Origin of the sequence: Ureaplasma miroungigenitalium (assembly GCF_025780085.1) — a bacterium.
In the GTDB taxonomy this organism is placed as follows: Bacteria; Bacillota_I; Bacilli_A; order Mycoplasmatales; family Mycoplasmoidaceae; genus Ureaplasma; species Ureaplasma miroungigenitalium.
Genome location: NZ_JAOXHL010000003.1, coordinates 1 through 100,667 on the forward strand (window position 1 = coordinate 1; position 100,667 = coordinate 100,667).

Sequence of the window (100,667 nt, forward strand, 5' to 3'; positions counted from 1 at the left end):
CAAGGTGTGGTGAAGATATCAAAGTGGAAATACCCGTTCCCATCTCGAACACGGAAGTCAAGCACTTTAGAGCCGACGATAGTTAAAACAAAATAGGTCATCGCCACGCAAAACAAAAAAGGAACTCGTTGAGTTCCTTTTTTTGTGTTATTGGTAATATAAACCAAGAAAACCGATATTTATAGTAAAATTAAACTATATAGACAAATTTCGAGGTTTTTAAAATGTTAAAATTTATATGATGTCAAACATCAAATGGAGGTGTAGCTAAAGACGCACGCCTACCATGATATGTTGAAGAACAACACCACCACTTTTTAGAACAAATTAAAGGACAAGTAGTTGTATATGGACAATATTTGTTTAATAATTTTTTGGAGAATCAAGTTATTGAAGGCGTTGATAACATTATGTATTCTTCAACTGTACAAGAGCCTCAGGATGGTTCATTTCAAGTCACAAACCAACAAAGATATATTTTATCGTTAGCAGAAAATCGTGATGTCTACATTATTGGAGGAATCAAGATCTTCAATATTTTTATTGATTTGGTCGAAGAGTTAGTTGTTTATGAGCTTAAAAACTTTTATCACTGTGATCGTTATTTAAATTTAGACTTTAAAAACTTTGAATTAATATCTGAAACAGAATATAATCAATTTTACTTAAAAACTTACCGACGTGTTTCCAAATAATTTTTCAGCAAAACTTGGATAAACATTGAGTAATGAAATAAATTCATCTACCGCTTTTTTATGTTTTACATAAAAACTAGACGGTGAATAATTTAATTGCTTCGCTTGGTATTCATTAATGTATAAATGAGTGAGAATTTCAGCTCCTTCGTGAGACATATTATTAAGGATAATTTGAGTGTACTCAACAAGGGTTTTAGATCATTTAGTAGATTGTGTAACATTAGTAGCAATACTAGGTGAATAATCATTAATGATATCCAAAGCTTTTAATTGATGGCGTGCTCTTTTATATTCTTGAAAGAATGTTCGAACTCGTGCAACCTTAGGTGTAATTACTGGCATTTTTTCCTCCTTTTTTAAATTTTTATACTCATAGATTATCACAATAAAATCATAAAATTAGAAATTTCAAGGGAAAAAAATATCTTTGGATAATATTAACTAATAATATATAAAAAGAATAATAAAAAATAAGAAAAAACAAAAATATATAAGACGATGAAAAAAAAGAAATTAAAATTTTTAATGGCGACAACTGCATTAGTCCTAGTGTTTTCAACTGTTGGCCTAACAGCTTGTAAACAAAAAAGTACGCGAATCATTAATATCGCTGGCTCGTCAACTGTATATCCTTTTATGTCAGCTTTGTCTGATGTGTATGTTGATGTTGATGATACAGTAGATTTAATTACTACGCCGAGTGGTTCTGGTAGTGGTATTAAAGAAGCGCGTGATTTAAAAAAAGATCTTGGAATAGCTTCACGTTTTGCAACGAATGAGGAAGTTAATGAACAATGGTTAGCAAACGATATTAAGACTTTTACTTTCGCATGAGATGGCATCGTTATTTTATATTATGTTCCAGGACTTGAAGAACTAAACATAGATGAACAAGGTCTATCACAACTATATAAAGCGTTTGCTGGATACGAACAATTAAAATTAAGTGATTTAGACAAAAATATTGCTAAGGAATATGCTGATATTAACATCGCCCCTTTTGCACGATCCGGAGGAGCAGCAGCATCAGGAACAGCTGAAGCTTTCTTGTACAATACACAACTAGTTGATACTAAAACATTAGAAGATAACGTTATTCAAGCGTTAGAATTTGGCAATTACGGAAAACATGTCAAAGTTACTTCTGAAGCTAACTCACAAGCTTTTCAACGTATAGATAGTGACCAAATTGTAGGATCAATGATTTATTTATCAGCTGGTTTTGTCAAAAATAACTTTGAATATTTATATAAAAAAGGTTTTCGTGTAGCAAGTATTGCATATAACCACAAATATGTTAAACCGTTTGATTATAATGTATCAGACCAACAAATTTCTATAACAGACATTAATGTTGCAAAGGCGTATCAATGGTATAGACCTTTGAATATTTTGTTTAGTGTTTCTAAGAGTTCTCAAAAAACAAAAGACTTTTTATATTGATTATTAATTAACGAAAAAGCGCAAACTGTGATAGAAAAAACGGGTGGTATCAATTTAACTGATGAGCAAAAATTAGTTATGTTTGTTGGTGAAAATAAGAATATTAAATGATTAAAAGATCCAACAAAAAAACGAAATTTCTTTGTTTCTGATGAAAAAACCTTTAAAATTAAAAACAATGAAATAATTGATTTTATGGATTTTTACCAAAAAGAAAAGGTTAGTAAATAATGATTCATTCATCACGTTTAAAAAACAAACGCATTACAAATAATATTTTTAAACACCTTTCCTTTTTGTTCATTCTGTTTTTCATTCTTCTTTTTATAGCTATTTTTGTTTTTATTATTGTAAAAGCTGTTCCAGGATTTCAATATTACGGTTTAAAAAGAATTTTATTCAGTAATGATTTTAATCTGCATAGTATCAAGAAAGATTCTGGAGTTTCTGTTTGGTTACCTTTAGCTGTAACATTAACAGTTTCTTTTGGAGCACTCTTAATTGCGGCACCGATTGGAATTAAAACAGCTACATTTATTAAGTTTCGTTTAAAATCAGAAATAACTCGAAAAACATTAAAAGTAATTATTTTATCATTATCAGGAATTCCGTCTGTGATTTTTGGTTTGTTTGCTATTAATAGCTTAGGACCAGTTCTAAAGGCTATTTTTCACACACATACTGTGATGAATATTTTTACGGCCTTTGTAATGTTATCTTTCATCATTTTACCGACCATTATCGCAACTACTTTAAATGCATATGATGCAGTTGATCATAAATTAATTGAAAACGGAATTGGAATGGGTTCTTCTTATACTCGTTCGCTCTATAAAATATTTAAAATTGAAGCCAAAGGAAACATCACAGTTGGTTTAATTTTAGCTTTAGGTCGAGCGATTGGTGAAACGATGGCTGTGAGTATGATTTTAAGTGACGAAGGGTACAATAATGTAATGAGTCAGGGCTTTAAAAATTTCCTAAACTCGTCATTAAGACCATTAGGGGCCTTAATATCTACCAACATGTTCGGGGAAAACGTTGGCGAAAATTTAAAGGGGTTACTTTATGTTTTTGGCATCGTTTTGTTCATTGTTGTGATGATTTTAAATGCAATTGTTTTATATTTAACAAGACAAAACAATAAAACAAGACACACCTGATGAATTCGTTTTACAAAAAAATTAATTATTGTTTAAATATCATTCCTAACTACATGAAAAGTCTCTTTGAGCGCTTTAGTTATAAAAATAAGTATAAAGTAACACCTGACAATATCGACGATGTAAATGCGTACGTTACTTATCGAATTCAACACCATAAATTAATTAAGGTTTATGATTATCACAAAATTCTATGAGAAATCATAGCTAGTGTGATTGCTTTTGGTTTTTTGTTCTGAATTTCATTAGATATTATTGTTAACGGAATTATTACGTTTGTGGATCCTTCGTTTGAATCGACCGTTTTCAAATATACAAAAAACACGACAGGCCAAGCTGTTATTAACACACTTCTAATTATCTTTTTATCCCTACTAATTGCCTTTCCTATTGCTTTGTTTTCGGCTATTTATTTAAATGAATATGCTAAAAGTAAACGTTTTAAGAAGGTAATATATTTCTTTATTGATAGTTTCGGATCAACACCATCAATCTTATTTGGAATGTTTGGTTTGGTGGTTTTTATTGAATGATTTGGATGAACGGCTTCGGGCACCAAAGGAACATCATTACTTGTAGGATCATTAACTATTACACTCGTAATTTTACCTATGTTAATTCGTTCGATTCAACAAGCATTACAGGCAGTGCCACAAGAGATACGTATTAATGCCTATGGTTTAGGTAGTTCAAAATGACAAACGATTCGCAAACTAGTTTTACCACAAGCGATGAACAACATTATTTCAGGTATCTTTTTATCGATGGGACGAATTATTGCTGAAACAGCGCCGCTTTATCTAACGGCCGGATTGACGTCGTCAAAAAATATTGGATTTTTATCTTCTGGACAGACATTAACAACACGGATTTATGCTAATGCAATTATGGCAACTGATTTAAAACAAGCCCGTTATGTTCAGTATGAAGCTGCTTTTGTAACGTTATGAATAGTTTTATTCCTTATCGTTATGGGTTATGTTTTTGTGCCTTATTTAAAAAATCTAAAGGTTTATTTCAAACAATGATTTAAAAAAATAATTGGGTATTATCGTTCACCAATTGCTGATCACTTAGATATTTTTGAGACGCAAATTTATAAAAAATACTTGTTGATTACTTATGAACAAGCAGAAATCATGAATTACGATATTGCAGTAGTTAAATATGCCAAAATAAAAAATCGAATTTATGAGATTAAATATATTGATGAAAAAGCAATGGAGCAATTAATTTAGGTTAAAACAATGGCAAAAAAAGTTAAAGTTTATTTACTAGAAAAACACAAAGATTGGCAACATCAACCACTGGAAAAGGTTGTTAATTTTTTAAACGAACAAAACATTTTCAAACGTTGATGATTGTATCGACAATTAAGTAATGAGCAAAGAAAATCTTTAAAAGAGTATCAAAAAAACAAAAAAGAAATGATGAATAAAAGCAAGGATGATTTTGATTTTGAAAACGTATTTGAGGTAGAAAATTTCAATTTTTGATATCAAAAAGGTGCAAAACACGCTTTAAAAGATATCAATGTAGCAATCAAACGTTATAAGGTTACAGCATTAATCGGACCGAGTGGATGTGGTAAATCAACGTTTTTGCGAAATTTAAATCAGCTGAACGATTTGATTGATGGTACTGTTTATAGTGGAGAAATTTACTTTGATGGCATTAATACACGTTCTAAAAAAATTAGTTCGTTAGAATTAAGAACAAGGGTTGGAATGGTTTTTCAAAAACCTACTCCTTTTGAAAAAAGTATTTTTGAAAATGTCGCTTATGGCCCTCGGCAAAACGGCATTAATGACCAAAAAACATTACAAAAAATTGTTAAAAAAGCCTTGATTAATGCCTCTTTATATGATGAAGTTAAGGACAACTTAGATAAACCTGGTTCAGCCTTATCGGGAGGTCAACAACAACGATTGTGTATTGCGCGAGCAATTGCTTTAGAGCCAGAGGTCTTATTGATGGATGAACCGACTTCAGCCTTAGACCCGATTGCAACTGCTAATATTGAAAAACTAATATTAGATTTAAAAAAGAAGTATTCAATTGTAATAGTTACTCACTCTATGGCGCAAGCTCAACGAATTAGTGATGAAACAATTGTTTTCTATCAAGGTAGTGTAATTGAACAAGATAAAACAAGAAACATCTTTACACGACCAAAAAACAAAAAGACAAAAGATTATGTTTCTGGAAAGATTGGTTAAAATTATGGCAACAAACTATTCAATGATGAAAGAATCACAAACCGAATTATTAGACAGTTTTAAGAAATTTTATAAACGTGTTCTAGATAACACCGTTGATTTATGTGATAAATTACAAAAACAAGAATTAACTTACAAAGAAATTTATAATGACGCTTTATTTAAAGAAGAGCAAGTTAATTTAATTTATTCGGACATGATTGATGAATGTGTCTGAACAATTCAAAAAGACCAACCGCGTGCAGGTCATTTACGTTTTTTTATCTCCGTAATTAACTCAGTTAAGGACTTAGAAAGAATCTCTGATCACAACGAAATTATTAGTGAATATTTTGAGGAATATAACTTTAGTGATGAAGAGCGAAAACACTTTTTGTTAGCATTTGAAGCAAGCAACAAAATTCTTTTTGATTTTTATCAACATTTTTTAAATAACAACTTTAACTCGGAATTAGTTGATGAAATTAAACGAGTTCGTGATCAATACTTAAACGACACAAACAAGAAACAAATGCGTACAGTTTACATTGATGATAACTTAACTGATGAGGAAATGAACTCACGTGTGAAATTAATTTTAATGTATCGACACATTGAGAGAAATATTGATCATGCAATTAATATTCTTCAAAACTTTGGTAATGTACATATTAGCAGCAAATAATCATAAGTAAATAATCACACTAAAAAGATAACTAATCGATAAACTATGTAGTTTGTTATCAAATACATCAAAAAAAGCAGTTTTTTTACGAATAACTTTTAAATTAACCTTTAATTATTTATAATATAAATAAGTCAAATAGATTTTGACTGAAAATAAATAAGAGATTGATGAAATGTGAATTTTAAACAAGCTTGACATAATTACTTGACATGATATTTATGGGATATAACAATTGGACTTTTAGTTTGTCTGATTGCTATACCCCTTTCAAGTAATTTTGCAAGTTTTTTTTACACTTATATTTTGTCGGTCATATTAATGTTAGGCTTAATGACATTACGAATGTTTGTGATTGATCGAATGTGGCAAAAGAAAAACTTATCTTTGCAAAAAAACAACCGACCAATCTCAAAGAAAGAGAAACAACTAAGCACATTTGAATTTGCAATTGTCTTTATGTTTTTTCAAATCTTACTAGTGATTCCAATTCTAATTGGAGTTCTCGTTAATGCATTTTGCCAGACAGGCGAGGGGGCTATTTTTAATCTACCTTTTTTACTTGTAATGAATATTTCACTAATAATCATTGGTGTTATTAGTCAGATTATTTCTCAATTTAAAAAAAACAAAAAATATGTTCCTAAACAAAAAATTATGGAGGTATCAAATGGAAAACTATAAACCACTTGATGTATTAGTCGCAGTCCCACATATCGGTGCTGTGATCATGGTAACCTTAATAATTCTAACCATTTCTCTTGTTTACTACTTTAATGTTCGTAAACTTAAGGTTCACGACGTTCCTAATCGTTTTGTGTTAATTATTCAAGCAATTGTTAACTACTTCAAAGGAATCGTTGTTGATACAATGGGACCAAAACATGTTAAATTAGCACCGTGAATTTTATTTACTTTCGTTTATATTTTCACTGCTAACATGGTTTCATTATTTGGTTTTAAAGAAGCAACAACTGCTTTATCTGTTCCACTAGGAATGGCTATTGCATCTGTCTTTGGTGGACAAATTGTTGCATTACGTTACCAAAAAGCATCTTTCTTCTTGAAATTCGCTTTCAAAATCAAGGGCATCCCAGTGATGATTAACCCCTTAGAAATCGTTTCAAAATTTTCACCAATCATCTCATTAACATTCCGTCTATGAGGTAATATTACTGCAGCCGCAATTTTATTAAACATCACATTCTGAGCTTTTGCTGGATTTACTGATGCATACCCTTTTATCGGGCTATCAATTATTGCCGCTGTCACAATTCTTCCAATCCTAATTGGTTACTTTACAATGTTCGCCGGAACAATTCAAGCGTTCGTGTTCACATTGTTAACATCAGTAACATGAGGATTAGAAATTAAAGAAGGGGAAGAACACTTCGAACACCTAGCCCACAAAAAAGCTGAAAAAGAAGCTGCTAAACGTGCGTTAGAAGCAAGTGCTAATCAACCCGTAGAACAACAAGTAGCTGTACAAGCTAACGCTGTTGCCTAATTAAAAAACAAATCAACAAGGAGTTATAAAATTATTATGTCATTTATCGATTTATCAAATGTTATTACGTCTCACTTAGATGCATTACCAGTAGGAAAAGAAGCTGAAGCTTTTAGTTCAGGTGCTGGGGTTGCTTATTTAGGTAAATATATTGGTACTGGTATTACTATGTTAGCTGCAGGGGCAGTAGGGGTAATGCAAGGGTTCTCAACTGCAAACGCTGTACAAGCTGTTGCTCGTAATCCAGAAGCTCAACCAAAAATTCTTTCAACTATGATCGTAGGGTTAGCGTTAGCCGAAGCCGTTGCGATTTATGCGTTGATCGTTTCTATCTTACTTATTTTCGTTGCATAGTTTTTATCGCAATTTTATTAAGAAAATAATTTAAGGAAAGGAAACCAAAACATGAAAAACAAATTAAACAAAAAAGGCTTGATAGCAAGCTTATCAGTTGTTGCTCTTGCTGCTTTCTTTGTACCTTTATTAGCAAGTTGTTCTGGAGATATTCCTGAATTACAACCAACTGAAATTATTAATACATTATTCCCTAACTTGTGAGTATTTATTGCGCAAGTAGGTGCGATGTTAGTTGTTTTCAGTATCATTTTATGATTAGTATGAAAACCAACAAACAAAATGTTAGACAAACGACGTGAGTTCATGGCTAACGAAATTAAAGAAGCTGAAGAAACAAGAAAAGAAGCACTTGTTTATTTAGAATCTGCTAAACAACAAAAATTAGACGCTCAAACTGAAGCGGTAAAAATTGTGACCGATGCAAAAGCGGAAACTATGTCTTACCGTGAAAACCTTGAACGTGAAGCGCGTGAAGCTGCTGACAAAATTGTTGCTACCGCTCGTGCTAATGCAGAAAATGAACGTTTAAATATGTTAAACGTAATGAAACAAGAAGCTAAAGAAGCTGCATATGTTGCTGCTGAAGCATTGATGAAAAAAGAATTATCTCGTGCAGATAATGATAAATTAGTTGATGAATTTATTAAGGATTTAGAAGAATCTAGTAAATAGTTTTTATGAAATCAATTAGATCTGTTCAAAAATATGCATACGCTTTATTAGCGTTAGCTCGCGAAGAAAACAAACTGGCTGAATACAAAGAACAGCTAGAAGTTATCTACGAAATTATTCGAAACTACCCAGCGTTTTACGGCACACTTGCTTCAAGTATTTTAGATAAAAAACTAAGAAAAATAACTTTACACGAAGTTTTCCGAAAAGAAATGAATATGAATATTATTCATTTTCTAGAATTATTGATTGACCGTGAAAAAATTAATTATTTACGTTCAATTTTAAAGAAAACTTTGAAGTTCATTGATAATGATTTAAATATTCGTAAAGTAATTATTCATACAGCTTTTGAACTAAGTCACGAACAAATGAACCGTTTGGTTGGTGCTTTAACTAAGAAACTGGATTGTACAATTGAAGCTGAACAACGAATCGATCAACACATGATCGGTGGAATCCGTGTAAATTTCGAAGCTAATGAAATTGACTCATCGCTGAGAACAAAATTAGATCATATTGTATTTGATAAAAACATTTAGAAGGTAAGGTTGTTATATGAAAAGCAAATTAGAAAGATTTTCGAAAACAATTATGAACCGCTTAGCAAACTATACAAACGATGCGACAAAAGTTGATATTTATTCACCTTTTGAATTAACAAATTTACAAATCACTCGTTTGGGTTCTGTTATAGAAAAACAATATGGTTTTAAACCACACATTAGAGTTTTAATTGACCACAATTTAATTGGTGGGCTAGAAGTTAAAATTAAATCTGATGTGATAGATTCATCATTAAAAACTAAATTAAACAAAATCATCAATATAAACGAAAAAGAAGGTGCAATGAATGAGCGTAAATAATAAAAACACAACTTCTTTATTATCAGATATTAAAAATCACATTCAAAATCTATCAGATAAAACCGAAACTCTTGAAGTTGGTAATGTCATCTCATTAGGGGATGGAATTGCTTTGGTTGATGGATTAGAAAGCGTTATGTTAAACGAAATTGTTCGTTTCGAATCTGGGGTTGAAGGGATTGCTTTAAACTTAGAAGAGGATGCTGTCGGGGTTGTTCTTATGGGTGACTACGATGATATCCAAGAAAACGAACGTGTTTATCGTACACACCGAATTGTGCAAGTGCCAGTTGGTGACGTAATGCTTGGACGTGTAGTTAATGCACTGGGTAAAGCAGTTGATGGCAAACAAGAAATTGTTTCCACAAAATTTGGTGTAGTTGAAAAAATTGCGCCAGGGGTTATGGAACGTAAATCAGTTCACCAACCTCTTGAAACAGGGATTTTATCGATCGATGCAATGTTCCCAATTGGGAAAGGTCAACGGGAATTAATTATTGGCGACCGTCAAACCGGAAAAACAACCATTGCTATTGATGCCATCATCAATCAAAAAGGTAAAAATGTTAACTGTGTATATGTTGCTGTTGGGCAAAAGAACTCAACAGTAGCAAACATCGTGCGTACTTTAGAAGAAAACAACGCTATGGAATTTACTACTGTAGTGGCCGCTAATGCTTCTGAACTTCCAGCTTTACAATACCTTGCTCCATTTGCAGGGATGACAATTGCTGAAGAATGAATGCACGAAGGGAAAGATGTTCTAATTGTTTTTGATGACTTATCAAAACATGCCATCGCATATAGAACACTTTCATTATTATTAAGAAGACCGCCAGGGCGTGAAGCTTATCCAGGGGACGTCTTTTATCTACACTCTCGTTTACTTGAACGAGCATGTAAATTATCAGACGAACTAGGTGCTGGTTCAATTACAGCATTACCAATTATTGAAACACAAGCCGGGGATATTTCTGCATATATTCCAACGAACGTAATTTCAATTACGGACGGGCAAATTTTCATGCAAACTAACTTATTCAATGCTGGACAAAGACCAGCGATTGATGCTGGGCAATCAGTATCACGGGTTGGTTCAGCTGCACAAATTAAATCTGTTAAACAAACAGGGGCAGCATTGAAATTAGAATTAGCTAACTACCGTGAATTAGAGGCATTCGCTCAATTTGGTTCTGATTTAGACGAAGAAACAAAAAACATTCTACGTCTTGGTAAATCAGTTATGGCTGTTATTAAACAAGAACCAAATAAACCATATTCACAAACGGATGAAGCAATTATTTTATTCACTGTAAAAGAAAAAATGATTCCTACAATTCCTGTAGAAAAAATTGCTGATTTCAAACTTTACTTAATTGATTACTTTAAAAAATCACCATTACGTCGTGATTTAGACCGTAACAAAGCATTTAGTAAAGAAAACACTCCTGCTTTCAAATATGAAATTTGAAGAGCGATGAGTTTATTCCTACACAACGACGAATCATTAATTCCAGAAGATGCACAAATGAAGGAAGCACGTGATGCTTACTTTGCTAACATTGATAGTCAAATTAAACAATGAGAACAAGAAGATGCATTAAAAGCTGCGGAAACACCAAAGGTTTCTAAACCAGTTGCCCCAGTTCAAGCACCAGTAGAATCATCAACTCAATCAGTTGAAAAAACTACAAAAGCTGCAAATGAAAGTTGTGAATCAGTTGTTGATGAACCAACTGAAGAACAAGTGTGTGTAAAACCTGTTTCTAAAGCATCACAAGAAGCTATTAAAGCGCGTGAAGAACAAGTTTTAGTGCGTTCTGATGATGCGGTAGCCGATAAGGAAAAACAAACAATTATGGTTTCAGTTAGTCCAGAAGAAGCAGAAGCTTTATTTGAAAACGAAAAACCAGTGTTATTCTTTAAAGTAACACCTGTTCAACCTGTTGAACGTGTAATTGTTTATGCAACTGCGCCCGTGAAAAAGGTAGTAGGGGAATTCGATTTAGAAGAAATCAAAATCTTAAACCCTCGAACTGCGTGAAGAACTTATGGAGCAAACTCTGTAATTAAAACAGCTAAAGAATTCAATGCTTATTTTGCAAACAATTCTGAAGCGCATGTAATAATTGCAAGCGCGATCTATAAATATTCAAATCCAAAAACTTTGGATAAATACGATATTAAGAAAGGGCCAAGTGGATTCACTTATTTAAAATAATATGAAAAAAAATAAAAATTTAAGTTATGATGAATTTTGCAAACTGCCAAAAGTTAAGCAAATTTTCACTCCCTGATTTATTTCTGCGCTAGTTATCTTTATTGTTTTCGCTACTATTGCTTTTACAATGCTAGGACTTTTAAATGTTCCATTCACGCAAGCACGTACTGTTGTTATTGAAACAGAAGCAGGACCAGTTTTAGGGGATCATTTAGCAAACGTTAGTGGTTCAGAAGACTCACTCATGTCATATGTTCTATATGACCCACATGCTGATTACCAAGAATGATTGCGAGCTTTGAAAGATGTTAATGCTAACGGTGTTACATTCCACCAACTAGAACACTTGTCTGATGCTCAATTACACACTTTATTAGAAGAAAAATCATTATTAATGCACGAAAAAACTTTAAGTGAAGTATTGCATTATATGCACCACGGATTACACTCAAAAATTATTAACCACAACTTAACATGAGGGTTCGTAATTAAAGTGCTTTCAAATCCAACTAATTCTTGATTCTCTCAATGATTAGATTACTTAAGAGTTAATGATCCACATGACGCTTTAGAATGAACTGAACGTCTTGCATTAATTCAACAATATTCTTCTGAAGCTCAAGGAATGAATTACCACGCTTTCTACTGAGTATTCATCATCTTCATGATGCCAAATATGATAACTTTAATTATTATTGTTGTTAAATTATCAACAGTATTAAAACCAAAGTTAACACCAGAACAAAAAGAACAATACAAATTGCAAAAAGCACAACAAAAAGCACAAAAGAAATTAAAAAAACAATCTTCAACAATTACTGCTGGAGCTTTATAAAATGTCTTTAGATACCATTAAAAGAAAAATAGGTTCAATTAATACCACTGCAAAAATTACTAATGCCATGAAATTAGTGGCCACTGCTAAACTAAAACGCCAACGAGATCGTTTGATGGCGATTAAGGATTATGCTTATGACTACTATGATGTGATTGGTTTATTATTATCTGTCGTGGATGATGTTGAATTCCTAGTCAACGATGGTGCCAAGGATGCTGTATTGTATATTAACATTAATTCAACAATGGGACTAGCGGGTTCTTATAACTTTAATGTTAATAAGGTGGTTGATCAATATGTTCGTGATCAAGATATCACTTTTACAATTGGTAAAAAAGGAAAAGATCATTTGCGTGATGTTCGCAAAGAACACGTGATTAACAAATTTTTAAACTTAAATGATAACGATTTAACATTCGACACAGCAATGCAAATTGCTCGTGAAGCTTTAGAATTGTATGAAGCTAAAGAAGTTAAACAAATTCGTATCATTTACACGAAATTTATTAACGCGATTACTTTTGAAGTTAAATGTATTGATGTGTTGCCGTTCGACAAGAACAGTTTATCAGAATACATCAATGTCGGAGACCTTGAAAAGGATAACATCATTTTTCAACCTGATAAATTAGCAATTATTAAAACTATCTTGCCAAGTTATATTGCGACAATTTTATATGGTTGTTTATTAGAATCAAAAATTTCAGAAAATGCTTCGCGTCGAAATGCTATGGATGCATCTACAAAAAATGCTAAACAACTTGCAGATCATTACAAACAAATCTACAACACACTTCGTCAAAGTAAGATTACTAACGAAATTACTGAAATTGTGGCAGGTTCTGATGATGAATAAAATATTTGATAAAGGAGTTTATTTATGAAACAAATAGGAAAAATTCAACAAGTCCTAGGTCCGGTTGTCGATGTTTTGTTTAGTCCTAAAACATTGCCCAAGATTAATGATGCTTTAGAACTAAATAATAATGGTAAAAAATTAGTCCTTGAAGTTTCGCAATTAGTAGGGGATAACATTGCACGTTGTATTGCAATGGATACTACAGACGGTCTAGTGCGTGGGTTAGAAGTAATTAACACAAACGCTCCGATTAGCATGCCGGTAGGGATGCAAGTCTTAGGACGTATGTTTAATGTTACTGGTGATCCAATTGATAATCAACCAGCCCCAACTGGGAAACGTATGCCAATTCACCGACCAGCGCCATCATTTGCTGAACAAGCAGATCGAATTGAAATTTTGGAAACAGGAATCAAGGTCGTTGACTTATTAGTCCCTTTTGCTAAAGGGGGAAAAATTGGATTATTCGGTGGTGCGGGGGTTGGTAAAACCGTATTAATGCAAGAATTAATCCATAACGTTGCCAAAAACCACGGGGGGCTATCAGTCTTCTCAGGTGTTGGTGAACGTACACGTGAAGGGAATGACCTTTACTACGAAATGGAAGAAGCTGGTGTTTTAGATAAAACAGCACTAGTTTTCGGACAAATGAACGAACCACCAGGGGCACGTATGCGTGTTGCTTTAAGTGGTTTAACAATGGCTGAAGAGTTCCGTGATACATTCGGTCAAGACGTGTTATTATTCATCGATAACATTTTCCGTTTCACACAAGCTGGTTCAGAAGTATCTGCGCTTTTAGGTCGTATGCCATCAGCTGTAGGGTACCAACCAACATTAGCTTTTGAAATGGGTCAATTACAAGAACGAATTACGTCAACTAAAAAAGGATCAATTACATCTGTGCAAGCCGTTTATGTACCTGCCGATGACTTAACTGACCCAGCGCCAGCGACGACATTCTCACACTTAGATGCGAAGGTTGTATTAGATCGTGCAATCGCTTCTTTAGGGTTATATCCAGCGATTTCTCCATTACAATCAACATCACGTCTATTAGACCCTCTTGTAGTTGGTGTTAAACACTATTCAGTTGCTCGTCGAGTAATTGAAATTCTACAAAGATTTATGGAACTACAAGATATTATTGCTATCCTAGGGATGGATGAATTAAGTGAAGAAGACCGTCAATTAGTAACTCGTGCTCGTAAAGTACGTAACTACCTATCACAACCATCACACGTTGCTGAAAAATTCTCTGGTCAACCAGGTTTATCTGTAAGACTAGAAGACACTGTTGAAGGATTTAGAAAAATTCTAGATGGTGAATGTGACGATATTCACGAACAACATTTCTTATATGTTGGTAAAATTGATGATGTGTTTGCCAAAGCAAACAAACAAATATAATGATTAGTACGCAGTTAAAAATTGTCTCACCATATGCACAGACCTTAACACAAGCAGTTTATAGCGTGGAATTAAAAACAACTACGGGAAGAATTGCTGTGTTACCAAACCACAACCCTTTGATGGCACCAATCGAAAATCATATTGCCTACGTGCGTCCTACACCCAGTGCGGCACGTATTCCTTATGTGATTCTAGAAGGTGTAATCTACGTGGAAGAACACCAAATTAGAGTGTTCACAGACTACTTTAAACCTCTATCAGAAGTTAATGCTGAAGAAATTGAGCAACAACTATTGAAAGATGAAAAAGCTTATACTGTGTGTGAAGACGATAAAAAGAAAATGCAAATCAAATCGAACATTAAACTTCATCAAGCAATTTTGCTAGCTTTAAAAGATAAATAGATAAAATAGCCTTTGGCTATTTTATTTTTTTATTTAAAAACTTTATAAATAAAGCAGCATAAAGGGTTTATATTTTATAAAATATAAACATACTGTCGCGTATAAAAGAAGAGGTAAAAATGAAAAATGCAATTAAAGAGAAACTAATGAATCTAGTTGGTTTATCACCTAATGACTCAGTTATTTTCGCAAAAACCAACAATACAAAAAGCATCGATTTATTTAAGTATGTAAATAAGGAAGATCTTTATGATTTTGTTAATAACAAAATTAGCATATTAGAATTAGATGCTAATAAGAACGTTGATCTTTTTGAACAAAAATTAAAAAACAGCGGATCATTTGAAGAGTTTACGTTAATTTTAAATGAAAATAACGTAACTTTAAGTGATCATAAAACTCATTTGTTACGCAAAGATTTTCATAAGAATAAATCAAAAACAATTCAATTGGCGATCGAACAATTACTATCCTTTAAAAAACGATTTATTACTTTAAATCGTTTAGCCAAGAACTATTTTGAAGATACAACTGTTTGACCATTATATCTAGCGTTCAACTTTATCCGTGGACGTGTTTTAAGTGCTAGTGTATTTAAATCACCATTAACTTTATTTAAAGTTGAAATTCGTGAAGAAAAGAATCGGGTTTTCATTGCGAAATTGCAAGATGAACCAGTGGTAAACGAAAAGCTACAAATCTTTTTAAAAAATGCTTATAAGGATTATAAATTATCAGCAAGTGAACTAGTGTCAACTTACAACATAAATACGATCGTGGAAAACATTCAAGAAATTTCAGGGTATGATGTACAAATCCCTGTGGATGAATTTGTTCCTTTTGATAACGAAAGTGAAGCTGATGTTTTAAGCAGTGTGACTGGTTTTAACATTTTACCGTGCGCTCTGTTAGGTGTTTTTGAACCCGATGGTGGAGCACTAAAAGAAGACTTACAAAAATTAATTGATCAAGAAATTGATCCTTTTGAAAAAGACGATGATGCACGCAACAAGTCAACAGAATATTATCAAAACGAAGTTATTAAGAAAAACACAGTCTATGAAATTGATCATCCGTTAAATATTTATCAAAAATATGCGGTAGCCTCATCATTAGCCCAAAATACTTTAATTTATGGTCCACCAGGAACTGGTAAATCAGAAGTTATTGCTAACATTATTTTCAATACTTTATTAAAAGGTAAAACGAGTTTATTAGTTTCTGAAAAAAGAGCGGCATTAGATGTACTAACTGATAGAATTGGCCCGTTGTCAATTTTTGCTCTATATATTTATGATTTAACAAACAAAGAAGTTTTCTTTAATAAAATTGACAATTTAAACGACTTATTAGGTCCTCAATGATTCCGTGAAGATAATCGTCGTGGCAAGGTTAAAGAATTCCCTTCGGTTGTCTTTACACAAGAAGAATCAATGTTCTTTAAAAATTACCAAGACTATAATTCAGAACTACTTGATTTAGTTAAAAAACACTGAACAATCGAAGATTATAATGATGGTATTTATAACATTGATTACGCAGATTATGTAGCGATTAAAAACGAATTAGGAGAAGAAATCATTAATGAATGATTAGGACCGCGTAATTTTGATGATTTTGGAATTAAGAAACAAAACCTTTTTGAAGCGATTACAGATATTTTCAATGATTACACAATGTTGGATATTTCGGATTTATTCCAAGCATATTTCACTTTTACTAAGTTTATCAAACGCCACAAACTATTAGATATCTATTCGCAAGGTGAAATTATTAAACACCTACAAACGATTTCTAACAAGATTAAAACTAATCAGGAATTAGTAACTAAATTCTTAATGCATGCTAATGTGATTACTAAAGAAATCCAAGCGTTCCAAGACTTTAGTTCTGATACAACAGTTTTAGAAGATCCAAACCACAAAAACTTCTTAAACAAGACTACTCGCGAAAAGAAAATCTTTATTGATAAAATTGCTGATTATCTAAGTTTCCGTCGTGATGTGATTGCTCGCGATTACACTCTATCAAATAAAAATAGCCAACAAATTAAAGAAGTGGTTAACTTGTGTAAAGAATTCTTTACTAACCACAAAAAAATCCTGGGTATGAATGCTAATAGCAACTACACATATCACGAGTTCTTAATTAGTCAAAACGAAAAAATTGCTGACTTCATGAATGTTTTCAAAAAACACAACAATGAAGAAGACAGAAAAATTATCTTTGCTGAGTTTGTTAACAATGCCCGTGTAATCAATAGTGCTGACCCTGGAGAAGAATCATCGCTAACATTAAAAGAAGTTAAATCACGCGCTAAAGAAATTGATGCAGTGATTGGTTTATTTGATGACTTCTTGATTAACCAAGACTTCTTAGCTAAACCTCGAATTGCTGAAATTATTCAATACGAAGAATTTGTCGATTATGATTTAGACTATCTAGCTAAATTAGATTCATTGAGTAATATTTACACACCATTAATGCAAGAGATTATCAAAGAATGATCATGACTTTCTCTGCCTTATTTAAAGAAACTTTATTTAGAACCAATTGTGATTTTTGATTTAGAAAAAGTTGCCCCAATCATGAGTCAGGTGACAACATTTATCAACCACAACCAGTTTAGAAAACTAAAAACAATCGTTTTATGAGATGGTATTAAATCAAACATCAGTATCTTTAGTGAAACTAAGGGGTTATTGTTGCAAGACATCTTAACGCAAATTCGAAAAGAGGCTTTACGAAGCGCTTCATTCATTGGCGAAATTGTCTTTAAACAATACATCAATAATTTACGAACTTATTTAAGTAAATTACCAAAAGAAACAAAACAACAAATTACAAATGCTTTACGAATTGCGTCAAGTCGTAGTTGACCATCAATTTCTCGTTATATTAAAGAATACTATAGTGTTTTAAAAATTCTTTTCCCAATTTGAGTTGCTCGTCCTGATAATGTTGCGGCATTGATTCCACTGAATGAAAACGAATTTGATTACGGAATTTTTGATGAAGCTAGTCAAATGACTATTGAAAGAAGTTACCCAATCGTTTACCGTTGTAACATTAAAGTTGTTTCAGGAGACGACAAACAATTAAAACCAACGTCATTCTTTGTTAATAAATTAGCCTATAGCGACTTTGAAATCGATGACTTTGACCGGGTGGATTCACTTTTAGAAAGAGCGAAAACTGCTTGATGAAATGAATTCCATTTACGAAACCACTACCGTTCAGATTCAAAAGAATTAATTGAATTCTCTAATAAATATATTTATGACAACAAACTAGAAATTGCAACTAAACAAGGAGCATTTGAAAAAGGGATTGAAGTCATTAATGTGAATGGTATTTGAGACAAAGGTAACCCAATTGAAGCATACAAAGTTGTTGAGGTCTTAGAACAAAACTATGAAAAATATAAACGAATTTTAATTGTAACTTTCAATGCGGTTCAAGCTTTAATGGTGGAAAACTTGATTTTAGACAAAATGAATAGTTTCCCACAAGCTTTAAATGACAAAATTGAAAATAACGAAATCGTTATTAGTAATCTTGAAAATGTTCAAGGTAATGAAGGTGATTTAGTTATCTTGTCAATTGCTTATGGTCATAATAAAGAAGGTGTTCTAAGAAATAACTTCGGACCATTAAATATGAAGGGTGGAGCTAACCGTTTAAACGTAGCCATTACTCGTGCACGTAAGAAAATGATCGTGGTTAAATCCCTTTATGGGAATGAAATCCAAGTATCAAACATGAACAACGTGAACGCTTTAACGTTCAAACGTTTCATTGAGTTTATTGATAACATTTCAACATCAAAATCAATTAATGAATCTCTAGAAGATGTTAATAACCAATTATATTTTGAATTTAAGAGTGATTTAGTTAAAGAAATTTATTCAGAATTAACTAAAAAACTATCAAATAAATATCTAGTCTTCCCGAACTGAAATATTGGTACGAAGAAGATTGACATCGTTATTTTACATAAGGATACAAAAGAAATTCTGAAAACGATTATTTTAGAAAATTGAAAAGATAACCGTAGTGTTCAAATTATGTTAGAAGATATTGACCGACAATTCTTTTTAGAAGATCGTGGATATTCAACATACCGAATTAAAGAGTATGAATGATACATTGATAAACACAAAATTATTTCACGTATTAAAGAATCATTATCGCCCAATAACAACCCAGAAAAAATTGACTACGTTTTATGACAACGTCAAAACGATAACGTTAATAAATAATGATAAAAAAGTAACCTCCGTGGTTACTTTTTGTTTCCTCTCACACAATCTTTTTATCTTAATAGATGCGTTAAAAAAGCTTTTTACAAAAAAAGATTAGAATTAAGATATATTAAACTAATTTCTAGAGTAAAAAATTATAGAGTCAAATGGAAAACCAATTTATGCAAGTAAATAACAAATATTTAACTGACACACAGAATCGCAAAATGAGTATTAGAAAACAATGGATGCTAGTTTTTAATATTTTGATTATCATTGTGTGTTGGTGCGGCATTAGGTTCTATCATTGTTTGCACGAACGACTATTCTTGGGAGTTACAGCGTGCACATTCAGGAGTTAGTTCGCAACTGCATTATTGACTAGTCTATGTTGCTTTTATTTCTTGTGTGGGTCCATTTATTTATCTGCTGCAATTGTTCTGATTAATGACGGCCAACAATAAATGATATATGGCCCTTTTCCCAATATTTTTTATTAATCATATTAAAAGTCGAATCGAAGACAAAAAACCTTTTACTGTCAGTGCTAGTATTCTAAGTTTATTTTTATTAGTAGCCTTAGCAGCTTATGTAGCAAGTTGTATAGGTGGCAAAAAATGAATTGTTTATATATATCAAGCAGTTTTCTGTATTTTATTTATGGTAAATTTTTTATGATTAATGTCTGATAGTGGCATGTTGTTTAAAGCTAAAAAACCAGTTATTAAATTACACTTTGAACATTAAATTTTAATTGATGATTTTCATAAAGTTAGCAATGTAGTTGCTGACTTTTTAATTATTAATATTTGCAAAACGTCCCTTTAAAAGATTAATTAATTTATTTTTCTGCTTTTTGATTAAAATTAATAAGATATGGTATAAAAAGGTGAGTTTTATGGAAACTAAATCAAAATTGTTGGTTTCACAACTTGTTAAGCGTTTTGGATTAGATGTTGTTATGAACCAAGACTATTTAAATAACCCAATTTCTACAACGGGAATTAGCCGAGTAGGGATAGAATTAACAGGTGAAGTACTGTTTAAAGAGATTTTATCAATTGTTTATTTCGGTTCGAAAGAATCGCGTTATTTATCTAAATTTTCGGCCTCAATTATTCGCAAAAAATTGCAAACAATTATTGACTTAAAACCACCATTAATTTTATTAGGAAAACACTTTTGGTATGCTGATATCGTTTTAGATATTGCTAAAGAAGCATGCGTGCCAATTGTGAAAACCAAATATAGTTTCTATGAATTAAACTTCACAATTAACTCATATATTAGTCAAAAATTATCACATCAATCTTTAGTCCACGGAACATTATTAAACATTTATGGTGTTGGTGTTGTTTTACGTGGTGTTTCAGGAATCGGTAAATCAGAAATTGCTATTGAACTAATTAAAAAAGGTCATATCTTTGTGGCGGACGACGCTATTATTGTCAATAGAATTGGGTATAGTGTCTATGGTCGAGCAGACGATAAGACCAAAGATTTTATTGAAATTCGGGGACTAGGAATTATCAACTTTTCGCGTTCGTTTGGAATCGAAAGAATGATAGATTCTACTAAGATTGAAATTGTCATTGAATTAGTAATGGTTAAGAAAGATCAAAAATATCATTTTGAAAGATTTGGTCGAGATTTACATTATAAAAACTTTGAAGGGGTAAATGTAGTCCACTATATGATTCCTGTTATTCAAGGTCGGTCAATTGCTGATATTATTGAAACAGCTGTTACTGATTATAAATTAAAAAAAGCGGGGTACAACTCTGCTGATCAATTTATTAAACAACAAATTAACAATAAGGAGGATTAAGAATGAATTATGTTTTGGATTTTATAAATCCTACAAACAATTTAGCAAATGCCATTGTTGGTGAAGGCCATAACGTAGCTTTTTCAATTGGTAAAAACTTCGATGTTTATGGTTATGGGTTAACCTTTATGGCTGGTTTTGTTTTAGCGATCTTAATTTATTCACTAAGACTAAAATTTCACTATAAAGTTCCTTTTGACCCAGGATTTTATTATGTTTTTATTGCTGTGCCAGTTATTTTATTAGGTGCACGTGTTTGATCGTTTGCGATTGGTGACGCTAAAATAGGGACCACGGGATTTTTTGACTTTAGGTCAGGAGGCTTAGCTGTTCAAGGAGGGGTCATCGGTGGAGTCATTGTGGCTTTAATTTGGTTCCCTTTAATCTTAAGAAAACCAAAATACCACGTGCGTGATGTGAATGCTGATGGTGAAGTATATGTACGTCAGGTAAGTGTTTGAGTTTATGCTGACGCAATTATTCCAACCATTTTAATAGGACAAGCGTTGGGGCGTTGAGGAAACTTTATTAATGGTGAAATTTATGGTTCAGAAACTACTCCCGAGGCTTTAAAATGACTGCAAAACAGTATGCCTGCTGTTTTTGAAGGTATGAAACACCCGATTGGTGATGGTTCATTATTCACTATCTATCATCCATTATTTTTATATGAATCATTCTTTAATGTAGTCTTCTTTACAATTATCTACTTCGGTTTATCATATATTAAACAATTGCGTATCGGGGTTGTGGCCTGCTCATATTTTGTGGTTTATGGAATTATTAGATTTATCACGGAAACAGCTCGAGCGTCGCAATACCGTTTTGCAGGAACATATGTCATTAATAGTTTATTATTAGTTGCAGGAATTTTGGGTATTCTATATGCTCAATTTGTTACTAGATTTACGCGTGACCGTTTTGTTTTAGAGGCAATGTTCTGATGAATGAATCCATCTAAAAACCGTCGCGTATATTCATTTAAGGACATTCGTCAAGAAGGCGAAAAATTATATTATTGCAATAAATAAAAGGTGTTTTTATGTCAAAAATTTACGATTGTATAATTATTGGTGCTGGCCCCGCTGGTCTCTCAGCAGCAGTATATGGCCAACGAGGTGGGTTGGATCTATTAGTTATTGAAAAGTCAATGCCGGGTGGCAAAATTATTTCAACAGCCACTGTGGAAAACTACTTAGGGTTTGAGAAAATTGATGGACCAGATTTAGCTTATAAAATGTACGAACACGCACAGGGTATCAATGTGAACTTTGTTTTTGAAGAAGTATTAAGCGTCGATAGAGTACAAGATTATATATATGTTGAAACAACAGCACAAACATATCAAGCTAAAACTATTTTAATAGCGACAGGAACAATTAATCGAGAATTAAATGTCCCTAACGAAAAACGTTTTTTCAATAAAGGGATTTCTTTTTGCGCTATTTGCGATGGCCCTTTATATAAAGATCGTGTGGTGGCTGTTGTTGGTTCGGGACGTTCAGCAGTTGACGAAGCTTTATATTTATCAACTATTTGTAAAAAAGTTTATTTAATAGCCAATAAAAATCAATTTAAGGCAGAACAAAAAAATGTTGATTTATTAAAACAACATGCGAACATTGAAATTTTTTACAATCACGATACTTTAGGTTTTGATGGGCAAGAAACATTACAAACAATAACTATTGAAGACCAAAAAACTGGTGAACGCAAAACTCTTGACATCGCTGCTTGTTTTATTTTTATTGGATTATTACCAACTAAAATTCAAAAAAGCGACCAACTAATATATAACCAAAACTCAAACTTCATCGAAGTGAATGCTAATTATATGACTAAAATACCAGGCATTTTTGCAGCGGGTGACATTATTGTTAAAAATATTCGTCAAATCGCAACAGCTGTTTCTGATGGAACACAAGCTATTCTACATATTAATGAATATATAAATCAACATGAGTGAAAATAACGCATCATTTAACTATATTGTGCGCGATGAAATCATTTCAAACAAACACAGTATTAAAGACCTATCAGATATTCTGTATGCGATTACACTAAACTTTAATAACCACTTGGAAGATACCTGGGTTTTCAACTTTCACAACCAATCAATTTTAGATTTTATAGTTAACTCTATTGCGGACTTAAAAAACTCCTTTCACAAGGAATTTGAGTCTATGCAATATTCTTTGGGATATAACAAAAATAATGAAGTTCAACAAGTTGTTATCTACCAAGGTGTTGATAAATTGAGCAGTAAATTAAAATGAAATAAATTAAAAATCAAAGATTTTGTTTTTGACCACTTAACAGACGAAAAGAACAAGAACCGAATACGCGCACAAAACTTCATTATTGGCGCCTTTTTAGGGTATGGTTATTTAAACGATCCTAGTAAAGTTTCTAATTTGCAAATAAGAGTTTATAACGAATTGTTTGCCGATATTTTTCTAGCTGCCTCCAAATCGTTTGGTTTAGAGTTTAAATATTTGAAATCAACCAAGAAAACAATCTTATATTTAAAAAAACGAGAAGCCATTAGCGACTTTTTAAAAATTTTAAAAACTAACTTCAGCTATTTGCGTTTCGAGGATATCCGTGTGGTTAAAGATTACACAAACAACTTAACACGTTTAGAAAATATCAACCACTCTAATACCCAAAAACTAGCTAAACTAGCGGGTGAATTAAAGGTTAAAATTGACTATATTATGGCCAAGCGTCCAGTTAAATTAGCACATACCCCACCAACTTTTCAAAAATATTGCCAACTACGACGCGATAATTTTGTGGGATCACTCAATGAAATTGTTGAAAAAATGCAGAAAGACTATCAAATAAGCATTAGTAAATCAGGTCTAAATCACTTCAATAGAAAAATCAAACAAATGTTTGAAGAAATTGTTCGTGAGGAAGAAAGTAAATAAAAAAACAAAGTACTACGACTTACTTTGTTTTTTTATTTGTTATACGATGGAATTGTTGCTTTTGATTTTGATTGGAGAGACTGAAAAAAGGATTAAATTTTTCATTTTAAATGTTGATTAAGAAAAGTATGAAATAAATTATACATCGTTAAATGCCCTTAGCTCCCAGGAGGCAATCATTACAAAAGGAATAAGAAAGGAATCAAAGAACTAATTCCACCAATAACCTTGCTAAAATAATTTTGCTTATTAAAGCTAATTTTATTATAAAAAAAATTATATAACTCCGCTGTGTTTTAACATTTTTTCTGATTAGCGATATTAGCGTATGCACAAGCTACTTGCGCAGCTACGGCAGCGTTGTTATAAACTAACGCAATGTTGGCTTGTAGGCTCTTATTTTGTGTTTTGTTTGTAATGGCTTGTAGTAAAAATGGTGTAGTTTGTTTACCAGTAATATTCTTTTCTTGGCTTTCTAGTAAAGCATCTTGAATGATTTTATTAATATAAGTAGCATCTAAACTATGTTCTTGCGGAATGGGATTAGCTAGAATGATACCAGAATTTTCTAGAGTTCATTTAGCATACATAACATTAGCTGCTTCATGAGCATCATTGACTTTGTATGTCACATCATAATCTGATGTATTGCAGTAAAAAGCGGGTAATTTGCTTGTTTGGTAGCCTAAAACTTCTACACCTTTTGTTTCTAAATACTCTAAAGTTAATGGAAGGTCAAGAATTGATTTAGGTCCTGCACAAACTACCAAGACAGAAGTTTTTGCCAAGATTTCTAAGTCATTCGAAATGTCAAATGTTACTTGAGCGTTACGGTGAACCCCACCGATTCCTCCGGTTGCAAAAACCTTAATCCCAACTTTTTCACTAATTAATGATGTTGTTGCGACGGTTGTAGCTCCAGTTAGTTTGTTTGCGATTACATAACCTAAATCACGGCTACTTGTTTTATAAACTTCTTTATTTGTTGCTAGGTAGTGTAAGTCTTCGGGTGTTAAACCAACTTTAATTACACCGTTAATGATTGCGATGGTTGCGGGAATGGCGTTGTTTTGACGAATGATGTTTTCGCATGTTTGTGCCATTTCAATATTTTGTGGATAAGGCATACCATGTGAAATAATTGTTGACTCTAAACTAACTACTGGTTGGTTATTAGCAAGCGCCTGTTTAATTTCATCTAAGATTTCGATTTTCATAATAAGATCTCCTTGTTTAAGTTTGTTTGATTTAAATCTAAACTATTAGTTAAAGGGGAGTGCAAGGTAATTAAGGAAGCACAACTACCACTAATTAATTGATCATAAGGATTAGTGTTGTTTTCTAAAAATTTAGCATATAGATAACCGGCTAAAAAAGCATCTCCAGCTCCCGAAACATTAATTACGTTAGTAGGTTGCGATGGTACTTGATAAATTTTGTTTTCAAGAAAAACTAACGAGCCTTCTTTCCCTAGGGTGATAATTGCCTCACGAATATTATAAGATTTCAATTTAGCAATTACTTCTTCTAAGGTTTCAACTTCGAATAATGTACATGCCTCTAAAAAATTCGCTTTTAATGCTTGCACACTATTAAGGATAGGCTTCAATTTAACAATTTTATTAGCCGAAACACCTTCTATATAAACATTCTTAAATGTTTTTAATACATAAGAGAGTGTTTCGGTCGCCATATTCATATCACAAATAACTAAATCATAATCGTTGGGATTTAATTTTAATGATTCTATATAGCTAGCATTAATGTGTTGAACACACGACATATCATTAATAGCCACCATTAATTCTTTACTTTCATCAAAAACCGACAGATATGTATCGGTCGGTTGGTTATAAATTTTAAAGATAGGATTAACGTTTAGAGATTGTAAATATGCTATAGCTTCTTTTCCTTTAGTGTCGTTACCAACATTAAATACAAAATCAACGTCGAAACCAAGCCGAGCAAGGTTTTCTACGATGTTTTTGGAAACGCCTCCAAAGGTTTTGTATATTTTACCTGGATTTGAATCACCATAAATAATAGTTTTATTAGGGACAGCGATAATATCAACCGTGACAGCCCCAATGACTAATGTTTTCATTTTTATACCCCTTTTTGTTAAATTATAAAATAAAAACATCGTTCTGTATATACAACATGGAAAACTGGCTAAAATACCATAAAAATCATCAAAAAAATAAATATTTTTTTCCTAAAAATTGGTGGTTTTTGTACTTATAATTATCTAACCAGGAGGTTTTTATATGAGTTCAAAAAAACAAAAAAGAAAAAATAATTATTTTTATGAATCAGTGTCACCTATCGAATATTACAAGAATGGATTTAAGGGAAGACTGCGTTCTGTTAACTGAAACTGAATGAATGATGAAAAGGATTTAGAGGTTTGAAATCGGATTACGCAAAACTTCTGATTACCAGAAAAGATCCCATTAGCCAGTGATATTCCTTCATGAAAAACATTAAATGAAGATTGACAACAATTGATTACACGTACGTTTACAGGTTTAACTTTATTGGATACAATTCAAGCGACCGTTTGTGACGTGGAACAAATTCGTAATTCATTGACTGATCACGAACAAGTAATTTATGCCAACTTTGCATTCATGGTTGGGGTACACGCTCGGTCATATGGTTCTATTTTTTCAACACTTTGTACAAGTGAACAAATAGAAGAGGCTCACGAATGAGTGATTAACAATGACAAATTACAAGCACGGGCTAAGGAATTAATCCCTTACTACATGGATGAAGATCCGTTGAAATCAAAAGTAGCAGCTGCTTTAATGCCCGGTTTCCTATTATATGGTGGCTTTTATCTACCGTTTTATTTAGCTGCACGACAAAAACTGCCAAACACAAGCGATATTATTCGTTTGATTTTACGTGATAAGGTTATTCATAACTATTATTCAGGTTATAAATACCAACGTAAATTAGAAAAGATGAGTGCGGAAAAACAAAAAGAAATGAAAGAATTTGTTTTTGATTTAATGTACCGTTTAATCGATTTAGAAAAAGCTTATTTATACGATTTATATAAAGGATTTGACATCGCTGAGGATGCAGTTAAATTCTGTTTATATAATGCAGGTAAATTTTTACAAAACCTAGGGTATGATTCACCCTTTACAGAAGAAGAAACCGCTGTGGCTCCCGACGTGTTTGCACAACTTTCAGCGCGCGCTGATGAAAACCACGACTTCTTCTCTGGTAACGGATCAAGCTATGTTATGGGTGTTTCAGAAGAAACAGAAGATGATGATTGGGATTTTTAAATATGAGTCATGAAGTATATAAATTAATTCACCACGAAGAAATTAAAAAACCAAGTGGCGAAGTTTTAGTTGTTTATTTTTCGTCACATTCAAATAATACACACCGCTTTGTTTTAAAAACAGGTTTGCGTGCTAAACGTATTCCGATTGATCTTGATGAGGAATTATTAGTTAACGAAGACTATGTTCTTTTCTGTCCAACTTATTCAGGTGGCGGATCGGAAACAGATGGTGCTGTACCAAAACAAGTAATCAAATTTTTAAATAATCGACAAAACCGTGAACACTGTTATGGGGTAATTCCTAGCGGGAATACAAACTTTAATGATACATACTGTTTAGCAGGGCCGATTATTTCACAAAAATTAAATGTGCCAATTCTTTATCAATATGAATTATTAGGTACAAAATACGATGTAGAGAATGTTATTTCGATATTAAATAAATTTTGGGGGAAAGATGAACAAAGACAATAAAAACAATCGTTTAATTAATGATGATGAATACATTGCACACAATGCCTTAATCGGTATTAAATCATCACAATTTAAAATTGATTTTCAACAAGACAAAATAGCTGTGCAAAAATATATAGAAACACAAATTAAACCATTTACAAAAACGTTTGATTCTAAGAAACAACGTCTAATGTGATTAATTGAAAACGATTATTACGATGTAGACGTTATAGATAAATATGACTTAGATACAATTGTTGAACTAGAAGAATTTGCGGATAGCTTTAAGCATACTTTCCCTAATTTTATGGGTGCTTTAAAATTCTATAGCACTTATTGCTTAAAAACATTTGATCACCAAATATTTTTGGAAAACTTTGCTCAACGTATTGTTATGAATGCACTTGTTTTAGCAAATGGAGATGTAGCTTTAGCACGAGCTTTAATTCAAGATATTATTACATATAAATTCCAACCAGCAACACCCACCTTCTTGAATGCTGGTAAAAAACAACGTGGAGAATATGTTTCATGTTACTTATTAAGAGTGGAAGATAATATGGAATCAATCGCACGTGCGATTGCGACGAGTTTGCAATTATCTAAGCGTGCTGGTGGTGTCGCTTTATGTCTAACCAATTTACGTGAAGCAGGCGCCCCTATTAAACAATTAGCAAATAAATCATCAGGAGTTATTCCTGTTATGAAAATTTTAGAGGATAGCTTTTCATATGCTAATCAATTAGGGCAACGTCCAGGGGCTGGGGTCGTTTATTTAAATGTCCACCACCCTGATGTTCTGGCTTTTTTAGATACTAAAAGAGAAAACGCGGATGAAAAGGTACGAATAAAATCGTTATCATTAGGTTTAATAGTTCCAGACATTACTTTTGAATTAGCTAAAGCTAATAAACAAATGGCTTTATTCTCGCCGTATGATGTTCAACGTGAATACAACAAACCACTAAGTGATATCTCTATTACTGAAGAATATGAAAACTTAGTTAATAACAAAAATATTAAAAAATATTATATTGAAGCGCGTAAATTATTCCAAACAATCTCTGAATTACACTTTGAAAGCGGTTATCCTTACTTATTATTTGATGATACAGTTAACAATCGTTCAGCATATCCAAACGAAAGAATTGTCATGAGTAACTTGTGTTCAGAAATCGCACAACCATCAAAAATGACCACTTTTAACGAAGATTTATCAATTGACGAATTAGGGACAGACATCTCATGTAATTTAGGCTCTTTAAATATTGCTAAAATGATGCAATCAGGAGCTGATTTTGGGAATGTCGTTAAACGGGCAATCCAAGCTTTAAATACTGTCTCACGTGTTTGTAAATTAGATTGTGCTCCAACTATTCAATATAATAATGACATGAATCACGCCCTAGGTCTAGGCGCGATGAACATGCATGGTTTTCTGGCAACAAACAGCATTTATTATGATTCACAAGAAGCTTTAGATTTTACAAATATCTTCTTTTATACAGTTGCTTATTATGCCTTTAAAGCAAGCAATGAATTAGTAGATGAATTTGGAGTATGTGCATCATTTGCCACATCAAAATACGCTGATGGTTCACAATTTAATAAATATACCCAAGTACCAGAAGATACATATATCCCTAAAACCCAAAAAATTAAGGAAATTTTTGCTAACAACAATATCTACATTCCTACACAAAAAGAATGAAAATTGTTAGTACAAAATATAAAAACTAAAGGATTAGCTAACTCTCATTTATTAGCTATCGCCCCAACCGGATCTATTTCTTACCTATCATCATGTACACCAAGTCTACAACCAGTTGTTGCACCTGTGGAAGTACGAAAAGAAGGTCAAGTAGGACGGGTTTATGTTCCTGCATATGAAATTAATAATGAAAACTACAAATTCTATGCTCAAGGGGCATATGAATTAGGGCCTAACCCAATTATTGATTTAGCAGCCGTTGCTCAAGAGCATATTGACCAGGCGATCAGCTTAACGCTATTTATGACAGATAAAGCGACGACACGTGATTTAAACAAAGCCTATATTCGTGCTTTTAGTAAAAAATGTGCATCGATTTATTATGTCCGTATTAGACAAGATGTGCTGGAAGGATCAGAAAATTACGACGATTACCAGTGCGAATCTTGTAAAATCTAAGTTTTTTATAATTATGGGAGGCAAAAAGCTAACCATAATTTTTTCTTATAATACTTTTTATTTATAATATATAGATATATAAGGAATAAAAAAAGATGTCAACTGTAAGAAACTCAATCGAATTAGAAATCGAGAAACTTTACAAATCAATTCATAGTAAAGACAAAAAAGTCGTCGCTTTATATGGTGAAGTCGACGAAAAAGTATATCAAATACTAAATGACATGATTATTTTAGCAGATCCACAACTGCCAGAATGATCATCAATTTCCACAGCTAATGAAGAATGTTTAGTCGAAGACATCAAAGGTTTCTTATTAGCTAATACCACATTAGAAAACTTTAAGTACTCAAGTAAAGATACGCGCTTAACTTTATGATGAAAGAAACGAAAAATTGCGAAAGTTGTCCGTCAAATTGACGAAATTGATAACGCAGTAAATAAAAAAGAAGTGCAATCACGATCGCGAGTTTATTTTTTACCGATTATTACAACTTTTAGTACTATTGGAGCAACAATTGCTGTGCCCCTAATTTCCATTGTCTTTTTACGGACAAGAGAAATTATTGAAGTTTGATCAAGAGATGGTTTTATTGGAATTGTAACAGCACTTTTCACTTTGATTAGTGCGATTATTTTATCAAACTTAATCTCATTATTTAATAACCTACGAGCTAATCGCCGAGATTTATTAATTTATAATATTGATAAGACTCTAAATAACATTTATAAGAAATATTATTTTGATGAACAAGCTGCCGGGGTGGAATATGACCCAAGCAGCATTTATGATAGGTTTATGCAGTCATCCAAGATGATTATCACCAAAAGGTATACCTTCTTCTACGACACTATTGACCCAAATAGTACAAATTACACGCGACTTTTAAAGTACTTTAAAACATTAAATTTATTTAATAATACCGTGATTTTCAACGCTTCGTTTTTTAAATACTTAGACGAGCGAAAGGTTTTTCAAAACCAAATTCCAGAAAATAAACGTTTAATTATTCGTTTAGATAAATATAAGACAAAAGCCAGTTCACGTCGAATTATGAACTTCTTGTCATATCAATTATCAACAATCTCAAATCTAAACTTGCGAAAAATGACAACGATGTTTCACTACTTCGCAAACAGTATTTACCGTTTCATTGATTATTCGACAAATAACAAACAAATTCTATCCTTGCTTTTAGATGTCAAAGAATTTGCACAACGCGATCCATCAAATACTTTAAGTAAACTAGCGCAGTTTTATTTTGTAGACTTCTTCCACTTATTAATTTTAAAAGCTTTAGAACCTGTGGACTTTGAAGTGATGCTATCTGATATTTTAATTTATGGACGACCACGTGAAGCTGTACGAAACTCTAAGTATTATTTACAATTAAAACTGGATGATATCTTAAACCGCAATGTTTCTTTATATAAAAACATTGGATTTATTTTAAACATGAGTGACTATTTCATTGAAGATATGCATAAAAACGTATTTGTTGATTTTGAAAGACACGGAGAAAATGCTGTTAATGCAACTTATGATTTAAACGAACAATTAAAGACATTGCACAATGCGCTTGTTTTACGCAATTGCATTGAGACTGAATTAGATGAATCATTAATGCCAAGATATGATGTTGTTTATAAAAATAACCAAGATGAAGAGATTTTTGTAAAAGTAATTTGCCACAACAAGGATATTACTTTCATCGATGAGTTAGAACAATGTCTAGAAAATGCTTTTAATGATCAAATCGCTAATTTAATTATTGTTTGTTATGACAAACACCTTTACTACCGATTCATCGATGGTGAATACGAAATAGTAAATGAAACAATTTAAAAGGAAAAACACATGACCAAAGAAGAAATAAAATCATTTAGAAAAGAAAACAAATTATTATATTTTAATCGTTTTCGTTTTGTCTTGTTTGAATTTACTGACATGCAAGCTTATTCGAAGATTATGAATATTAAGTCAATCGTAGCGTTTTTTTATCAATTGTGCTTAATGATTATGGTTGTCGCTTCGTCAACCATAATCATTTATAATCAAGCCAACTTAAACAACACTTCTGACCCCATTCAAGAAACAAACCATCATACATTTATCAAGCAATACTTTTTAATTTTTTACATTATTAACTATGTATTTTTATTTGATTACTTTTTACGTTGGTTTTATGCAGACTATTCGCAATATAAATGAAGCCGAATCAAAGCTTTCTTGCTGTTTCCTTTTCGTTTTACAAGCTTTCTTGACTTTGGTTCATTCCTAATCATTATCATTATTTACCATTCTGGCTTGCAACAAACATTGTTTAGTAACGAATTTTTAACAGATGATCAGGTATTTAGTGATTTTGTAAACAATCCAGTGTATATGGATGTTTTCCCTGCAGCCATTTTATTTAAGATTTTAGGATTACATAAAAAAATTATCAATAATACAGTTTTGGCCTCAGATATTAATGTCTTTGGAGAAGTAATTAAACGTCGTTGAAGAATTTTATTATCATCAATCATTGTTATTTTAGTGTTTGCTTTTGTGTTAAGTTTCATCATCTTACGTTGCGAACAAGACTACTACCATTTAAAAAACATTCCATATGAGAGCGATAAATATAAATTTAGATCACTAGGTGATTCATTATGATTTGCCGTGGGTACTATCACCACAATTGCTTATGGTGATTTAGCACCAGTTAGTGAACAAGGGCGTTTCTTCGCATCCATTATGGGGGTTATCGGAGTTACTTATTACGGCTTCTTAACTTCATTATTTGCTTCAGGGATTATTTCAGTTTTAAACGAATCAGCCCGTGCCAGAACAAATACAAAGTTATTACAATTCCAATCTGAAAACGAACGTTTATTAAACGATTTTTCAATCAAGATTATTGATGAATTTAAAAAATACAAAAATAAAGATGCTGAAGAAGCCGAGGATGCTAGTGTTAAAAATGAAGAAACAATCATTTTACACAAACAACGAACATCACGACGTCATCCTAAACTATTAAAAGGTTTAGTGGATGATTTCCAAAAGAAAAACAAACAAGTGGTTTGAAATTTAAGAAAACCAATTAAACGATAGGGTGAATTATGAATAAAGATATCAAGCATGTGATTAATGAACTAAGAAAACAGCTACAACAATGAAATTATGAATATTATGCTCTGAATAATCCAAGTGTTCCAGACCATGTATATGATCAAAAAATGTTGGAGTTAATCGCCTTAGAAAATGCACACCCAGAATTTAAAACAGTTGACTCACCAAGTGTACGTGTTGGTGGTTATGTTTTAGATAAATTTACCAAAGTAAAACACCAAACGCCAATGTTATCCTTATCAAACGCCTTTAGCCAAGAGGATCTACAAAAATTTATTAGCGTTTTAGACGAATGATCACAAGATTTAAATGGCTTTATTGTGGAACCCAAAATTGATGGGCTATCAATTAGTTTAATTTATGAAAACGCTACTTTAGTGCAGGCTGTTACACGGGGTGATGGTCAGATTGGTGAAGATGTGACACATAACATTAAAACAATCAAAGACATCCCATGATTCATTAGTGATAAGTATAAAGACCAACGGATTGAAGTGCGGGGCGAAGTCTTTATGGACAACGAAGATTTTGTTCGTTTGAATGATAATCTTGAACAAACATCAAAACGTTTTGCCAACCCGCGTAATGCAGCTAGTGGTACGTTGCGTAGTTTAGATAATAAAGTTGTAAGTGATCGTAACTTGCAATCATATATGTACTATGTTGTACAAGCAAACGAATTGGGTTTGCATTCGCAATATGATACTTTAATGTGATTAAAAGAACAAAAATTCCATGTGAACGAACTAATTGAAAAAACCGATTCGTTAGTGGGTATTATGAATATTATTAATAACATGCACAAAATTCGACATACTTTAAAATATCAAATTGATGGTATGGTTTTAAAAGTTAATAACTATAAAGTGTATGATGATATTGGTTACACCGTAAAATTCCCGAAATGAGCCATTGCGTATAAATTCCCTGCAGCAATCAAAATTACGCGAATTAAAGATGTGGTAATTGATGTAGGTAGAACTGGGAAAATTACCTATACTGGATTATTAGAACCAGTAGAATTAGATGGATCAATTATTCAGTATGTAGCTTTACATAATTATGATTTTATAGTTGAAAAAGATATTCGGATCAACGACTTTATTACCATCTATAAAGCCGGCGATGTGATTCCATATGTCGATAGTGTAGTTTTAGAACGTCGTGATCAAAGTGTTTCGATTTTTGCACAACCTAAATACTGCCCATCATGTCAATCAACATTAATTAATAATCCTGATGAAACTGATTGATATTGTTCACACCCTGAAACATGTATGCAAGTACAAATTGCTAAAATTATTTACTATGTTTCGCGGAATGCTATGAATATAGATGGTTTGCGAGATAAAATTATTACTAAATTTTATGAACACAAACTAATTAGTGATATCACCGATTTATACTTATTAAAATTCTATGAAGATCGTATCTATGAACTAGATTTAAAAATTAAACACAAAACATTTAACAATCTAATTAAGAGTATCGAAGCTTCTAAAAAGAATTCATTAGAATGTTTATTAACAGGTCTAGGTATTCGCCATGTGGGTGGAACATTAGCTAAAAAATTAGCTCAACATTTCAACAGTCTTGATGCCTTAATGAAGGCCAGCTATGATGATTTAATCAAAGTGGATTTATGTGGTGAAAAAGCAGCGGCTTCTATTATTAATTTCTTCGCCAATCATGATAACCAAACCTTAATTGGTAAATTGATTCAATACGGAGTCAATACTTTATACATCTCTCATTTAGATGTCAATGAGTATGTACCATTTGCTGAGTACGCACACAAAACATTTGTGATTACTGGAACTTTTAGTATTGGACGTCCAGCAATCAAGGAAATTCTAGAAACCGTTTACAAAGCTAAAGTTGTGAATAATATTTCTAAGAAAACCGATTATTTATTGTGTGGTAAAAACCCAGGAACAAAAAAGGACAAAGCGTTAGAAATGGATATTAAAATCATTGAAAACGAATTTTGGAAAAAATAAGAAAGCAAAATATATTACTGTTAACAAAAGCCTTTTTGATTTTGCATTAAGTGCTATTATGTTAGCAGTCTTTTTGGTTATTAACTATCTTTCTTCATTTTTGAAGTTTCATTTTCTTGTTTTAGATTTTGCTTGTTTAGCCTTAGTTGTTCTGGTCTATAAAGTTCGTACTCCATTTGTTTATATTGCCACCATTTTCGGCAGCATGTTTAACTTTTTTTATTCAAGTGCTAGTTTTATTGGCGTCTTGATCGCCTTATTTAATAATTTAGTTTTTATTTCGTTTGTGTGGATTTTTGCGCGTGTAGTGTTTAAAGAAAAACAACATTTAAAGCGCTATTTATTGTTAACGCTTGTTTGCAGTTGTTTAATTACAACTACGATTAGCACTGTAATGAATGCTATTTTATTCACGCCACTATTTTGATATATTTTCAAAGTCAGTGACACAATTAATTTTTGTCAATTAATTAAAACTTATCAACCCACACCTTATTTATTGAATGCTCCGACCTATCTACTTGGCCATATTTATTTGTATGTACCATTTAATTTAATTAAATATGCAGGCATCATAATTTTGGCGTTGATGATTGCACCTTTATTAATTAATCGTCATAAAACGATTAAATATACCCAAACTCATAACCTACATTTTCGGTTCAATTATGACTTTAAAAAGACACCTTAAAAAAACGCGGCTGTTTTAAAATTTTAAAATGTATTACAATTATATAATAGAAGGTGAAAAAAATGAATAAATATAGTAAGTATATCGATCATACTCTTTTGAAAAATGAAGCAACATTTGATGATATTAACGACCTAGTTAATGAAGCAATTGAATACGATTTTTTTAGTGTCTGTATCCAACCGTTTTTCGTTAAATATGCGAAACATTTATTGTTAGATCAAAAAGTAAAAATTACAACAGTAATTGGCTTTCCATTAGGGATGAACACCATAGCAACAAAAGTTTTTGAAGCCAAACAAGCCATTCAAGATGGTGCTGATGAAATTGATATGGTCATTAATATCAATGAATTACGTAGCCAAAACTTTGAATACTGTTTATCAGAAATTAACCAAATCAAGCAAGCAATTGGCGATCATGTTTTAAAAGTTATTGTGGAAACAGCGCTTTTAGACCATGATACAAAAGTATTTGCAGCCAATTTAATTTTAGCTTCGAATGCTGATTTTATTAAAACATCAACGGGTTTTGCTTCTTCGGGAGCAGTTTTAGAGGATGTAATTTTATGAAAAGAAATTCTTGGTGACCAAAAAGAAATTAAAGCTGCCGGCGGTGTTAAAAACATCGATGATTTAGAAGCATTTATTAAACACGGGGCAACGAGAATTGGTACATCATCTGCAATTAAAATTTTAAAAAATGCGAAGATTGGTGAAAGTGATTACTAATGCAGAATACTTCAAAACAAAATTTTTGAACCAAACATTTCGGAACTAAAGAGTTTGCAAAAATAATTTGTAAACAATTTTTTCCAACGGTTATTAACTTTATTATCTTAACAATTATCCCGATGGTGGGATCTTTTTTATTAGCTGCGTTTAACGTCGGCAGCCATGGGACCGAGGCTAAAACGGCTGCTATTTTAGCGATTGAAGTAATGTTCTTACCAGTTATTTTAATGACTGCGATAACTTCAATGGGAGCTACTTTAGGAGCGCAGTATTATGGGCACAAGGATTTCGTGCGTTTTAAAGAGACGATGAACTTCTCAATTTTTGTGGGATTAATTACTGCGGTTGTGATTACGATTATTGCAATGAGTATCCCAAATCAATTAATTGCTTTATTTAGTGGTTCTAAATTAAAAGACAACGCAACGCCTGAACAAATTGCATCATTTAAGTTAACTAATGAACTGGCAGCCAGCTATTTACGTATTGTAATTGCCTCATTAATACCATTTATTGTCAGCTTTACATTTGCAACGGCTTTCAGACAAGATAAAGCAACATTCTGACCATTAATTTCGTCATCTGTTGCTTTAGCAATTAACATTATTTTAGCGGCCATCTTAGTTAAGGTTTTTGAACATGATTACTACAATGCAACTATGGCAGTCGCTGGATGTACATTGATTGCACGTTTCTCTAATGCTTTATTCTTAGTAATCTTGTCATTATTTAAAAAAACACGACCATATTATATTTTTAACCATTTACGAATTAGTAAATTAGTTTTCAAACAAGTGGTTAAAGTTGGATGACAAATTGTAATTAACGAATTCTTATTCGCTTTAGGAACAACTGTTATTCTTGGATTTATGTTGAATTATTATAGTGATAAGCGGGACTCAATTGCCACTGTTTCATTATTAATTCAATTTATTGCTTTAATGTGACCGGGTTCTGCAGCTGTTACAGCGGTTGTTGTAACGGCAGAATTAGGGGCGCAAAGAAACGATTTAGCTAAACAAAATGCGCGTCGTTTAATCAATTGAAGTTTTATAGCTGCGACTCTTTTAAGTATTATTATTTTAATCTTATCAACATTCGTAAACCAATTATTAAACCCACCAACTGACGACTCTATAGCAGCTAAAGAAAGAGCTGAAGCTATCGTCAAAACAGCAACATACCTAGAATATGTGCTTTTAGTTCGAGTGATGTTTGAATTCCCGTTTGCTTTTATGTATTCAGCAATTAAGAGTGGGGGAAGTAAATTCTTATTAGCTATGGATATTTTATCTGTTGTTATTTGAATGATTATTATTGGGCTAATGACAAATGTTAATGTAGACCCAAACAATAAGTACAATATTTATCTCCTGTTCTTCATAATGTATGCCGAAAACATTTTTAAATTCGCCTTGGGATGAATTATCTTTAGTAAAACCAAATGGAACAAAACGGTTATCCATACAGAAGAGGGATTAAATGAAAATACAACAAATAAACAAGTTTAGAAATTTACAACCTTGAATCATCGAGGTTCTAAATCGTTTAAACATTATTAAACCAACACAAATTCAAAGAGATACTTTTGGGTATCTAAATAAACAAAAAAACTTAGTTGGGATTGCAGAAACGGGAACAGGAAAAACTTTAGCTTTCTGTTTACCTATTTTAAATAATTTAGATTTTGACAAACAGCTACAAGCTTTAATTATTGTTCCTACAAAAGAATTAGCAATGCAAATTAATGCTGCACTAACTCCGTTTGTGGAACATAATAAACATTTAAATGTTAAAGCGTTAGTTGGGGGTGTTGATTTAGAAAAACAAGTTAACAAGGATTGAAATAAAAATCAAATTATTATTGCCACACCTAATCGTCTGAAATATTTCTTAGAAAATAATTATTTAGATCTACGTGAACTAAAAACACTAGTATTCGATGAAGCTGATATGTTAATGGAACATGGCTTTGCAGACGACTTAGATGCTGTGATGCAACGGATTAGCAAATTAAATGTTCAAAAAGTTAGCTTTTCAGCAACTTTGAATGAAATGCTATCAATCCAAATTAAAAAATATTTTGGTGACACTAAGATTGTTAATAGTGCAACTAATATTTACACGAATGAAAACATCAAACACTATATCATTCATAACCATGATAAAGATCACTCGCTAGCTACTTTAATGCGTACTATCGACCCATATTTATGCTTAATTTTTTGTAATACAAAAAAACAAGTAGAAAAGATCTATAAACAATTATTGGACCAAAAATATAATGTGGGAATGTTCCACGGTGATTTGCAAAAACGTGAGCGTCACAATGCTTATAAAAAAATGAAAAACCTGGACTTCCAATATGTTGTTTGTTCTGATTTAGCGAGTCGTGGGTTAGATATTGATGGTGCTAGTCATATTATTAGTTATGATTTACCGTCCGAAAGTGAGTTTTATGTACACCGTGCCGGCCGTGCTGGTCGTGGTAAATATACCGGTGAATCTTACGTTTTATATGATAACCGCCAGAAGTCAACAGAACTTTTAAAACTAGTTAAGAAGGGTATTGTCTTTCTTCATAAAAGAATTCGTAATAATGAATTATCAAACTACAAATATACTTGAAAAACAAATAAAGCACCTGTTGATTTTAAAACTAATTTAGAGATTAAAAAAGCTGTTTTATTAGCTGATAAAAAAGTCAAGCCAGGCTATAAGAAAAAACTAAAACAAACGATTAGTAAAATTCAACAAAAAAACAAACGAGCACACATTGAAAAGAAAATGAATGCTCATAGAATTCGTGGCTATAAAATGAAAAACGCGAATAAATAACAAGCTTAATTATGTTAAAAATAAAAATTGATTTGCACACGCATACAGTTGACTCGAATAAATATGGATCAAATGTAAGCAAGAGTTCGGACGATGATATTTTTTATAAATTAAAAACCAACAACGTTAAAATAGTGTGCTTTTCAGATCATTTAAATTTTGATAAAAATCAATATTTAAAAAGGGCATCCTTGGGTTTAGAATTTAAACCAGAAATAATTGTATGACCAGGGATTGAAATTGATATTTATTTGCATGACAAAAATACACGTGCACAGGTGATAGTGGTATTTAATCCCAGTCATGATTTAGCTGCACTAGAAAAATTTTGTCAAACAAATTTTAATCCAGACTTTAATCCGCTAAATTTTGATAAACATTCTTATGCAGAATTGATTTCTTTGTTAACTAAGGAACAATATGACTTCTTGATTTTTCCGCACGTTGGTAAAGGTGTTGATTTTGTTTATCCAACAGATATTGAAAACCAAAGAGTGGATGGTTTGGATAGTATCAAACCAGACCATAAAAATGTTTTAAAAATGCGTAAACACGGAATCCAAGCACCGGTTGTGTGTTTTAGTGATACACATGATTGAGAAAACTACCCACAACATAGTTATTATTGAACATGACTAACTACTGAATCGCTTGCTTTTAATGACGTGAAACAATCTATTTTACAACATCAAATTACACTAAAAAAATGTGTATAAAGAAGATGATAAAAGAGCGTTAAAGACGTTCTTTTATTTCTTTTAAGGTTATAATATTCGTATTCCACACAAAGAGGAGGGAAATATGATTTCATATATTGAATTTGAAAACAAAAAAACGGATGAACTATATCGTTTAGACTTTGACACACATTGTAATATTATTTTAGGATGTAAGGGTTCTGGCAAGAGTAGTTTATTATTAATGATTGCTGAAATCATAGCAGAAAAAGCTATTGATAATCCTAGTTTAAATGACTTTAAAAATCGCTTTTTAGGTGATTGAGCCATTAAGACAATTTGTTATGACCAAACGAACCGGATTGATAGAATTAACCATAAAGAACTAAAAATCGCTGCAAAATGAGAAAAGATACCAACAGAATTGCAAGCATTTTTACCGGGTTACATTATTCAAAATGATGATCGTAAGGTCTCGTTAGATGAGATTACGGAAATCGAAAATACGAAAACAAAGGTCACAAAAGAATTTGTAGATGTGATCATGAATAATCGGCCTTTTGAAAAAGAACTTAAACTATTTAGCGAATTGTATGATTATGTTGAGGCATATTATAGTTTGCAAGATCAAACGTTAGACTACACCGTTTTTATTAAGAGTAACAAAAGTTTAGCTGAACTAAAAAACAAAAAAACTAACTTTACGCATAATTTGAAATATGATCCCAAACCAATTATTGATCGTTGAGATGAGTTACAAAAACAACTACAAATCAATTACATTGATCGTTTACAACTGTTGCTGAATTCAGATAAAAATGTTGCAAAAATCTTGCATGAAATTAATGACTTATTTCCAAATGCTAAACAGACTCATGAAACACTTATTAATATGGGTGAAGATCATCAGAGAATGATTCATTTAATTGAAGAACAAATTAACAAATATAAACAAATAAAAGCTCATATCGATCAATATAAAAATACTTTTGCTTTGTTTGCCAAAGTTTTTCGTAACAAAATCAATGAAAATAAAGCACGAAATACACAAGAACAAAACATGTTTGAAAAATACACGCAAGTGTTAGATTATTTCAAAAAACTGCCCCGGATTCTCATTAACATTCAAAACCAATATCAGAAGATTATTAATGATGATACAATCATTCCTATCAATTGAGTTTTGAAAAAACAATTAGAACGTTGCCCAGGATTAGAATTCCGCTTTAAATCTTTTAACCTTTCGAACGAAGAAAAAAGAGATATTATTAAAAAATATATTGGGATGCCAGGCAATGGGAATATTCGCTTAGATAAGTTAAAACTTGATAAATCAAATAAAACTATGCAAAAAATAATTGAGGATTTATTAAAGAAGACCGAGAATGAAGAAAAGCGCATTGTGCTATATGCGAACGATAAAGAATATTCGACATTATCAAATGGGCAAAAAACTATGTTCGGTGTTTTATATGGGATTGAAGCGGCGCGAACATCCAATGATTTACACGCCAATTATTTTCTCTTAGATCAAATTGAAGATAATTTAGATTCTAAGACAGTTTTTGATGAAATTCTTCCCGTGCTGAAATCACTAAAAAAAGAAAATAAACAAATTTTTATTGTTACACACAATCCTAATCTAGGTATCTTATTAGATGGTAAAGTTATTGAAACAGATATTCATCACCCTGAGATGGCATTTAAATTTAAGAATGTTGAAACATTAGCGGGGCATGATAATGCTCAATCAATTTATTTAGAAGGAACAATGGAAGCCTTAGAACAACGTCGTGCGATTTTAAATCAAAAAATTGAAAATAAGGAAGGAAAAAACTAATGATCATAATTAACTATATTCCTGAAGACCAAACAATTAGTGTGTCTTCTGATAAAATACGAGAGAATAAAAAAGGCAACCAACTGATTATTAATATCGAAAATCCTGGTGAAGGATGACAAGCAGATAAAATTAATAACTTCTTAGCTTTACTTGTAGACAATGAAGAAGAATTAGAAGTACAACTAACACCAGACGCAACAGCTGCGCAAAAAGAAGTGTTTGCCATCGATTTTGTCTATGAATTATTTCACACGTTTGCAAAAGAATACAATCTAAACCGCCAGATGGCAAAATAAAAAAAGGGTTAATCCCTTTTTTTATTTTTCAATAACAATACGTTGGAAGATAGGAGAAGCTGTGCCGACTTCGTGATTATTAAATAAATGATAATCGCGTAGCTTTTTAAATGTTAACATCTCAGGTGTAAAGTTCATTTGTTGAGCAACAGTTTGAGTAGATGTTTGCAAAATAGGTTGATATAAGATTGTACAAATATGAACAACCTTAGTTAAGAAATATAAAAGTTCATCAAGAGCAGCAATATCATCGTTTTTGAATAATTCTCACGGCTTCTTTTCTTCAATGTATTTATTTGCAAAATCTAATAAGTTTTGTAAAACCATTAATGCTTTATCAATTTGATAAAGATTAATTTGGTCTATAAATTGTTTAATAAATTGGTCTAATTGATCAGTTAGATCTTTTGGTAAAGTAACAGGACGTATGATGTTACTGTTGTATTTTTTTAGCATTCCTAAAGTTCGAGAAACCATATTGCCAAAGTTATTAGCCAGATGTGTATTGTATGTTTCAATTAAATTATCATAACTAAAAACGCTATCTTTATACATTGATAAATCGGCTAATAAATAATAACGCGTAACATCAGCGCCGAAACGATCAATTAAGTCATGTGGATCTACAACATTACCCAATGATTTTGACATCTTACCTTCTTTAGTAATAATTCAACCGTGCGAAAGAATTTTAGATGGTAAACGGATACCTAAATCATGTAGGAAGATTGGTCAATAAATACAGTGGAAACGAGTAATTTCCTTTGATAATAAATGAACAACTTCTGTTTTATCATCGTTTCAAAATTTTTGGAAAAGGTGATCATCATTCGTTAAGTAACCAGTAGCTGTTACATAATTCATTAGTGCATCTAATCAGACATAAATAACATGTTCAGGATTTTCTAGGATAGGAACCCCTCAGTTAAAAGTAGTACGTGAAATAGAAAGATCGTTTAAATCTTGTAAGAAGTTATTGATCAGCTCATTTACACGTTCTTTAGGAACAATAAAATCAGGATGCTGTGCATAATAGTCCATTAAAAATTGCGTGCTCTCTTTCATTTTATAGAAATAAGAAGCTTCCTTTTTTTGTTCTAGAAGATGGCCGAAATGACATGTTTTTTGATTGTCACTATTGATGACAACGTCAGCATCGTTAATGTTTTCTTCACATGAAACACAATAATTACCCACTCATTCATCTAAATAAATTTTGTTTTGTTTATATAATTGAGAAAAAATCTTTTGAACGCTTTGCACGTGGTTTTTATTAGTGGTACGAATAAAACAGTCGTAATCAATTTGTAGACGTGTTCATAGATCAACAAAACTTTGTTGCATTAAATCAACATATGCTTGTTCACTCATGTTAGCTTCCTTAGCTTTAGTTTGAATTTTTTGACCGTGTTCGTCAACTCCGGTTACAAAAAAAGTTTCATAACCGAAGAGCTTTTTATATTTGGCTAAAACATCGGCAATAATGGTTGAATAAGCGTGGCCGATATGGGGTTTACCAGAAGGGTAGTAAATGGGTGTTGAGATAAAGAATTTTTGAGACATGGTAATCCTCCTATTTCTTTCTTTTTGTAAAACTTTGATGAATGATATTCAGTTTTTCTTCTAAATCATTTTTTTGACCAAAATAAAATTTTTGATGTTTGATCTGTTTTGGTAGATAATCCTGTTCAATATAATGTTGCGGAAAATCATGCGGATATAAATAACCCTTAACGCCTAGTTTCACAGCACTTGCATAATGCGCATCGCGTAAATGGTTGGGAACATTATGTTCGCCTTGTTCTTCTAAACTCATGAGCACAGCATTATAAGCTAAATATGAAGCATTGGATTTGGGTGACATACAGATCTGAATGACTAAATTAGCTAAAATCTTTTCGTTTTCAGGATAGCCTAGATAACGGCATGAACTAATTCCTTGATCAACGCGTGCACATAAGTTAATATTAGCTAATCCCACATCTTCATATACACACACAAGCATGCGTCGATAAATAGCATCAAAATCACCGATCCGAATTAAACGGGCAAGGTAGTATAAACCTGCGTCAATATCTGAACCTCGTAAGGATTTATGAAAAGCCGATTTTAAATCATGGATTTCATTACCATCCCTATGGCCTAAACTATAAGAACCACCCATAATTTGAGTTAGTAGTGCAAGGTTAATTGGTGTGGGTTCACTATATAGAACACTAATAATTTCCAATATATTTATAATCGCTCGCAAATCACCATTAGTTTGTTGAATTAAATAATCAAACGCTTGCGGTTCGAAATAAGTATGTGGATTAAATAAATTAGTTAGTCGTTGCTGAATGCTAGTGGGCTTAATAGGGTGAAAAGCCAATAATTGACAACGCGAACGCAGGGCTGCGTTAATAGCGAAGAACGGGTTTTCAGTTGTGGTGGCGAAGATAATGATTTTATTAGATTCAATTAATGGTAAAAGGATATCTTGCTTATCTTTATTGAGTCGATGAATTTCATCGACAACAATAATGTATTGTTGCGATAATTTAGCTACTTCTATAATATTTAGCAAATCTTTTTTGCTATCTAAAACCGGATTAAAAAACTGAAACGGAATATTTAAATTAGCAGCCAAAACACGAGCGAAACTGGATTTACCAACGCCTGGTGGACCGTGCATAATTAAATTCGTGGCATATTTCTTATCCACCATACGCGCTAATAAACCGTTGGTACCTAAAAGATGTTCTTGACCAACTAAGTCTGTTAAATGTTGTGGCGTTTTCAATTGTTCAATAATTTTTTTAAGCATAGTTTAACATAATCTTGTAAAGTTCGCTAGCATTTAATTCATAAGCTTTGGCAACTTGTTTACAAGCATCTTTTAAACGCATGCCATCACGCGTTAAATCTAAAATATTTTTAACAATTATTTCAGAATCTTCTTCTTGTTTTAATTGTGTTTGTTGTTCGTTATTATCAATAACAATAACGAATTCACCTAGTTCGGTAATTTGATCAGCAATGGTTGATATTTTACCAAAATAAAATGATTCATTTAGTTTAGTTAATTCACGACCAATAAATACATTAACATCACCAAAAACAGTGTGTAAATCTGCTAAGGTTTTTTTGATTCGGTGTACTGCTTCATAAACTACAAATGTGGTTTGTACATTGGCGTATTTCTTGAGTACATCTAAACGTTGTTTTTGGGTTTTGCCAAGGAAACCAAGGAACATAAAGGTTGATGATAATAGTCCACTAGCCACTAGTGCATGCATACATGCTGATGGACCATTAATCACTTCTACTCCTATGTTATTAGCGTGGCAGGCATTAATTAAGTTGTAACCGGGATCAGCTACAGTCGGGTAACCAGCATCACTGACTAATACTGTTTTGTAATTCTTAATATACTCTAATGCTTCATCAATTTTGACTTGTTCTTTAAAGTTATCAAAACGGATTAATTTTTTATAATCAATAATATTAAAAGCATGCAATAGTTTTTTTGTAATGCGCGTGTCTTCACATAAGATAACATAAGCTTCATTTAAGGCATTAATGGCTCTTTGATTCATTTCTTTTAAGTTACCAATGGGTGTAGCAATTACACTCAACTGACATTTAAAATCTTTTAAAAACATAATTACCCCTTTCTTTTTAATAATAAGTCGCGGATTTGTTGAAAGGTTAAATCCATCATGACTAAACGTTTATATAATTGTTTGTGATTGGCATAACTGATGTGCAATTGATCGCACAATCACAAGCGTTTATCTTTGCTGTTCAGCTCTAACTCTAAATAATCTGCTCATGATAATTGTTGAGTATCAAACGAGTTAAAGGGTAAACAATATTTTTGTAAACACTCTAACAAAACTTCGTTATCTGCTTCAGCAATGCCAATTTTCTTTGGATGTGCAGATTTCATATCTGTTTTTTTAATGAAACAATGATAGACGGGCGCTTGTAAATAATTAGTTATAATTTTACGAATTCGCTCGCCTTGATAATCGGGATCTAAGAACAAAATAACGCCCCTAGTTTGCTGAACCTCTTTAATCAATGCTAAAGTTTGCTGACTAATTTGTGAACCATTAGTTAAAATGAATTCTGCGTCAACCAACGAACCAAGTTTTTGTTGATCAGTTTTCCCTTCAACAACAATTACTGGTTGTATTTTTGGTCGTTTGAACATACTGTGTCTACGATATCTTCGAATAAAAGTTTTGAATTCAAATCGTGAATCATTGACATTGAACCATCATTTTGTGAGTAGATACGAATACATTCACTTAATGAGTTAGCGACACTAACCACTTTTAGTCATGGGTATGAAGGGTTTTTAATAGTATCGGTAATGTACACTGCATCAACCACTTTATTATTAATAGCTTGATCAATTCGCTCTAATGCGTTTTTGTTGAACAGACCATGTGTAGCCATGATTGTGACAGATGCCGCTCCTTTATCACGCACTAATTGTGCAGCTCCAAGAATTGTCCCTCCGGTATCGATCATATCATCGATTAAGACACAATCCTTGTCTTTAACTTCTCCTAAAATATTATTAATTTGAACTTGGTTCATACCACAACGACGTTTATCAACAATCGCTAAGCCAGTATTTGTTGCCATAGAAATTTCACGACTTCGTTTTACTGAACCATAATCAGGAGCGACAACGACAACATTAGATAAGTTGTTATTGTGATCTCTAGCGTATTGTTTGAATAATGTTCATGCCCCTTGCAAAGTATCGAATGGGATGTCATAAAAACCTTGTTGTTGGTTTGAATGGATGTCATAAGTTAAAACATTATTAGCCCCAGCTGCTTCAATTAATTTAGCTACTAAACGTGCAGAAATTGGTTCACGTGGACTAGCTTTACGGTCTTGACGAGCATAACCAAAGTAAGGAATGATAACGTTAATACTTTTAGCTGAAGCTCGACGCATAGCATCGATAGCTATCAATAATTCCATTAAAGCATCATTAACTGGTTTAGATGTTGATTGAATTAAAACAACTCGACGGTGACGAACTGTTATTTTCGGTTTAACTAACACTTCTCCATCAGCGAAATGTGCGATATCAATGGGTGGTAATTCTGTATTTAAAATCTTAGCAATTTTTTCACCTAGTTCTTGTGAATTAGATAAGGCAAAAATTAAAACATCTTGTTGAATACTTGTTGATTGATTTTTATCAGTTATTTTAGGCATGAGTTTTCTCCTTCATATTAGCATAAACAAAGTGGCAAATATCATTGACATGATATGTTTGAGGATCTAAATCAATAATCCCTTCATCGTTAAAACCTTCGACTCTTAATTCTTTTTGTGAACATAACATTCCACTAGAAGTCACGCCCATTAATTTAGATGCCACAATGTACATACCATTGGGCATCATTTGATTGATTTGTGCAACAACGGTTAGCATCCCTTGTCGAACATTTTTAGCTCCACAAACAATTTGTAGTGTTTGTTCATCAACTGATACTTGACAAACGTTTAAGTGTGTATTGGGAATCGGTTCAAAACTAATGATTTGACCTACTTTAAAATATTGAATATTTTCTGTATTAAATGACAAATTGGTAATTTTTTGTAGTTCATCAATGAATTGTTCAGCGGGCTCTAAAAAACCCTCTACTAATTCACTAAAATATTGACTTGCATGAAAAATGTTAATTCCAACAAGTTCATTATGTGCTTTTAAAAGGACAACATCATCATTAATGTTTTGTTGTTCTGTTACTAATTGGTTATTAAAACTAACGATTAAACTATCGTTTAAAGTTTGATTATTATAAATAATGTACATACGAATTCTTTCTTCCTTTATATATATTATAAATAACACATACTTTGAAAAAATAAGGAATTAAAAAAAAGTAATAAAATGGGCTTTTTTTCGGCGAATTTAGCAAAAATAGTTGAATAACGAAAAAAAACACAAAAAGTGAGCTATTTTTTTGTTTTTCGGGATGCATTGGTTTAATATACAATATAATTATTAATTCTAGAAAGGTTGTGTGTTTATGAGAACCGCAATATTAATTGACTCAGGGGCTAACGTGTTAGACTTAGAACATCCCGATGTTTATTTTATCCCCATCGGACTAACGATTCGTAATCGTAGCACTGGTGAAGAAAATGTTTATGATGACGTATTAGATGTAAGTCAAGACCAAATGCGTAATGCCCTAATTGCCAAACATGACATTAAGACAAATTATCCTTCGACAGGTAAGGTTATAAATAAACTAGAAACCTTATTTTTAGAATACGAACGTGTAATAGTTCTAACTTTGTCATCTGGTTTATCAGGTTTTTTTGCTTCATTTCATACAACCAAAAAACACTTCGAAAACAACAATTTATTAGTAATTGATTCAAAAGCAGTTAGTATTGGAATCCTGTGATTAGTAGAGGATATATTAAAGCTTTTGCAAAATAACACAAATATTAGTAACGAGACAATTCAAAATTACGTTGAAACACAAACACAACGTATTGTTGGTTCAGTGATTGTTGCAGATTTGACACAATTAATCAATGGTGGACGATTATCAAGAATGAAAGGTTTAATTGCTTCGACTCTTAAATTAAAATTAGTAATTAAGTGAAATTACAAATTAGAATATGCGGATAAGTCGTTGAGTTTTGCGAATGCTATTGATAAAGCTTTAAACATTATTGATAATGAAAATGCTTGACGAACTAAAGGTATTAAGCGCATTGCGTTGCTAACTGATTTAGAGAACAACGAACAATTAGGTACATTGCGAAAGTTAGTTACAGATAAATTAGGCCAAAATGTTGAACTAATTAAATCATATTTACCTGGTTGTATTTATGCTCACGTAGGAATCAACAACTTCGCCATTATGATTGAGGCAAATGAATAAAATGATTTATGATGTAGTTATTATTGGGGCTGGACCCATTGGGATGTTTACAGGATCCATGAGTGGATATTTCCAAATGAAAACACTAGTGCTTGAGGCAAGTAGTGTTTTAGGTGGGCAAATTACCTATTTATATGAAAATAAAGAAATTCATGACGTCCCTGGATATCCGAAAATTGTTGGTAAGGATTATGTTGAAGCCTTAAAAAAACAAATTGCAGCATACGAATCAATGGTTGAAGTAAAAACAAATGTAAGTGTTGTTAGTTATGAAGAAACCGCTAATGAAACATTTATTTTGTACGATGACAAACAACAAGCGATTTGTGAAACAAAATTCTTAGTTCTAGCCTTTGGTAAGGGTGATTATGTCCCAATTAAATTAGAAAATATTATTAGTGAAGAAAAGATTCATACAAAAAACATAATATATTCAGCACACAACAATAATATTAATTTTGATAATAAAAAAATTGTTGTTCTTGGTGGTGGGGATAGTGCGTTAGATAATAGTATGTATTTGAAAAAGCGATTCAACAATACAGATGTTTCCATTATTGTCCGGAATGATTTAAAAGGCCATTCATTTAGCGAACAAGAATTATTGAACAATAAGATTAAAATCTTAAAAAAAACAAAAATTAATTATGTTAATGAAAATAAAATTCTTTTGGAACAAGTTCTTGCTGATGACACAACAGAAAAAATAGAATTGGATTTTGATTATATTTTGGTGCAATATGGTTCTTGTATGAACCAGGAAGTTGTTTTTTCTAATTGGGATGCATTAGAATGTGACGAACGTAACCGAATTTTAGTTAACAGTGTAAATGAAACGAGTTTAAAACGAGTTTTTGCTATTGGTGATTGTTGCTACTATGACACGGGAATAAGTAATCAAAATATATACGCCATCATCACCGGCCAAGCCGATGGTTTTAAAGTATTGCAAAGAATAAAGCAATTTTTTAAAAGTGTTCAAAAATAAGGGTTATTTGGTATAATATTTAAAGTTACATCCAACCCGCAATTTTATAATTGTATATTTTTAGATATAATCACAAGGAGATTTTGATGCAAAAATCAACAATGCTTAAAAAAGAAGTAGCTAACGACCGTCGTGTTTGATACGTAATCGATGCTACTGATCAAGTTTTAGGTCGTTTATCAGTTGCGATTGCTGATATTTTACGTGGAAAAAATAAACCGGACTTCACACCTAACGTTGATGGTGGGGACCACGTTATCGTTGTTAATGTTAACAACATGGTATTAACAGGAAACAAAGAAAAAAACGAAAATTGATACAACCACTCACACTATATTGGTGGTTTAAGAACTCGTTCTGGAAAAGAAATGCTAACTAAATACGCTGACGAATTATTACGTCGTAGTGTAAAAGGTATGCTACCAAAAAACCGTTTATCTCGTCAAATCATTAATAAATTACACATTTACAAAACTGCTACGCACCCACACGAAGCACAAACACCAGTAATTTTAGATTTAAAGAAAGCACAAGGTAAATAATTATGACTCAATATAAAGGTTTAGGAAGACGTAAAACGTCAGTAGCTCGTGTTCGTTTAACACCAGGAACAGGAAAATTCCTAGTTAATAAAACAACACCTGAAAAATTCTTTCCAAATAAATTAGTTATTCAAGACATGATGCAACCATTAACTTTATTAAAACTTGAAGACCAATTCGATGTTGAAGTTAATGTTATTGGTGGAGGTTTCACTGGTCAAGCTGGAGCTATTCGTTTAGGATTAGCAAGAGCTTTAATTGAAGCTAAGGCTGATTATAAATCTGACTTAAGACAAGCTGGTTTGGTAACACGTGATGCACGTGTTAAAGAACGTAAAAAATTCGGTTTATACGGGGCACGTCGAGCACCTCAATTTACAAAACGTTAGTTATCTATCAACGAACAAAAACTGTAATTTTCAATCCAAAAACATGAAAAAAGAGCTTTTTAAGCTCTTTTTTTTTTTTAAAAAAAAAGCCGTCATTACCGGTTATTTATAATGGAAAACAAACTTTAAGTGATATAATTTAAGAAAAAATTTTAGAGGTTACAAAAATGAAAAAACAACTTTCAAAGCATAAAAAAATTGCTATATCAAGCGCAATTATTGGTTCTATTTTTCTAACAGGAACTGTGATTGCTGCTACTCAGTGAAGATGATCTAAAAAAGATACATATACAAATTTATTACCTGCAGAACAAAAAAATCTAAAGAACGCATTAGATAAATTAAATTCACTAAATGTTGACCATCTGGTTACGACGGAAGGACAACAAATTTATAGTGACATTAATAATTTTTTAGCCCAATTGACAAAAGATGATCAAGAAGCTAAACGTTTATATTTTAAGGCAGTGAAATATAACAATGAGCACAAAAACCAATTTTCTATTCTTGAAAAGATTATTGATTTTAAAAATAATGAGCTTAAAAAATTGAGCAAAGCAAAACAAGATACTTTTAACAAAGAAGTTCCTAAACTAATAAAGAAATTGTTTGACCAAAATGTTGATTCAGCAGAAGTTAATAAAGAGATTCAAGCATTCATTGATTCATTAATTAAATCTTCGAATGATCAAGGGAAAAGTGACGAATTGCTTCGTGAACGCCTTGACGCTTTAGTATCACTGAATAATCTAATTAATAAAAATGAAAACATGGCCGACGCTTTACCTAAAAACGACGACTATAAACAATTATCTGAATCTGTTAACAGCTCGTTAAGAGAATTGAAACAACTTACTGGTGATGAACAACTTTCAGATTTGCAAACTATTATTAAAAAACACCAAGACCTCTTTGACGTTAATTTAAAAACAAAAACAACATTAGATCAAAATATATTAAGTGCAGTCGATGCTTTAAAAGTTGAAATTCAAAATGCAAATGAAGAATTAGTTAAACCTGAAAATAACAAAAAAGATAATACAGCTATTAGTCAAGTACTACGAGATTCATACGTTTTTTTAATTAAAACTAATGAAAAGATGGCTACTGAAACCATTGAACAAACCAAAAAATTAGCTCAAGCAATCGCTGACTTCAAAGCTCAACAACCTGTTGCTAACGAACAGTCATTTAAAGATATATTGACAAATCAATTAGACAAACTAATAGCTAACGCAACAAGTGTCGTTACTGCTAATGAAACTGCTGGTGTAACTGATGAAAATCTAAAAACACAATTAACTAAAGCCAATGAAGCTAAAACTAATATTGAATCACAAACCCCAGAACAATTAAAAACTGTAGTAGAAAATTTAGTCAACGCTTTAAATACAGCTAATGCAAAATTAAATAAACATACTAAAGATGTAATTGATCAAAAAAATGCTTTGAATAATGCAATTAAGCAAGCAGAAACTATGAAGAATGAACTACCTAATAGTTCTGATGCTGCAAATTTAAAAACAAAAATTGATCAAGACATCGCTGCTGCTAAAACTGTAGTAGACAAACCAAATGCAACGCTAGAAGAATTAACGACAGCAAAACAAACTTTAGACAATGCCAACACTGCTAATGCAAATACAAAGGCAGGATTAGATCAACAAAAAACAACCGCTGTTAACGCTTTAAAAGATCAAATTAATGCTGCCGATACAGCTCTTGCTGATCAATCTAATGCGAATAAAGAAACAACAGGTATTAGTAAAGCGTTACGCGATGCTTTAGATACACTAGTTAATGTTGATACAACTAGTACAGTTGATGTAAATGCGAAAACTGAAGAGTTAAAAAAAGCAATTGAAACATTCAAAGCTCAAACACCAATTTCAACAAACAATCAAGCCAAAGATATTTTAGAGTCAGAATTAGATAAACTCATTGCGAACGCAACAAGTGTCGTTACTGCTAATGAAACTGCTGGTGTAACTGATGAAGAACTAAAAGCACAATTAACTAAAGCCAATGAAGCTAAAACTAATATTGAATCACAATCATTAGAACAATTAAAAACTGTAGTAGAAAATTTAGTCAACGCTTTAAATACAGCTAATGCAAAATTAAATAAACATACTAAAGATGTAATTTATCAAAAAAATGCTTTGAATAATGCAATTAAGCAAGCAGAAACTATGAAGAATGAACTACCTAATAGTTCTGATGCTGCAAATTTAAAAACAAAAATTGATCAAGACATCGCTGCTGCTAAAACTGTAGTAGACAAACCAAATGCAACGCTAGAAGAATTAACGACAGCAAAACAAACTTTAGACAATGCCAACACTGCTAATGCAAATACAAAGGCAGGATTAGATCAACAAAAAACAACCGCTGTTAACGCTTTAAAAGATCAAATTAATGCTGCCGATACAGCTCTTGCTGATCAATCTAATGCGAATAAAGAAACAACAGGTATTAGTAAAGCGTTACGCGATGCTTTAGATACACTAGTTAATGTTGATACAACTAGTACAGTTGATGTAAATGCGAAAACTGAAGAGTTAAAAAAAGCGATTGAAACATTCAAAGCCCAAACACATCCAAACACATCTGATGAAGCATCTGCTAAATATAAGGATTTATTAGTTGAAAATTTAACAAAATTGTTAGCCAACGCTGATATTGTTGCAACTGCGAATACTGAAAACAAAATTACAGATGTAGAATTAACTAGTAAAATTGCAGCTGCAAAAAATTGTTTATCAACGATTAACAACCAATCAGGTGATCAAATTGTAGAACAAATTGGCGCTTTAACAACAGCATTAAATAATGCAAATCAAAAATTGAATACGGTAACGCAAAAGAAACAAGTATTAAATGAACAAATACAGGCAGCCCAAGAATTATTAAAATCACTACAACCAAATGCAGACTTTGAAAATCTAAAAACTTTGATTGAACAAACAATAACCGAAGCTCAATCAGTTTTAAATGGAACAGAACCAACAGATGAAAAACTGCAAGCGGCTATTGACGTTTTAACACAAGCTAATGCAGCTAATGTTATACAAAAAGAAAAACTTGAAAACACACATAATCAAGGAGCGCAAAACTTCAAACAAGCTTATGACAATGCAGTCGACTTTTTAGTAGACACATCGATTTTAGATACTCCTGAACGTCAAGCTTTATTAGCATTGAAATCTGAGGAACAGTCGCATTATTTAAATCCCAAAGCAGTAAGTAGTTCGGATTTGCAAACAAAGACTCAAACTCTAAACTCTGCTGTGATGGCAGCAAAAATTGCTTCAGGCAAAAAAGCTGCTAATGATTTATTAGGAAAACTTGGCAATGATAACCAACACGCTGATGCTAAAAATGAAATTACTAATGCTTTAAATGAACTAAATAGTTTAGCAGAAAATGCTGACGAAGCAACAGTTAATCAAGCACTTAACAAATTAAAAGAAGTTGTTGCAAAAAATAAATCAGTTGTTGAAAACGTCGACAATACTAATAATGCAGACAACACAACCTTAATTAATAATTTCAATACATTAAAACAAGAAGCAGAACAATTCATTGTAAATGATATTAGTGAAGCAAGGTATGATGACATTAAAAAACTTTTAGAATCGAGTATTGAACAAAACAACGCTATTGTTAATCCGACAGATGGTCATGCTGTTTCTTCACAAGAAATTTTACTAGCTCAAAAGGATTTAGAAAAAGTTTTGGATCAAATTAAGTTGAAAAAACAAATTCGTGATTTACAAGCAAAAAATACAGATGTTGCCCCTCCTACTGAGTATTTAGATCTTAATAAGAGCAAACAAGACATTTTAGTGGACTATGAAAAGTTCTTAAACGAAGCTCGTGAGACTTTTTTACAAAAGACAGCAGAATTATCAGGAAAATACCAATCTGAAGTTGTACCGGGTGACGAGGAATATGCTAATTATCCGAAATCATATAAAGAAATGAATGATCCATCTAATCCAGAAGACACAAACAACAAAAGATACTTGAAATATATTGTTGATGAATTGGCATGGGTTAGTCAACAAAAACAAGCTGATACAACGACAAACCAAGAGCTAGTGAGAAAAATTAATTTCTTATTTAGAAAGCGTTACAACAATTTATTACAAATGAATTTAGAAGAAAAGATTGAACGTACACGTACTAATTTACGAATGTTTGCTGTCAGTTTAGATAAAAATAAATACAATAAACTGATAGAATGATTAATCAGTAAGCTTCGTCAGGTTCCAAATTCAAATACTACTAAACCTTTAATCTTCAGTGCAAATAGTACATTAGTTGAATTAGAAGCAATTAATATCAATTTAAACACCATTCTAAATGCTGTTCCTGGGGAAATTACAAAAGCTGATTTTAAAGAACAAGTTGCAGAGGATTTAAGTGACTTTATTCCATCTATCGCAGCTTTCTATAATGAATATCAAGATAACACTATAGATGCTGCTAGTTATAGCTGAATTACATTATTGCAATCAGAGAAAATTAGTGAATTGAGAACAAAATCAGAACAATATAGAGATGAAATCGATCATATTGATAGTGTTAACTTTATTGCGATTCGCGAAAAAATTAACCAGTTCGCATTATTAAAAAAACCATATATAAAAGCATATTATGATGCTATGGAATACCACATTAATAAACATATTGAGAAAATCAAAGAACAAAAAATTGGTGATATCGATATTAATAATTTATCAACATTTTTTGATAATGTACCAAAGACAGATACTGTAAACCAAAAGATACAGCCTTTAATAACAACAATTAAAGAAGCTGTTAAAACAATGCAACTAGGTTTTGAAGATATCAAAAAAATCCCCACAACCATTGGACCAAATTTATTACATACCCGCACAGATTCGCGTGCAACTTTTGAAAAAGTAATTGAAAGTAAATATGTTAGTTTTGATCAGCCGATAGAAAAAATTAATCAAGTAATTAATTCTGTTAAACAAGTATTAGTAAATCACTATAACGAATTGTTCACTGTTTTTCACGAAACAGATCAAGCGTACAACAAAGGAAAAAATGCCGACTCTTCGCTTGTTAGATTTATTTCTGAAATTCAAAATGGTAGAACTGTCGATGAAGCACACCCTGATATAAACAATATTTTCACTCAATATACCAACAAAATCAATAAGTCTATAAACTCTAACGCTATTCTTTCATCTAAATTAAAAGATATTTCATCGATTGTCCAAAACGATAAAATATTTAAGGATAATTTCGATAATTACGCCAAGGAATACTATACAAAAACAATGGAAGATAAAGCGTTTAAAACCGAAATGAAACAGTTATTTGTAAAAAACAATATTACATACTTATTAGGGGTTTATGATTCTAATGCCGAAAACGGTTGCACATCATGACAATATGGAGGTAGTGCCCTTGACAATAAAAGGTCATCATTTACTCTTGGCCAAGAGAATGAATATGGATCATTTGGTAACGATGACTCAGTTGGTTTAAGATCCATCAACTACTTAAATGATTTATCATTGCTGTTAAACGATGAATCAAAAATTAAAACACAAAACGCAAGCAGTGATACGACAAAATATGCTTATGCTCTTTTCATTTACAAGCAAAACAAAGATTCAGTTTCTGACTACTATACTAAAATAATTAGTGATACGAAACTAAGACTTCCTAAAGATTCGGATGATAAAGGGAACGTTATAAGTTATTATGTTTCAAGTTTGCTGAGCCAATCGGGTGTTGATCTATATGTTAATAATTATGGATTATACGAAATGATTGATTATGCACTTTTAGGTTTAACTATGAAATATGAATCTAAATATCGTGAAATTAATCCAAATACAACACTAGATACTCAATACATTGATGCATCAACTCATAATCTGAAAGATGATTCTAATTTATCACCGATTCAGTTAGCTCATAAGGCTTTAGATATTTTTGGTGTTAATGTTTGGAAACATTGAGCAGGTTTCTCTAATTTTGATAACGAAAAATTATATTTTAATGATGTACAAGTTTGGGATAACTACCATGACATTGCTTTTAGTGTTCAAGTGGGGAAAATATCTACTAATCAAAATATTAATTTCCCAAGCAACGGTGTACAAATTCAAAGATATGATACACACCGAAATGAAACAATTATGCCAAACTCTATGGTAAATTCAAGTATTTGAATGGATAATGCTAAAAACGAAATGCTAAAAGCATACGAAAAATTATATTTAGCATATATGGATCTACTACAAAATAGCAACCAAAACAATCCATATGTTTTAGTCAATAAAAATATTCTTGGACGATCATCACGAAAAGTGAATTTTCATAAAGAAATTGACAAAACTAAACTACAACAATATGAACACGATCCAAAAATCAATTCTCAAAGTGGTTTTGTTTATTTCAAATAATAAAAATAAAAAGGACATTCACCGTCCTTTTTTTATTTTTAAAATAATAGGGTTTGCTGTTCAACTTCGTTAGTTTTTTGGATATCTGAGAAGCTGACACCAATTAAGCGAATATTTTCATCATTTCAGATTTTATTAAAAAGTTTGTTGAAGTAATACAACAGGATTTCTCATTCATTTGTATAATAAGGAATTTGAACTTGATGACTGCGTTGTTCGAATTGGGCATTTTTAATATAAACTGAAATTCTTTTGATCACCGATTGAGAATGAGTAATATCTTCGTATAAAATTTCTAAAAGACGTAGAGCTGTTTTTTTAATAAATCGTTCTTGATCAGTGGGAGCAAAAGAAATACTTTTAGAAATTGAATGCTCAGATGTTAAAACAGTATTCATCTTGACTTTAGTTTGCCCAGCTAAATTACTAACTAAACCAAAATAAGCACTACCTAGGATTAAATGGACCTTAGTTTGGTTTTCGGGGTTTAATAAATCAGCACATGTATGAATGTTATGTGCGTATAAAATCTTGGTTGTTTTTTGACCAATATAAGGTACTTGTGCAACGTCTAAAGGATTGATTGTTTGTTCGATGCAACTTGTATCCATGAGTATAGTAATGCCATTAGGTTTGTTCAGATCGGTCGCTATTTTAGCTAACAAATAATTTATAGAACAACCAATAGATACTTGCAACCCTAATGTTTGGTAAATCCGTTTTTGAATATCTAAAGCAAGAAAAGCTGGATTATTATGATAATCACCAACTATGTCAGTTACGTTCATAAACAATTCATCAATGGAAGCGATATGTACCTTAGAGGTATAAGTATAAGCAATTTGATAAAAGCGTTTTGATAAGTCATCGTACAGATCAAAATCAGGTGGGAGCACTAAGAGATCAGGATAAGCTTTTAAACCTTCACTAAGACGCATTGCAGCGTGAATTTTGTATTTACGAGCTGCATAATTAGCTGTGGAAATAATTTGATGATTACTTTTAATATTACAAACAACTGTAGGGTGGTCAGGATTTTTATGAGCAGTCATTAATGAGGCTTGTGCAAAGAATGCATCTATATCAATGTGTAAAATAACAGATTTAGACATACGTGAAATAAATCATGTATTCCTGATTTTGTTTTTTAGCATCAAAAATATCAACAGGAATATGGGTTTGATATTTAAAACCATATTGTTGTGCCAAGCTTTTAATCTTTTCAATAATTTTTGTATGCCATTGTGGGTCTTTTAATACGCCCTTGCAAGCACGCATAATTTGTGGTGTAGCTTCAAATTGAGGTTTTATTAACCAGATTAAATCTAAACCTTTATGGCATAAATGTTTAATGGCAGCAAAAGCAAAGGACAAGGAAATAAAAGATAAGTCGGCCACAATGGTATCTACTTCGTGACCAATGGGTTGGTTTTTCAAATCTTTAATGTTTGTTTTGTCATAAACAACGACGCGAGGATCGTTTTTAATTAGTGGGTCTAAAATACCCTCAGCAACATCTACGCAATAAACCTTAGCTGCTTGCATACGTAAACACACATCACTGAATCCACCAGTCGAAGCACCAAGATCTAAAACAATCTTGTTTTTAAAATCATAATTAATAGCTTGTTGTATTTTCAAAAGTTTATAAGCACCTTTAGAAACATATGTTTCTTGGGCACGGCAAATGACAAAATCATTAGCTTGAATTTGGTAAGCTGGTTTGTAAATATTTTGATCATTTACAAAAATAAAACCCCGCTTTATTAAATCCACAGCTTGAGATCTTGTCTTAGCTAAGTTATGAGCAACTAAATATAAATCTAAACGCATATAAGTAATATTATATAAAAAATATAACGAACTTATTGGATGATTGATTTTTGAAAGGCTTCTAGTTGATTATAAGCTGTTCGATAAGTTTGGTAATTATTTTGTTTTGAAACCAAATCTTTGATTTGTTCTAGTTTAGATAAAAATTTACCTTGATCATTTTTGGGCAACTTATTGATTTGTGCCTGTACATCAGTAAGCAATTGGTTAAAATCAGTTTTAATCTGGTGCAAATCTAATTTTTGAACCATCGGTACAGCAATTCCGACAGTGACACTAACTCCTAAAATAATAGAAAAACCATACAAAAGAAATTTGTGTGGTTTATAAGTGAAATATTTTTTTAATAGGATTTCAAAGTGGAAGGGATCTAAATAATCGGTGCCACTTTTTTCTAAAAGGTAGTTTTTTAAACGTCTAATTATTTCGTTTTCTATAGCTTTTTTTCTTTGAAAAAAACGTATGGGAAAAAGACAAATAAAGAAGTATTTGCGTTGTAATCTCTTGAATCATTTGTCTTTAAAATTTTCTTTAAAAAATCGTGATATATATTGTGAATTATTCGTCATCATGGACAGTTTTTAAATGTCGATCCTTATCATAATTTGCGGGTAGAGCAAAATTCGTAATCAAGACTTTTTGGTATTCTTGTTCTTTATTGCGAACCATGATAGTATCAACACCAAAAATGTCGTGCAGTAGTTTTTCATCAATACAATTTAAAACATCTGCGTAACGAACTAAATTTCCATCCTTAATAATCATAACCTTATCTGCGTATTTAATACCGGTATTTATATCGTGGATAACTAAAACGATGGTTTTATTTAGTTTATGGTGCAATTTGTGAAGTAACTCAATAATTTCTAGTTGACTTCGAATATCTAGGTGGTTAGTAGGTTCATCTAAAACGATAGTATCAGTATCTTGAGCTAGTGATAAAGCTATTAAAGCTTTTTGTCTTTGCCCACCTGATAAATCATCTAATTCTTTGTGACGGAATTCAAAGATACCAACATTTTTTAGGGCTGTTTCAATAATTTCACGTTCACGTTTAGGGTTAGCATTCACACCTACTGCATTTGATCAAGGGTATCGACCCATCTTAACAAAGTCATAAATAGTTGTGTTTTCTGGGAAAACACTTAATTGGGGTACATAAGCTAATTCTAATGCTAATTTCTTTGAATTATATGCTTTAATTTCTTTGTTTTTAATGTTTCATACAAGTGATTCGATAACTTCTTTACGGTCTTTTTTGAAAACGTTAATTAAACGTTCGCATTGTAGTTTAAATCATTGGAACATAGCAAATTCACGACGAATTAACTTGTTGTTGAAAAGGATTTGTCCTGTACGTGGTACAAGGATTCGACATAATCCTTTAATAAGTGTAGATTTCCCTGACCCGTTAGGACCTAAAATAACAACGAAATCATTTTTCATAATTTGAGCTGACAGATTTCTAATAATCATTTTTGATCCATAACCTAAGGAAACATTTTTTAAATCAAATAATACTTGATCACGATTGACGCGTTCTTTTTTTAATTTTTCTTGAAAAGTACGCACCTCTTCTAAATCAATAGTATTAGTTTCGGGGTCATATTGATCTTTTTCAAGATCTAATTTGGTTGTTTTTTTAGGCATAAACAATCCTTTCAGATAAAAAATTGTGTTAATAATATATTAGTCACATATATTCTATATGATATACCGTTTTTTTTCTTTGATATAGCATTATATTTAGCAAAAAAACTTATATCATTATTTAAGCAAAAAAATCATTTTTTATCTCTTATAACACAAAAATTATTTTTTTGCACCAGTTTAGCAAGTTTTTTGTAAAAATATTGTTAAAAAAGATTTACAAGCGCGTAAAAGTTGTACAATAAAATTGCAAATTACTTTATCTATTAAAAATGAGGTAAAAATATGAACTTATCATTAAGAGAAATCCAAAAACTTATGATTACTGTAGCAGCTGATGTTGCTCGTCGTCGTTTAGAACGTGGATTAAAATTAAATTATTCAGAAGCTGTAGCTTTAATTACGGATCACGTAGTTGAAGGTGCACGTGATGGTGCTCTTGTATCTGACTTGATGCAATCAGCTCGTGAAGTGTTACGAATCGACCAAGTTATGGAAGGTGTTGACTCAATGGTATCAATTATCCAAGTTGAAGCAACATTCCCAGATGGAACAAAACTTGTATCAGTACACGACCCAATTTATAAATAATATAAATTATTAGAAAAGGAGATATAGATTATGTCTGGAGGATCAAACCAATACACACCTGGAAAATTAATTCCTGGTGCTATTAAATTCGCTGAAGGCGACATCGTTGTTAACGAAGGACGCCCAGCATACAAGATCACTGTTAAAAATACAGGGGATCGACCTATTCAAGTAGGATCACACTTCCACTTGTACGAAACAAATACTGCATTAATTTTCTATGATGAAAATGGAAATGAAGACAAAGAACGTAAAGTTGTTTACGGACGCCGTTTAGATATTTCATCTGGTACTGCAATTCGTTTCGAACCAGGGGATAAAAAAGAAGTTTCTGTCATTGACTTCCAAGGTACACGTGAAATGTACGGAGTTAATGGATTAGTTAACGGAAAATTAGATAAATAAGAGATTAGGAGAGTCTATTTATGTTTAAAATTTCAAGAAAAAACTATTCTGATCTATTCGGAATCACAACTGGTGATAGTGTCCGTTTAGGTGATACTAACTTATTCATCAAAGTTGAAAAAGACTACACTACATACGGAGAAGAATCTGTATTTGGTGGTGGTAAAACATTACGTGAAGGTATGGGTATGAACGCTCAATTTACTCGTGATCACTCATACGTAAACGAAAAAACTGGTAAAAAAGTTGAAGTTATGGACTTAGTTATTACTAACGCTTTAATTCTTGACTATACTGGTATTTATAAAGCTGACATCGGTATTCGTGATGGATTAATTGCCGCTATTGGTAAATCAGGTAACCCACACTTAACATCTGATGTTGACATGGTAGTAGGTATCGCAACTGAAGCTTGTTCAGGAGAAGGTAAAATCTTCACTGCCGGTGGATTAGATACTCACGTTCACTTCCTAGAACCTGAAATTGCTGAAGTAGCACTTGATGGTGGTATTACTACAATTATCGCTGGTGGTACTGGTATGAACGATGGTTCAAAAGCTACTACTGTAACACCTGGTAAATGATGACTTAAAACTCAATTACAAGGTGCTGACGGATTACCTATTAACGTTGGTTTCTTAGGTAAAGGACAAGGTTTAACAGACCCAATTTTAGAACAAGTTGCTGCTGGTGCTTGTGGTCTTAAGATCCACGAAGACTGAGGTGCAACAGGAAACGCTATTGACGCTTCATTAACTGTAGCTGACAAAACTGACGTTGCAGTATCAATCCATACAGATACACTTAACGAAAGTGGTTTCGTTGAACATACAATCGCTGCTATGAAAGGTCGTGTAATCCACGCTTACCATACAGAAGGTGCTGGTGGGGGACATGCTCCCGATATTCTAGAATCAGTTAAATACTCATTCTGTTTACCATCATCAACAAACCCAACTCTTCCATATACTGTAAATACAATTGCAGAACACTTAGACATGTTAATGGTATGTCACCACTTAAACCCTAAAGTTCCTGAAGACGTTGCATTTGCTGATTCACGTATTCGTGCACAAACTATTGCTGCAGAAGACTTACTTCACGATATGGGTGCTATTTCAATGACTTCATCAGATACTCTTGCTATGGGACGTATCGGGGAAGTTGCAACTAGAACATTCCAAATTGCTGACAAAATGAAAGCTCAATTCGGTTTATTAAAAGGAGATAGCGAATTCTCTGACAACAACCGTGTTAAACGTTACATTTCTAAATTCACAATTAACCCAGCTATCGCTCATGGTATTGCTGACTACGTTGGATCAATTGAAGTTGGTAAATTAGCTGATATCGTTGCTTGAGAACCTAAATTCTTTGCTGCTAAACCCTTCTTTGTAACAAAAATGGGAAACATCGTTCGTTGTTTAGTAGGGGATCCAAACGCTTCTATTCCAACATGTGAACCAGTTCTAATGCGTAACCAATTCGCTGCAATCGGTACTGCTTTAAACAGATGTTCAGTTTCATTCGTTTCTAAATTATCATTAGACAAGAAACCATCAGTTAAAGAAGAATACGGATTGACTAAAGACTGCTTACCAGTACGTAACTGCCGTAACATTTCAAAAGCTTCAATGAAATTCAATGATGCAACTCCTAACTTAGAAGTTGATGCTCAAACATTCGAAGCAACTGTTGACTTGGCTGACTTAGAAAACTGATTAGAAAAACCAGCTGCTGAACTTGCTAAAACATTACGTCAAACTGAAAATGGTAAGTATGTATTAGACGCTGAACCTCAAACAGTTCTTCCATTAGCTCAAAGATACTTCTTGTACTAATTTAATTTGTTTAATAAACATACATAATTTAAAAATAGTTATATAATAGAATTATGTAACTATTTTTTTAAAGAAATGAGGGTATCCAATGACAACATTTAAGAAAGTTATTAATAATGTTCATACACTAATTAACACGATCGGATATGACATTGAAAACATTTATTTAACAAACGATGATGCACTGAAACGTGTGATTATCGCTAAATCAGAATTAAATAATGAATACGGTATTAAATTAGAGGAAGGGAAAAAGCTAGTTGATGGAGATATTCTTCTAATGGACGAAGAAAATAAAAAAATAATTGTCGTTCGTTTAGAAGAAGCTGATGTTTTAGAAATTTCACCAGCAACCGTTGGCCAAATGGCGTTTTTAGCACATAATATTGGTAATCGCCATACACCAGCGCAATTTACAGAAACTTCAATGATCATTCCGTATGATTACTTAATTGAAGAATTCCTACAAACTAGCAACGCAAAATATGAAAGAAAAAAAATTAAACTTAAAGAAGCCTTCAGACACTCAGACGCTGCACGTTAATGAGCCGTTGTTGCTTTTGGACTTGATGCAAATCACGAATGCAAACTTTCCAATTGGATCGTTTTCACACTCTTTTGGGATTGAAACTTACATCCGTGAAGAAATTGTTCATGATTCCAAAACTTTAGAAAAAGCTTTATTGCTTTATATGAACGAACAACTTTTATTTGGTGATTTACTAGCCATTCGTCAAGTTTATAGCTTATTAAAAGCTAACAAAATCAATGAAATTTGAGATGTTGACCGAATGATTAGTTTCCAAGGGTTAGCGCGAGAAACGCGAGATGGACAACGTCGTATTGGTGTACAAATGGTGAAGATTTATAATGAACTTTATAATGATCCGCTATTACTTGAATATCACAAAAAAATCAAAGCTAAAGAATGCTTTGGTAATCCGGCGATTTCATTTGCTCTACTTGCTCACTATTTAAATATTGATTTAAGAACAGCATTATATACTCACTTGTATTCGACAACGGCTGCATTAACACAAAACTGTGTTCGTGCTATTCCGTTAGGACAAGTACCTGGTCAAATTTTAGTTAACAAACTAAAACACACATATTTTGATGATATTATTCACAAAGCTATGCATTTAGATTTTGAAACTGATTTTTGTAAAAATATTCCAGGTTTAGAAATTGCACAAATGGAACACGAGGATGTCCCAGTTCGTTTGTTCATGTCATAATTAACATTTATTGTAAAGGAAAAAACATATGAAAAAACCATTAGTTATTGGTGTAGGTGGTCCAGTTGGTGCTGGAAAAACTATGCTTATCGAAAGATTAACACGTAAATTAAAAGATAGCGGATATTCAATGGCTGCAATTACCAATGATATCTACACGAAAGAAGACGCTCGTATTCTATTAAACACTTCAGTTCTAGATGCAGATCGTATTATGGGGGTTGAAACAGGTGGTTGTCCACATACAGCCATCCGTGAAGATGCTTCAATGAACTTTGCTGCCATCGAAGAAATGATGGAACGTCACCCAGATCTACAATTAATTTTCCTAGAATCTGGTGGAGATAACTTATCAGCTACTTTCTCACCTGATTTAGTCGATTTCTCAATTTATATTATCGACGTTGCTCAAGGTGAAAAAATCCCTCGTAAGGGTGGTCAAGGGATGATTAAATCAGACTTATTCATTATTAACAAGGTTGACTTAGCACCTTATGTTGGGGCAAACCTAGAAGTAATGCGTTCTGATACATTGAAATCTCGTGGTCAAAAAGACTTCTTCATGACTAACTTAAAAACTGACGAAGGTTTAAATGAAGTAGCTAAATGAGTCGAAAGTCGTCTGAAATTATTTTTAGAAGAACAAGCTGAATAAAAAATGATTTTATCTAAAGAGAAAATCAAAGAATATGCAGCGTACATGTATATTCACATTAGTACGGATGACAGATACCCAGGAAATTACGCTCATACCGTACACTTTACTAATTTCTTTCGAACATCTAAACCTTTATATGTAGATGAAGATGATCTAACTAACCCATGCTTTCAACTAATTGCCATGGGTGGTGGATATATTGCTGGTGAAGTATATCGTTGTGACTTTGAAGTAGCTAAGGATGCTAAGTGTATTATTACTACGCAATCATCAACTAAGGCTTATAAAACGATTAACGGTAAATCTTCACAACAATATACAAATATTACATTAGAAGAAAATGCTATTCTAGAATACTTATCTGATAACGTAATTGTTTATGAAAACGGGAAATTTGAACAATTTAATGAATTCCGTATGCACAATAGTGCCACTTTAATTTATACTGAATGTTTTGGTCCAGGTTGATCAAAATATGATATGCCACTTTTATATGAAAAAATGTATTTAAATACCAAGATATATTATGATGATAAATTAATCTTGTATGATAACTTGAAATTTGAACCTCGTCAAAACGACGAAGCTGCATTTGGAATCATGAGTGGATATTCGTACTGTGGAACAATGCTGGTAATTAACTTAAATATAACCGAAGAGGATGTGTTAGCGGTACGACACGCTATTAAAGAAACATATCCAGACATGGATTGTCAATTTGGTGTTTCAGGTCTTGATGTACCTGGTCTTGGAGTACGTACGTTAGCACATACATATTATGATGTAGAAAAAATTAATGCTATCGCACACGCTTATTTCCGTAAAAAATTATGAAATAAAAGCCCACTTAATTTGAGAAAAATTTAGGATAAACAAGAAAAACAAGCGCAAGCTTGTTTTTTTATATCAGTAAATGTATAAAATGCTTCGTTTAATTAAATGGTGATATGATGATTAACACGAAACATTTATTTTTAGGATTGTTAAAATGATTAGTTGAACAAAAAATTTGGGGCCAGATCAATCATTTAAAAATTCATAAATTTGTCTTTTTTTACATGCTTTTTGCTTGGCTAATTGGCAGTGAGTATGATTTTAGTTATTTATCAGGATATACTAACGGTCCTGTGTTTACCCAAATATATGGTGATTATGTTTATCGGTATAACCTTTTGAATGGATGTTTAAAACAAAACATAAATGTATGCATCGTTAGTGATAGGTGTGCACAAAAAGCCTTATTTTTGGTTATGACACATACAAATGAAGAACTAAAACTGCTTACTCATAGTTTTTTATTTTGAAATCAACAGTTGTGATCAAGTAACTTAAAAGAAGATAATCATTCTTTTTGCATCGATTTATTAGGTGATAAAGATAAGAAAATGGTTAGTTTTTTATATGAATGTTGCTTAGATTATGAAATGGTGAAAATCATTTTAATACGTGAGAAATACTTCGTGATGTTGAAAGTAGGAGCTTTTGAATTAAGCGAACCACAAATAAAACTATTAGAAACGCTTAGCATGAATCATCTTTTAGTGAATCCTATTTATATTCACCAAAGTGCTACGGGGGTGTTGATAATTGATTAGTGAAAGAGATGTGATTACATTGTATGTGCCGTTTCCTCACATAGAATCACAGTTAGCTAAAAAGAGTCATATGTACATTTGTCTGTATAAAAAAGTCGACGAAAAACAAATGTTAAAAGTGCAAACCGCTAAACCGCTTTTGATGAATATGCTTAACCATTCTTTTTTGGTTGCCCCCGATTTAAAACATAATCCATTTAAAAAAGTTTCTTTAATCGATTTAGATAAAGTCTTTGTTTTACGTCAAATCAAAATACCAAAAAATTTATGTACATCAGCGCGTCATGATATTAGTTGAGCACTTTATACCCAATTAACAACTAACCTCCAAAGACACCCATTTGAACTATACAATTTAAATCCTTTAATTATGATAATCTGCAATCGTGCATTAATGGTTATTAATGATTAGAAATCTTGTTTATGGTTATAATTATATATAATCAAGATACTCAAAAAGGATATTGTATGGTAAAGAAAATTAAAGAATATTTTGAATCACACAAATTAACATTATCAACATGTGAATCAGCCACTTGTGGCGCACTAGCTTCTATGTTAGCTGAAGAAGCTGGTATTTCTAGTTTTTATAAGGGTGGAATTGTTAGTTATGCCAAAGAAACAAAAATAAATGTTGTGGGTGTAGATCCGAAAACCATTGCTGAGACAGGGACCATTAGTGCTGAAACAGCTAAAGAGTTAGCGCTCAAAACTAACCAATTATTAAATACTCACGTTTGCTTATCAGTGACTGGTAATGCTGGACCAAGAGGGGATGAGAATAAAGAAGTGGGATTATTTTATATCGGAGTAGCCGTTAATGATTTTTGCTTTGCTAAAGAAATGCAAATTAGTGATAAAGGGCGTTTAAAAAATCGTATCGAAATGGCTTTTGATGCTTTGGCTTACTTATCTAAGATTTTAGAAAAATAAAAGTAAAATTCATCTTTTACACGATTAATGGAATAAGGAGATGAAGATTATGAAAACAAAAAAAGAAACCAACGAACAAAGTGATCTTTTATGTTCATTAGAAAATAAGTTTGCAAGAACATCATATTGCCTTGCTGATGAATTAAACAATCAACAAATAGCCTGTATTTCAACCGGCTCCTTGCAAATTGATAACATTACAGGAGTTAATGGTATTCCAGTAGGACGCATTACTGAAATATTTGGCAACGAATCAAGCGGAAAAACAACCATTGCATTACAAACGGCAGCTGAATGTCAAAAAAATGGTGGCAAGGTTGTTTTTATTGACATGGAAGGATCGTTTGATATTAATTATGCAAAGAAGTTAGGGATTAATACTTCCACGTTAATAATTGCTCAACCAACGACAGGAGAAATTGCTTTCGAAATGATTGAGACATTATTAAAGACTAACAATATTAACTTAATTATTGTGGACTCTGTCGCAGCGATGATACCTGAAAATGAATTTCTAAATGATATGAATGAGACGGCTATGGGGGCACACGCACGCCTGATGTCTAAGGGTTTGCGTAAAATCCAACCATTAATAAGCCGATCCCAAACAGCTATTATTTTTTTAAACCAATTACGAGAAAAAATTAATGTCTTCTTTGGCAATCCAGAAACAACAACGGGGGGTAAAGCATTGCGTTTTTATGCTTCCTTACGAATTGAAACACGCAAAGCTGATTTAATCAAGGAAGGCATTAATAAAATTGGTATTAAGACGAAAGTTACTGTTATTAAAAACAAATTAGCACCGCCAATGCAATCGTGTTATATCGATATATTTTTTGGTCAAGGATTTAATTACGCGAATGAAATCATTGACTTTGCTATTGAATACGGAGTACTAAAAAAGAACGGTTCGTGGTTTTATTACAACGAGACAAAAATTGCTCAAGGCCGAGAACAATTAAAAAAATATTTAGAAGAAAATCCAGACCTTTTTACAGCCATTCAAACTCAGGTTATCGATTTAGTACAACCTAGAACTACCGCTGATGTTATATCTGAAAATAGATCGACAGATCAACCGAATAGCCTATAAAAAAAGTAAATAATAAGGAATTCTAAAAAAATTTTACGGATAAGTCCATATAATTAATAAAGGTGATATATATGACTTATACAATTTTATTTTATATATTACTGGGTTTATTAATATTTATCGCACTAATAACAACAGTTGTGATGTTAGTGTTTGCTAGAAAAAAACAACTGAAATTGAAATGAATGAAAAATAACGAAATTGATTTATATGAACAAGTTAAAGAATTCAATCAATTAAAAGAAGACCATCTCCTTTTAAAGATAGAAAAGGAAAAATTAGAAAAAATCAATAGTGATCATTTAACAACCATTGCTAATTTAGAAAAAGCGAAGGAAACATGATTATTAAAGTCTACTAATTTTAGCGAACAAGAAGCTAAAAATGAACTCATGAAATATATGCAAATAAAGCATAAAAAAGATTTAGCAAAAGATTATCTAAAACAAAAAAAAGAATTTGATGAATACTTCCAGTTTTACGCGAGCAATATTCTTGTAGATACTATGCAAAATTTAGCTGAGCCATTAATTGTTGAACGTTCATTGTTTAATATTACAATGTCTGACGACAGTTTAAAAGGTAAAATTATCGGAAGAGACGGCCGCAACAAAGCTGTTTTTGAAAATGTGGCAGGTGTTGATTTGATTGTTGATCGTCAACAACCAATTATTGGTGTATCTTCGCCAAATCCTATTCGACGTGAAATCGCTTCATTGGCCATGCAAAGACTTATTGATAGTAAAAATATAGATAGCAATCGAATTGAATTAATTTACGAAGAAGAAAAAAATAAGTTTGATCAAAACTTAATAACCATTGGAAAAGATGTTATTGAAAACAAGTTAGGGTTTTATGATATTGACCCCGAGCTATATCCTTACATTGGTCGGATGAAATTCAGAACTTCTTATGGACAAAATATTCTAACGCATTCACTTGAATGTGCCCAGTTAGCAGAAATGATTGCTACCGAATTAAATCTTGATCCTATGAAAGCTAAAAAAATAGCATTCTTTCATGATTTAGGTAAAACAATCGATTTTGAAAGTGACTTAGATCACGTAGAAGCTGGTATTTTATTAGCTCGGAAGTTTAATTTTGACGAAGATTTAATAAATGGTATTGAATCACATCACAATAAGGTAGCTCCATCTTCGATTTATAGTGCCTTAGTTAAAGTAGTAGATACTTTATCAGCAGCGCGTCCTGGTGCGCGTGTTAATTCCTATGATGAATATTTCAAACGGGTTAATGAATTAGAACAGTTATGCTATGAATTTGAAGGTGTTAAACAAGCTTATGTCATTCGTTCTGGTCGTCAGTTAAGAGTTATGGTTGACGCCAACATTATTAACGATGACCAATTAAATTATTTAGGATACCAAATTAAGCAAAAAATTGAAAACAACGAGTTGCTAGGAAACTATAAGATTCAAATAGTTATGATTAAAGAAAAACGGATTTCATTAGAAACTAATGTTTTAGGATAAAAAAACCAAGCCAATTAAGGCTTGGTTTTTTAATGAAAAACTATTTTTCAGTGTCTCCTGTTTCTTTAGGAACCTCTGCTTGGTCATTTGGAACAGTTTGCTTATCTTCTTGTTGTTCAGCGTTGCGATTGCTTTGAGCACGAGAAATACCATAAACAGCAAATCCAATTCCTAAAGATGCTATAACCCCTACAATGAGAATGATTTTAGCCTTATTACTTAGTTTGCTCATTTTGCAATTTCTTTAGTTCTTTTAAAACTTCATTAACTAATTCGTCAACTGTTAAATGTGCATCTAAAACTAAATAGTTAATTCCAAAATCCTTGCAGACATTAACCATGTAATCTGTATATTTATTTAATAAATTTTTGAAATAATCTTCGTTTTTAGCAAAGTTATCGATTTCTACTGCACGATTTCTAAGATAAATTCGTTCCTTGAATAATTCTCAGTCACCATCAAGAATAATGTATAGTTGTGGTACTCCTTGTTCATAGACTAATTCCTTGCATACACCATCTCATAAACTAGCGTAGTATTGGAAAACTGATGGTTTATTGATGTTTGAGTGTGCGAACAATCAATCCTCAAAAATACTTCTATCAAAAATTGTTAAATTTTCATGATTGCAATTGTTTTTGTAATTATCAAAACGGTTTAATACGAAGTAAAGTTGGAATAGTGAACCGAAAAGGACGTTATTTTCACGTTCATACATTTTTTGCAATAATAGTTGTGTTAATTGGTCTTGCTCGTTCAATTCATAAATAACACGAGAGTTATCAATCGCTTTATGTAATGCTTCGGCTAGAGTTGATTTACCAAAAGCGATCATTCCTCCGATAGCAATTGCATTAGCTAATCGGTTTTTCTTAAAAGTTGGTGTTAGTTGTTTATTCATGTTTGTTCCCCCTGTAGTGTTTTAAATTATATACAATATTTTACGTTTAAGCATGACAAAACAAAAAATGATTTTTAGGTCTTACTCATTTGTAACTTATAATTATATTATTGAACTGAAAGGATTGCATATGTCTAATCTATCTCTTTATCGGCGTTATCGTCCCCATTGCTTTCAAGAAGTTATTGGCCAAGAACACATAAAAACTGTTCTTACCAATTCTATTGGCTTAAATAAAATCAACCATTCCTACATTTTTAGTGGTCCACGAGGAATTGGTAAAACAAGTATTGCACGTATTTTTGCAATGGCCATTAATTGTCTTGAGCCCATTAATAATGACTGTTGTCAAAAATGTGCCAACTGTCTGGATTTATTAAATGATACAGCAGTTGATTTTATTGAATTAGATGCTGCTAGCAACAACGGCGTCGAACAAGTTCGTTCAATTATTGAGAATGTATATTATCTACCTAGTAAATTTAAAAAGAAGGTTTATGTAATCGATGAAGCACATATGCTTTCTAACCAAGCATGGAATGCTTTTTTAAAAACACTAGAAGAACCGCCTGCTCATATTGTGTTTATTTTTGCAACAACTGAATTTCAAAAAATACCATTAACAATTATTAGTCGAAGTCAACGTTTCGACTTTCAAGCTCTAAACAATCAACAACTAAAAACACTGCTAGTGGATGTTTTAAGTAAAGAAAAGATTATTATGAGTGATGATGCCCAAGATGTATTAATTAACTTAGCACAATCATCTGCACGTGATATGTTAAGTTTATTAGATCAATTAAACACATCTAAAGAAAAAATAGACTTAGAAACCATTCAAGCGATTTTCAACTTAGTTGTTTATGATGATCAAATTAATTTTATTCTTTTAGCCCTGCAGGGCGATTATGTGGGTTTAAAGGATTTACTAAAAAAAATCATAATTAACGGCCATAATGTTCAAGTATTTATTTATGATATTTTACAAATGTTATTTGCTTACAAATATCTTGTATTAACCAACGATGATAAAGGCAGTTCATTAATCCAAAACAATGACGTGCAAACATTAAAAAAACACGACCAATTCAAAATCGATGAATTAGTTAATTTATTGATTCCCCTGCACACCAATCTTAAAAATAGTATTGATCAGGAATTTGAGTGCTTAAAGGCATTATATCCATTTGTCTTTGTTCACAAAGAAAAACCACAAACTAAACACAACTTAGAAAATAATCAAGCAACCGAAACCAAGGTGCCATTTGTTTCATTTAAGCCAAAACCACTCGAGTCACCGGTTGTAAAAACATCAGATAGAGCAATTAACGAAACACCAAATCTTGATTCCACACTAATGCTTGAACAACAACATGTAGATAAAAATTTGAACTATAAAAATGCATATTTTGCAGATGTTTTTCAAACTTATGATAAATCTCTACTTGAGATCAAAGACTCTTTACAAGTAGATCAAATTGATTGGTTCAAGAGCAGAAAAAACGTAACTAGACCTGCCAAAGAAAACGATGTACTTGATAGATTGTCAGCAACTGAACCAAAGAAAGCCATTTCTAAAACAAAAGATGTCGTAAGTAGTTCACTTAAAGACATTCAAGAAGAAAACTTGGCCATGGCCAATAAAATAGTTTATAACGTTTATACTGACCGACAAAAATCTATAGACGTTAATAATAGTTTAAAGGAATTAAAAAACAAATGAAACGAAACTGACTTGAGCAGCAGTTATTCCTTATCTGAACTAAAATGACTAAATTTAGTCAAGGAAATAAAACTAATTGCAGGTGTTTCTGAACACGGAATTATTTGTGTTTGCAATAAAACAGCTTTACCAAAAATCTACAAAGTTTTCAAAAATATAGATTTCATCAATTTTGTTTATAAAAACATTGTACCTAAAAAACAATATGTTTTTATTTCTACAAGTGATTTCCAGGGCATAATTGATGAATATAAAAAACAAAGTAATACCGAAAAATCTCATATAATTAAAGATATTGAGAATGGTTTATGAACGCAACTTTATGATGAATACGAAAGACAAGGTCATGAAGTTTGTGATTTAATAGCTAATTTAGAAGAAATTAAAGACTAATCAAAGGAGACAATATGAACTTTCAAAAAATGATGCAAGAAGCACAAAAATTACAAAATTCACTAAAGAAGAAACAAGCCGAATTAGAAGCAAAGGATTTTGACTTTGACTACAAAGGTTTAGTGACTGTTAAAATCAAAGGTAATTTAGAAATTTTAAACATTACCTTTAATCCGGATATTATTGATGCGGATGATGCTGAAACATTACAAGACGTAACTGTAAAAGCTATTAATGAAGCAATTAAAACAGTACAAGCAGCTAAAGAACAAATTACTAACTCAATCATGCCAGGTGCTGCGGGTCAATTATTTTAATAAATGCAAAAACCAGCGGAATTTGAACTATTAGTTGACGCTTTACGTTCTTTACCAGGGGTTGGGACGAAAAATGCTAAAAAATGAGCATTTTTTTTATTAAAACAAGATACTAAATATATTGATGATTTTGTTAAACGTATAAAAAAGGCGCATACTGATATTAAACATTGTGTTAATTGTGGTGTTATGTCTAATGATGTTGAGTGCTATATTTGTGCCAATCAATATCGTGATCATACCAAATTAATGATTGTTACGACTAATGAAGATGTTGAGCGTATTGAATCAGCAAATATTTATAACGGATTATATTTCATAACGGGCGGGGAAATTTCTTTCCGCAAAAACGTAGTGATTGAACATACGAATTTAAAACAATTAGCTGATTATGTATCGACTAAAAAATTTACAGAAATTATAGTTGCGACAAGTTTTAGTCATGATGGAGAAGTTACAGCAGCGTACATAGTTGACTTGTTTAAAAATAACCCAGATATAAATGTTTATCGCATTGGTTTTGGTTTACCATTAAACTCAAGCGTTGATTATGCTGATGATGAAACATTAAAACAAGCAATTTATAACAAACGAATTTTAAAATAGGAGATTTATTATGTTAAATTCAATGATTAGTTCACTCGTTGCAAAACGAATGGCTAAAAAACTAAAAAAAGAAACAATTCAACCTGAAGATCTAAAAGAAGTCCTTAGTGAAATTCGGATTGCTTTACTAGACGCCGATGTTAACTTGGCTGTTGTTAAAAAGTTTATTAATGATATCAAAGAAGCTGCTGTGGGAGTTTATATTGAAAAAAACCAATCGCCAGCAGATATCGTTTTAAAAATTATTAAGGACGAATTAGTAAAAATATTAGGTGTTGAACATAAGCCGGTTAACACTGCTAAATCACAACTAAAAATTATGATGGTAGGTTTACAAGGTTCAGGTAAAACGACAACATGTGGGAAATTAGCAAATTACTTCCGTAACAAATTTAAAAAACGTCCAATGTTAGTGGCCGCTGATATTTATCGGCCAGCTGCGATTGATCAACTAGAAACACTAGCGTCACAAACACGTGTTAACTTCTTTGCAGATCGTGATAATCAAAAGGTAGATAATATTGTTAAACAAGCAATGCATGTAGCTGAAAAAAATGATGATAATTTAATTATTGTCGATACAGCTGGACGTCTACAAACGAACGATGAACTAATGCAAGAATTAGTTGATGTGAAACGTGCATTTATGCCAGACGAAGTCTTACTAGTTGTGGATGCCATGGCAGGTCAAGATATTATTAACGTGGCACGAGAATTTCACAACCGTCTAAACTTAACAGGAATCGTCGTTACTAAATTAGATTCAGATGCTCGGGCAGGGGCTGTTTTATCACTGACTTCATTATTAAATGTACCGATTAAATTTACAGGTACAGGTGAAAAACTAGGATCAATCGATGATTTCCACCCAACACGTATGGCTGATAGAATTCTTGGTCTAGGGGATATTATGACTCTAGCCGAAAAAGCTATGGATGTCGTGGACGAGAAAAAAGCTCGTGCATCATATAGCCGAATGGTTGCAGGAAAAATGGATTTTGAAGATCTTAAAATGCAATTTGAACAAATGAGCAAAATTGGATCACTGGGAGCGATTAAAAAAATGATTCCCGGAATGAGCAAAATTTCTGATGATGATACAGAAACTGCTAGTCAAAAAATTAAGGTTTGATCATATCTGTTAGATAGTATGACTTTAAAAGAACGACGTAATCCTAAATTATTTAAAAAAGAACCAACTCGAAGAATTCGTGTATTAAAAGGTTCAGGACGAACGCCCGATGAATTTAATAAACTTTACAAGCAATGAGAAAATGCTCGTGAAAAAATGGCTGAAATAGGCAAAATGTTAAAGAGTGGTAAAAACCCATTTGGTAAGGACGGAATAGGCGATCTATTCTAGAAACTAGGTGATTAAATATGGGTCGATTAATTGCGGTTATCGAACGCGAAAATTGTATTGGCTGTCAAGCATGTGCTACTGTTTGTCCGGTTGATGCAATCGAATTAGATCAAGATAATATTGCTTGAGCTAATGAAAAATGTATTAGTTGTGGCGCGTGCGCTAATGTGTGCCCAGCAATGTGTATTGAAATGGATGACATGCAGGTGTGATATAATAAACGTAAAAAATACTTTAACGAGTAATTTTAAGGAGGTAAGCTATGAAGAAAAAGACACGTCTAGTATCTGCTATAACACTAGGTCTAGGTGCTCTTAGCTTAATTTGTATTCCCGCAGTAGCGTGTACAAATAGTAAACAAAAAAACACGGTTAATTTATCTGAACGCTTCTCATATGATGACTATATTATCCAGGCTCCCAATCGTTATGATGATTCTCAGTTTAATTTTAAACAAGAGGACAAAGAAGCTAGACCATATTTAGGTCGTAATTTAGAGAAATCGCTTTTTTATAAAGAACAAAATAAGGACTTTTACCAATACAATTTAATTTATGATGGTTCATTCGGTCCGCAATTTAAACGTACCATTAACTTAAACGATCATCTCTTTCAATCATGATATGAACGTTTAACTATTAATAGTTTGAAAAAAGATATTCAAGCATATATCTACCGCTTGTTTAACCGTTACAATACTTTAAAAGATGATTTTATTTTTGGTGCATCAGAAATTAAAATTTCGGCTAAACGAGATGAACAAGCATTAAATCCGAACCAAACAGTCATTACGTATGATGATAAAGTGGATATTAATGAATTAAATAAAAATGTAAAATTTGATATTAGCTTTGATATTTACTTAACAAACCGGACTAATGGAGATTTAATCGTTAAAGATTTATTTGAGAATGATGTCCAAGCTATTCCCAAGAATTCATGTTTAATTGTTCATTATAATACAAAGGATGCACGCATGTTTTTAGATTTCTATCGTGATCAAAAATATGAACAACTATCAAGTTTTGAAAATGAGGAATTAAAAAACAATTTCCGACTGGGCTATAATTTTGAAAACATGCATATTACTTCTGAATTACAACAAGTACGTGAAGGGGCCAAAAAAGACGAAGCTGACTTATTAAAAACTTCTGTTGGTCCATATGATTTTGTCTGAAAACATACAAATAATTACCCCTTATGAACGTCATATGTTTTAAATAAATCATTAAAAAACGTAACATATAAAAATAACATTTTTAATATGTACGACCAACTAAGTGATTATTTGAAACCCTTAAGTCAAAATGAAGTTGTGAAGGATATTGCTGATAATTTCTTACAACATCAAGCAATGGTTAAGACAACAGCGAATAATGTTTTCGACATTTTAAATGCTGTTTATAATGACAAACGGTTAGTGGATTTATTCCGTGATAATAGCGAAGCTTTTTACCAATTAGTTTTAAATACTACCAACAGTCCTACAATTGCGAATATCGTACGTGCTTTTAGTGCTAATCGTTCATTAGGAGCGGTTTTAGAAACGATTAAACCGGTTTTAAAAACATTGTTAGATCTTTTAATTAAAGATAACAATAGTATTAAAAAAATTATTTTTGAAAAATTCATGAGTATTAATTTTGCTAACAACTTAATCAATGAGGTTGGGCAATTCCAAACGCTGGTTAATTCGTTAGATTTAAAAGAGATTGTACCTTTTAAAAACTTGATTAATGCTGTTTTTCAAGAAGTTATTTTATCTGAAAAAAAGGCCAAAGCAAAAGATGATGGTAGCTACGGTATTATTAATTTCTTCGATGATATCGTCAGCTTGATTTTATCTGTTCCTGAAGACCAGATTCCCGAAGTGAATATTGGTACAGATAACAACTTAGCTAAACTGTTGAATCAAGTTCGTGAATTATTAAACGTTTTTGTGCCGGTGGATAATAATTTAGATGCACCACGCTACTTAATTTCAGAATTTAAAATTCTAGATTTAATTAGCTTAAACAAAGACCAACAAGTGGATTATAAAGAAGGAATCAAGAAGATTTTTGAACTGCTTAAAGTTTTTGATATTTTCATTCCTGAAAACATTATGAAAATATTAAACGACTTCTTAATCAATAATCCACAATGAACAAAAGCTAATATCCAACAACTTTTACGCTCGATTTTGTATTTACAAACAAATCCGAATAATGACCAAACAACGATTACTTTAAAAGATTTTGTAAATAATTGCATCAAGATTGAATATGATCCACAGCAAACAGTAATTGATTATGATAGCGAAAGTCAAACATTAAAAAACTTAAAAATAAATTATAAATATATAATTCAGCAAGATGTTTATTTTAATTTGGAAAACATTTATCAATTACTGCCTAAGACACATCCTGATTATCAAAAATTATTAGATATAGTTCAAAAGGAATTACCACGGCAAATTCAATTAATAACAGGTGATTATGTAAACCACCTAATCAGCGTTAAAACACCTCAAAAACTAATTCCTTTAATTTATAAAGAATTAGAAACTAATAAATATAGTCTAGGATATTATTTCTATCCAGAACATACCATTGATGTTTGTATGACTCAAACAATGAACAAATTTTTAGATAATAATCAATATAGTGATCAAGCTATTTTATCAAAACAATATCTAGCACCACTACTAAGCTTGTTATTTTATCGTCAATGAACCTTTAATCAACCTTTTACCGTTTATTCAATTAATTCATCTACTAATTTGAAAAAGATTAATGATGAACATCAAAAGGAATGAATTGACTTTAATGAAAAAGCGTATGATGACGAATTTAGTTTCAATGCAAAACTCCCTAAAACAACAAACCAAGATCATTTTAAAGCGCAATTACTAGCGGATATTAATACGCAAGTCCTTGACAAAATTACTTTAAATGATGATTTAGATCGCACCCTAAATTTATATAAAACAAATGACACACTATCACTTGATCCTAATGCTTTAATTACAGCGGGATTAATTAAATTTGGAAGCAAGGTTAATCTAACCGATGATGTTTGTGTTTCTGTACTACCATTAATAGTTGGTTTACCAGATGAACAAGAACACGAAATTAATAGTTCATTAACTTATCAAAATATTTTATTTAAAAAAGTGTTAATTACATTGCATTTTAAAAAACCATTACTAGATAAATCGAACCCTGATAATCCGGTATTAGTTTGAAGTAAAAAGATTATTATATAAAACAAAAATCCCCACCATGAAGGTAAGGATTTTTTTATCTCTTAATATAGCTAGTTTTAATTAGTGTCCGTGTTTGTGTGAGTGTGTTGTTGAATGAGTGTGTTCGTGAGCGTGTTTGGCTTTAGAATCGCAGCAGTCATCTTTACCACAGCAGTTATCTTCTTTTTTAGAATCGCAGCAGTCATCTTCGCCACAGCATTCAGGAGTTTCCATACACATATTTTCATCAGAACCACAGCAATCATCTTTACCACAGCAGTTATCTTCAGTTGTGTGAGCGTGTTCGTGACTGTGAGCGAAGTCATGCGTATGTTCGTGTTCATGTTCTTCGCCTTCACAGTGGTGGTCAGCTTCGTGACTATGGTGATCGTGTGCAAAGTGATGATCGTGTTCGTGATCATGTTCATGACCTGCATGGTGGTCATCTTCTCCACAGCAGTCATCTTCTCCACAGCAATCATCTTCATCATCAGCATAATCATCATCTTCGCTAAAGTGAATATCTAGGAAAAATTCTGATAAATCAAGAACTGTTTCTTGAGAATTAATGAATGAGTCAAGACGTTCTTGTAATTCTTTTTCTTTAAGAGAGAAAACAACAATTGTATTTTGGAAATCTGAATATGATACGTATAATTCAGAACCTAGATCTGAAGCGTCGTATTTAGTTTGGTCTTCTTCGCTGGCAATTTCAAGAAAAGTTTCAACATCTTCTGGTAACACAACGAAAGAACTAGCATTTGATAGAGAAACATAAGTTGAATTTAGTTTGATTAATTTAGTCATTAAAAATATATCCTTTTTAATTAAATTTATATATTATTATTATAAACTATCTACGAACAAATATACCCACTTAATCTACCCTAAAAGGACAATTATGGCATTATTTGTTCCGAAATATTTCGTTTTTGTTTAATTTAATCACTTTTATGTGCGGTTTCGTTGCATATTTTGATTATTTTTTTATAAAATGTGCCTAACTTTTAAAAAGACTATAACGAAAGGGCGATTATGAAATTCAAAAAAAAGAAAATAATATTAACAACTTTATTAGCCGGAACGCTACTTGGAGCAAGTGCTGGATTATTAACAGCTTGCGGTTTTAATCTACCGAAAAAGGAACCTTCTAAACCTGAAGAAACACCTGATAAAAAGGAAGTTATTAAACCGGAATTTCCTTTAACTATGCAGGTTGAGTCAACTCTACAATATGACTATCAACAATTTAAAAATTGGAAAATACCAGTTAAGGTTGCATATCAGGATTATTTTGATTTATCACAAAGTTCCATTACTGCAATTCTTAAAATTGACCAAAAACAAATGGAGTGTCCCATGAACGATGATTTTATTAATGTTCCTTTTAGTTTTTTGAAAAAAAATACAAAATACGAAAATGTCAAAATTAGTTTTGTGGACAGTTCACACTCGCCTGTTGCAAAGGATATGAATGTTAACATTCAAACACCACAAATTAATTTATTCTTAAAATTTAATGCAACGAAAATTATTTTTGATGAACCGAGCAAACAATGAAAACTAGCAGCAGAAATCAATTATCCTTTATTTAATAATTGATCAACGAAGTTCAAAGTTGAATTAGTTGATAAAACGGATCCGACGAAAAAAATAATTTCATCGGAGATTTTTTGTGTAAAAAAACAATTATTATTTAACTTTGACGAAACCCTTTTGCAAAAAGATCACCAGTATATTTTAAATAATTTGTCTATTATTGATCACGATCGTAACGAAGATACGGATTTCCTTTTTGAACAATCTTATTTATTGACAACAATCAATAATTCGCCAGACAAAACGATTGTGCAGGTGGAAGACGCTTTTTTAAATTATGACGAAGTTAAAAAACAAAGCACATTACAAGTACAGTTTGCCAACATGGCAGACAAATATTGTTATGTTGCATTAGAAACTTTTGATTCTGAATCACAAAACAAAGGACGACAGCTAACAGAAGTTTTTAAAATTGATGAGAAAGGAAAAGCCATTGTTCCTTTTGACTATAATCCTAAACTGGTGTATCAAATTAAGAATGTTGTTTTTTTAAATAATCCAGAAGAGATTAACGCCCCCGAAATAATTCAAAAAATCAATAAAGGTTATACAGTTGAAGATGGTACAAATTTTAATAAAAATACGCCATTGAAATTGGTGCAAAAACCAATTAACTTTAATTTTACCAATTGGTCTAGTTTTAAAATGAATATTAATAACAATATTGCCGTTCAAACTGAATTATTAACCGATCAAGAGTATGAATTTGCTTATGAACTTGTTTATTATAATAAGGAAAATCCAGGGGTTAAATTAAAATCTAATATTTATGTTCCAACAGACAAAAATTTGAAGTTTATTTTAGATAAAACAAATCCACAAGAACATTATCAAGTATCAAAAGTTAATATTTATTTAAAAGGAAATTTAAACCACGTTTGAAAAACGATAGATATCGATTATTCTTTTAGTGTTGACAACAGTTTATTAAAAGAAGAACGAGCAACAGCCAATGTCGCTTATATTAAAAATGTACTTCACCATGATGCGCGTTCATCTATTAAATTCGTGCACGATAGAACCTTCCGAATTATATATCCAGATCAGTTTTATGAACTGTATCCACAAACCGGAGAAAAAAACTTTTTATTTAATCCAAGAAGCTTTGAAGCAGGTACTGGATGAGTTCTAGACAAGGATTTATCTGATCCAGAAGGTCTAACATACTACATCGCAACAAATCTACACGTAATAGCTCATCTGCGATATCCTTTGGTTATTACGAATAATACCAAGGTGTTAGCGAACCCAAACATTAATGCGCGTTTTCTAGAGGAAGACGATGAAGGTTTTTTACGCGATTATTATAAAAACTATAACTTTAATTATTCAAATAAAGATCGGATTCCTTTTAGCGAAATCTATAAAAATAAATTAGCTATTTATGAACCAACAAATGAATTAAATTGAAACGATATTCTTAAATTCCCTAATAACAACTTACCAATGAATATTTTTAAGAAATACGCTAATACATATATTCAAAAAGGTGGTCAAGTGGACCTAGCCTCAGAGATAGAAGAAAAAACGCCGATTAGTCCAATTATTGATTACGAAATCCTAGACCCTTACATTTTTTCATATTCCTATAATAATTATTATGACAAACGTAATAAAGAAGACCAAATAATGCAAAAAACTGTGCCAAATGCAGGGGTGGATATGGCGATTGTCAAAGTTAAATTGAACCCCAAATTGCCAAAACCCAAAGCTTTTGCTGAATATGATCGCTTGCCAACACTATTTGCTAGTTTAAAAACAGATGATGTAAATAATCATACGGAGAAAATTGGTTTATACGGATTTTCTAGAGTACCGGAAGGCGATCAGGTCGCAAGTTACATGGGTGAAACGAAACGATACTACAATCCTGATCTATTTAAATGAAATGATCTTTTTGGCGAATTTAGAATTAAACCAGAAGATAGGGAATATGTGCATGGACCAAGTCGGCCAATTCATGTCCCTTACAATTTACATAATACTGAAGCAGAACGAGCTAATAAACAGGAATTAGTAGCAGCGATTGATGAAAACAACTATTATTTTTATGTTGATAAAAATCAAGCAAATTCCTACTTTCATCCAGGATCATCTGGTTCGATGGTGGTAAATGACAATAAAGAGGTTGTAGGAATTTTTTATGCTGCTGTGCAAAATAAAAAGAACCCTTATTTCTTATGACAGAATATCGACTATGATAAATACTACTCACCTTTAGCTTATTATTTAAAACACCGAACTAATGAAAATTCATGGTTAAAACAAAACCTCGAAGCAATTAGAGCAGGAGAATAGATATGGATAAATTAATTATTAAAAATGCGTATGCTAACAATTTAAAAAATATCGATATTACGTTACCTAAAAACCAGTTAATTGTAATTACTGGTGTTTCTGGTTCGGGTAAATCGTCCTTAGCCTTCGATACTATTTATACTGAAGGAAAACGGCGTTATTTTGAATCTTTATCAAGTTATGCTCGACAGTTTTTAGGGGGCAATGAAAAAGCTGATGTGGAAAGTATTGATGGTCTTTCGCCAACAATTGCTGTTGATCAAAAAACAATTAGTCACAACCCACGTTCAACTGTAGGAACAAGTACAGAGATCTATGATTATTTAAGAGTTTTATATGCCCGTGCTGGACAAGTACATTGTTTAAATAATCACGGAATGATTTATGCACAAACCAAAAAAGAAATCATGGCTTACATTCAAGCCTTTCCAGTCGATACAAAAATTGAAGTGCTAGCACCCGTTGACCTACAACACTATCGTTCTCACAAAGAAGTTTTAAGTTATTTATTAGATGAAAACTTTGTGCGTGTTTATTTAGATAATCAATTAACTTTAGTTAAAGACATTGACGTGTTAGATTCTAAAATAAAAAACATTCATATTGTCATTGATAGAATTATTTTAGATAATGAAGACCCAACCAGAAACCGAATTAGCGAATCAATAGACTTTGCTCTAAAAACAACGAACCAACGAGTTGTTATTAAAAATAATGATAACTATAAATTATTCTCAACCGTAGCTATTTGCACGATTTGTTCTTTTAGTATGGGTAAAATAGAACCTAATTTGTTCTCTTTTAACTCACCACATGGTGCTTGTGAAACATGTAAGGGACTAGGGTATAACTTTGTACCTGATGAAAACAAAATGATTCCAGACCCCAATTTAAGTATTAACCAAGGGGGATTAGATTTCTTTAAAAATACAGTTAATACTACGAACATGGATTGACAGCGGTTTGCTTGTTTAATTAAACACTATAAAATTGACAAGAGTGTACCGATCAAAAATTTAAAACCACAAGAACGTAAATATTTATTGTATGGTTCGGATGAACCAATTAATATTGACCTACTATCAGTTAATAAAAGAGCTCACACCAGTGTTGATTATGTTGAAGGTGTGCTGGAATTAATTAAACGTCGTTATGAGGAAACTAATTCTGAACAAGCACGTGAACACTACAACAAATATATGAGTGAAAAAACGTGTAAACAATGTCATGGTAAAAAATTGTGTAAACAAGCCTTGAGCGTCAAAATTAATAACTTTGATATCATCGATTTTACTTATTTAAATGTTAACCAGGCTATCGATTTTTTCTTACAATGAGAATTAAACGATGAACAAAAACAAATCGCTTTACCCCTGATTAAAGAAATTACTGACCGTTTAGGTTTTCTAAAAAATGTTGGTCTTGATTATTTAGATTTAGCGCGTAGTTCATCTAGTTTATCGGGTGGTGAATCACAACGGATTCGCTTGGCCACTCAAATGGGTTCTAAATTAACAGGTATTTTGTATGTCTTAGACGAACCATCAATTGGTTTGCACCAAAAAGATAACGATAAATTGATCGACACATTAAAAGAAATGCGAGATCTGGGAAATACAGTTATCGTTGTAGAACATGACTTAGATACGATTAAAGCTGCTGATTATGTTGTTGATATGGGGCCAAAGGCCGGAGTGCATGGTGGTTATGTTATAGCGCAAGGAACAGTACAAGAAGTGCGCGACAATCCTAATTCAATAACTGGTCAATATTTAAACCATACCCTTTCGATTCCTGTGCCAACTCAACGACGAGGCGGCAATGGTAGTAAAATAATTTTGAAAAAAGCCAGTTCAAATAATTTAAAAGATGTTGATTTAACAATTCCGTTAGGTAAATTAATTGCTGTTACTGGTGTTTCAGGTTCTGGTAAATCAACATTAATTATGGAAACATTAGTTAAAGCATTGGAATATCATAACTTCAACCCTTTTGTTACACCCGGTAAATATAAGAGCTTAGTAGGGAATAAACATATTGATAAATTAGTCCTAGTTAACCAAGATCCTATTGGCCGAACAACACGTAGTAATCCAGCGACATATGTTGGTGTTTTTGATGACATTCGTACTGTTTTTGAAAACACCAAACTAGCAAAAGAAAAAGGGTTTTTAAAAGGTCGTTTTTCATTTAATGTTCCGGGAGGGCGTTGCGAAAAGTGCATGGGTGATGGAACAATTCGCATTGCTATGCACTTCTTACCGGATGTTTATATTGAATGTGACGAATGTGATGGCCAACGTTATAATCAAGAAACTTTAGATGTGAAATTTAAGCAAAAATCAATTTATGATGTTTTACAAATGAGTGTCGAAGAAGCATTAGAGTTCTTTATCAACTTCCCAATTATTCATCGGAAACTCCAATTATTAATGGATGTTGGTCTTGGATATATTAGTTTAGGAGCTAGCTCGACGAGTTTATCTGGTGGTGAAGCTCAGAGAATTAAATTAGCTAAATTCTTACAACGTAAACCAACAGGGAAAACCTTGTATGTTCTAGATGAACCAACGACAGGTCTGCACTTACATGATATAGCTCAATTAGTGAAAATCTTTAATAGGATTGTTGACAATAATGATACGATTATTGTAATTGAACATAATTTAGATTTAATTAAGGTCTGTGATCATATTATCGATATGGGACCAGATGGTGGTGATCAAGGGGGGACAATTGTGGCCACTGGGACACCTGAACAAATTGTTATGAATGCCCCTCATTCATATACGGCTCAATACTTAAAACCATATCTAGAAGGAAAATAATATAATGACAAAAAAGAAAATTTGATTGATTAGCACAACAGCCATTGCTTGTGCAACTGGATTAGTTGCCCTGACAGCTAGTTGTAAAAATCCGCAAACACAAAGTCCTAATAATTCGACTAACCAAAACTCTGAGGCTATTAAAACACTCAAACTGGATGAAAAATCAATAGTGGATGACTTTATTAAGAAAATCAATGTTAAACGACCGATGAGTGATATTAAAACACAACTCACTTACAACATTAATAAGATTAAAAATGAGCAAACAAGTAAAGACCCAAATTTTACGATAGATAATAAGAGTGTTTTTGAAATTAATCAAAGTGATATTAGCACAACTGATTTTACTGCCATGATTAAACGTGTTGGTTTAGAAAATGCGATGACATTTTACACTGATGGCAAAGTTCTTAACCTTCCTAAGGAAGTCGATGTTAAAAAACCATCTTTCGTGCCTTTTAATTCGTTTATTTGTGACTATTATTTTGACTCTAGTTATGAAGACAGTGGTTTTCTAGACTATGATCAACAAAACGGTCAAATTCGTTATTTCTCATTAGTGGAAGATCCAACGCATACGACAGCTGTTTATCAGGCTATCCCCTCTTTCTTGAAGGGCTTTAAGAAAACCAGCGACCGCCTTTTTATTTTTGAAAAAGCACAATTTAACTGAATTGATGAACAAAAAGATACGGCGACTTATCATGTGGTTGTTAGAAACCAAACAAATAACCAGTTATATGAAACTGATGCCATATTTAATCATTCAAAAGAAAATGACCAGATTGTTTATACACGTTTAGATTTAAAAACGACAGACGAGGGTAATTATGTGCTTGAGAAGATTTATGATGCATCTAAACCAAACGACAATTTGTTATTACCTAAAAATATTGGTTTTAGCATTTATGGTCCAAAAACGCCAATTAAAGCAACAGCATCAATGACATTTAATGCTTTTGTAATTGCGGTAAGAAACCCATTGACAGGCGAAGTGGAATTGAAACGTAATTATACCTTTGGAAAAGTTTTAGTCGACCAAAAGGTTGCACAAACAAAGGATAAGGAAAACAAAAAAACACCTTTTTATTTCGATAAACCTTTAAACGAAATCGATTTATATGATTTAGACCATATCTTCTTCCCTGTTTTATATACTAGTGAACCCTTAGAAGATTACGATATGCAGTATGTTGCTGAAAAAGATGCTAATGTGCCCGAACAATTTAACTTCAAGGTAAGATATACCAATCGAAAAACGAAAGTGGTTGTAGAATCAGCTAATGCAATTAGCATTCGTTATGTGCAAGCGTATAATCCATCATTATTAACGAGTGTTAGTGTAGAATGCGATTTAAAAGTGGATTCACAAGAATCTAAGGATTTTATTAACAAGTATAAAACACAAGATTTAAGTAAACTAACACCTGATGAATTATTGAATGTTGTTAATCAGGCATTCAGCATTTATTACTATGATGTAGATTTAGAAAAATACAGCGTTAAAACGGTCGCTAAACTTTTAGCAAACAATCAAGTGGAGTTAAGTTTCTATACGAGCTTTAAGCAAACGAAAGAAAATATGCAAACAGCAAACGAGCCAAATATTTTAATTGGAACACAAAAAATCAACTTATTTGAACACGCAAAATAATCTGGTTTTGTTAGTTCTTTAATGTATGTTATAATTAAAAGATTAATCAATACTTACTTGATCATTAAAATAGAGGTTATATTTTGAAACAAATAGTAGATAAAAGAATTAAAGAAGTTTTAATTACCGAAGAGGAAATTAATGCCCGCATCCACGATGCTGCAGAATGAATTAATACGAATTATGCAAACAAATCGCCGATTATGATTGGGATTTTAAAGGGTTGCATTCCTTTTCTTGGGAAGTTAATTACACATGTTAATGTGGATTTACGTTTAGATTTCATGGCTATTAGTAGTTTCCAAGGGAATATTGTTGCACAAACTGAACCTGAAATTATTACTGACCTGAAATTTAGTGTCCAAGGTGAAGACATTATTCTAGTTGAAGATATTGTTGACACAGGACGAACAATTAAAAAAGTTATCAATTTATTGTTAGCACGTGGTGCTAATTCTGTTAAAGTGCTAACGTTAGTAGACAAAAAAGAGGGACGTAAAGTCGATTTAGTTGCAGATTTTGTGTGCTTTGATATCCCCCTTGTTTTCATTGTTGGTTTTGGATTAGACTACAAAGAGTTAATGCGAAACTTACCATACATTGGTATTTTAAAGGAAGAAGTATATTTACAAGACATCACAGAGCAAGCAAAAACAAACGAAGAAACGGGTGATAATTAGTGAATACAAAACAAACTATTTGACAGAAAATACGCCATTTTTTTGCTAATGATAGCACGGATGATAAACCAGATTTATCACAACCTAAAAAACCTAATTTATCAAGCGAAGACAAAAAACGAAATAAGCGAAAAATCATTATCATTGCGATTGTGATTACTTTATTAGTAGCTCTAGCGATTGGACTAATTGTTTATTTCTCTTTACCTTCCAATGAGGTACCTTTATTTGTTAAAAGTGCCGTTTTAACAAATAATGGTGAATTAAAAATTTATGCTGACCCCTATGATTCGGGACAAGCAACTATTTTAGCACGTGAGGGTTTAAATACCTTTTTCATCTTTAAACCTGAGTATTTAGCCAACCCACACACTAAAATATTTTTAGAAACACCAATGACTTATCAAATCGCCTACCGTGATCCAACAAGCGGATATATTTTTGAATTCCGTGTAGCAATTGATAAAGAGAAAACTGATTACTTATTGGGTTCAACTCATTTAAGTGAATTATTTGCTGGCCAAAACAATTGATTCCACCAATCATTACAACGTTTAGGTTATAGACCTCAAGGATTTGATGCACGGGTTATTATTTCGCCAATCATCTCAATCCTTTTAATGTTCATTTTCATTTACCTATTCTCACGTATGGCGCGTGCACAAAATGACGCAATCATGGGATCAAATAAACAATCAGCAAAATTAACACGTTCAAATGTACGTTTCTATGACGTAGCTGGGATTGCTGAAGTTAAGAATGAGTTAATTGAAATTGTTGATTTCTTAAAAAATCCTAAAAAATATGTAGCTGCAGGGGCTCGGATTCCTAAGGGTGTTATGCTATATGGTCCTCCAGGAACAGGGAAAACTTTAATTGCTAAAGCTGTTGCAGGGGAAGCAAATGTACCTTTCTTCCAAACAACTGGTTCTTCTTTTGAAGATACTTTTGTTGGAGTGGGGGCACGTCGTGTACGTGAATTATTTGCAAAAGCTAAAAAAGTAGCTCCAGCCATCATTTTCATTGATGAAATTGATTCAGTAGCGAAAAAGCGTGGTAATTCATTAAATAATTTACAAGACCAAACAATTAACCAATTACTATCTGAATTAGATGGTTTTGAAACATCAAGCGGAGTAATTGTTATGGCGGCTACAAACCGACTAGACACATTAGACGAAGCGATTTTAAGACCAGGTCGTTTTGACCGACACATTAGTGTTAACTTACCAGATTTAAACGAACGTCGTGATATTTTAAAAATTCATGCTAAAAATAAAAATATTTCGAAAAAGGTTGAATTATTAGAAGTTGCTAGAAGAACACCTGGTTTCTCAGGGGCTCAACTAGAAAACGTTTTAAATGAAGCAGCGTTATTAGCTGTCCGTGATAATTCATTAACCATTAAAATGGCTCATTTAGATGAAGCTATTGACCGGGTTGTTGCTGGACCAGCTCGACCACATAAAGTGATTGAGGATTATGAAAAGAAACAAATCGCTTACCATGAAGCAGGGCATGCTTTAGCAGGACTTTATGCACCAGGAACCGAAATTGTACAAAAGATTACAATTATTCCTCGGGGCCAAGCTTTAGGGTATACATTGCAAACACCAGAAAAAGCTGAAAGTGTTTTACAAACAAAACAACAATTATTAAATCATATGCGTGTAGCGTTAGCTGGGCGGGCTGCTGAGGAAATTATTTTTGGTTTAGATCAAATTACTACTGGGGCAGCTAATGACTTCTATAAAGTAGCACGTATTGCACGAGGAATTGTAGCCCAATTCGGGATGACTGATTTCTCATTAGCTCAACTAGTACCAACCGAAGGTGTGGACAATCCTTACCGTAATACATATTCTGAACAAACAGCCTACAAGATTGATCAAGAAGTAGAAAAATTAGTTCAACAAGAATATAAAAACGCTAAACAAGTAATTATGGATCACCGTGATGAATTGGAATTAATGGTGGAAACACTATTAGAATTAGAAACAATCTTAAGACCACAAATTCAATATATTCATGAACATAAACAACTCCCTCCAGAAGTTTTAACTGCTCGTGAAGAACGTTTAAAAAATGCAACTAATTTAAACGATAACGAATAATTATCCATTTATGAAAAGAAGGCGTTACACACGTCTTCTTTTGTCTTATAATCAATATATTAAGCAAGGAGCATATATGTTAGATATTAATTTAATCCGTACGAATAACCAATATGTGAAAGACAAACTACAACATCGTAATTTTAATGTTGAAATCATTGATCAAATTTTAGAATTAGATGAACAAATTCGTAATTTAATTTTACGTAGTGAAAAACTACAAGCCAAAAAAAACCAAGATAGTAAATTAGTGGGCTCACTTGTTAAAACTGATCCAATTAAACACCAAGCCTTGATTAAAGAATTAAGTGTTTGCAAGGAAGAAATCGCTGCTTTAACTGATGAATTAAATCAATTAAAAACAACTTTTAATGATTTAATGAATACTGTCCCTAATTTATTTGATGACTCTGTACCAATTGGGGCTGATGAAAATGATAACTTAGAAGTTAAGCGTTGATCAACACCACGTGTGTTTGATTTCACGCCTCTAGCACACTGGGATTTAGCTGTTAACAACCAATTGATTGATTTTAATAAAGCCACAAAAATCACTGGTTCACGATTCATTATTTATACAAATAAAGGTGCGAAGCTATATAGAGCCTTACAAATGTTTTGTTTAGACCATAACATTGCGAATGGTTATACAGAAATTGCATGTCCAGTTATTGTTAACCAACAATCACTATATGCAACAGGGCAATTGCCTAAATTTAAAGAAGACTTATTTGCTTTAGATAACTCTGATTATTATCTATCACCAACGGCCGAAGTCCAATTAACTAATTTATTGCGTAACGAAATTGTCATGCAAAGTGAATTACCATATTATTTCACAGGATTAACTGCTTGTTTCCGTAGTGAAGCGGGTTCAGCAGGCAAAGATGTTCGTGGGGTGATTCGTCAACACCAATTTATGAAGGTGGAAACAGTTAAAATTGTTGAACCACAAAATAGTATGCAAGAACTAGAGGATTTAGTTAAGAATGCTGAATCTATCCTTGAAGCCTTAAAACTTCCATACCGTCGTTTATTATTGTGTAGTGGAGATATGGGCTTTAGTAGTGCTAAAACTTATGATTTAGAAGTTTGACTGCCATCATACAATGCTTATAAAGAAATTTCTAGTTGCTCAAACTGTTTAGATTTCCAAGCACGACGAGCAAAAATTCGTTATAAGGCCAAAGTTGAAGACCAGGCTAATTATGTACACACATTGAATGGATCAGCTTTAGCAATTGATCGTTTATGAGCTGCTGTAGTTGAGAACTACCAAACAGCTGACGGGGAAATTGAAATTCCCGAAGCTTTAAAACCTTATTACATTTAAATAAAACAACCTACGGGTTGTTTTTTTATTGCTATTATGGAATGAAAGTGTAATAAAGTTTAAAAAGGATTTTTAATCAAATCAAAGACAAACAAAAAAACAACCCGGAGGTTGTTTTTTCTTAACTAATGTGTAGATAATTATTTTTTATTTGCTTTTCAAGCAGCGTATTGGTCATAACCAAGGAAAACACCTGCTTGTGTATCTTTTTCGTTTTCTGGGTATAATCGGTCGATTGAACGGAAACGACGAGATGTGAAAGCGAAGCTTGAGAAGATTGGATCATTCTTAGCATCGATTTGTTTACTTCAGTTGTTTTTGTTGATTAAACTATTTGGAGTAACAAAAGTCACGTAACCAGAACCGATTGTGTTAATGTTTAATTTATAGAAATCAGTTTCGTATGTATTTGTAATCCCCTTAATATGTGCTGTTTCAGGGAATGATGCTTTATCACCAATGACTTTGATGTTTTTTAATCAATCACCACAGATACGTTTTAAGTGTTCAATACTTGAAGCAATACCACGGTCTGATGTTGAAATTTCTAGTGTTGAGATGTAGTCGGGACGTAATCCTAATGAAATTGCTTGGTCTAGAACGTGGAATGAAGAAGCGTAGAAGTAAATATCTGTTTTATCTTTACGGTGACGTTTGTATGGGTCACGACCTTCTTTAAAGACTTTTTTACCATCTGCTGTAGTAGTTAAATCATCTTCAGTGAATAATGGTGTTGGGTTAGTGTAAACTTTGAATTGTTCTTTTTTCTTTAAAGCTTCAAGTTCGTCCTTTGGCATACCGAATCATTCAGAGTATTTTTGTAATAATCAGTGCATTCCTGTTAAACCATAACTAGCGCTTCAAGCTTCGTTTCCAGAGAAAACAATATTTTTTTCAGGATTGTCCTTAACGAAACGACGTAATGCTAAGTTTTCATTAGCAACTAATTGTTCTTGGTAAGTTTGACCGTTTGGTCCCTTGAATTTAGGATTAGCACTTACACCCCGGTCATTGTAAATGAAGACAACACGGTCGAATGATTTTTCGAATGAATCAATTAAACCATTTAATGTTTTAACCTTTGTTTCAGCGGTTGTTGAACCATATACATTTGTTCCACCAATACTTCATTGATTATCGATTAGTTCTAAAATACTGTTGTTCATCGGGATAGGGAATTTCATTCCTAAACCTGGTTGTTTTTCATAATCAGGTGAAGAGAATAAGATTGGTAAATCAAGTGGTTGGTACATGTAGATTTGGTTCATGTTATTAACGTCTAAAGTAGCAGCTCCAACACGTGAGAAGACACCAACGGTTGCATTATTTTCACGCATTTTCTTTCAGAATGGTGAAGCAGCATACATACGAATATCATGCTTCATTGCAGCGATTTGCTTTTCTACTTCTAAGACAAACGTTGGTTCATGTTCACCTTTTTCAATTAATGGCTTGAATGTTGAAGATTTACTTAAATCAATTGCTGAGTCTAAGTCTTTTGCAAAGTTACGGATTTGTTCAAACGGTGAGTTTCAATAAACAGTTCATAATTTTTCTGTTGAAACGTGACCAGTAGAATAATCGGTTTGGTCACCGCTTAATTTTAAGATGTTATCAAGTCTTTCTAATTGTTCTTGCGTTAATTTGGCAGAGTCATTAGTTGTATTATCACTTTTAGGATTTTTACAACTTGTAGCTACGGCAGTAACAGAACCAACGATAGCTAAAAGACCTAAAGAAGAAAATAATATTTTTTTGTTAAGTTTAACTTTTTTCATAGATTTTTCCTTTTTTTTAAAATGTTTTATTAAACCGCGTTTATTTTATCATGAAAAGAAAAAAATATGTTTGAAAGGGCACCCAGCAAAACAAGGAAAATAAAAAAAGCAAGAGATATCTTGCTTTTTTTATTTAACTTTAACAATGATAGGGTCTTTAAATTGGATAGTTCACTGGTTATAAATGTTTTCGTGGTGAGTATGTTGGAAAGAAATAGCTGTAATTCTAATTTCTTGTTTATTTGTCAAGTAAGCTAAATCATTAATTTTAAATTCCATTGAATTTAAGAATTGATCTTTACCCACTTCCACAATTTTTTCAGCTGATGTAGATGCACCAACACCGTCAATTCTTAATTGTACTTTGTTCACATCAAATTTAGAAATTGCATATAAAACATCATTAATTTTTAAACTATTGAATTGACCAGTTGTTTTATCAATGAAAGCTTCATTATTATCAAAATTGACAACTTGGATATCGCCTTTTTTGTTTTGCATTAAACGAATTTCATGGCTGTCTAATGGGTGACTATGGTCGTGCCCGAAATTGTTAGTATCGCTTAAAACTAATCAATCAAAACACATCAATTTGTTTTCGTCATTTTTTTGTAAAACAACGCCATTAATCACTTGGTTATCTATGCGTACAGATGTTGAATATGGAGCACCTGGATCATTGAAACGAGGGTCTGCCATTAAGTTTAAAGCAGTTTTAGCTTCTTTATATTCAGCTTCTTTTAAATCTTTTGTCAATGAAGCCAGGTATGCTTCTATTTGTTGTTTTAGTGCTTGTTTAACTTGCTCATCACTAGCTTCGCTATATTGTTTTTTCAAAGCCTCGATTTCGCTATTGATTTGCGCGATTTCAGCTTCTGTTTTATTCATTTGTCCTTGCATTTGTTTAACTAGAGCTGATAAGCTTTTGTTGGCTTGGTTTAGAAAGTCATCGGTTTGTTTACAAGCAAAAGCTGCTAAGGGTAAAGTTAAAACAGGCAAAGCTGCTAGACCTAAATAAGTTAAAATTTTAGTTTTTGTTTTGAATTTCATATTGTCTCCTTTTTTATTTATTTTGAACGAATTGATCTCAATAATCGCCCCATTGATAAGCATCATTGATAGCGGTTTTATATTGTGCTTTTAAATCATCAGAAACTAGATTTAAAAGGTTTTCTAAGGTCGCATCAAGGATTTGGTTATAACCGATTGGTGAGCGAATCCCTTCGGTTCATAAGGTGTAATCTTCGATAAACACATTTTTAGACAAGATTTTGGGATCTTGTACGGTTTTCTCTTGCACAGCATTGGTTAGCATGGCATTAATATAAGTGTTTGTTGTATGGTTGGCAAATAAACTTTTTTTGTTTTTTGAAAGATTAAAGATGACATCAAAATTGTTATTAAATTTAGAAAAATTACCAGCTTCTAAACTATCTGTTCCTAGATTTCACCATCAACCATGATCATCCATATTTAAAATCGAGTTGGTAATCGATTCTTTAGCTTTTTTTACTGCCTCACTACCATCATCATATAAACAGTGCATATCTCCGTTATCGTGGATATGACACCCTTTAGGGATTTTATTGGCTACTGGCTGCAATAAAGCTTGATAGGCATTCCCTTTTAGGTGTGGTTGAGGTCCTCTAAAACCTAAATCGTAATATAAAAATCCGTATTTAGAAATAGTTTGCAAAGTACTAGTACCATTTCGTTCGAAAGTAGTTAATAAGCCGATAGCTAAGGACTTATCATTATTAAATTTGTAACTAGTTGGATCATAGCGAGGATCAACTAATCCTAATTTTTGAAACAAAAGACGCATTTTTGCTAATCGAGCATATAAATTTCCGGCAATGTGATTTGCATTATTCAAGGCATTCTTCATTAAGTTTAAACGCTCGGGATCATTAGCAAATAACTTGGCAGCCTCGGGAGAATGAGCATAAGCCACAGTTCAATAAGCGATATCGTATAAATACAACATAGATTCGCGCATTGATCCTAAGTAAATTTGGGCCCCACCATCTAAACGCAAGTTTTGTTCATAAACGGGGTGGTGATGTAAAATTGAACGGACTCGTTCATCATCATCGCCATTTCATGCGCATAATGGTAAAGGGTCATTAAGATTGTAACTACATAAATCAGGACGGTAATTTAATTGTTTAACACCAGCATTTTTTTCTTTTTCAGAAAGGACGAGGTTATTGATTAAATAGTAAATTTTAGAATTAAGCGAGTTTTGATTGTGCCAGTCACTAGATGGAGCAAAGATAGGCACAGCATTTTGATTAATAACGATTTTATTATCGGCTGTTTTTTCATAACCAATGATAAACTTAGCAAAGTTAGAATTCCAAAAATCAAAACCTAAATTAGCATAGTCATGCAAATAACGTTCGTTAATTTGTTGGGCATGGTGAGCATAATTGTATAAAGGATATAACTCCCCTTTTTGTTCGTTCTGATATTGCAAACCCAATTTTAAATTTTGGCGTAGCTGTGTGTTGGGTTGACTATTGAAATTATTTATTTGTTCAGGAGAAAGAGTTAAAAACAAATCTCGGCTGGCTTTAAAATCAGTTGGATAGGCGTGGGAGTTTTTGGTAATTGGTCCACCTTGCAACTCCAACGTTTTAGCGCCTGGTTGGAAATGCGAACTATCAAATAAATAACGTTCATATAAAACCATTGAACCTTTATTGAAGTATCAATATTCTTCAGAACGTCCCTCGTTATAAGCGTTACCACTAAAACTAAATCAAGAGGGATCATAATTTTGAATTTGGTTTTCTAAACTAGCTAATTTAGAAGTTAGTTGTTGAGCGAATACAGGCTTGTTTTTAATATATGGTTGGAAGGTTTGTGGTTGCAAAGCATTCATGTAATCAAAGGGTGATTTTTTCTTTCAAAACAATTGTGTAGGATAAAAATCAGGAGCAATTCCTAAAGTTAAAAGATTATCAGCTTGTGATACATAAGTCGGAAAGATTTTATATAGTTTTGCCTGCTGTTTGCAGGATGTAGCAGCGACACTAACAGTCGCAGCTAAAACGCCTAAGGCAGACAATCCTGTGATAATTTTTCATTTCTTTGATAATTGCTTCATATGCAGCATACTCACCTCTGTATTCTAATGATATATAATATAATTTTAAAAATATCAGAATTCATTTTTATTTGATTGTTTTTGCGAAAAAACTCAAATAATATACACATTCAAACAAAAAACCTTCTTGTATGAAAACAAAAAGGTTTTTGAAAAAATGTGATTGATTAAATTATTTAGCTTGAGCGTTAATAACAGTTGCTGGTTTAACAGATTCGTCTGTTGAATTAGCTTCAGCTGTATTTCTGTTTGGACGGAAATTATTACGTGGGTTGTAGTGACGAACGTAGTTACGGTTGAACATTCCACGGTTTTTGTTCTTGTTGTTTGAACGAGTTTCTGGAAGAATAATTTCTTCATCTTTACGGTTAACAACCTTAGTAGGTTCATTTCTGATTTCCGCAATTGCATCACCTAAGACTCCTAGAATTAAAGCGATTGATTTAATTGCATAGTTATTAATTGGGATAATGTAATCGATTAAACTTGGATCAGCATTTGTATTAGCTAACGCGATAACTGGAATTTTTAATTTACGAGCTTCACGTACGGCATTGATGTCATTAACTGGGTCTACGACAACAATAACGTCAGGTAATGAACGCATGTTTTTAATTCCACCGTAGAATTTAGCTAATTTGTCAGTTTCTTTTTGAATTTCTAATTGTTCTTTTTTAGTGTATTTGTTGATGTCATCACTTTCAATTCGAGCTAAATTACGGTTGTATTTACGAATTGAATTGTTGATGTTACTAAAGTTTGTTAAAGTTCCACCTAATCAACGTTGTGTTACAAAGTAAGAATCTGTTCTTTCAGCTTCAGCTTGAACGATATCTTTAACAACTTTTCCACGTGTTCCTACGAACATTGCTTTTCCACCGTTAGAAACGATTTCTTGTAAGAATTTATAAGCACGGTCTAGGAATACAATCGTTTTTAAAACGTCAATAACGTGATTTTTAGAACGTTTAACGTGAATGTAACCTTGCATTTTTGGGTTTCATTTACGTGGGTGTAACCCGATATGAGCACCAGCTTCAGTTAATTTATCAACTGAAACCAATTGTTTTAAGTTTTTTATAGTTGAATTTGCGTTGACTTTCGACTGAATAGCATCAGCAGGTGTAGTAGGTTTTTTCTCTACTTTCGCATTTTCAGTTGAAGTTTCTTCAACCGATTCAACTTTGTTAGTCAAATTTTCCATTTGGAAGCACCTTTCGTGTATTAATTAATAATTTGTTATTATTACAATAACTTTTTAATTATACAATAAAACGTTTTCAAAAACAATCTAAAAAGATTTTTTTATAAGATAAACAAAAATTATTTTAATTAATTATTTTCAAAAAAAGTTTTTCAATATTCTTTTCCATCACTGATTGAATAAAGGTTTCAGATATTAACGCCTTTACCGTCTTCAATAAAACCACTAAGTCTGGCTGAACCTGTTGAATAATCGACTCTAAGTCTAGTTATACCTACTCTCTCTGGTTCTTTTTCAGGAGATAAACGCATGGTATCTGACTTGTTATCAGAATCTGAGATATAAAGAGCTAAGATATTGCCATTATCATCAAAATCAGCTCCTCAAATAGTAACAATATGACCTTTCGTTTTAGAACCAAAAGAGACAGCTAGTGCGCGACCTTCTTTTAATCAATTGGTGACTGTTTCAGAAAAATGTTCTAAGGAGCCGGGACTAGCAACATCAGTGAGCCTATGCGCTTTAAAGACATCCTTAAAGAAACCACGCGAGGCTGCAGGAGAGTATTCACTTTCATTATTGGGAGTCATATAACTACTGTATTTATAACCATTTATAAACATATCAATTAATTTATCAGGTCATAAGGCACGATTGGCAAACATACCATTAAAATAGTCAAAAATCCGACTACGGTCATAATAATGATTTTCATCTTGATAATTAACATTAATTGATTCAAGTTTTTTCTCAATATTACCAGCCTTAATTATTGCTTTGTCTGGATATTGTGCCACGTATTTTTGAATATATTCTTGGTTTCTGTCTAATCATCAATGTAATCAGTTAGTAGCAACAATGGCCGAACATAGAGATCAATCGCCATTTATAAGGCGCTTATTGATATCATATCAACCCTCATTGTGTGCATTTCTTAAGGGGTATTCATACACTTCTAATTCTGGATCGTTAACTTTTCTAAAATCACTTAAATTTAAATTAACACCAGCGACCCATATTGTTTGGGCAACTTTTGCTTTTAATGAAGGAATAATTTTAGTTGTATCAATGGTTGGTTTTTGGGTTTCTGGCGCTTTGTGATGTTCATCATTTTCTTCATTCGTTTGTTCATTTTGGGGTTCAACACTAGTCGCGTTGTTGTTAATCAAAACAAGATCACTATCGGGTTTTTTGGTGATTTGCTCCTTTTTTTCAGGAGTTTGTGTATTGGTGTTTGATTCATCTTGTATATCGTTATTATGAGAATCAGGGTGCTTTGATTGTTCTTCACCTTGCTTATCTGCGGGTGTTTGTTCTTGATTTGGATGAGATTCTTGATTGCCCATCTCATTTTCATTTTTACTTGTTACATGAGTACAAGAAACAAGTGGTAATGGTAACAATAAGGACAGTGTTAATAAATAAATTTTGATATTTTTCATAATTTATAATTGTATCACAATGAGAAAACATCGGTTGAGAACAGCTTTTCAAGATCTTTTAATCATTAATGGATAAGTCTTTAGCAAAGTTTATTAGGACCACATTTGAAGAAGTCGGCTTTATCAGCAAACCTTTTTTAATACTTGAGCAAAAATACTAGTAGTGCAATAAACAATTTTACGGGACAAAAAACCAACCACTTGGCAATGTGTTTTTGTACATTGTGTTGTGGTTGATTTTTAAGGTTACCAAAAAATCTGTTATTTTGTTAAAAAATATTAACTAAATAATGTTTTATTTTTTATTTTTTCAAGCAACGTATTCGTCGTAACCTTCAAACACTCCGGTAGGTTGATTTTTTTCATCTTTTGGATAAACTCTATCGATTTCACGGAATCGACGTGATGTAAAGGCAATACTTGATAATAAATCTTTGTATTCTTCCCCTCAGTTTTGTGAATTTAAGATGTTCCCTGTTTTAGATCATCCAGAGAATCCAGCACCTAAAGTGTTAATGTTTAAACCATAGAAGAATTTAAGGTGTGTATTTGAAAGGTCACGAATTTTATCTGAACCTGGTACACTTGATGTTCCAATGGTTGGAATTCCATTAATGAAATCAGCACCATATAATTCTTTTAGATATTCAATACTTGATAATTTACCTTTATCAGACGTCGAAATAGTTAGAACTGAGAAGTAGTTAGGGTAAATACCAAGTGATAATGTTTGGTCTAATACGTGGAATGAAGAAGCGTAGTAGTTGATATCTGTGCCATCAGGTCGGTGTTTTTTATAAGGACTCTTGCCTTCTTTGAAGACTTTTTTACCATTTACTACTTCTAAATCAGTTTCAGCAAATAGTTTAAGTGGGCTTTTATTAATTTTGAATTTTTCTTTAGCTTTTAAACCATCTAATTCATCTTTTGGCATCCCGAATAATTCAGAATATTTTTGTAGTAATCAGTGAGTACCAGCGATTCCATAAGTTGAACTTCATCCATCATTACCC

Annotated in this window: 86 protein-coding genes, 1 rRNA gene and 1 pseudogene; 66 read left to right on the top strand and 22 right to left on the bottom strand. The window is 32.0% G+C overall.

The window, feature by feature from the left end; genetic code table 4:
• Positions 1 to 5 precede the first annotated feature (5 nt).
• Together rrf and OF376_RS02380 are read left to right on the top strand one after the other, a co-directional pair.
• Positions 6 to 109, top strand: a 5S ribosomal RNA gene (gene rrf / locus OF376_RS02375).
• Positions 110 to 224: 115 nt separating this feature from the next.
• Entirely contained in the window at positions 225 to 695 is a 471-nt protein-coding gene (locus tag OF376_RS02380) for a dihydrofolate reductase (RefSeq protein WP_263821923.1), read from the top strand.
• Here OF376_RS02380 and OF376_RS02385 read toward each other — a convergent pair.
• On the bottom strand, positions 666 to 1,040 hold the full coding sequence (locus tag OF376_RS02385; RefSeq protein ID WP_263821924.1) for an MG284/MPN403 family protein: 375 nt from the start codon (positions 1,038 to 1,040) through the stop codon (positions 666 to 668). The genes OF376_RS02380 and OF376_RS02385 overlap by 30 nt on opposite strands.
• Positions 1,041 to 1,196: 156 nt before the next feature.
• Here OF376_RS02385 and OF376_RS02390 point away from each other — a divergent pair, with 156 nt between their 5' ends.
• The 22 genes from OF376_RS02390 (at position 1,197) to whiA (ending at position 24,330) form a co-directional block, all read left to right on the top strand.
• Positions 1,197 to 2,372 carry a PstS family phosphate ABC transporter substrate-binding protein gene (locus OF376_RS02390; protein WP_263821925.1) on the top strand — a complete coding sequence of 392 codons (1,176 nt, stop codon included), beginning with the start codon at positions 1,197 to 1,199 and terminating at the stop codon, positions 2,370 to 2,372.
• Positions 2,372 to 3,340: a PstC family ABC transporter permease gene (locus OF376_RS02395; RefSeq protein WP_263821926.1), complete on the top strand. Its 969-nt coding sequence runs from the start codon at positions 2,372 to 2,374 to the stop codon at positions 3,338 to 3,340. Before OF376_RS02390 ends, OF376_RS02395 begins: the two co-directional genes overlap by 1 nt.
• Positions 3,304 to 4,542: a phosphate ABC transporter permease PstA gene (gene pstA / locus OF376_RS02400; protein ID WP_263821927.1), complete on the top strand. Its 1,239-nt coding sequence runs from the start codon at positions 3,304 to 3,306 to the stop codon at positions 4,540 to 4,542. The genes OF376_RS02395 and pstA overlap by 37 nt, the downstream gene beginning before the upstream one ends.
• Positions 4,543 to 4,731: 189 nt before the next feature.
• Positions 4,732 to 5,523, top strand: coding sequence for a phosphate ABC transporter ATP-binding protein PstB (gene pstB, locus OF376_RS02405; protein ID WP_263822005.1), 792 nt, complete (start codon positions 4,732 to 4,734; stop codon positions 5,521 to 5,523).
• Between the two features lie 4 nt (positions 5,524 to 5,527).
• Complete coding sequence (locus OF376_RS02410; RefSeq protein WP_263821928.1) at positions 5,528 to 6,187, top strand: PhoU domain-containing protein; 660 nt, start codon at positions 5,528 to 5,530, stop codon at positions 6,185 to 6,187.
• Between the two features lie 321 nt (positions 6,188 to 6,508).
• A complete protein-coding gene (locus OF376_RS02415) occupies positions 6,509 to 6,871 on the top strand; it encodes a hypothetical protein (RefSeq protein ID WP_263821929.1) in 363 nt (120 codons plus the stop codon).
• Positions 6,858 to 7,694, top strand: a complete 837-nt coding sequence (locus OF376_RS02420; protein WP_263821930.1) for a F0F1 ATP synthase subunit A — start codon at positions 6,858 to 6,860, stop codon at positions 7,692 to 7,694. Before OF376_RS02415 ends, OF376_RS02420 begins: the two co-directional genes overlap by 14 nt.
• Positions 7,695 to 7,727: 33 nt before the next feature.
• Positions 7,728 to 8,048 (top strand): F0F1 ATP synthase subunit C, encoded by a 321-nt coding sequence (locus OF376_RS02425; RefSeq protein WP_263822006.1) that lies wholly within the window; start codon positions 7,728 to 7,730, stop codon positions 8,046 to 8,048.
• A 51-nt stretch (positions 8,049 to 8,099) separates the two neighbouring features.
• Complete coding sequence (locus OF376_RS02430; protein WP_263821931.1) at positions 8,100 to 8,723, top strand: F0F1 ATP synthase subunit B family protein; 624 nt, start codon at positions 8,100 to 8,102, stop codon at positions 8,721 to 8,723.
• Positions 8,724 to 8,728: 5 nt separating this feature from the next.
• Positions 8,729 to 9,265, top strand: coding sequence for an ATP synthase F1 subunit delta (atpH, locus tag OF376_RS02435; protein ID WP_263821932.1), 537 nt, complete (start codon positions 8,729 to 8,731; stop codon positions 9,263 to 9,265).
• Between the two features lie 16 nt (positions 9,266 to 9,281).
• On the top strand, positions 9,282 to 9,590 hold the full coding sequence (locus OF376_RS02440; protein WP_263821933.1) for a F0F1 ATP synthase subunit delta: 309 nt from the start codon (positions 9,282 to 9,284) through the stop codon (positions 9,588 to 9,590).
• Positions 9,577 to 11,811 carry a F0F1 ATP synthase subunit alpha gene (atpA, locus tag OF376_RS02445; RefSeq protein ID WP_263821934.1) on the top strand — a complete coding sequence of 745 codons (2,235 nt, stop codon included), beginning with the start codon at positions 9,577 to 9,579 and terminating at the stop codon, positions 11,809 to 11,811. The genes OF376_RS02440 and atpA overlap by 14 nt, the downstream gene beginning before the upstream one ends.
• Before the next feature lies 1 nt (position 11,812).
• A complete protein-coding gene (locus OF376_RS02450; protein ID WP_263821935.1) occupies positions 11,813 to 12,646 on the top strand; it encodes a hypothetical protein in 834 nt (277 codons plus the stop codon).
• Position 12,647: 1 nt separating this feature from the next.
• A complete protein-coding gene (gene atpG, locus OF376_RS02455; protein WP_263821936.1) occupies positions 12,648 to 13,505 on the top strand; it encodes an ATP synthase F1 subunit gamma in 858 nt (285 codons plus the stop codon).
• Positions 13,506 to 13,529: 24 nt separating this feature from the next.
• On the top strand, positions 13,530 to 14,918 hold the full coding sequence (gene atpD / locus OF376_RS02460; RefSeq protein ID WP_263821937.1) for a F0F1 ATP synthase subunit beta: 1,389 nt from the start codon (positions 13,530 to 13,532) through the stop codon (positions 14,916 to 14,918).
• Positions 14,918 to 15,325 carry an ATP synthase F1 subunit epsilon gene (gene atpC, locus OF376_RS02465; protein ID WP_263821938.1) on the top strand — a complete coding sequence of 136 codons (408 nt, stop codon included), beginning with the start codon at positions 14,918 to 14,920 and terminating at the stop codon, positions 15,323 to 15,325. Before atpD ends, atpC begins: the two co-directional genes overlap by 1 nt.
• 119 nt (positions 15,326 to 15,444) lie before the next feature.
• A complete protein-coding gene (locus OF376_RS02470) occupies positions 15,445 to 19,587 on the top strand; it encodes an AAA domain-containing protein (RefSeq protein WP_263821939.1) in 4,143 nt (1,380 codons plus the stop codon).
• A gap of 429 nt (positions 19,588 to 20,016) precedes the next feature.
• The gene (locus OF376_RS02475) at positions 20,017 to 20,316 is read left to right on the top strand and encodes a hypothetical protein (RefSeq protein ID WP_263821940.1); all 300 of its coding nucleotides are present in this window, start codon (positions 20,017 to 20,019) and stop codon (positions 20,314 to 20,316) included.
• Between the two features lie 151 nt (positions 20,317 to 20,467).
• Entirely contained in the window at positions 20,468 to 21,397 is a 930-nt protein-coding gene (gene hprK, locus OF376_RS02480; RefSeq protein WP_263821941.1) for an HPr(Ser) kinase/phosphatase, read from the top strand.
• Between the two features lie 2 nt (positions 21,398 to 21,399).
• The gene (gene lgt, locus OF376_RS02485; protein ID WP_263821942.1) at positions 21,400 to 22,428 is read left to right on the top strand and encodes a prolipoprotein diacylglyceryl transferase; all 1,029 of its coding nucleotides are present in this window, start codon (positions 21,400 to 21,402) and stop codon (positions 22,426 to 22,428) included.
• An 11-nt stretch (positions 22,429 to 22,439) separates the two neighbouring features.
• A complete protein-coding gene (locus OF376_RS02490) occupies positions 22,440 to 23,369 on the top strand; it encodes an NAD(P)/FAD-dependent oxidoreductase (RefSeq protein ID WP_263821943.1) in 930 nt (309 codons plus the stop codon).
• A complete protein-coding gene (whiA, locus tag OF376_RS02495) occupies positions 23,356 to 24,330 on the top strand; it encodes a DNA-binding protein WhiA (RefSeq protein WP_263821944.1) in 975 nt (324 codons plus the stop codon). Before OF376_RS02490 ends, whiA begins: the two co-directional genes overlap by 14 nt.
• Positions 24,331 to 24,626: 296 nt before the next feature.
• On the opposite strand, the gene OF376_RS02500 is transcribed toward whiA, so the two are convergent.
• The gene (locus OF376_RS02500; RefSeq protein WP_263821945.1) at positions 24,627 to 25,547 is read right to left on the bottom strand and encodes a pseudouridine-5'-phosphate glycosidase; all 921 of its coding nucleotides are present in this window, start codon (positions 25,545 to 25,547) and stop codon (positions 24,627 to 24,629) included.
• Positions 25,529 to 26,434 (bottom strand): PfkB family carbohydrate kinase, encoded by a 906-nt coding sequence (locus OF376_RS02505; protein ID WP_263821946.1) that lies wholly within the window; start codon positions 26,432 to 26,434, stop codon positions 25,529 to 25,531. Before OF376_RS02505 ends, OF376_RS02500 begins: the two co-directional genes overlap by 19 nt.
• Positions 26,435 to 26,597: 163 nt before the next feature.
• Between OF376_RS02505 and nrdF the strand changes: the two genes are divergently transcribed.
• The 13 genes from nrdF to OF376_RS02570 all read left to right on the top strand — a co-directional run bounded on the left by nrdF (position 26,598) and on the right by OF376_RS02570 (position 42,458).
• Positions 26,598 to 27,632, top strand: coding sequence for a class 1b ribonucleoside-diphosphate reductase subunit beta (nrdF, locus tag OF376_RS02510; RefSeq protein WP_263821947.1), 1,035 nt, complete (start codon positions 26,598 to 26,600; stop codon positions 27,630 to 27,632).
• A 2-nt stretch (positions 27,633 to 27,634) separates the two neighbouring features.
• The gene (gene nrdI / locus OF376_RS02515) at positions 27,635 to 28,108 is read left to right on the top strand and encodes a class Ib ribonucleoside-diphosphate reductase assembly flavoprotein NrdI (protein WP_263821948.1); all 474 of its coding nucleotides are present in this window, start codon (positions 27,635 to 27,637) and stop codon (positions 28,106 to 28,108) included.
• A complete protein-coding gene (gene nrdE, locus OF376_RS02520; RefSeq protein WP_263821949.1) occupies positions 28,092 to 30,260 on the top strand; it encodes a class 1b ribonucleoside-diphosphate reductase subunit alpha in 2,169 nt (722 codons plus the stop codon). The genes nrdI and nrdE overlap by 17 nt, the downstream gene beginning before the upstream one ends.
• Positions 30,261 to 30,355: 95 nt before the next feature.
• The gene (locus tag OF376_RS02525; RefSeq protein ID WP_263821950.1) at positions 30,356 to 32,107 is read left to right on the top strand and encodes a hypothetical protein; all 1,752 of its coding nucleotides are present in this window, start codon (positions 30,356 to 30,358) and stop codon (positions 32,105 to 32,107) included.
• Positions 32,108 to 32,119: 12 nt separating this feature from the next.
• Positions 32,120 to 33,361 (top strand): potassium channel family protein, encoded by a 1,242-nt coding sequence (locus tag OF376_RS02530; protein WP_263821951.1) that lies wholly within the window; start codon positions 32,120 to 32,122, stop codon positions 33,359 to 33,361.
• An 8-nt stretch (positions 33,362 to 33,369) separates the two neighbouring features.
• A complete protein-coding gene (ligA, locus tag OF376_RS02535; RefSeq protein WP_263821952.1) occupies positions 33,370 to 35,379 on the top strand; it encodes an NAD-dependent DNA ligase LigA in 2,010 nt (669 codons plus the stop codon).
• Positions 35,354 to 36,070, top strand: coding sequence for an MPN527 family putative ECF transporter permease subunit (locus OF376_RS02540; RefSeq protein WP_263821953.1), 717 nt, complete (start codon positions 35,354 to 35,356; stop codon positions 36,068 to 36,070). Before ligA ends, OF376_RS02540 begins: the two co-directional genes overlap by 26 nt.
• A gap of 62 nt (positions 36,071 to 36,132) precedes the next feature.
• A complete protein-coding gene (gene deoC / locus OF376_RS02545) occupies positions 36,133 to 36,801 on the top strand; it encodes a deoxyribose-phosphate aldolase (RefSeq protein ID WP_263821954.1) in 669 nt (222 codons plus the stop codon).
• Positions 36,801 to 38,315, top strand: coding sequence for an MATE family efflux transporter (locus OF376_RS02550; RefSeq protein WP_263821955.1), 1,515 nt, complete (start codon positions 36,801 to 36,803; stop codon positions 38,313 to 38,315). Before deoC ends, OF376_RS02550 begins: the two co-directional genes overlap by 1 nt.
• A complete protein-coding gene (locus OF376_RS02555; RefSeq protein ID WP_263821956.1) occupies positions 38,287 to 39,642 on the top strand; it encodes a DEAD/DEAH box helicase in 1,356 nt (451 codons plus the stop codon). The genes OF376_RS02550 and OF376_RS02555 overlap by 29 nt, the downstream gene beginning before the upstream one ends.
• A gap of 11 nt (positions 39,643 to 39,653) precedes the next feature.
• Positions 39,654 to 40,358, top strand: a complete 705-nt coding sequence (locus tag OF376_RS02560; protein WP_263821957.1) for a PHP domain-containing protein — start codon at positions 39,654 to 39,656, stop codon at positions 40,356 to 40,358.
• An 85-nt stretch (positions 40,359 to 40,443) separates the two neighbouring features.
• Positions 40,444 to 42,159, top strand: a complete 1,716-nt coding sequence (locus OF376_RS02565; protein ID WP_263821958.1) for an ATP-binding protein — start codon at positions 40,444 to 40,446, stop codon at positions 42,157 to 42,159.
• Positions 42,159 to 42,458: a hypothetical protein gene (locus OF376_RS02570; protein ID WP_263821959.1), complete on the top strand. Its 300-nt coding sequence runs from the start codon at positions 42,159 to 42,161 to the stop codon at positions 42,456 to 42,458. The genes OF376_RS02565 and OF376_RS02570 overlap by 1 nt, the downstream gene beginning before the upstream one ends.
• Positions 42,459 to 42,479: 21 nt before the next feature.
• Here the strand turns inward: OF376_RS02570 and metG are convergent, their stop codons facing one another.
• From metG to ytpR, 6 genes are read right to left on the bottom strand one after another with little or no spacing between them, the layout of a single operon-like run.
• Complete coding sequence (gene metG / locus OF376_RS02575; RefSeq protein WP_263821960.1) at positions 42,480 to 44,021, bottom strand: methionine--tRNA ligase; 1,542 nt, start codon at positions 44,019 to 44,021, stop codon at positions 42,480 to 42,482.
• A 10-nt stretch (positions 44,022 to 44,031) separates the two neighbouring features.
• Positions 44,032 to 45,264, bottom strand: a complete 1,233-nt coding sequence (locus OF376_RS02580; protein ID WP_263821961.1) for a replication-associated recombination protein A — start codon at positions 45,262 to 45,264, stop codon at positions 44,032 to 44,034.
• Complete coding sequence (gene rsmI, locus OF376_RS02585; protein ID WP_263821962.1) at positions 45,257 to 46,102, bottom strand: 16S rRNA (cytidine(1402)-2'-O)-methyltransferase; 846 nt, start codon at positions 46,100 to 46,102, stop codon at positions 45,257 to 45,259. The genes OF376_RS02580 and rsmI overlap by 8 nt, the downstream gene beginning before the upstream one ends.
• A gap of 2 nt (positions 46,103 to 46,104) precedes the next feature.
• Positions 46,105 to 46,656, bottom strand: a complete 552-nt coding sequence (rnmV, locus tag OF376_RS02590) for a ribonuclease M5 (protein ID WP_263821963.1) — start codon at positions 46,654 to 46,656, stop codon at positions 46,105 to 46,107.
• Positions 46,626 to 47,684: a ribose-phosphate diphosphokinase gene (locus tag OF376_RS02595; RefSeq protein ID WP_263821964.1), complete on the bottom strand. Its 1,059-nt coding sequence runs from the start codon at positions 47,682 to 47,684 to the stop codon at positions 46,626 to 46,628. Before OF376_RS02595 ends, rnmV begins: the two co-directional genes overlap by 31 nt.
• Positions 47,677 to 48,288: a YtpR family tRNA-binding protein gene (gene ytpR, locus OF376_RS02600; RefSeq protein WP_263821965.1), complete on the bottom strand. Its 612-nt coding sequence runs from the start codon at positions 48,286 to 48,288 to the stop codon at positions 47,677 to 47,679. The genes OF376_RS02595 and ytpR overlap by 8 nt, the downstream gene beginning before the upstream one ends.
• Before the next feature lie 217 nt (positions 48,289 to 48,505).
• Here ytpR and OF376_RS02605 point away from each other — a divergent pair, with 217 nt between their 5' ends.
• The 5 genes from OF376_RS02605 to OF376_RS02625 all read left to right on the top strand — a co-directional run bounded on the left by OF376_RS02605 (position 48,506) and on the right by OF376_RS02625 (position 57,746).
• Positions 48,506 to 49,375 carry a DegV family protein gene (locus OF376_RS02605; RefSeq protein ID WP_263821966.1) on the top strand — a complete coding sequence of 290 codons (870 nt, stop codon included), beginning with the start codon at positions 48,506 to 48,508 and terminating at the stop codon, positions 49,373 to 49,375.
• On the top strand, positions 49,368 to 50,363 hold the full coding sequence (locus tag OF376_RS02610; protein ID WP_263821967.1) for an NAD(P)/FAD-dependent oxidoreductase: 996 nt from the start codon (positions 49,368 to 49,370) through the stop codon (positions 50,361 to 50,363). Before OF376_RS02605 ends, OF376_RS02610 begins: the two co-directional genes overlap by 8 nt.
• Before the next feature lie 86 nt (positions 50,364 to 50,449).
• Positions 50,450 to 50,905, top strand: coding sequence for a 50S ribosomal protein L13 (gene rplM, locus OF376_RS02615; RefSeq protein ID WP_263821968.1), 456 nt, complete (start codon positions 50,450 to 50,452; stop codon positions 50,903 to 50,905).
• A 2-nt stretch (positions 50,906 to 50,907) separates the two neighbouring features.
• Positions 50,908 to 51,294: a 30S ribosomal protein S9 gene (rpsI, locus tag OF376_RS02620; RefSeq protein ID WP_263821969.1), complete on the top strand. Its 387-nt coding sequence runs from the start codon at positions 50,908 to 50,910 to the stop codon at positions 51,292 to 51,294.
• A 167-nt stretch (positions 51,295 to 51,461) separates the two neighbouring features.
• Positions 51,462 to 57,746 carry a coiled-coil domain-containing protein gene (locus OF376_RS02625; RefSeq protein WP_263821970.1) on the top strand — a complete coding sequence of 2,095 codons (6,285 nt, stop codon included), beginning with the start codon at positions 51,462 to 51,464 and terminating at the stop codon, positions 57,744 to 57,746.
• A 38-nt stretch (positions 57,747 to 57,784) separates the two neighbouring features.
• Here the strand turns inward: OF376_RS02625 and OF376_RS02630 are convergent, their stop codons facing one another.
• The 4 genes from OF376_RS02630 to OF376_RS02645 are packed head-to-tail and all read right to left on the bottom strand — an operon-like array spanning position 57,785 to position 61,229.
• Entirely contained in the window at positions 57,785 to 58,858 is a 1,074-nt protein-coding gene (locus OF376_RS02630) for a Y-family DNA polymerase (protein WP_263821971.1), read from the bottom strand.
• Complete coding sequence (locus OF376_RS02635; protein ID WP_263821972.1) at positions 58,851 to 59,579, bottom strand: TlyA family RNA methyltransferase; 729 nt, start codon at positions 59,577 to 59,579, stop codon at positions 58,851 to 58,853. The genes OF376_RS02630 and OF376_RS02635 overlap by 8 nt, the downstream gene beginning before the upstream one ends.
• A gap of 32 nt (positions 59,580 to 59,611) precedes the next feature.
• Positions 59,612 to 60,151 (bottom strand): hypothetical protein, encoded by a 540-nt coding sequence (locus tag OF376_RS02640; protein ID WP_263821973.1) that lies wholly within the window; start codon positions 60,149 to 60,151, stop codon positions 59,612 to 59,614.
• The gene (locus OF376_RS02645) at positions 60,138 to 61,229 is read right to left on the bottom strand and encodes an ABC transporter ATP-binding protein (RefSeq protein ID WP_263821974.1); all 1,092 of its coding nucleotides are present in this window, start codon (positions 61,227 to 61,229) and stop codon (positions 60,138 to 60,140) included. Before OF376_RS02645 ends, OF376_RS02640 begins: the two co-directional genes overlap by 14 nt.
• Positions 61,230 to 61,514: 285 nt before the next feature.
• On the opposite strand from OF376_RS02645, the gene OF376_RS02650 reads away from it, so the two are divergent.
• The 12 genes from OF376_RS02650 to OF376_RS02705 all read left to right on the top strand — a co-directional run bounded on the left by OF376_RS02650 (position 61,515) and on the right by OF376_RS02705 (position 71,079).
• Positions 61,515 to 61,820 (top strand): urease subunit gamma, encoded by a 306-nt coding sequence (locus tag OF376_RS02650; protein ID WP_263821975.1) that lies wholly within the window; start codon positions 61,515 to 61,517, stop codon positions 61,818 to 61,820.
• 30 nt (positions 61,821 to 61,850) lie between these two features.
• Complete coding sequence (gene ureB, locus OF376_RS02655) at positions 61,851 to 62,225, top strand: urease subunit beta (protein WP_263821976.1); 375 nt, start codon at positions 61,851 to 61,853, stop codon at positions 62,223 to 62,225.
• Positions 62,226 to 62,245: 20 nt separating this feature from the next.
• The gene (ureC, locus tag OF376_RS02660) at positions 62,246 to 64,066 is read left to right on the top strand and encodes an urease subunit alpha (RefSeq protein WP_263821977.1); all 1,821 of its coding nucleotides are present in this window, start codon (positions 62,246 to 62,248) and stop codon (positions 64,064 to 64,066) included.
• Positions 64,067 to 64,154: 88 nt separating this feature from the next.
• Complete coding sequence (ureE, locus tag OF376_RS02665; RefSeq protein WP_263821978.1) at positions 64,155 to 64,610, top strand: urease accessory protein UreE; 456 nt, start codon at positions 64,155 to 64,157, stop codon at positions 64,608 to 64,610.
• 25 nt (positions 64,611 to 64,635) lie between these two features.
• The gene (locus OF376_RS02670) at positions 64,636 to 65,304 is read left to right on the top strand and encodes an urease accessory protein UreF (protein ID WP_263822007.1); all 669 of its coding nucleotides are present in this window, start codon (positions 64,636 to 64,638) and stop codon (positions 65,302 to 65,304) included.
• 28 nt (positions 65,305 to 65,332) lie between these two features.
• On the top strand, positions 65,333 to 65,959 hold the full coding sequence (gene ureG, locus OF376_RS02675; protein WP_263821979.1) for an urease accessory protein UreG: 627 nt from the start codon (positions 65,333 to 65,335) through the stop codon (positions 65,957 to 65,959).
• 3 nt (positions 65,960 to 65,962) lie between these two features.
• On the top strand, positions 65,963 to 66,829 hold the full coding sequence (locus OF376_RS02680) for an urease accessory protein UreD (RefSeq protein ID WP_263821980.1): 867 nt from the start codon (positions 65,963 to 65,965) through the stop codon (positions 66,827 to 66,829).
• A gap of 83 nt (positions 66,830 to 66,912) precedes the next feature.
• On the top strand, positions 66,913 to 67,557 hold the full coding sequence (locus OF376_RS02685; RefSeq protein WP_263821981.1) for a hypothetical protein: 645 nt from the start codon (positions 66,913 to 66,915) through the stop codon (positions 67,555 to 67,557).
• A 70-nt stretch (positions 67,558 to 67,627) separates the two neighbouring features.
• Positions 67,628 to 67,969, top strand: a complete 342-nt coding sequence (locus tag OF376_RS02690; protein ID WP_263821982.1) for a hypothetical protein — start codon at positions 67,628 to 67,630, stop codon at positions 67,967 to 67,969.
• 56 nt (positions 67,970 to 68,025) lie between these two features.
• Positions 68,026 to 68,490 (top strand): CinA family protein, encoded by a 465-nt coding sequence (locus OF376_RS02695; RefSeq protein ID WP_263821983.1) that lies wholly within the window; start codon positions 68,026 to 68,028, stop codon positions 68,488 to 68,490.
• A gap of 49 nt (positions 68,491 to 68,539) precedes the next feature.
• Positions 68,540 to 69,586 (top strand): recombinase RecA, encoded by a 1,047-nt coding sequence (gene recA, locus OF376_RS02700; protein WP_263821984.1) that lies wholly within the window; start codon positions 68,540 to 68,542, stop codon positions 69,584 to 69,586.
• A 71-nt stretch (positions 69,587 to 69,657) separates the two neighbouring features.
• On the top strand, positions 69,658 to 71,079 hold the full coding sequence (locus OF376_RS02705; protein ID WP_263821985.1) for an HDIG domain-containing metalloprotein: 1,422 nt from the start codon (positions 69,658 to 69,660) through the stop codon (positions 71,077 to 71,079).
• Between the two features lie 40 nt (positions 71,080 to 71,119).
• On the opposite strand, the gene OF376_RS02710 is transcribed toward OF376_RS02705, so the two are convergent.
• Both OF376_RS02710 and OF376_RS02715 read right to left on the bottom strand, forming a co-directional pair.
• The gene (locus OF376_RS02710) at positions 71,120 to 71,311 is read right to left on the bottom strand and encodes a hypothetical protein (RefSeq protein WP_263821986.1); all 192 of its coding nucleotides are present in this window, start codon (positions 71,309 to 71,311) and stop codon (positions 71,120 to 71,122) included.
• Positions 71,295 to 71,981, bottom strand: a complete 687-nt coding sequence (locus tag OF376_RS02715; RefSeq protein ID WP_263821987.1) for a deoxynucleoside kinase — start codon at positions 71,979 to 71,981, stop codon at positions 71,295 to 71,297. Before OF376_RS02715 ends, OF376_RS02710 begins: the two co-directional genes overlap by 17 nt.
• A 130-nt stretch (positions 71,982 to 72,111) precedes the next feature.
• On the opposite strand from OF376_RS02715, the gene dnaX reads away from it, so the two are divergent.
• The 6 genes from dnaX to OF376_RS02745 are packed head-to-tail and all read left to right on the top strand — an operon-like array spanning position 72,112 to position 79,630.
• Positions 72,112 to 74,097 carry a DNA polymerase III subunit gamma/tau gene (gene dnaX / locus OF376_RS02720; RefSeq protein ID WP_263821988.1) on the top strand — a complete coding sequence of 662 codons (1,986 nt, stop codon included), beginning with the start codon at positions 72,112 to 72,114 and terminating at the stop codon, positions 74,095 to 74,097.
• A gap of 14 nt (positions 74,098 to 74,111) precedes the next feature.
• On the top strand, positions 74,112 to 74,414 hold the full coding sequence (locus OF376_RS02725; protein ID WP_263821989.1) for a YbaB/EbfC family nucleoid-associated protein: 303 nt from the start codon (positions 74,112 to 74,114) through the stop codon (positions 74,412 to 74,414).
• Between the two features lie 3 nt (positions 74,415 to 74,417).
• Positions 74,418 to 75,020, top strand: a complete 603-nt coding sequence (recR, locus tag OF376_RS02730; protein WP_263821990.1) for a recombination mediator RecR — start codon at positions 74,418 to 74,420, stop codon at positions 75,018 to 75,020.
• Positions 75,021 to 75,030: 10 nt separating this feature from the next.
• Entirely contained in the window at positions 75,031 to 76,383 is a 1,353-nt protein-coding gene (gene ffh, locus OF376_RS02735; RefSeq protein WP_263821991.1) for a signal recognition particle protein, read from the top strand.
• Positions 76,384 to 76,400: 17 nt separating this feature from the next.
• A complete protein-coding gene (locus OF376_RS02740) occupies positions 76,401 to 76,628 on the top strand; it encodes a 4Fe-4S binding protein (RefSeq protein ID WP_263818022.1) in 228 nt (75 codons plus the stop codon).
• A 17-nt stretch (positions 76,629 to 76,645) separates the two neighbouring features.
• Positions 76,646 to 79,630 (top strand): RPC34 RNA polymerase subunit family protein, encoded by a 2,985-nt coding sequence (locus OF376_RS02745; RefSeq protein ID WP_263821992.1) that lies wholly within the window; start codon positions 76,646 to 76,648, stop codon positions 79,628 to 79,630.
• 60 nt (positions 79,631 to 79,690) lie between these two features.
• On the opposite strand, the gene OF376_RS02750 is transcribed toward OF376_RS02745, so the two are convergent.
• Positions 79,691 to 80,416, bottom strand: coding sequence for a hypothetical protein (locus OF376_RS02750; protein WP_263821993.1), 726 nt, complete (start codon positions 80,414 to 80,416; stop codon positions 79,691 to 79,693).
• 228 nt (positions 80,417 to 80,644) lie between these two features.
• On the opposite strand from OF376_RS02750, the gene OF376_RS02755 reads away from it, so the two are divergent.
• The 6 genes from OF376_RS02755 to serS all read left to right on the top strand — a co-directional run bounded on the left by OF376_RS02755 (position 80,645) and on the right by serS (position 92,118).
• The gene (locus OF376_RS02755) at positions 80,645 to 83,506 is read left to right on the top strand and encodes a DUF31 family protein (RefSeq protein WP_263821994.1); all 2,862 of its coding nucleotides are present in this window, start codon (positions 80,645 to 80,647) and stop codon (positions 83,504 to 83,506) included.
• A gap of 2 nt (positions 83,507 to 83,508) precedes the next feature.
• A complete protein-coding gene (uvrA, locus tag OF376_RS02760; protein WP_263821995.1) occupies positions 83,509 to 86,334 on the top strand; it encodes an excinuclease ABC subunit UvrA in 2,826 nt (941 codons plus the stop codon).
• Between the two features lie 4 nt (positions 86,335 to 86,338).
• The gene (locus OF376_RS02765) at positions 86,339 to 87,991 is read left to right on the top strand and encodes a hypothetical protein (RefSeq protein WP_263821996.1); all 1,653 of its coding nucleotides are present in this window, start codon (positions 86,339 to 86,341) and stop codon (positions 87,989 to 87,991) included.
• Between the two features lie 83 nt (positions 87,992 to 88,074).
• Positions 88,075 to 88,671: a hypoxanthine phosphoribosyltransferase gene (gene hpt / locus OF376_RS02770; protein ID WP_263821997.1), complete on the top strand. Its 597-nt coding sequence runs from the start codon at positions 88,075 to 88,077 to the stop codon at positions 88,669 to 88,671.
• Positions 88,671 to 90,785, top strand: coding sequence for an ATP-dependent zinc metalloprotease FtsH (ftsH, locus tag OF376_RS02775; RefSeq protein WP_263821998.1), 2,115 nt, complete (start codon positions 88,671 to 88,673; stop codon positions 90,783 to 90,785). Before hpt ends, ftsH begins: the two co-directional genes overlap by 1 nt.
• Positions 90,786 to 90,861: 76 nt before the next feature.
• Positions 90,862 to 92,118: a serine--tRNA ligase gene (gene serS / locus OF376_RS02780; RefSeq protein ID WP_263821999.1), complete on the top strand. Its 1,257-nt coding sequence runs from the start codon at positions 90,862 to 90,864 to the stop codon at positions 92,116 to 92,118.
• Between the two features lie 140 nt (positions 92,119 to 92,258).
• Here the strand turns inward: serS and OF376_RS02785 are convergent, their stop codons facing one another.
• The 6 genes and pseudogenes from OF376_RS02785 to OF376_RS02810 all read right to left on the bottom strand — a co-directional run.
• Positions 92,259 to 93,896, bottom strand: a complete 1,638-nt coding sequence (locus OF376_RS02785; protein ID WP_263822000.1) for a Vmc-like lipoprotein signal peptide domain-containing protein — start codon at positions 93,894 to 93,896, stop codon at positions 92,259 to 92,261.
• A 129-nt stretch (positions 93,897 to 94,025) separates the two neighbouring features.
• Complete coding sequence (locus tag OF376_RS02790) at positions 94,026 to 94,946, bottom strand: coiled-coil domain-containing protein (protein ID WP_263822001.1); 921 nt, start codon at positions 94,944 to 94,946, stop codon at positions 94,026 to 94,028.
• A gap of 13 nt (positions 94,947 to 94,959) precedes the next feature.
• Entirely contained in the window at positions 94,960 to 97,008 is a 2,049-nt protein-coding gene (locus OF376_RS02795; protein ID WP_263822002.1) for an iron ABC transporter substrate-binding protein, read from the bottom strand.
• Between the two features lie 172 nt (positions 97,009 to 97,180).
• The gene (gene rpsB, locus OF376_RS02800) at positions 97,181 to 98,212 is read right to left on the bottom strand and encodes a 30S ribosomal protein S2 (RefSeq protein ID WP_263822003.1); all 1,032 of its coding nucleotides are present in this window, start codon (positions 98,210 to 98,212) and stop codon (positions 97,181 to 97,183) included.
• A 128-nt stretch (positions 98,213 to 98,340) separates the two neighbouring features.
• The gene (locus tag OF376_RS02805) at positions 98,341 to 99,654 is read right to left on the bottom strand and encodes an IdeS/Mac family cysteine endopeptidase (protein WP_263822004.1); all 1,314 of its coding nucleotides are present in this window, start codon (positions 99,652 to 99,654) and stop codon (positions 98,341 to 98,343) included.
• Positions 99,655 to 99,949: 295 nt separating this feature from the next.
• Positions 99,950 to 100,667 (bottom strand): annotated as a pseudogene (locus OF376_RS02810) (hypothetical protein); the annotation flags it as partial.